Source organism: Sphingomonas sp. P4_G3 (assembly GCF_056401105.1).
On sequence record NZ_JBFUJZ010000003.1, the window covers coordinates 57,672 to 171,182 of the forward strand.

Here is a 113,511-nt window from a genome sequence, read left to right on the forward strand (position 1 = left end):
ATAACCATGCTTGCTGAACGCCGCGGCAGTCGCATCGGGCCGGTGCCAATATTCGCGAAAATTGCAGATCGAGCGGATCGCCACCTCGCCGCGCTCGAGCGCCGCGACCTTGTCACCGGCATCGTCGAGGATCGCAAGATCGACCAGCGGCGCCGAGGCACGTCCGGTCGAATTGGGCTTGGCGAGATAATTTTCGCGCCAATTGCCGCAGCCGACGCCATTGGTCTCGGTCAGGCCATAGCCGATCAGCGGCGCACCCCCGCCCATTTCCTCGTTGATCCGGCGGACATGGTCGATCGGGCGCGGCGCCCCGCCGGCGGCGAAATCGGTCACCGTCGACAGATCGTAGTTGGCGCGATTGGGATGCGTCAGGATCTCGAAGCTCATCAGCGGGACGCCGACGAAATAGCTGATCTGCTCGCGCTCGATCAACCGCATCGCGTCCTCGGCATCCCATTTCGGCATCAGCACCAGCTTGCGGCCCATTGCGAAGCTTTGCAGCATCACCGGCACCTCGGCGGTGACATGAAAAAGCGGCACGTTGAGCAGAGTCGATGGCTGGCCTTGCGGCGGATTGCCGTCTTCCGTCGCGAAACCCAGCATCATCAGCGCCTGGGTGAGGTAATTGAGCGTCGCCTGCAGCACTGCGCGATGATCGCTGAGCGCGCCTTTGCATTGCCCGGTCGAGCCGCTGGTGAATAGGATCGTGGCAAGATCGTCGGGACCGAGCTCGGGCAGCGCCGTCTCCGCGTTGCCCATCGTCGTGGCGAGCGCCTCGGACAGCGGCTTGAAATCGTCGATCACCACCACCCTGGCGGTCAGGCCCTCGATGTCAGCCAGCCTTTTGCCGCGCGGCGGATCGGCGAACACGATCGAACATTCGACCTCGGCCAGCGCGTTGGCGAATTCCTCCGACTGCCACCAGCCGTTGAGCAGCACCGCGATGCCGCCCGCCAACAGCACGCCCATATAAAGCGCGATCCAGGACGGCGAATTGCGCATCGCGATGCCGACCCGGTCACCGCGCTTGATTCCCTGCGCCACCAACGACCGCGCGACGCCGCCAGCCTGGTCGTACACCTGTCCGAACGTCAGCCGCTCCTCGCCCGCCACCAGGAACGTCACGTCGGCGTGCTGGGCGCAGAAATGCGCGAAATAATGCGCCAGGCTGGGCGGTGCCGCGGCGATCGCCGGATAGGTCCGACCGCGCACCTCGATCTCGCTCACCGCCATCGGCGCGCCGGGACCGGTCAGCTTTGCGATTCCGCGGTCCATCCGTAGATCGAGCGCACTCGGCATCGGCATTCTCTCCACCTGGTCTTTGTCGACTTGGGACCCTGACCCCCTTATGGGAGCGACAAAGCCCGGGGAAAAGCCTTGATCCTGCATGCACTGACCGCGATCGATTTCAACGACCTGCACCTTAACCCGGTGCTGCTGCACATCCATTTGTTCGGGCGCGATATATTCGACATCAAATGGTATTCGATTGCGTACATCGCCGGCATCGTCGTCGGCTGGATGTACCTGATGCGCATGCTGCGCGCGCCGGGCGCGCCGATGGCGAAGCGGCACGTCGAGGATTTGGTGTTCTACGCGACGCTCGGCATCATTCTCGGCGGACGGATCGGCTATGTGCTGTTCTACGACACACATTTCCCCAGCCTGCTGTTTTCATTTGGCTTCTTCAAATTATGGGAAGGTGGGATGTCCTTCCACGGCGGTGTGATCGGCACCTCGCTCGGCATCTTCTGGTTCGCGCGGCGGAACAAGCTCAGCTGGCTCCGCGTCCATGACTATGTCGCCTGCTGCGCCCCGTTCGGGCTATTCTTCGGTCGTCTGGCCAATTTCGTGAACGGCGAATTGTGGGGCAAGCCCACCGATGCCAGCCTGCCCTGGGCAATGATCTTCCCCAATGCCGGTCCGATGCCGCGCCATCCCAGCCAGCTTTACGAGGCACTGCTCGAAGGCGTCGTGCTGGCCGCGCTGCTCGCCTACGCCTTCTGGCGAACCAAGGCGCGCTACGAGCCGGGCAAGCTCGTCGGGCTGTTCCTGACCGGCTACGGCCTTGCGCGCTTCATCGTCGAATTCTTCCGCGAGCCCGACGCCCAGTTCCAGGGGACGATCTTCGACAATGGCTATCTGCACATGGGCCAATGGCTGTGCGTGCCGATGATTCTGGGTGGCATCTATCTGATCTGGACGGCCAAAGGCCGGCGCGATCGCGTCACCCCGATCGCCGGGGACGAAAGCGTCGCCTGAGATGGACGGGTCGCTGCCCGATCGGCTGTCGCGCGCCATCACCATGGCGGGGCCGATCCCATTGTCGCAGTACATGGCAGCGGCCAATGCCGAATATTATGCGACCCGCGACCCGTTGGGATCGGCGGGCGATTTCACCACCGCGCCCGAAGTCAGCCAGATGTTCGGCGAGCTGATCGGACTATGGGCCGCCGATCTGTGGCAGCGCGCAGGCGAGCCTGACATCTATTGGGTCGAACTCGGCCCCGGGCGCGGCACGCTGACCGCCGATGCGATGCGCGCGATGGGCCGGGTCGGGCTCGATCCGCCGGTCCATTTCGTCGAAACCAGCCCGACGCTGCGCGCCCGGCAGCGCGCTGCGGTCCCCTATGCCACCTGGCACGACGATATCACGCAATTGCCCGACGACCGGCCGATCATCGCGGTCGCCAACGAATTCTTCGACGCGCTGCCGATCCGCCAATTGGTCAAGGCGGGCGATGCCTGGCGCGAGCGGTTGGTCGCTTGTCAGGACCTGATGTTCCTGCCGATCGCCGGCAAGGACGTGCCCGCCAGCGTGATCCCGGAAAATTTGCGCGATGCGCCGGTCGGATCGGTGATCGAAACCTCGCCGGCGTCGGTGGCGATTGGTCGCGCGCTGGCGCAGCGCCTGATGCTGCACGGCGGGGCCGCCTTGGTGGTCGATTATGGTTATGACGGTCCGGCAATCGGCGACACGTTGCAGGCGGTGAGCGGACACCAATTCGCCAATCCGTTCGAGGAACCGGGCAGCCGCGACCTGACCGCCCATGTCGATTTCGCCACTCTGGCCGCCGCCGCCGGGATCGAGGGCGTGAGGGTCGACGGCCCGGTCGGGCAAGGCGCATTTCTAACTGCATTGGGGATCGCTCCGCGCGCCGAGGCGCTGGCGCGATCGACGCCAGAAAAGGCCGAGGCGATCGCCGCCGATCGCGCGCGGCTGGTCGAGCACGACCAGATGGGAACATTGTTCAGGGCGATGGCCTGGACCGCGCGCGACTGGCCAATTCCAGCAGGATTCCTATGATCGAATATCGCGATGCTACCCCCGCCGATGGCGACGCGCTTGACGCCATGGCGCAGGCAATTTGGATCGAGACGTTCGCGCACGGCGTCTCGGCCGAGGATGCGGCCACCTATCTCGCCCAGGCCTATGGCCCCAACGGCAAGCTGCTCGCCGATCTGTCGAGCGGCGCGGCACGCTTTCACCTCGCGCTCGTTGACGGCCGGGTGGTCGGCTATGCCAAGGTCAACCCGCCCTGGCTGCCCGATGCCGAGCCCAGCGCGCTGCAATTGAGCCAGATCTATGTCAGCAGCGACCAGCATGGCGCCGGCGTCGGCAAGGCGTTGCTCGACTGGGCGATCGCTACCGCGCGGGCGGAAGGCGCGACGGCGTTGCTGCTGACGGTGTGGGAGGAAAACCACCGCGCGGCCGCTTTCTATCGCAAGCACGGCTTCGACCATATCGGCGACTATGCCTTCGCGGTCGGCACCCAGGTCGACACCGACCATATCATGCGGCTGGCGCTGTGAGCGGGGCGATCACCTATCGCGACGCGACACCCACCGATGGACCGGAACTCGCGGCGATGGCGCGGCGCAGCTTCACCGATACCTTCGGCACGCTCTATCGCCAGCAGGATCTCGCGCAGTTCCTCGATGCGGCGTTCGGATCGGCGGGGTTGCCCGCAGACCTGACCGACCCCGCTTATCGCGTCCGCGTCGCGACCGACAACGACACGATCGTCGGTTATTGCAAGATCGGCCCGGTCACCTTTCCCGGTGACTGGCCGGATAAAGCGATCGAGCTGCACCAACTCTATATCCTTGGCGATCATCACGGCGCGGGCCTGGCGCCGGTGCTGATGGACTGGGCGCTCGATCAGGCGCGGGCGCGCGGCGCCAGCGAGATGATCCTGTCGGTCTATATCGACAATCATCGCGCGCGGCGGTTCTACGAACGCTATGGCTTCGAGGAAATCGGCCAATACAAATTCATGGTCGGCGAACAGGAAGACGACGACCGGCTGATGCGGCTGGCGCTGTGACGGTCGAGATCAATCGCGCTCGCGCGCTCGATGGCGTGGCGCATGGGTTCCTCGGGCGCCGCGGCGGCGTCTCTACCGGCATCACCGCGGGGCTCGATCTCGGCCGGCGCGGGCAAGTCGAAATCGGCCCCGACCTTGCCGAGAATCGCCGCCGTGCGGTCGCCGCGGTGCTGCCGGGCGCCGAGCTCGTCACACTCTATCAGGTCCATTCAGCGGACTGTGTGACGCTCGCCACGACCTGGGACGATACCGATCGGCCGCATGCCGACGCGATGGTGACCGACCGTCCCGGGTTCGCGCTCGGCATCCTGACCGCGGATTGCGCGCCTGTCCTGCTCGCCGATCGCGATGCCGGGATCGTTGGTGCGGCGCATGCCGGATGGAAAGGCGCGATCGGCGGCGTCACCGACGCGGCCGTCGCCGCGATGGAAAAGCTCGGCGCCGACCGCGACCGCATCGTCGCCGCGATCGGCCCGTGCATCGCGCGCGCCAGTTATGAAGTCGACGAGGCGTTCCAGCGCCGCTTCGAGGCCGAGGACCCCGCCAACGAACGCTTCTTCACGTCGGGCCGTGAGGGCCATGCCCAGTTCGACCTGGAAGGCTATGTCGCGCATCGCCTCGCCGCCGCCGGGGTGCCGACCATCGAAATGATGGGGCTCGACACTTATGCCGACGCGGATCGTTTCTACAGCTTCCGCCGCGCGACGCACCGGGGTGAGCCCGATTATGGACGACAGATTTCGATCATCGGGATTTAGTTTCTTCTGAAACCACACGGCGCTACAGCGTCGGCCAAAGGAGTAGATGATGTCCAAGAAGCCGACCCAGACCGAAGCCGATTTGACCGGGGTCGAGGCCCTCGCACCCAAGAAGACCGAGCCGGCATCGATCGGCGGGCGGCAACTCAAGCCATCGACCTTGATGATGGGCCATGGCTATGATCCGACACTGTCCGAAGGATCGCTCAAGCCGCCGATCTTCCTGACCTCGACCTTCGTGTTCCCCAACGCCGCCGCCGGCAAGCGCCATTTCGAGGGCGTGACGGGTAAGCGCCCGGGTGGCGCCGAGGGTTTGGTCTATTCGCGCTTCAACGGCCCAAACCAGGAAATCCTCGAGGATCGCCTGGGCATCTGGGAAGGCGCCGAGGATGCGCTTGCCTTCTCCTCAGGTATGTCGGCAATCGCGACCCTGTTTCTCGCCATGGTCAAGCCCGGCGACACGATCGTCCATTCGGGTCCGCTTTACGCTGCGACCGAGACGCTGATCGCACGCATTCTTGGTCGCTTCGGCGTCCATTGGCTCGACTTCCCGGCCGGCGCGACGCGCGCCGAGATCGACGCGGTGCTGCAAAAGGCGTCGTCGGGCAATGTCCCGCTGATCTATCTCGAAAGCCCGGCCAACCCGACCAACGCTTTGGTCGATGTCGAGGCGGTCGCCGCCAGCCGCGACGCGATCTTCACCGGCGCCAACAAGCCGCCGATCGCGATCGACAATACCTTCCTGGGGCCACTGTGGCACAAGCCGCTCGAACATGGCGCCGACATCGTCGTCTATTCGCTGACCAAATATGCCGGCGGCCATTCGGACCTCGTCGCAGGCGGCGTGCTCGGGTCGAAGGAGCACATCAACACGATCCGATTGATGCGCAACACGATCGGCACGATCTGCGATCCCAACACCGCCTGGATGCTGCTGCGCAGCCTGGAGACGCTCGAACTGCGAATGAGCCGCGCCGGCGAGAATGCCGTCAAGGTCTGCGAATTCCTGCGCGATCATCCCAAGGTCGAGAAGGTCGGCTATCTCGGCTTCCTCAAGGACGGCAAGGACAAGCGCCAGGCGGATATCTACGAGCGGCATTGCTCGGGCGCCGGGTCGACTTTCTCGCTCTACCTCAAGGGCGGCGAGAAAGAGGCATTTGCCTTCCTCGACGCGCTCAAGATCGCCAAGCTGGCGGTCAGCCTGGGTGGGACGGAAACGCTGGCGTCGCATCCCGCCGGAATGACCCATTTGTCGGTGCCCGACGCGCGCAAACAGGCGCTGGGGATTACCGACAATCTGGTCCGCATCTCGATCGGCGTCGAGGATGCCGACGATCTGATCGCCGATTTCGCGGCGGCGCTGGAAACGGTGTGAGCGAACGGCCCGACAGCTACGCACACGTCCAGCCGACTGCGTCGTGACGTACGATCCGGAAGCGATCAGTCCGATCGACCTGCTCGGTCAGTTCACGACCAGTCTGTGGCTGCCGCATTATCGCGCCGGTACTTGGGGCGAATGGTCGCTACGGGTCGCGTTCCTCGCGGCCGGACGTGGATATTGGGGACAAACCTATGCCACGCTGGGCAGTGCGGTGCTCAGCGGCCCCGTCCGCGACGGCGACGCCACCTGGATGTCGATCGTCCCGATGGAGGTCGAAAGCCAGGAAATCGGCATCGCCGCCGCAAGCGGCCATACCGTGGTGCTCGGGCTGGGCATGGGCTGGGCCGCGGCCAATGTGGCGCTGAACCCCAAAGTCGATCGCGTCACCGTGATTGAGCGGGACGCCGACGTGATCGCGCTGATCGCCGAGCAGGGCGTTTTCGACCAGCTTCCCAGCGCCGCCCGCGACAAGGTAACGATCGTCAATGCCGACGCCTTCGACTGGCGCCCCGACGCCGCGGTCGACAGCCTCCAGGCGGACATCTGGGCCAAGATCGTCGAGCCCGGCAAATGGGACGACGTCCACCGCCTTCAGGCCAATATCGGCGCGAGCTCGCTCTATTTCTGGGGACAGGAGATGGAACTCTTTCGTCTCGCCTGTCGCGAGGCTGGCGGGATGCCGACCGACTTTTCCGACGCCGACGTCGAACGCCTGGCGGCGCAAACCGGCCTGCCGCTCGTGTTGTCTCGGGAATCCGGGCTCGCCGCGCGCATCACCGCCGGCGCGCCATGGTGGACGCCCAACAAAGATGGATGGTGGGAGGTGTAGAGTCACTTCTCCCCATTGTGACCTCAAACGCGATTTCGGGTGGCCAACAAACCGGCTATGACCGAGCCCGACTGACCTTGCAGCGGGGGAGTAAGGGCATGGGGAAGCCGTTCAATTTCGTCCAGGCCGCAATCCTGAAGGCGCTGGCCGAAGCACTGTTCCACGATACCGACATGGCGATCCCCTCGAGCCAGGTGGTCGCCAACCTCCAGCGCCAGTTCGCGCTGGTGAAAGGCGGCAAGGCGACCGAGATCGGGCTCAGCCTCTATCTGCTCTGCCTGGTGATGGGCGGGCCGTTGTTCCTGATCCTGAGCCCGGCCTGGCGCGCGCGGCAAGTCGCCAGGCGGCTCGAGCGCACGCGCAACGACCTGATGCAGGATCTCGCCCGCGTGCGGAGCGTGGTTTATGCCGGCTATTACGGCCATTGGCAGGGCGAGACCCAGGACGATAACCGCGACAATCCGGTATTCGCGCAGATCGGCTTTACCCTGCCCGCTCATCGCGATCGCTCGGCGCCGGGCGAAGTGCCGATCACCGATTTTCCCGGCCGCGATTTGACCGATGCCGACATTCTGAAAGAGGCGCCCGACGAAGCCGGGGTGATCGTGATCGGATCGGGTGCCGGCGGCGCGGTCGCCGCAGCGACGCTGGCGACGCAAGGGCACGACGTGCTGGTGGTGGAAGCTGGTCCCTTTTACCCTTCTTCGAAGATCAATCACCGCGAATGGGAAATGACCGCGCGGCTGTTCGTCGATGGCGGCGTGCAGACCAGCCGCGACCATGACGTGGTCGTGTTCCAGGGCCGCGTCGTCGGCGGATCGACCGTGCTCAACAATGGCATCTGCCTGCGCGTCAACCAGCCCGGGCTGACGCACCCGCAAGCGCCCGACATCTTCGCCAAATGGGCCGAGCTCGGCGCGCCGGTCGACCGCGACCGGTTCGATGCCGCTTATCGTGCAGTGGAACAACGCTTGTCGGTCGGTCCGATCGACGCGCGCGCCGGGCGCAATAACGGTCCGCATCTGCAACGAGGCTGGGCGGCACATGCGGCCGCGACCGGTCTCCCAGGCGACCAGTCTTCGCCCACGCCCTGGTTCAGCAAGAATTACGGCCCCGATTCCGCCGGAGCGGCATGCGCCTATTGCGGCTATTGCAACACCGGCTGCCCCTATGGCCGCAAGCAGGGCATGGCGCAGTCCTTCCTGCTCGACGCACGCAGGAGCGGCGCGCATATTTTGGCCGATACCAAGGTCACGGCGATCCGCTGGGAAACCCCGCTCGACTGGGACAAGCGGCGCGCGACCGGAGTGGAGGTCGTGCTGGCCGACGGCCGCAAGCATTTCATCCGCGCGCGTGAAGGCGTGGTGGTCGCGGCCGGCACGATGGCGTCGAGCCGCATCCTCGCGGCGAGCGGGATCGACGGCACCGGCACCGGTATCTCGCTCAACATCGCCTGCCCGGTGGTCGCGCTGATGCCCGGCGAGCAGTCGATGCGCAGCTGGGACGAGGACCAGATGGCGACCTATGTCGATCGCGGCGACTTCCTGCTCGAATCGCATTTCCAGCCGCCGATGAGCATGTCGACCCTGATGCCCGGCTGGTTCGGCGACCATGCCCAGCGGATGCGCAATTACGGCCGGCTGGCGTCGGCCGGCATCCTGATCCCCGCCGATCGCTGCGGCCAGCTGATCGATTCCGGCCTGAGTTTCAAATTGCGCAACGATGTCGAAATTCCGTTGATCAAACGCGCGCTGTCAGCACTGACCAAGGTCCATTTCGCGGCCGGCGCGGAGGAAGTCTATCCGGCGCTCGCGCGCGGTCAGACGCTCAAGCCCGGCGACGATGTCGATGCCTTTTTCGACAGCGCGATCAGCGAGGCCGACGATATTACTCTGTCGAGCTCGCATCCCCAAGGCGGCAATGCCCGTGGCAAGGATCGCGAGCATGGCGTGGTCGACCTCGATTGCCGCGTCCACGGCACCGCCAACGTGCTCGTCACCGATGCCAGCACCTTCGCCAGCTGTATCCGGGTCAATGCACAGCTGACGACGATGGCGATGGCGCATTACGCGACGGCGATCGCACCGTTCTGAGCGTCAGCCGGCCAGTGCGTCGTCGAGCAAACGGAGGTCCCTGCCCTTGGTTTCGCGGCCGAACCAGGCACACAGACCGAGCGCGAGCGCCGTCGGCACGATGATCAGCCCCGCGGTCACGCCCATCGCCGGGACCAAAGCGGTGATGCTGAGCGCCTGAGCCGCGACGCCGCCGCCTTTGGTGCACGCCGCGACCCAGCCGGTGGCGCGACCGCGGACGCGCAGTGGGAAGCTTTCCGCGGTATAAGGCAGCAGAATCGCGATGATCCCGTTCGATCCGACGATGAGCAATGCCACCGGCAGGACCGGGCTGCCGATCCCGGCGAACTCCAGCCGCAGCACGCCGACCAACCCCAACAAAGTGACGCCGATCATCGTGACCAGCGACCATTTGGTGCTCCAGCGGCTGTACATCAGCGCCGCGACGAACACCGTCGGAAAGGCGATCAGCGCCGATTCGGCAAGCAGCTTGCTCGACACCGCGACCGAATATCCCTTGGCGACGAGATCGGCGGGCAACCACAGCAGCAACCCGAAATTGACCAGCCCCCAGGCGATCGCCGCGATCGACAAAGCGGCCAACTTGCCGACCAGCTTGGCCCCGGTCAGCGCATGGCTCACTGTCCCCGCGGGCAGCGGCGGCAGCGCTGCCAGCCGCTTCGCGGTCGAGCCGAACCGCGCCATCACTGTCCGCGCCTCGGCATCACGGCCGCGCGCCAACAGGAACTTGGCCGATTCGGGAATCAAGCCGCCAAGCAGGACGAGGATCAACCCGCTCGGCAAATTGAGCAGCCACAATATCCGCCAGCCGAATTGGGGCTGGAGCAACGCGGACAGCCCGCTCGCGGCGAAATAGCCGCCGACCGCGCCGAGCCCGCCGACCAGCACCAGGCTCCAGCCGCGATGCTTGTTGGGCATCATCTCGGCGAGCAGCGCATAGGTCACCGGCAGCATCCCGCCGGCGGCCGCGCCCATCATGAAGCACATGCCGATATTCCAGGCGAGGCTGGGCATCGCACCGCAGATCGACGTGCCGACGAACATCACCGCCGACAACAGGATCGACGCCTTGCGGCCGTAGATGTCGGCGATCACGCCCCATAGCACCGATCCGGTCACGGTGCCGATCAAGGCGAAGAATGGCACCAGGCTGACCGTCGCTTTGGGCACGCCATATTCGCTGACCATGCCGGGCACGGTGAAGCCCAGCGAGGCAGGCTTCATCACGTCGATGATCAGCGCGATGACCAGCACCAGCATCAACCGCCAATGCGCCCAGCTCAACGGCGCGTCCTCGGGCGCGGAAATCTCGATCGCACCGCTCTCGGCCCGCTGCCTGCCGATGTCGCGCGGCAACAGGCCGTAAGCGGCGACGCCAACACCGGCGATGATCAGCCCCATGCCGAGCACCATGTCCCAGCCCATCGCCATGCCGGCGAGCCGGTAGTGCATCGTCCGGCCCATCAGGAACATCGGGATATGCATGGCCACGCCGGCGGTCACCGCGACGCATCCCAGCACAAACGCCCAGAGCGCCTGGCGGTCGCTGAGCGTCGTGCTGAACCCCCTAACCGTCATGGATCAGCCGTCGCCGACGCGTTCGATATCGGCGCCGACCGCCGACAATTTCTCCTCGAGTCGCTCATAGCCGCGATCGAGGTGATAGACGCGGCTGACCTCGGTCTGGCCGTCGGCGACCAGCCCGGCGATGATCAGGCTCATCGACGCCCGCAGATCGGTCGCCATCACCGGCGCGCCGACCAAATGGTCGACCCCGCGCACGACGGCGGTACGGCCGCGCACCTGGATGTCCGCCCCCATTCGCGCCAGCTCGGGCACGTGCATGTAGCGGTTCTCGAAGATCGTCTCGGTCAGCACGCTGGCGCCGTCGGCCTTGCACAGCATCGCCATGAATTGCGCCTGCATGTCGGTGGCGAAGCCGGGAAACGGGGCGGTCGACAGCGTCAGCGGCTTGAGCTTGCCGTCCGACGATACGAACAGCGAGCTGCCCTTTTCCTCGACCTTGACGCCGGCGTCGATCAAGGCCGCGATGGTCGCGCGCATATCGTCGGCCTTGACCCCGATCAATTCGACGTCGCCGCCGGTGATCGCAGCGGCGCAAGCATAGCTGCCGGCCTCGATGCGGTCGGGCATCACGCGATAGGTGGCGCCGTGCAAACGGTCGACGCCTTCGATCTCCAGCCGCTCGGTCCCGACGCCGGAAATCGACGCGCCCATCGCGAGCAGCAGATTGCACAAATCGACGATCTCGGGCTCGCGTGCCGCATTCTCGATCACCGTACCGCCCTTGGCGAGCACCGCCGCCATCACCGCATTCTCGGTCGCGCCGACCGACACGATCGGGAAGGCGACGCGACCGCCCGGCAGGCGCCCGCCTGGCGCGATCGCCTTGACATAGCCGGCGGCGAGTTCGATCCGCGCGCCCATCGCCTCGAGCGCCTTGAGGTGGAGGTCGATCGGGCGGTTGCCGATCGAGCAACCACCAGGCAGCGACACCGTCGCCTCGCCCGCGCGGGCGACCAGCGGGCCCAGCACCAGGATCGACGCGCGCATCTTGCGCACGATGTCGTACGGCGCCTCGGTCGAGGTCAGCCGCCCGGCGCGCATCGTCATGACGCGGCCGAAATCGCTCGGCCGCGCGCCTTCGATCTCGGTCGACACGCCGAGTTGGTTGAGCAGATGCCCGAAGCTGTCGACATCGGCGAGCCGCGGCAAATTGCGCAGCGTCACCGGCTCCTCGGTCAGCAATGCACACGGCATCAGCGTCAACGCCGAATTCTTGGCGCCCGAAATCGGCAGTTTGCCCGTCAGGCGATTACCGCCGCGAATGAGGATACGGTCCATCCAAAGGCTTCTATCGCCCGCCGCACCACAAGCAAGCGTAACGCGTCTCTTGTGTTTCAGCGGAGCTGAAACGGTTGCCGCACCGGCCCGCTCCCCCACCCGACCGCCCAACAGCGTATTCTATGGGTGGTCGGGTGGGGGCGCATTGGATCTGCCATGCCCCCGGCATTGGGTGAACAGCGCGGGGCGCTGTTCACCCAATGCGGGCCGGTGCCAACTCAGCGAAGCTGCAAACAACGCCACCACACCCATTGATCGACTTTAATGCACAGGTCCGCGCGCGCTGCTCTGTAGCCTCCAAGGTCCGGGGGAGTTTGCGTCGACGTGTCAGGCAGTTGTTTCGCCGAAAGATTGGGCGATCTGGTTACTCTTACTCCGGCAGAACATGCGGCGCTCGAGCGGCTGGAGGAGCGCGAGCGACCGGTCCGGCGGGGTGCCACAATCCAGCGAGAAAATGATCGCGCCGGCGAGATGTTCATCGTTCGCAAGGGTATGCTGATGTCGTCGATGCTGCTCGACGACGGCAGCCGCCAAATCCTGCGGTTCTTGTTCCCCGGCGATGTGATCGCGCTGTCGAGCCTGGTCTATCGCGAGACGCCCGAGACGCTCACCGCGCTGAGCGACGCGGTCGTCGCGCCGTTCGAGCGATCGATGTTGAGCGACGTCATCGCGGCGCATCCGCGACTCGCGGCGCTGCTGCTGGTCTATAGCCAGATCGAGCGCGCGGCGCTGACCGACCGGCTTGCGGCGCTCGGCCGCACCTCGGCCAAGACCCGTGTCGCCGCGATGCTGATCGATATGCGCAACCGCCTGCGCGCGGGTGACAAGTCGATCACCGACACTTTCACGATCGGCCTGACCCAGGAAGAGATCGGCGACGCGACCGGCCTGACCGCGGTCCATGTCAACCGCATGCTGCGTCAGATCGAGGAAGAAGGGCTGATCGCGCGCGTGAACGGGCGTGTCACCTTCACCAACGAACGCGGGCTGCTGCGCGCGGCCAATTATATCGACCGCTATGAGGGTCTCGACCTGAGCTGGCTGCCGGCACCGCGTTAGAGCTCGGAGGGGGCGTCGGGGGGATGGGCAACCGTTCCCCCGACGTTAATTGGGTGCCCCGCCCCTAGCCCTAGCCGTCACCCCGGCCTTGTGCCGGGGTCCACTCCTCCTCACGCCCCTGGCGCTTGCGGCTCGGTGGATGCCGGCACAAGGCCGGCATGACGGAGGGCGCTATCGCAACGTCGTGCTGTCCAGATTGACCTTGTCCGCCGGGATCACCTCGACATTCGGATATTTCTTGCGGAGATCGTCGAGGAACAATTTCGCGTCACCAACGACGATGACGCTGGCGTCGGTCGGATCGAGCAGCCGTTGCGCGACACGCTGCACCTCCGCCGCATCGACGCCTTCGATCTTGGGCGTGAACGCCTTGAGTTCAGACAGGGGCACGTTCTCGACGACATAATCGCCCAGCACGCCGGCAATCCCCCCGGTCGTTTCGGTATCGCGGCCGAAATCGCCGATCAGCACCGCCTTGCGCGAGGCGAGTTCGTCATTCGGCACCGGCGCCGATCCCATCCCCTTCATCGTGTCGATGATCAGCCCGACCACTTCGGGCGCCGAGGGGTTCTTGGTCTGGGTGTTGGCCGCGACATAGCCGGGCTGGCGCCGCGCCGCGATGCCGCTGCCCGCGCCATAAGCGAGGCCGCGCTTGATGCGGATTTCCTGGTTGAGCCGCGACGAGAAACCGACGCCCAAAGTGGCATTGGCGACGCTCGCCGCGTAGAAATCCGGGTCGCTGCGGGCAATGCCTGGGCGGGCAACGACGACCCCAGCCTGGCCGGCATTGGGCATATCGACGACGATGATCCGCGGCGTTGCGGTGGCGGAATCGGTCTTGGGCGCGGCGACCGGCGCGGCCTTAGCCTGCCAGCTGCCGAAATTGGCCTCGACGAGCGCCTTCGCCGCCGCCGGCGTGATGTCGCCGACCATCACCATGGTCGCGCGCGCCGGCGCCCAGGTGCGCGCATAGGCGGTCTGCACTTCGCTTCGCGTGATCGCCTTGAGCGAGGTCGGCGTACCCGCGATGGGATGACCATAAGGCCCGCCGCCCATTACCGTCCGCGCCGCGACCAAAGAGGCGAGCCGGCCCGGATTCTTGAGCTGGACCTGGACGCTGTCGATCGTCTGCGCGCGATCGCGTTCGAGTTCCTCGGCCGTGAAGACCGGATTGCGCGCGACGTCGGCGAGCACTGCCATCGCCGGAGCGATCTGGTCGGACTTGACCTGCAGCGTCACCGCCGCCGCATCCCAGGCGACGGCCGAGCTGATCGATCCGCCGAGCTTCTCGACCTCATTGGCGATCTGCGTCGCCGAGCGCGTCTTGGTCCCCTTGGTCATCAAATCGGCGGCCAGGCTGTTGAGCCCGGCGCGGTCGGCCGGGTCCGCGGCGCCGCCGCCATTGGCGAGGACCTGCGTGGTGATCAGCGGCAGATCGTGCTTTTCGACCACGATCAGCTTCATGCCGTTGGCCAAAGTCGCCGTCACCGGCGCCGGCAGTGCCGCGACCACCGGCTTGGCCGGCGCGGGCACGGCGACGCGGTCGGCATCGCTCGCCGGCTTGACGACCTCGACATTGCCCGGCGTCTTCAGCTCGGCGACCTCGACCGTATCGGCGACCGCGATCTTGTCGCCCTTCGTCCCGTCCTTGGGCGCCATTTCGGCGGGCATATAGTTGATCATCGCCGAGCCATTGTCGGTCAGATATTTGCGCGCGACACGCTGGATGTCGGCGGCAGTCACCTTGCCGATCGCGGCAAGCTGCTTGTCGGCGGCGGCGGGATCGCCGTCGATGATCACCGATCGCGCGATCGTCGACGCCTTGCCATCGGCGGTCTCACGGCTCTCGATCGTCGCGGTGATCAGCTGATTCTTGGCGCGGGTCAGCTCGGCCGGGGTGACTAAGGTGTCGCGCGCGCGGGCGACCTCGGCACGTAACGCCTTCTCGCCATCGGCGACGCTCTTGCCGTCAGCCATCGTCGCGGTGACGACGAACGAGCCGGTGCCCTGTTTGGTATCGAGGAAAGTATTGGCCGATTGCGCGAGCTGATCGCGATAGACCAGGTCCTGATATAGCCGCGAGCTATCGCCGCGCGACAGGATCGCGTCGAGCAGAGTCAGTGCCGGGATGTCGGCATTGTTGTCCGACGGCACCTGATAGCTGATCAGTACCGCAGGCAGCGGCGTGTTGGCCTCATAGACCGTATAGCGGGTAGGCGTGGTGCGCGGGGGCTCGGCGACGGTCACGCGCGGGATCGGGCGGTCGGTCTTCTTGATCCCCGCGAAATATTTGTCGACCCATCGATCGAGCTCGGCGGGATCGAAATTGCCCGCCACCACCAGTACCGCATTGTCGGGGCGGTAATAGGTCGCGTGGAACGCCCGAACGTCGTCGATCGTCGCAGCTTCGAGATTCTCCAGGCTGCCGATCCCGGGTCGCGCATAGGGATGCACGCGGTAACTGATCTCGGGATAGTAGATCGAATAGAGCTTGCCGTACGGCGTCGCCAAGGTGCGGAGGCGAAGCTCTTCCTTCACCACGTCGCGCTCGGAGGCGTAGCTGACCGGTTCGACCACCAGGCTCGCCATGCGATCCGCCTCGGCGAACAGCAGCCGCTCGAGATGGTTGGCCGGGACGACCTCGAAATAATTGGTGTAATCGTCGTTGGTCGAGGCGTTGTTATAGCCGCCGACATCCTCGGTCAGGCGGTCGAAATTCTCCGATTTCAGATTCTTCGTCGCCTTGAACATCAGATGTTCGAACATGTGCGCGAAGCCCGATTTGCCCTTGGGATCGTCCTTCGAGCCGACATCGTACCAGACCTGCACCGAGACATTGGCGGTCTTGGTGTCGCGGATCGCATAGACGCGCAGGCCATTGGCAAGCGTGCGGACGGTATAGGCGATCGGCTTGACCGCCGTCGCACTGGTGGCCGCCGCCGTTTTTGGAGCGAGCTTCCGGGCGGGCGTGGCGGCGGTGGCGGCGACGGGAATCAGGGCGGCGCCCATTAACAGGGCGGCACGAGTCAGACGCATTCAATTCTCCGCAAAGGAGGTGAGGATGACGCCGATGTGTCGCGCTAAAACACCGCGAGTCAATCGCCCGCCGAACCTGGCTCCGCCCGCCGCCATCGCCGACGAACAATCGTCAGCGATCAGACGGGAGAAGTCTTCAACGCTTCTTGTTGCGATTGGCGTAGAGCACTGCCGCGGCGATCGCCGCCGATCCGACACCCGCGCCCAGTGCCGCCAGGCCCCATTTGCTGAGCTTGGCCGGCTCGGGCGTGCCCTCGGCGCCTTTCTGGCGCTCCTTGGCAATCCGCGCCGCGGCCATGATCTCATTCTCTTCTTCGGGCTTGTCGCTCACGCTCACTCTCCTCGACCCTGTCCGTAGCGTGCCCGGAATCCGCTCGCAAATGCGTTGAGCGTTCCAGCGGCAATCGCTGCGCGCAAGTCCGCCATCAACGCCTGATAGAACCAAATGTTGTGCTCGGTCATCAACATCGCGCCCAGAATCTCGCCGGCGCGCACCAGATGGTGGAGATAGGCGCGTTCCCAGGTGGCGCAGACCGGGCAGCCACATTCGGGATCGAGCGGCCCCTGATCCTCGCCGAACTTCGCGTTGCGGATGTTGATCGGACCGGTCCGTGTGAACGCCTGGCCGGTGCGGCCCGAGCGCGTCGGCAGCACGCAGTCGAACATGTCGACCCCGCGCTCGACCGCACCGACGATGTCGTCCGGTTTGCCCACCCCCATCAGGTAACGCGGCTTATCGGCGGGAAGCTGGCTCGGCGCGAAATCGAGACAGCCGAACATCGCCGCCTGCCCTTCTCCCACCGCAAGCCCACCGATCGCATAGCCGTCAAACCCGATCTCGGTCAGCGCCGCCGCGCTTTCGCCACGCAATTGCTCGTTCAGCGCGCCCTGCTGAATGCCGAATTGCGCTGCGTTCTCGGCATGTTCGCCGCCGCCAAGGAATGCCTCGCGCGAGCGCCGCGCCCAGCGCATCGACCGTGCCATCGCCGCCGCCTGCACCTCGGCCGTCGAGGTCGTCGGCACCAATTCGTCGAACGCCATGACGATGTCTGATCCGAGCAGCCGCTGGATCTCCATCGAGCGCTCGGGACTCATCAGGTGCCGCGTGCCGTCGAGATGGCTCTTGAACTCGACTCCATTCTCGTCCCGCTTGGTGAGTTCGGACAGGCTCATCACCTGATAGCCGCCGCTGTCGGTCAGGATAGGCCGGTCCCAGCCCATGAAATGATGCAATCCGCCCAGCCGCGCGACGCGCTCGGCGGTCGGGCGCAGCATCAGATGATAGGTGTTGCCCAGGATGATGTCGGCGCCGGCGGCCCGGACATCGCCCGGCTTCATCGCCTTGACCGTCGCGGCGGTGCCGACCGGCATGAAGGCAGGCGTGCGGATCGTGCCGCGGCGCATCGCGATCTCGCCGGTGCGCGCCTTGCCGTCGGTGGCGTGGATGGTGAAGTCGAAGCGGGGAGTCATGCGGGAGCCAGTTCGTCGAGAAGGTCGAGGAAAACGCGATCGGCGACGCGGCGTCGTTCTTCCGGCGAGACCGGATCGACGGCAACCGGCGGATCAGTGGCAAGCGCTGCATCGATCAGCGCAGCGATGGCGGGTGGCACCGGCCCACCTCCTAGCTCGACTGTGACTGACTTGCGTTCGATCAGCGAATCGATCTCGGCACGGAGCGCCAGGGGCAGATCGATCGCAGCGAGCGACTGCGTGAACGCCATCGGTGCCACGACCTCGCCGGGATGGCGGTCGAGCCAAGTCATCGCAACGACTGGACGCAACGCATAAAGGAGCTTCTTGAGCGGGACATCGTGCGTTTCGCGATCGAGCGGCACCCAAGACGCTTTGGCCAGATTGTAATAATGCCGTCGGACCGCGGCCCGATCGGTCACATCACGCGCCAGATCCAGCAGGCGGTTGGCGATACGCTGGTCGAATCGATAGCGGATCGGCGAGGTCAGCCATTCGATCGCAACAGCATTGCCCCTGACCATCAGCTTGATAAGCTTGCCAAGATCCCAACCGCCGACATCATAGATCGCATCAAGGGGCGTCTCAATCACATCGCGTGGTTGCCAGAGCGAACGATAATCGTCCTGGCTCCGCACAAACACAAACCGACAGTCATAGTCGCTGTCGGGCGACGGGAAACCCCAGGCACGACTGCCGCTCTCGATCGCTATCGGGATATGGACAAGTTCGTCGCGCTCCGCCTCGGAGAGGCGCGCATCGATGCCCGCGACGATCTCAGGATCGAAACTATCGGGAATAGAGCGCTGGGGAGACATCGCCGTCGCTCTAGCGGCGGGGTCTGCGGTTTGTCGACCTCAGGTCAGATAGTCGACCACCTCTTGCGGTGTCGCGAACGTCTTGTCGGGCTTCATCGCCAACAGCATTTCGGGATTGGCATAGCCCCATAACACCGCGCCGGCGCCGATCCCGACTGCGCGCGCGGCATCGACGTCGCGGGTTTCGTCGCCGATCGACAAGATCGCGCTGGGCGGGAGCCCGCTTGCCTTGATCGCCTGGCGGAATTTGCGCACTTTGCCGAACAGGCCCGAGCCGCAGAAGAAACGCTCGATCCTGGCGCAATCCTCCAGTCCCAGGACTGCGCGGACATTGGCTTCCGAATTGGACGAACAGACGAACATCCGGACGTTCGTCTCGCTGATCGCCTTCAGCATGTCGCGGATGCCGTCGAACAGCTGGATTTCATCCGTGTGCCGACCGAACCGCGCTCGAACGTGGCGCGCGATCAACGGCAATTTCCAGCGCGAGATGCCAAGATGGTCGATCACTTCGCGCGTCGTGCGCTTGCGCAATCCCTCTACCTCGTCGGGATGGACGCTGCGGAACCGGAAGCGTTCGGCGAGATCGTCGACGATCGACAGGAACCAGTGGCCGCTGTCGGACAGCGTCCCGTCGAAATCGAAAATGACCAGCTGATATGGATGCCGAGCGGCTACCACGATTATCCGCCTCGTTTCCCGCGTTTCCCGCCATCGCCCATCGGGAAGGCGCGGATCGTCAGCAGTTCGGCGCGAGTCAGGACGCCATCCTTGTCCTTGTCGAGCCGGGTGAAGATCTGGTCGAACTTCGTCTGGAGTTCGGCCAGCGTGATCTGGTTGTCGCTGTCGCTGTCGGTCTCGTACGCGCCGGGCAGCGCGTTGGGATCGCCGAGCCATTTCTGCGCCCAGTCGGAAAAGGCGATATAGCCGAGCTTGCCGGTATTGGCCGTGTCGATCGCGGCGAAACTCCTCGCCACACCCTTGCGCATCTCGTCGCGCGTCACGCGGCCATCGCCGTCCGCGTCGAACGCGGCGATCATCATCGCCACCGGCTCGACCACCAGGATCGGCGGCGCGGCGATCGATACCGGCGCGCCTTTCTTGCTGCCGAGCGGTACGGGCACGCGATTATCGTTCTGCGCGGCGGCTGGGCTCGACAAGCCGATCGCCACCAGGGCGGAGGCAAGCACGAAAGTCCGAGGAGCCAGGGCAAAGCCGCGGCGGATGGCTGGCGTAAAGCGATTCGGCGGCATGAGACAGGCTGTGCCCCAGCGGGCCGGGCTCGGCAACAGCCACTGACTGGCGATGTGCTGCGTTACTGCATCGGAACCGATGCCCCGGCATAGGGATCATAGGGCGCCGGCGTCTTGCTCGGCTGGACGTGTGGAGGCGGCGGCGGCGGAGGTGCGGCGACGATTACCGGCGGCGGGTCATACCCCCCGACGCCGCTGGCCGCATAACGCAGTCCGTTGACGATGGTCGACGCGCCGAACAGGATGAAGCAGCCGAGGATGACGGTCGCACCATGGCGGATATTGACTCGCCCGGTCAGCATCCCGAACCCGATCGCCGCGATCGCGATCACCGCGATCGACGTCGCCGCCGTGCCGAGCAGCACATCCTGCAGCCAGGATATCGCCGCGACGAGCACGCTGGACCCGGCGGGGGAATCGGCGAGCGAAATCGGGGCGTAGGATAGGATCACATCCGGATTTTATGCCGAAGGCGCGGAAAGGAACAGCGCGCATTGTGCCGCATTCAGTCGCGAAAGCTCGATCGCGATCGCGCCGACTGGAAACAGGCTCGCCCACCCCAACCTTGGCAGGATTTCGGGGCCATGCTTAAGAGCGCGATAACCAACTCATATTAGACTGCCGTAGTCGTGGGGGGCGTGAGTTGGACGTAGTCGGCAAGAAATTCGATGGGTTGCTCGGCCCGCTGCTGACCCTGATCGGTCTGGCGGCGACGGGCGCGGCACTGGTCGTCGTCTCGCTGGTGCATCGCGTCGACAGCAACGATTCCGCCACCATGCACACGTTGGTGTCCGGCGCCGTCAAGCGCGAGACGCGGAGCCTGGCCGACTCGACGTCAACCACCGCCCATTGGGACGACGCCGTCGATCACCTCTATGGCCGCGTCGATGCGGAATGGGCCCGCACCAACCTTTCCTATCCGATGCACAGTTACATCATCGACGATCAGGGTAACACGCTCTGGGCTTGCCCGCCCAACGGCAAGGGGAAGCCTGTGCCGCTTGCCGGCGCGATCGGCAGCACCCTTGCCGCCCTGATGTCGCGCCTTCCGCACAGCCAGCGCATAGCCGAAAGGATGACCACCGGCACCGCCTTCCCGATCCGTTTTCAGGGCCGGCCGGCGGTGATTTCGGGCATGCCGATCTTGCCTCTTTTGCGGCCCAGGCAAGTAGGGCGGCTGCGCTATTTGGTGCTAGTGCGCGAGTTGGATAGCCGAGTGCTGTCAGCATGGGGCGACGCCTATGGCCTGGCCAGCATCGGCTGGTCGTCCATGACGGGCGATGCGCCCAATAGGTTGACGGTGCGCGATGCCGCTAATGTGCCGATCGGGACGATAACCTGGCCGCTGGCCACCGCCGGGCAGGACGCGCTGCGCGGCATCCTTCCTATACTGCTCGCGGTCGGCGGCGCGTTCGCGCTGACCTCCGCCTGGTTGTTGCGGCTGATCCTCCGGTCGCGCCGACGCCTGGAGGACAGCATGCGCGCCGCGCAAGCCGAGGCAAGCCGCGCCGAACGCAGCGCCGCCGAAACGGCCAACGCGCTCCGCCAGGCCGAGGAAGCGAGAGTTCGCGCCGATCGGCTCGCCGCCCACGCGGTCGAGGAACAAGCGCGCCACGAGGTCCAGCTGCGCGAAAGCCAGCGCGACGTCGCGGAAGAATTGCGCCGCTCGCTGGCCAGCCTCGTCACCGATCTGATCGATTCCGCCGGCGCGCTGGAACGCAGCGCCGACACAATGCTTTCCGTCATCGCCGACCAGCAGGCGCAAACCGGTGCAATCCGCGATCGCTCGCACGAGGCGAGCCGCGCGACGCAATCCATCTCCGATACGCTGACCGAGCTTTCCTCCTCGATCGGCGAGATCGGCACGGCTTCCGAGCGGGCACGCGTCGCCGTCAACGATGCAAGCCAGCAATCCGCCCGAGCGCGGAGCACCAATGGCAACCTCGTCCGCAACGTCGATCTGATCCGCGAGGCGGCCGAGCTGATCGCCCAGATCGCCGGCCAGACCAACCTGTTGGCGCTCAACGCCACTATCGAGGCGGCGCGCGCCGGCGAGGCAGGGCGGGGCTTCGCCGTGGTAGCGGGCGAAGTAAAGGGACTCGCCAAGCAGGTCGGCGACACGACGTCGGCGATCAAGGGGCGCGTCGATGGCGTCTCCTCGGCGGTGCGCGAGACAGTCGCGCTGGTCGATCAGGTGGACGGCATCATGGGCGCCTTGCTCGACGCCGTCGGAAAGGCGGCGACGACTGCCCACCAGCAGCATCAGGCGGTGGGCGCGATCCAGCGCAACTCGATCGGCATTGCCGACAATGTCCGCACTTCCGAAGAAGCGATCACGGCAATCTCCGCCGCGCTGGATCAGGTGGCCGACACTGCCGGCTCGACCCGGGTGATCGGACTCGCGGTCCGGAGGCATGCCGAAAAGCTTGACGCCCGCTTCGCCGCCCTGGTCGAACGGCTGGAGGCCGCCGCCTAGGGATCGTCGGTCGGAGTCATTGCGCAGGGTCCGGATAATCCAGGTCAAGCTGGACCGCCCGATTCGCATCGGCGTCAGCGCCGCGCCGGTTGCCCTGTTCGCGCCGCAGGACGCTGCGATTGTAATAGCCGCGCGCCGCATAGGGCGCATATTTGATCGCGAGATCGAGATCGGCGGCGGCGCGCGCCGGCTCTCCCTGGCGCTGATAGGCCAGTCCCCGGTTGAGATATGCGAAGGCGAATCTGGGCTTGAGGGCGATGGCCTGATCGAACGCGGCGATCGCGCCGTCCAAGTCTCCACGCCAGGCAAGCGCCAGACCATTGGCAAGCCGCGCCGCCGCCTCGCCCGCCGGTCCCTTCGCACCAATGCCAAGCACGCTCTTGCAGCCGCGCAGGCTTTCCTCGGGATCGATCACCGTGCAGGCATTCCAATCGCCACGCGCGGCATAGGCATTCGGACGCCTTCGCGCACCCGTTACCACGACGTCGCGAGGCCCTTCATCTTCATCAGCCTTCTTGCTTGCCATACTGACCGGACTCGCGGACTCGATCGCTTTCGGTTGCGCCACGCGCCCGGCAGCAGCGACCGGACTCTCGTCAGCTGGCGGAGCCGGTGCCGCGCTCCGTGGCGCGAACTGCATCGGCGGTGGTGCCATGGCTGCGGGGGGCGCAGGCGACGGCGGAGGTGGCGGCGAGGCGGACCGTGCCAGGTCCTCGGAGGCGCGACGATCAGCACCGCCGGCCAAGGTGACCGGGGCAGCCGGAGCGGTCGGCTTTTGGATTGGCGGCTCCGGCTTGACGGCAGGCGTCGACTCTTTGGCTGCACTGGTCGCCGGCGGTTTTGAAACGCCGGGGCGATCAGGCGCCGGCGCCGAGCGCGGCGCGATGTCGGCCGGGGGCTGCTCGACCTTGCCGGGCTGCAGACCACCGGGCCGGTTGAGCGCGATCGACAGGCTGATCCCGGCGACGAGGATGATCGAGGCGAACGCACCGATCTGCTTGCCGGACACCCATCGCGTTGGACGCCGAGCGGGAGCAGCGGCGGGCGTCGGATCGGAGACGCCGTCGAAGCGACGCATCGCAGCCGTGATCGCCGCATCGCGCGCGGCGGGCCGCGGCGGTGGCGAGTCGGGGAGCAGGCGGGCGAGATCGCTGTCGTCGGCCATTCAACGCCCCCAAATGACGAACCGGCAATGGCCGGCGCCGCTGAGGCAAGGAAGGCGGGAAACGGACATCGATCGGTCTATAACGGCAATCTTTGCCCGGTCTAAGCCATGATCGCGAACGGCGATGCGGGACGCCGCAACCGCAGCGTCCCGTTCCACATCATTGCCCGGTCGCCGCAATGCCGTTGGCAATTCGGGCGGTGCGGACGAGCTGGATGAACTCGGTCCGATAGCCGAATTCGTCCTTGCCCTTGGCGCCGCTCGCCATGCGCAGGACGTCGTCATAGCTGAGCGCGCCGTTATAGCGCCCGCCGCGGAGCAATTCGGCGAAACCGGCGACGGCGGTGGCGAAGCGCGCATCCTGCGGCGCGTCTTCGAACCGCGCGAACTGGACGCGCCGATCGATCGGCGTCGACAATAACAGGCTCGCGTCCGACTTGGGCAGCTTGTAGCGGATCTTCACGAAGCCGAGTTCGCCGCTTAATCCCGCCGCGGCAACCGGGGCCGGCGCGGCATAGCGCAAATCGCCATTCGCCCGCGGCCCGCCGACCGGCACGACCTCGTACAACGCCGTCACGGTCTGGCCCGACCCAACATCGCCGGCATCGACCTTGTCATTGTCGAAATCCTCGCGCTTGAGCATCCGCGTCTCGTAACCGATCAGGCGATATTCGGCGACGGTGCGGGGATTGAACTCGACCTGGATCTTCACGTCCTTGGCGATCGGGAACAGGGTCGAGGTCGCCTCGTCGACCAAGGTCTTCCGCGCTTCGTTGACCGTGTCGATATAGGCAGCGGTGCCGTTGCCGTTCTGCGCCAGCGTCTGCATCATCGCGTCGTTGTAATTGCCCATGCCGAAGCCGAGCACCGACAGGAACACGCCCTTGCCGCGCTCGCGCTCGATATAGCCCTTGAGCTCGTCCTGATTGGTGATGCCGACGTTGAAGTCGCCGTCGGTGGTCAGGATCACGCGGTTGACGCCCTTGGCATCGAAATGCTGCTCGGCCAGCCGATAGGCCTGGCGGATACCCTCGGCACCGGCGGTGCTGCCGCCCGCGCCCAGCCCCTCGATCACGGCCTTGATCCTGGCCTTCTCGCTGGCCGGCGTCGGCTCGAGCGCGGTACCGGCGCTGCCGGCATAAGTGACGATCGCAACGCTGTCGTTGCCGTCGAGCTGATCGAGCAGCATTTCGAGCGATTGCTTGACCAGCGGCAGCTTGTTGGGCGCGTACATCGATCCCGACGTGTCGATCAGGAATACCAGGTTCGCGCGCGGCCGCGTCCTGCGCCCGATCTCATAGCCCTTCACGCCGATCCGGACGAGCTTGCGGCCGGGCGTCCAGGGACTCGGGAATACCGCGACATTGGTGCTGAACGGCTGCGACGCGCCGGCCGCGGGCGCATAGTCATAAGGGAAGTAATTGACCATCTCCTCGGTCCGCACCGCCGCTGGCTGCGGCAGCGTGTTCTGGTTGAGCGAGGCACGGACGAACGAATAGGAGGCGGTGTCGACATCGAGCGAGAAGGTCGAGACCGGCTCTTCCTTGACGATCTTGAACGCATTCTGGTCGACGCTGGTGAACTTGTCGCGGCCGACATCCTGATAATAAGGGGGATAAGGCCGCGGCTCCGGCGCTGCGCGCTTGGCAAGCCGACTGGTGGTCATCACGGGCGACGGCACCGAGGGCTGCTGCGGGGACGATAGCGATGGCGGCGGTGCGGGCGGAGCTGGCGGGGCGAAGGTCGATATTCGCGACGCTCTGTCCGTCGGCGCATTGGCGATGCTCTGTCCGGTGACGACGATCTCAGCGGCGCCTTCATCCGCTTTGGCCTCCCCTTTTGCGTCCGACGCGGATGTGAGGCGGGTGTCAGATCCGGCGCAGGACGCGAGCAATGTCAGAGCCAGCCCGGTGGCGACTGCCCGATACAGATGGGACATATCATTCTCCCTTGGTTGCAGCGGGCAGGATCGTCCGCATTCCCCTTCGACGCGGCTCGGCGGGGATTCCTTGGACAAGGGTCGAGATTTTTTTCGCGCGCCTCTTGCCAGGCGTCAGGCTTCGGCGGCCTCCTTCCCGGCGAGCATCCGCCGCGCTTCGTGCATCCGCCACGACACGGTGGTCTCGGCCACCCCCAGGATCGCCGCAGCTTCGGCATGCGACAACTGCTGTCCGGCGACCAGCACCACCGTGTCGCGATACGCGGGCGGCAGGCCGGCGATCGCGCTCTTCACCCACATCGCGTCATGCAGATCGCGGCCGTCGGGACCCCGCGCCAGCCCCGCCAGCACCGCAAGGCGCGCGGCGAACCCGCCCAGGGATTTGCGGCGGCGATGAAAGTCGCGGCACGCATTGAAGACAATGCCGCACAGCCAGGTGGTGAACTTGGCCTCGCCGCGAAACGATCCGATCCGCTCGACCAGCGCGCAACACACGTCCTGCGCGATATCGTCGGCATCGGCGCGCGTCCCGGTCAATTGCCAGGCCAGGCCGTGAATGCGGTCATAATGACGTTCGAGCAGCGCGCTGAATGCCGCGCGGTCACCGGCAACCGCGCCGGCCACCAAGTCTGCGTCAGGATCATCGCCGCGACCCGCCATGGGTCAGCGGCTACCGCAGCGGCGAGATGGTTTCCCGGACCAAGGCGACGCCATTTCCCCCGACATGACTTGCTTTGTGCCTCATTCGCGCCGCCGATGCCATCGCTCCGATAGGTCCAACCGCACGGCAACAGCACCGTCACGGCAACAGCAGTGAGGCATCCCCGTACGAATAGAAGCGGTAGCCGTTCTCGATCGCGTGCGCGTACGCTGCCTGCATCCGCTCCAGCCCCATCAACGCCGAAACCAGCATGAACAAGGTCGATTTCGGCAAATGGAAGTTGGTCATCAGCCCGTCGATCCCGCGGATTCGAACTCCCGGGGTGATGAAGATCGCGGTATCGCCCTCGAACGGGTGGACCCGGCCCGCTTCATCCGCCGCGCTCTCGATCAGGCGGAGGCTGGTAGTGCCGACCGCGATGACGCGGCCGCCGGCGGCGCGGGTCGCGTTGATGCGATCGGCGGTGGCGGCGTCGATGCGACCCCATTCGGCGTGCATCTTGTGCTCATCGGTGTCCTCGACCTTGACCGGCAGGAACGTGCCCGCGCCGACATGAAGCGTCAGCGTGACGTGCCCGACGCCTGCCGCCTCCAGCGCCGCCATCAGGCCGGGGGTGAAGTGCAACGCGGCGGTCGGCGCCGCGACCGCGCCAGGCTCGTTCGCGAACATCGTCTGATAATCGTCGGCGTCCCGCGCATCGGTCGGGCGGCGCGCGGCGATGTACGGCGGGAGCGGCATCCGACCGGCGCGCTCGAGCAGCAATTCGATGGGCTCATCACCGGCGAAGTCGAGCGCGAAGCTGCCATCCTCTGCGCGGTCCGTTGCGATCGCGGTGACGCCCGCGCCGAAATCGATCGTCTCGCCGTCGCGCAGTCGCTTGGCGTTGCGGATGAACGCACGCCAGCGCCGTGCGCCTTCGCGCTTATGCAGCGTCGCCCCGATCCGCGCCTCGCCACGCTTGCCTTCAAGCTGCGCCGGGATCACCCTGGTGTCGTTGAACACCAGCAGGTCGCCGCGCCGCAGTTCGCCCGGCAGGTCGCTGACCAGCCGGTCGCGCGTCGCGCCGTCGGGTCCCGCCCCGTCTAGTACGAGCATTCGCGCCGCGTCGCGCGGGCTCGCCGGACGCAGCGCGATCCGCTCGGGCGGCAAGTCGAAGTCGAACAGGTCGACGTCCACGCCGCCCTCGCGTCAGTTGGTCGTGATTACTTCTTGGCCGGAGCCGGAGTCGGCGCCGGCGTCGTTGCTGCCGGTGCTTTCTCAGCCGGCACCTTGGCCGCAGGCGCCTTCTTGCCGGGCGCCAAGGTCGGCGTTGTCAGCGTCGGCGCGGGCGCCAGCACGGGGGCCGGCGGCGGCGGAGGCGGCGGGGGTGCCGAGTAAGGCGGCGGGTTGTCCGCGGCGACATAGGCATGGAAGATCGTCGACGGGTTCGCCGGCGGCTCGCCACGCTCGACCGCGTCGACATATTCCATCCCGGAGATGACGCGGCCGAAGACGGTGTACTTCTTGTCGAGCGCCAGCTTGGGCAGGAACACGATGAAGAACTGGCTGTTGGCGCTGTTCTCCGCCTTGGTCTTGTCCTCGGGCGAGGCGTCCGGCGCCGCACCCTCACGCGCCGCCGCCACCGCGCCGCGCACGTGCGGCAGATAGTTGAACTCGGCGGGCAGGTCGGGAAGCGTCGAGCCGCCGGTGCCGTCGCCTTTGGGATCGCCGGTCTGCGCCATGAAACCGTCGATCACGCGGTGGAATTTGAGGCCGTCATAGAAATGCTGGCGAGTCAGCGTCTTGACCCGCTCGACCATCTTGGGCGCGACATCGGGGCGCAGCCAGATCACCACGCGGCCGCCGGTCGACAAATCGAGATAGAGCAGATTTTCCTTGTCGGTCATCGGCGGCGGAGCGAGCCGCGGCGCCGCCGGCGGAGTCGGAGGCGCCTTCTGCTTCTTGGCAGCGATCGAAGGACTGCCGGCGATCGCGACACTCATCATCGCAATCAGGCCGAAAAAGAAACGCATGGGCACTCCGGAAAAGACGGTCATTCGGTGTGGGGGCTTAGAGCAATTATCGCCAAGCGCCAATGCGCAGTACGTGCGGCTTTTTTGAGGCAAAGCGACGCCTGCGCCTGACATAGGCGAGCGCGCCAAATAATGATTCACGCGGAGGCGCGGAGGCGCGAAGAAGAGTGGTTTCGCGGAGAGCGCGGAGAGCGCTGAGGTGTTTCTCTTGGCTGCGTCAGCAGCCTTTCAATCAACGATGACGGGAAACGAAAGCGCGCTGTCGCGCGCAACTTCTCCGCGTTCTCGGCGCCTCTGCGCGAACAAAATCTTAGCGCCTTCGCGCGAGTTAAACCCGCCGCAAGCCGTCGCGATCGATTCGCGCGATTACCTCGTCGCGGATGCTGGGGGTGACGAATTTGGAGATGTCGCCGCCGAACACCGCGATTTCCTTGACCAGCCGGCTGGCGATCGGCTGGAGCGACACGTCGGCCATCAGGAACACCGTTTCGACGCGGTGATTGAGTTGCCGGTTCATGCCCGTGAGCTGATATTCATATTCGAAGTCGGTGACGCCGCGAATGCCGCGGATGACGATCGACGCCCCCTGACTGTCGGCGAAGTCCATCAGCAGCGAGCTGAACCCGACCACCTCGATATTGTCGATGCCGGTCGCCTCGACCTCGCGGCGGACGATCGCGATTCGCTCGTCGTCAGCGAACAAGGGTGACTTGGCGATATTGGTGGTAACCCCGATCACCAGCCGATCGACCAGCTTCGCGCTGCGCCGGATGATGTCCATATGCCCCAGCGTAATCGGATCGAACGTGCCGGGATAGACCCCGGTGCGAATGGTCATGCCCCCCTCCCTTCGGCTAGCGGTCGCGCTCTAGCACATAGCGCGCGATGCTGCGCAGCAGGTCGGCCTCCTGCCCATAACCGCGCAGATGATCGATCGCCTGATCGACCAGCATCCGGGCCTGGCCGCGTGCGCGATCGACGCCGAGCAGGGAGACGAACGTCTCTTTCCCCGCGCCTTGGTCCTTCCGCAGCTTCTTGCCCGCCTTTTCCTCGTCGCCCTCGACGTCGAGCAAATCGTCGGAGATCTGGAACGCGAGCCCGATATCGCGGGCATAGCCACGCAGCCCCGTCCGCCCCTCGGGCGCGACGCGGCCCAGGATCGCGCCCATCTCCACCGCGCAGCTGATCAGCGCGCCGGTCTTCATCGCCTGCAGCCGCGTGACGGTGTTGAGGTCGAACGTCTGGGTTTCGGCCTTCAAGTCCATCGCCTGCCCGCCGGCCATCCCGCCGGGCCCCGCCGCGCGCGCGAGCTCGAGCACCAATTCGGCGCGGACATAGGGATCGGGATGGGTCGCCGGATCGGCGAGCCATTCGAACCCGAGGGCATGCAGGCCGTCGCCCGCGAGTATCGCCGCCGCTTCGCTGAAAGCGCGATGCACGGTCGGCTTGCCGCGGCGCATATCGTCATTGTCCATCGCCGGCAGATCGTCATGGATCAGCGAATAGACATGGATTGCCTCGATCGCGCAGGCGGTGCGCGCGGTGCATTCGCGATCGACCCCGAACAGGCCGGCGGTGGCGAAGACCAGCAACGGCCGCAGCCGCTTGCCGCCACCGATCGCCGCATGCCGCATCGCCTGGTACAATTCAGCGCGCGGATCGTCGGGTACCGCGAGCATCACGTCGAAGCGGCGATCGACCTCCGCGCCCACCTGGGTCAACGCGGCCTTGAGCGACGGGGAGGTTGCCACGGCGCCGACGCTCATGCGGCGTTGAACGGCGCGACACCCGCGGGGCGGCCATCCGAATCGAGCCGGATCGCCTCGATTCGCGCCTGCGCCGCGTCGAGCCGCTCGGTGCATTTCTGACGGAGGCGCGTCCCTTCCTCGTAGAGGCGGATGGCGTCATCCAGTTTCGCCTCGCCGCTTTCGAGCTGGCGGACGATTTCCTCGAGGCGCTTCAGCGCGTCCTCGAACGACAGGTCATCGATCGGAGTGTCCATCCGCCACGCTATGCGGCAGCGAACCGGCGGGGGCAACCCGCCGATCCGCCACTTGTGATCAAGCGATATGCAGCAGCCGCGCGACGAAGATCAGCACCATGCCGCCAAGGATCGATGCGATAAGACCCGCCGGATGGAACGGCTCGCTCGCCCTGCGATTGAGCAGCTGCAAAACGAAACCGGCAACGAACGAACCGGCGATGCCCAGCAAGATCGTGACGATCCAACCGACGTGGACGGGACCGGGATAGAACCAGCGCGCCAGCGCGCCGACGATCAATCCGACGATGATCATGCGGATGATACCCATTACTCTCTCTCCCTAAGGCCATGTGGCGTCAGCAGGATTGCATGACCATTCCGGTTGCACAATGACTCGTTCGAGAAGTCGTTCCCTGGAGAATGCGGACCACGGGACCCGCCATCGGAGCCGTGCGTTCGGCTGACCGAAACGAGAGGCAACCCTATGTTCACCAGCATCAACCCTGCCACCAATGAGCCCGGTCGCAGCTTCGCCGAACTGACCGATGCGCAGGTCGAAGCACGACTGGCCAAGGCGCACGAGGCCTTCCTCGCCTGGCGCAGCAGCGATCTCGCCGACCGCATGACCCTGCTCCGCCACATCGCCGAGCGGTTCGAGGACGACAAGGATCGGCTGGCGCGGATCGCTACCGGGGAAATGGGCAAGACGCTGAAATCGGCAGTCGCCGAAGTGGAGAAATGCGCGTCCGCCTTTCGTTACTATGCGCGGCACGGGGCGCAACTGCTCAAGGTGGTCGAAGTCGACACGCCGGTCGGCCATGCCGTCGCGCGCTGGCTGCCGATGGGGCCGGTGCTCGCGGTGATGCCGTGGAATTTTCCCTATTGGCAAGTGGTGCGCTTCGCCGCACCGGCGATCATGGCCGGCAATGTCGGGCTGTTGAAACACGCTTCTTCGGTCCAGGGCTGCGCCGCCGCGCTGGAGGAGACGATCCTGGCGGCCGGAGCGCCCGAAGGCCTGTTCCAGAATCTGGCGATCAAATCGGCCAAGGTCGGCGAGCTGATCGCCGACGACCGTATCGTCGCGGTGACGCTGACCGGCAGCGAAGGAGCAGGTGCCAAGGTTGCCGAGGCTGCGGGTCGCGCACTCAAGAAAATCGTGCTCGAACTCGGCGGATCGGACCCGTTCGTCGTCATGCCGTCAGCCGATATCGCGCTCGCCGCCAAGACCGCGGTCACCGCGCGCACGCAGAATACAGGCCAGTCGTGCATCTGCGCCAAGCGGATGATCGTCCACGCCGATGTCTATGATGATTTCATGGAGACATTCTCGGCGGGGATGAAGGCGGTGAAGACCGGCGACCCGATGGATCCGGCAACCGAGATGGGACCGCTATCGTCGGAAGAGCAACGTGATACCGTGCTTGGCCAAATCGCCAAGTTTCGCGATTCCGGCGCAACCCTGCTGTTCGGCGCGGAGAAACCCGATTTGCCCGGCGCCTATTTGACGCCCGGTGTGCTGGTCGATGTCGATCCCGACAGCGAGGTCGCCAAGGAGGAAGTGTTCGGTCCGGTCGCGATGGTGTTCAAGGTGAGCGACATCGACGAGGCGATCGCGCTCGCGAACGACGTGCCGTTCGGGCTGGGATCGTCGGTCTGGACCAATGACGATGCCGAAAAGGAGCGCTTCGCCCGCGACATCGCCGCCGGCATGACCGCGGTCAATCGCATGCTCTCCTCGACCCCCGAAGCGCCGTTCGGCGGGATCAAACGATCGGGCCATGGCCGCGAACTCGGGCCCTGGGGCCTGCATGAATTCATGAACCTGAAAGCCGTGATCGGCTGATCGCCTGGTCGCCGTCATCCCAGCGAAAGCTGGGATCTCAAGCCGCATCGCGCAATTGCCTGAGACCCCAGCTTTCGCTGGGGTGACTAGGATGCTGCGCTACGCATCCTTGACGACCAACTCAATTCGTCTATGAAACAGCACGGTTCGTCGACGGAGCAAGCGCATGCAGCCCGATACCACCTCTCAACGATCCCCCGGATTGAAGCTCATCCTGGCGATCGTCATCGCCATGATGCTGACCGTTCCGCTCTTCGCGATCTACCTTCTGGTCTATGATCGCCAGCATCAGTCCGACACCGCGCGCAGTTCGATCGCACAGGGCTGGGGCGGACCGCAGACGCTGATCGGGCCGCTGCTGGTCATCCCCTATCGGGCGGAGACCACTACCACCGAGACGGTCGACGGCAAGCAGGTGACCAAGACGGGTGTCGAGACGCGCGAGCTGGTCCTCTCGCCGGAAACCGCCGATGTCGTGACCAAGATCGCGCCCGAGGTTCGCAAGCGGTCGATCTATGAGGCCGTCGTCTATGGCGCGCATACCGCCGGGCGCGCGCGCTTCGCGTTACCTGCCGACCTGCAGCGCTATGGCGTCGCCGCCGACAAACTCCAGCTCGATCGCGCCGAACTGCGCTTCGGCGTATCCGATCCGCGTGGCCTCTACGGTGCGCCGCCCAAGGTCACGATCGACGGCGCCGCGCGCTCGCTCCAGCCCGGCAAGGGGCCTGGCGAAACCAACGGCGCCGGCTTCTATACCTGGCTCGACGCCACCACGCTGACGACCAAGCCGATGATCGCCGATTTCGCCTTCGACCTGCGCGGCAACGCGTCGCTGGCGCTGGTTCCGCGCGCCGGCGACACGCGCTGGGCGATCACCTCGCCTTGGCCCAATCCCAGCTTCCAGGGCGGCTTCCTGCCGACCGATCGTCATGTCGCAGCCAATGGCTTCACTGCGACCTATCGCGTCGGCAACCTCGCACTCGGTCGGACATTGGTCGATACCGGCGACACGGCCGCCGCGCCGGTCGTCCCGGCATCGCCCGGCTCCCCGTCGGTCGAGCGTGCCGCCGCCGCCGGCCCGCAGGCGATGACCGCGCAGGTCGACCTGGTCACGCCGGTCGACCTGTACGACCAGGTCAACCGCTCGGTGAAATACGGTTTCCTGTTCATCGGCTTCACCTTCATGGCGTTCCTGATGTTCGACGTGGTCGGCGGGGTGCGCGTCGCGACGGTCGAATATCTGCTAGTCGGCGCTGGCCTGATCCTGTTCTTCGTGATGCTGCTGGCGTTCGCGGAAGTCGTCGGCTTCACCCTCGCCTATCTAATCGCCGCGGGTGCGATCGTCGGCCTGCTGACGGCCTATTCGGCGGCGGTGCTCAAGAGCCGCCGGCGCGCCGGGTTCATCCTCGGCCTGCTCGTGGCGCTCTACGCGGTGCTCTATATCCTGCTCAGCCTGGAGGCCTATTCACTGCTGATCGGATCGCTGCTCTTGTTCGCGGCCCTGGCGGCGGTGATGTTCCTCACCCGCAACATCGACTGGGGACGGGTCACGCCGCCGGTTCCGGTGTAAGCCCAAACACGTGAAAGCCCCTCCCTGTCCGGGGAGGGGCTTTCTGTTCTCCGCTGCGCCTCAGATCGTCGTGCCGCCGTCGATCGTCAGCGTCGTGCCGGTGATGTACGTTGCATCCGGCCCCGCCAGGAAAGCGGCGGCTCCAGCGATTTCCTCGGCCTCGCCGAAGCGGCCGAGCGGCACCTTGGAGATCAGCAGATCGTAGACCGGCCCCTCGCTTGGCGCCAAATCGGTGGCGATCGGCCCCGGCTGGATGACGTTGACCAGGATCTTGCGGGCGGCGAGATCCCTCGCCCAACCGCGCCCCAGCCCGGCCACCGCCGCCTTGGTCGCGCCATAGGTCGCGATGCCCGGAAATGCCGCGGTGTCGCCGGCGATCGATCCGATCAGAATGATCCGCCCGCCGTCGGGGATGTGCGGCAGCGCCGCGCGCGTTCCGACGTGCAGGCCGCGGACATTCACCCCGAACTGGTGGGCGAACGACTCGTCAGTATCCTGATCGACCTCGAAGAATTCGGCGACGCCGGCATTGTGGACCAGGATGTCGATCCCGCCCAACGCCTTGGCCGCCGCATCGATCCCGGCGCGCTGTGAGGCATCGTCGGCGGCGTCGGCCTGGATCGCCACTGCCTTGCCGCCTGCTTGCTCGATGATCGCTACGGTCGCGTCGGCCGCCGCCTTGTTGCCGGCATAAGTGATCGCGACCTCGGCGCCATCGGCGGCCAGCCGCTTGGCGATCGCCGATCCGATCCCGCGCGATCCACCCGTGACCAGCGCCTTCTTGCCGCCGAGGATTTTGCTATGGGACATGTGTCTTCTCCGAATATCTACCCGCGATCACGATGTCGTGCGCTGCCGGCGGACCGCGATCTGGGAAGCTCGATTCAATAGTTCAATATTCCCGAACTATGAAAACGACGAACCTTTCCTATATTCCTCGCATGCCTCGCTTTACCCATCCCCGGTTGGAGGACGTGCCGCTCGACCTGGCGCTTCATGCGCTGGCCGATGCCAATCGTCTGGCGATCGTCGCGCGGCTGGCCGCGGCGGCTGGGCTGAGCTGTTCGAACGCGGCGCCGTGCGACGCACCGGTTCCCAAAAGCACGCTGTCCAACCATTTGAAGACGCTGCGCGCCGCCGGATTGATCGAAACCACCCAATCGGGCCGCGAGATGATCAACGTGCTGCGCCGCACCGAGTTCGACCGGCGCTTTCCCGGCCTGCTCGATGCGATACTTGTCAACAACGCGGTTTGACGGGGTTGCACTCCGCTGCCGAAAGGCATAGCCGCACCGCAGCACCGCGATAGGGACACGCAATGGCCGAGTTCAGCCTGCCGAAGAATAGCAAGATCCGCAAGAACGGCACGGTCCACAAGGCACCCGAAGGCGCCACCAATATCCGGCGCTTCAAAATCTATCGCTACGATCCCGATACCGGCGAGAATCCGCGCTACGACACGTTCGAGGTCGACCTCGACACCTGCGGCCCGATGGTGCTCGACGCCCTGATCAAGATGAAGTCCGAGCAGGATTCGTCGCTGACTTTCCGCCGCTCGTGCCGCGAAGGGATTTGCGGATCGTGCTCGATGAACATGGACGGCAAGAACGGCCTCGCCTGCACCACCGCGATCGAGGACTGCAAGTCGGAGGTGACGATTACCCCGCTGCCGCACATGGAAGTGATCAAGGACCTGGTTCCCGACTTCACCCATTTCTATGCGCAATATGCCTCGATCAAGCCGTGGCTACAGACCGTGACGCCGGCACCCGCGGGCAAGGAGCGGCTGCAGAGCCCGCAGGACCGCGAGAAGCTCGACGGCCTCTACGAATGCATATTGTGCGCTTGCTGCTCGACCAGCTGCCCGAGCTATTGGTGGAACAGCGACAAGTTCCTCGGCCCGGCGATCCTGCTCCAGGCCTATCGCTGGCTCGCCGACAGCCGCGACGAGATGACCGGCGACCGGCTCGACCAGCTCGAGGATCCGTTCCGCCTCTATCGCTGCCACACGATCATGAATTGCGCCAACGCCTGTCCCAAGGGTCTCAACCCGGCCAAGGCGATCGCCGAGATCAAGAAGATGGAAGCCGAGCGGATTGTCTGACACCCCGGCCGGACCAGATGTGACCGACGCGCCGAGCCCGCTCTTCCTCTATGACGACGATCCCGATCTGCCGGGCTGGAAGCGCTGGCAGTTCCGCGACTCGACCCGGTTCAATTCCTTCCTCGAACCGCTCCAGGTGAAACTAGAGGGCGGTATCGCGCGGGTCCGCATGATGCCGCGCCACGACCATTCGAACATGCGCGACAATGTCCATGGCGGTGCGCTGCTCGGCTTCATGGATGTCTCCTTGTTCGCCGCCAGCCGCGCCTTCGGATGCCTGAGCGCCGGTGGCGCGGTTACGCTGGACCTGTCGGCGCAATTCATCGGCGGCGGCATGATCGGCGAGCCGCTCGAGGCGCATATCGAATTGCTGCGCGAAACCAGCCGCATGCTGTTTCTGCGCGGGCTGATCGTCCAGGAAGGCGCACCGACGATCGCGAGTTTTACGGGGACGTTGCGCAAATCGTCTCCTCCGAGCGGCAACCAATGAGGCGCTCCTTCTCCCTCTCCCCATCGGGGAGAGCGAGTTGAAGGTCATCGACCAATATCACGCCCTAATCGCCGCCGGCGAACTGCGCGCTGACCCAGACCAGGAAGCCGCCGCCCGGCGCCTCGACCGGCTCCAACAGGAACTCGAGGCCCAGCCCAAACGCGGATCGGTCTTGTGGCGCGCGCTCGGCCGCAAGCCCGACTCCCCGCGCGGCATCTATATGTGGGGTGATGTCGGGCGCGGAAAATCGATGCTGATGGACCTGTTCTTCGGGTGCCTGGCAATCAACCGCAAACGCCGCGTCCATTTCGCAGAGTTCATGCTCGAGGTGCACCAGCGCATCGGCGAGGAGCGCAAGAAGGAGGTGGGCGACCCCATCACTCCCGTCGCCGCCGCGCTCGCCGATGAAGCGCGGCTGCTCGCGTTCGACGAGATGATGGTGACGAATTCGCCCGATGCGATGATCCTGTCGCGACTGTTCACCGCGCTGATCGAAGCCGGCGTGACCGTCGTCACCACCTCCAACCGGCCGCCGAAGGACCTCTACAAGAACGGCCTCAACCGCGAGCATTTCCTGCCCTTTATCGACCTGATCGAGCAGCGGCTCGACGTCCTGCCCTTGAACGGCCCGGTCGATTATCGCCGCGACCGGCTCGGCCAGCAGGAAACCTGGCTGGTGCCCAACGGTCCCGAAGTGACCAAGGAATTGTCCGCCGCTTTCTTCCGCCTGACCGACTATCCGCCCGAGGACGCCGCGCATGTGCCGAGCGAGGATATCCCGGTCCAGGGCGGACGGACGCTGCATGTGCCCAAGTCGCTCAAGGGCGTCGCCGTGTTCAGCTTCAAGCGATTATGCGCGGAAGCGCGTGGAAGCGCCGATTATCTCGCGATCGCACGGCGCTATCATACCGTGATCGTGGTCGGCATCCCCAAACTCGGGCCCGACAACCGCAACGAGGCGGCGCGCTTCGTCTCGCTGATCGACGCCCTCTACGAGCACAAGGTCAAATTGCTCGCCGCCGCCGATGCCGAACCCGCCGACCTCTACCCCAAGGGCGACGGCCGCTTCGAGTTCGAGCGCACCGTCAGCCGGCTCGAGGAAATGCGCTCCGACGACTATTTGGCGCAAGGTCACGGGCTGGGTGACGCCGGCTTCCACGCGGCGTCAAAGTAGCGACCGCATTATCGCCGCATCGCCCGGTACAGACGGATGGTGCCAGTCGGCGTGTCGAACGCCCGTGTCTCGACAATGTCCGTGAAGCCCGCTTCGGCGATCAGGTCCGGCAGGATGCCGTCGGCTTGCGGACCCGTATCGGCGACCCCGTCGACCATCTGCACCGTCATCCGGAACAGCAGACGCATCACGGCGCCGGCTTGTCGCCCGTAATCGGCGATGTGCAGCTCGCCGCCCGGCAGCAGCAGATCGTATGCCGCTGCCAGGGTCGCGCGTTTTTCGACCAGCGGCACCTGGTGCAGCACCAGGCTCGACAGGATCTTGGTCACGCCCCAGCCGCCGAACAGGCCGGCGACATCGCGCCCGAAACCGTCGAGCAGTTGCAGCGAAACCCCGGCAGCGGCAGCCTTGCGATGCGCGAGCCGCAAGATCGCCGGGTCGGGATCGACCCCCATCAGGCTTGCCCCCGAATCCGCGGCCGCCAACCGGATCAGCATCGATCCCGTCCCGCACCCCAAGTCGACGATCACGTCGTCGCGTGCTGGCGCGACTTGTGCGACGAGCGCGTCTCGCCACGCCTTCTCGCGCGTCAGCAAAATGACCAGCCCGTCGTACAAGGGCGTCAGCCAGCGGCAGCCGGCAGCCGGCGTGAATCGGGCGGGCGCGGGCAGAGTATCCTCGGTCATCAACCTTCTCCTCGCGCCGGGGCCTAGCCGGGAAGCGGGGCGAGCGGCTTGAACGAAACGCCTGCTATCGCGCGGCGCGTATCCTGAACGAGGCCAGGCCACGCGCGGGCGACACACCGAACCAGCGCCGGAGCTGGCGCGTGAAATGCGCCTGATCGGCATAGCCTGCTGCTGCGGCCGCCTCGGCCAGGCCGGCACCGTCCATGAGGGCGCGGGCCGCGGTCTTGAGGCGCCCCCATTGCCGCAGCCGGATCGGCGGGGCGCCAAGCAATTCGACGCATAGCGCGCGGAAGCGGCTGGGAGACAAGTTCCATGCCCTGGCCCAATCGCGTGGCCCCTGCTCGGTCGGCGCATTCTCGATCAGCGCCCGCAACCGTGCCGCCCTGCCGTCGCTGCCGACTACGAGCTGACCGGCCAGTGCGACCAGGTCGGCCGCGCCGCCCATCATGCGCCGTACACCAAGCCGCCCCGCGAACAAGCGCGCCAGGGGCAATTGCGGTTCGACATAGACGGACCGCACACGCCGTCCGATCGGACCCATCCAATGCCGCGTATTGGGCGCGATCAGGACCGCATCGGCAACGAATCTGGTTTCGCCTTCTCCGACCAGCTCGATCGGTCCGTCGAGACCGATGCTGAGTTGGAACGCGAGATGGCTGTGCGCCGCATTCTCGCCGATCCAGCCGTCCAGATCGATATAGCCGTCGCCGACGAACAGCGTCCCCACGGCATCTGAGGACGCTTCGTCGGGTCCGGGCATACCCGAGTCTTTGCCAACCCTGTCCTGCATCGACCATTCCGCCAAAAGGTGTGCGCAGCTTTATCAGGCTTGCCGTTCAAGGCCATCCGAATACAAATACGCTGGGCGATTGCGTGCCGCCGGCATCCGGCAAAGCCGCGCCCTCACGATGGAATTGCGCCCGCCCCAATCCAGGAGAAGCTGCATGATCGTCACCACTACCGAGAACGTCGCCGGCCACAACGTCGTCAGGAATCTGGGCCAGGTGTTCGGCGTCGTCGTCCGCAGCCGGGGCCTGGGCGGCAATATCACCGCCGGCCTGCGCTCGATCGTCGGCGGCGAGATTCCCGAATATACCAAGCTGGTCGAGGATGCGCGGCGGCACGCGATCGACCGCATGATTCAGAACGCGACCGTGATGGGCGCCAATGCCGTCGTCATGATGCGCTTCGACTCGGGCGAGATCGCGCAGGCGATGAACGAGGTCGTCGCTTATGGCACGGCGGTCGTCCTCGACCCGGCCCCCTGACATGTTGCGCAACGTCGTCCTGGCACTCGGCCTTGCCTGGCTGGCGGTCGGGCTGTGGGTCACCTTGGTCGACGCCGCCGGCTGGCCGATGCTGATTGTCCCGGCGATCCTCGTCGCCGGGATCGTGTTCGAACGCGTCAATTACCGCGGCAATGCCAGCACGCCGCTCGACGCCAATTGGCGACCGACCAACGAACGCTTTCTCGACGAGGCGACCGGGCGGCCGATCACTGTCTGGTTCAACGCATCAACCGGCGAGCGCCGTTATATCGATGATTGACGCGCTATTGCACTTGCGAATGAATTGCAGTAATGCAAGTTAATTCCTCCCGTTTAGCGGTTGCTTCGGGGCCGCCAAGCGCCTAAGCGCCGTCGCGTCCCGCGCGCCTTGGGGTGCGCCCACTCGCGCTTAGGAGTGCTCATGGCCCGCAAGAAGATCGCGCTGATCGGCGCCGGCAATATCGGCGGCACGCTCGCCCATCTCGCCGCCCAGAAGGAATTGGGCGACATCGTCCTGTTCGATGTCGTCGAGGGTGTGCCCCAGGGCAAGGCGCTCGACCTCAGCCAGTGCGGCCCGATCGAGGGCTTCGACGCGAAGATCACCGGCTCGAACGATTACAAGGATATCGCAGGCGCGGACGTCATCATCGTCACCGCCGGCGTCGCCCGCAAGCCGGGCATGAGCCGCGACGATCTGCTCGGTATCAACCTCAAGGTAATGAAGGCGGTCGGTGAGGGCATCAAGAACAACGCCCCCGACGCGTTCGTCATCTGCATCACCAACCCGCTCGACGCGATGGTCTGGGCGCTGCGCGAATTCTCCGGCCTGCCGCACAACAAGGTCGTCGGCATGGCGGGCGTGCTCGACTCGGCGCGCTTCAGCCATTTCATCGCCGACGAGTTCGGCGTGTCGGCGCGCGACGTCACCACCTTCGTGCTCGGCGGCCATGGCGACACGATGGTCCCGGTGGTGCAATATTCGACCGTCGCGGGCATCCCGGTCCCCGACCTGATCAAGATGGGCAAGTCGACGCAGGAGCGGATCGACGCGATCGTCAAGCGCACCCGCGGTGGCGGCGGCGAGATCGTTGCTTTGCTCGGCACCGGCTCGGCTTATTACGCCCCCGCGACCAGCGGCATCGCGATGGCCGAAGCCTATCTCGGCGACCAGAAGCGGCTGCTGCCATGCGCCGCTTATGTCGACGGCAAATATGGTCTCGACGGCCTTTATGTCGGCGTGCCGGTGATCATCGGCGCCGGCGGTGTCGAGGAGATCGTCGAGATCGCGCTGGACGATGAAGCCAAGGCGAACCTCGGTGTCTCGGTCGACGCGGTCAAGGAATTGCTGGTGGCTTGCAAGGGCATCGACGGCTCGCTGGCGTGATACCGATGCGTTCCTCCTTGGGGCTGGCAGGCTGCGTTACAGCGGCGCTGATTCTCGCCACCGCGCCGGCCGCAGCGGCGGACGATCCGAACCTGCAACCGGCCCCGCAGGCGACGATCGTCGCTGCAGCAAAGGCTTGCCTGGGTACGACGACCGACCCCGCCAGCCAGGCGACTCGCTTCGCGGGCTGGACACCCGCGACGGCCGACCAGAGCAAGGGGCTTGATAACGGCCCCGACGGCACCGTCCTGCAGCGCGACAACGTCCTGGTGATCTACAAGACCGGGATCGATGGCGGCTGCGTCGTGATGGCCAAGGGCGACGCCTCGTTCAATCCGGCGACCTTCTATCCGCAAGTCAGTGCGGCGGTCGGCGCCACGGTGCAGGCCCCGATACCGGGCGGCCAACCGACGCCGATCGCGCTCCCGAACAGCGAATTGATTATCCCGGTCGTCACACCGAAGACCGATAGCACCGCCTCCACCATCATCCTCGTCATCGGCAACAGTGCCGCCAAAGACGCGAAGAAGGAAAACTGATGTCCATCCTCGTCGACAAGAACACCAAGGTCATCACCCAGGGGATGACTGGCGAAACCGGCAGCTTCCACACCAAGGCGGCGCTCGATTACGGCACGCAGATGGTCGGTGGCGTGACGCCGGGCAAGGGCGGCACCGAGCATCTCGGCCTGCCGGTCTACGACACCGTCGCCGAGGCGGTGAGCAAGACCGGCGCGACCGCGTCGGTGATCTACGTCCCGCCGCCCTTCGCCGCGGATTCGATCCTCGAGGCGATCGACGCCGAAGTGCCGCTGATCGTGACGATCACCGAAGGCATTCCGGTGCTCGACATGGTCAAGGTCAAGCGCGCTTTGTCCGGCTCCAAGTCGCGGCTGATCGGCCCGAACTGTCCCGGCGTGCTGACGCCCGGCGAGTGCAAGATCGGCATCATGCCGGGCAGCATCTTCAAGAAGGGCTCCGTGGGCGTTGTAAGCCGCTCGGGTACGCTTACCTATGAAGCCGTGTTCCAGACCTCGAATGCAGGGCTTGGCCAGACCACCGCGGTCGGGATCGGCGGCGACCCGGTCAACGGCACCAATTTCATCGACGTGCTCGAACTGTTCCTGGCCGATGACGAGACCAAGTCGATCATCATGATCGGCGAGATCGGCGGATCGGCCGAAGAAGAAGCGGCGCAGTTCCTGAAGGACGAAGCCAAGCGCGGCCGCAAGAAGCCGATGGCCGGCTTCATCGCCGGCCGCACGGCGCCTCCGGGCCGCCGCATGGGCCATGCCGGGGCGATCGTGTCGGGCGGCCAGGGCGGCGCCGAGGACAAGATCGCGGCGATGGAATCGGCCGGCATCAAGGTTTCGGCCAGCCCGAGCCTGCTCGGCGAGACGCTGCTCGAGGTGTTGAAGGGGTGAAGTTTCGATCCTTCTCCAGAGGGAGAAGGATACGAAGGCTTGGCAGCTTGCTGCCTAGCCGAAGTTGGATGAGGGGACCCGCTCTCGAAAGGGTGATCCCCTCACCCAGCTCCGACTAAGGCCCTGACGGGCCTAAGTCTGCGCAACCCTCTCCCGACGGGAGAGGGAAGGAGTGTCAAATGGGATACGAAGGTCTGGATTTCAGCGAGATCGCGGCGGGTGTATCGCCTGCGTTCGTCGAAGCGCTGTACAGGAAGTTCAAGGAATCGCCTGAGTCAGTCGAGCCCTCGTGGCGCGGCTGGTTCGAAGGGCTGGAGAACGGCCCGTCGACCGCGAGCTGGGCGAACCCTGCTTGGCCGCTGGCGTCGACCGATGACCTGACCGCGGCGCTCGACCCGACCCAGATGGAGCCAGCGGCCAAGCCCGCGCGCGGCGGCGCTCCCGCGCCTGCTCCGGCTGCCAAGCCCGCCAGTCAGGACGATATCGTCAAAGCGGCGAGCGACTCGATCCGCGCGATGCTGTTGATCCGCACCTATCGCGTGCGCGGTCACCTCGCGGCGACGCTCGATCCGCTCGGCCTTATCCGCCAGGACCTGCCCGACGACCTCAAGACCGAATATTACGGCTTTTCCGAAAGCGACATCGATCGCCCGGTCTACATGGGCGGCACGATGGGGCTGCAATGGGCGACGATCCGCGAGCTGGTCGACATCCTGCGCGCCAATTATTGCGGCAATGTCGGCCTCGAATATATGCACATCGCCGATGTCGAGGAACGCCGCTTCCTGCAGGAACGGATGGAGGGCAAGGACAAGGCCATCCAGTTCACCGTCGACGGCAAGAAGGCGATCCTCAACAAGGTGATCGAAGCCGAGCAATGGGAACGCTTTGCCGGCAAGAAGTTCGTCGGCACCAAGCGCTTCGGTCTCGACGGCGGCGAAGCGATGATCCCCGCGCTCGAAAGCGTGATCAAATATGGCGGCGCGATGGGCGTCAACGAGATCGTGTTCGGCATGGCGCATCGCGGCCGCCTCAACGTGCTGGCCAATGTCATGGCCAAGCCGCTGCGCGTGATCTTTCACGAATTCGGCGGCGGGTCGGCCAATCCCGAGGATGTCGGCGGGTCGGGTGACGTGAAGTATCACCTCGGCACTTCGACCGACCGCGAGTTCGACGGGATCAAGGTCCATATGTCGCTGGTCGCCAACCCCTCGCACCTCGAGGCGGAGGATCCGGTCGTGCTGGGCAAGGTTCGCGCGATCCAGACCCTGGCTGGCGACCTCGAGGAGCATAGCCACTCGCTGCCCGTGCTGATCCATGGCGACGCGGCCTTCGCGGGCCAGGGCATCGTCTGGGAATGCTTCGGCTTCTCCGGCATCCGCGGTTACAATACTGGTGGCTGCATCCATTTCGTCATCAACAACCAGATCGGCTTCACCACCAGCCCGCAATTCGCGCGCTCGTCGCCTTATTGCTCGGATGTCGCCAAGGGCGTCCAGGCGCCGATCTTCCACGTCAATGGCGACGATCCCGAAGCGGTGACTTTCGCCTGCAAGATGGCGATCGAGTTCCGCCAGAAATTCCATCGCGACATCGTCATCGACATGTGGTGCTATCGCCGCTTCGGCCATAACGAAGGCGACGAGCCGAGCTTCACCCAGCCGCTGATGTACAAGGCGATCCGCCAGCATCCCGGCGTCAGCGAAGTCTATGGCAAGCGCCTGATCGCCGAGGGCGTGGTCGACCAGGCCTGGATCGACACGATCACCCACCAGTTCGACACCTTGCTCGAAGGCGAGTTCGAAGCGGGCGCATCGTACAAGGCGAACAAGGCCGACTGGTTCGCCGGCCGCTGGTCGGGGCTGCACGCGCCGGCCGATGCCGAGAGCGCACGGCGCAACGTCGAGACCGGGATCGAACGCAAATTGTTCGACAGCCTGGGCCGCACGCTGACCACGATCCCCGAGGATTTGACCGTCCACAAGGCGCTCAACCGCGTGATCGACGCCAAGCGCGAGATGTTCAAGTCGGGCGAGAATTTCGACTGGGCGACCGGCGAGGCGCTGGCGTTCGGATCGCTGCTGTCCGAAGGCTATGGCGTCCGCCTGTCGGGCCAGGATTCGGGCCGCGGCACCTTCTCGCAGCGCCATGCCGTCTGGGTCGACCAGAATGACGAGCACAAATATGTGCCGCTATGGAGCGTCGAGCACGGCAATTTCGAAGTGCTCGATTCGCCGCTCAGCGAATATGGCGTGCTCGGGTTCGAGTACGGCTATGCGCTCGCCGATCCCAAGACCCTGGTGATCTGGGAAGCCCAGTTCGGCGATTTCGCCAACGGCGCGCAGATTATGATCGACCAGTTCATCGCGTCGGGCGAGGCCAAGTGGCTGCGCGCCAACGGCCTGGTGATGATGCTGCCGCACGGTTACGAAGGCCAGGGCCCCGAGCACAGCTCGGCGCGCCCCGAGCGTTTCCTCCAGCTGTGCGCCGGCGACAATATGCAGGTCGCCAATTGCACCACGCCGGCCAACATCTTCCATCTGTTGCGCCGCCAGATGCACCGGACGTTCCGCAAGCCCTTGGTGATCTTCACCCCCAAGTCGCTGCTGCGCCATAAGCGCGCGGTGTCGAAAGCCGAGGATTTCCTGGGCGACAGCCACTTCCGCCGGCTGTTGTCGGATCCGGATGCGGCGCCGGATATCGAGACGAAGCGCCTGGTGCTGTGTTCGGGCAAGGTCGCCTATGACCTGTTCGAGGCGCGCGACGCGGCCGGCGACAAGAACACCCAGATCGTCCGCGTCGAGCAACTCTATCCGTTCCCGGGCGATCCGCTCGCCGAGCGCGTCCGCCGGATGCCCAATCTCGAAGAGATCGTCTGGGCGCAGGAAGAGCCGCGCAACAACGGTTATTGGTTCTTCGTCGAGCCGCTGATCGAGGAAGCGCTGACCGCCGCCAAGTGCAAGGTGAAGCGCGCGCGCTACGCCGGCCGCGCTGCTTCGGCGTCGCCCGCGACGGGCCTCGCCAAGCGCCACCAGACCGAACAGGCCGCGCTCGTCGCCGACGCGCTGGGCCATAACGTACGCGAAGAAATCCGCCGCACGCGGAAGAGCTAATCCGCCCGTCACCCCAGCGAAAGCCGGGGTTTCGAGCGGCAGATACCAATCATGAGATCCCGGCTTCCGCTGGGATGACGAGGTGAAGATGGCAACCGAAGTCAATGTCCCCACGCTGGGCGAATCGATCGTCGAGGCAACTGTCGGCGAATGGCTGAAACAGCCGGGCGATCCGGTGAAGGCCGACGAACCCATCGTCAGCCTGGAAACCGACAAGGTCGCGGTCGAAGTGCCCTCGCCGGTCGCCGGCGTGATGGGCCAGCATGCGGTTGCGGTCGGCGACAATGTCGCGGTCGGCGCGTTGCTCGCCACGATCGAGGCAGGCGGTGCCGGCGCCGCCGCACCGGCCCCTGCCCCGGCGGCGCCCGCGCCGACGCTCGCCTCTTCCCCCGCCGCGACCGCCGGTCCGCAGGCGCCGGCATCGGGCGATACACCCGCCGCGCTCAGCCCCTCGGTGCGCCGTGCGGTGCTCGAAACCGGCGTCGATCCCGCGACGGTCAAGGGCACCGGCAAGGACGGCCGGCTGACCAAGGACGACGTGCTCGCTGCCGCCGCAACCCCCGCCGCACCCGCGCCAGCTGCCGAGCCGGTCCAGACCCCATCGGTCGCCGCCTCAACCGGCCGCAAGGAAGAGCGCGTCCGCATGACGCGCCTGCGCCAGACCGTCGCCAAGCGGCTCAAGGACGCGCAAAACACCGCGGCGATGCTGACGACGTTCAACGACGTCGACATGTCGGCGGTGATCGAAGCGCGGACCAAGTATAAGGATCTGTTCGAGAAGAAGCACGGCGTCCGGTTGGGCTTCATGGGCTTCTTCGTGAAGGCCGCCTGCATGGCGCTGAAGGACGTGCCCGCGGTCAACGGCCAGATCGACGGCGAGGAAATCGTCTATCACGATTATGCCGACATCTCGGTCGCCGTCTCGGCGCCGCAGGGCCTGGTCGTGCCGGTGATCCGCGACGCCGACCAGCTCTCGGTCGCCGGCATCGAGAAGACGATCGGCGATTTCGGCAAGCGCGCCAAGGACGGCACGCTCAAGATGGAGGAGATGAAGGGCGGTACCTTCACCATCTCTAACGGCGGCGTGTTCGGCTCGCTGATGTCGACCCCGATCATCAACCCGCCGCAATCGGCGGTGCTCGGCCTCCACCGTATCGAGGACCGCCCGGTAGTCCGCGACGGCCAGGTGGTGGTGCGCCCGATGATGTATCTCGCGCTCAGCTACGACCATCGCCTGATCGACGGTCGCGAGGCGGTGACCTTCCTGGTCGCGCTTAAGAACGCGATTGAGGACCCGACGCGGATTTTGATCGACCTGTAACTATATACGCTAGGAAACGAGATATCCGTCATGCCAGCGAAAGCTGGCATCTCACGCGGCGAAGGTTCGCCGGTGGCATGAGACCCCTGCTTTCGCTGGGGTGACGGCGGAGGAAAACATGGCTGACTATGATTTCGACGTCCTGGTGATCGGCTCCGGCCCCGGCGGCTATGTCGCGGCGATCCGCGCGGCGCAGCTCGGGCTCAAGACCGGGTGCGTGGAGAGCCGTGAGACGCTGGGCGGAACCTGCCTCAACGTCGGCTGCATCCCGTCCAAGGCGATGCTGCACGCGAGCGAATTTTACGACCACGCCGCCAACGGCATGATGGCCAAATTGGGCATCAAGGTCACGCCCGAGCTCGACCTCGACACGATGCACGGCCAGCGCAAGGATGCGGTCAAGCAGCTGACCGGCGGCATCGAATTCCTGTTCAAGAAGAACAAGGTCGAGTGGATCAAGGGCCATGCCGCGTTCACCGGCACCGATACCGTCCAGGTCGGCGACCGCAGCGTGCGCGCGAAGAACATCGTCATCGCCACCGGCTCGTCGGTCACCCCGCTCCCCGGCGTCGAGATCGATCAGAAAGTGGTGGTCGATTCGACCGGCGCGCTCGAACTGCCCAAGGTGCCGGAGCAGATGGTCGTGATCGGCGGCGGCGTGATCGGGCTCGAGCTCGGCAGCGTGTGGCGCCGGCTCGGCGCCAAGGTCATTGTGGTCGAATTCCTTGACCAGATCCTGCCCGGCTTCGACGGTGAGGTCCGCAAGGAATCGAACAAGATCCTCAAGAAACAGGGTCTCGAGTTTAAGCTGTCGACCAAGGTCACCGGCGTCACGGTGAAGGGCGACAAGGCCACTGTGACGATCGAGCCAGCCGCCGGCGGCGCGGCCGAGACGATCGAGGCGGATACCGTCCTGGTGTCGATCGGTCGCAAGCCGAACACCGATGGCCTGGCGCTCGACAAGGCTGGGCTCAGCACCAATCAGCGCGGCCAGATCGAGATCGACCACGACTTCCGCACCTCGGTCCCCGGCATTTGGGCGATCGGCGACGTCGTTCCCGGCCCAATGCTCGCGCACAAGGCCGAGGACGAAGGCATCGCGGTCGCGGAGAACATTGCCGGCCAGCACGGCATCGTGAACCACGATGTCATCCCGTCGGTGGTCTATACTTGGCCCGAAATCGCCGGTGTCGGCCTGACCGAGGAAGCGGCGAAGGAGCGCGGCGAAGTGAAGGTGGGCAAATTCCCGATGCTGGCCAACAGCCGCGCCAAGACCAATCACGAGCCCGACGGCTTCGTGAAGGTGATCGCCGATGCCAAGACCGATCGCGTGCTGGGAGTCTGGTGCATCGCCAGCGTCGCCGGCACGATGATCGCCCAGGCCGCGCAGGCAATGGAGTTCGGCGCGACCAGCGAGGACATCGCCTATACCTGCCACGCGCATCCGACGCACAGCGAGGCGATCAAGGAAGCGGCGATGGCGGTGACGGGCAAACCCATCCACATTTAGCCTGCGGCTAAATGTGGATCAAAGGGGTTTGCCCCGGCCGGCGGGCGGGCGCAGCCCGGCCCGTCCGACGGCGCGGCTTTGCCGCGCCGCCTAGCCCTTCGTCAGCTCAGCGATAGCGCCAGCCACCGTTCCACCGCTCGCGGTGCCACCAATAGCGGCGGCCATCCCAATAGCCGCGATTGGGATAATAATTGCCGATGACCAGTCGGACATTCGGGCCGCCCGCATAATAGCCCGGTCCACGATTGGGCACGCAGCGGTCATGCCAACCGCGATGGAAACCACGGCCGCATCCGTCGCGCGCCATGGCTGGGGTAGCGGCGACCAGCATCGTGCCGGCGGCAGCCAAAGCCAGAATCATCTTGTTACGCATGGTGACCTCTCACTTCTTCTTACACGCCCGGTTACACGTCAAACGCCGCCGGACATGTCATCAACGCACGACCGCGGAATTCCCTCCGATCGCGCGGCAGGTGAAACGATTTTAGGTGCGGTCGGTTGCAGTTTGGACACGCACGTCGCGCCGGCTCCGGAGCGGGCGCGGGACCCTTCCGCCGCGAGAGCAACCGGGGTGATCATGCCGGTAAGGCTATTTGTCTCTGCCCTTGCCGCCGGGCCTGTTGCCGCCATCGCCCCGCGGCGATCCGACGTTGCGTGGCCCGGAAGCCAGGCCGCCTGGTCGCGCGGCCGGCGGCGCCGGAGCGACTCGCGCCGCCGCCGGTGGCGAAGGCGGAGAGGGTGGCGGTGAGGGCGGCGCCGAGACGGGTGCGCGCGGCGGTGTGAAGCTCGGCCGCGGCGCGATCGAAACGGGCGGCGGGAAGCGCCGAGGCTCGGGGCGCGGCGATACGGCCCGCACTTCGGGCGGGGGCGAGTCGGTCGCTCCCCCGCGGTCTATCTTCGCCATCGGCGGCTGTGGCGCGATGCGGACCGGCCGTTCGAAGCGCCCGCCGCCGCGCATCGCGCCAGGTGCTGGTGCCGGAGCGGGTGCGGGCGCAGCCGGCGGCGCAACTATAGTCGGCCGATCGCCATCGCGCTGAATCCGAGGCCAGCGCATCGGGCGGCCGCCACGGTCGCCGTCCGGCGCCGGGGAAACGGCGACCGGCGGCGGCGCGGAGGTCTCGGGAGCAGTGGGAGCGGTCGGCATGGGTGACCCCGGGACCGGCCGGTCGAAGCGCGGCGGATAGGGGCGGCGACCCGGTCCGGCATTGTCGCCGCGACCCGGCCAGCCGGGTTTCGCCCCCGGCGCACTCGGCGTCGGAGCAATGACTGGCGGCGGAGAGGTCACGGGAGCGGCGGGAGCGGTCGGCATGGGCGAACCCGGGACCGGCCGGCCAAAGCGCGGCGGGTACGGCCGGCGACCTGGCCCGGCACCGTCACCGCGACCCGGCCAGCCCGGTGTCGCTCCAGGCGTGCCTGGCGTCGGGGGTGCGACCGGCCGTGGGCGCCCGATCCAATGGCCTCTGCCAGGCCAATTGCCAGGGCCGATGTCCTTGCCCGGCTGCGCGCCGCCCGGCGTGGTGACCCATTTGCCGCCATCTTGCGGCCGGCCGCGATAGCCGCCACGCCGCCACCGGTCGAACCACTCGGCGCGCTCACGCCGCTTTTGGCCCTCGGCACCGAGCTTCTCGCGCCAGTCGCGATGATGCCACCGTCCCGGTCCGGCGCGATAGCGAACCCAGCCCGGCCGATTGCGCCAGGTGTCGAGCCGCAGCTCGATCGCGCCGAACCAGCCGATGCTGTCGGCCCAGTCGCCGGCATAGACCGGCTCGGGAGTCTGCATCGCCCGCTTCATGCCGAAACCGCGATCCGACAGCCAAGCCGCCCCGTCGGCGATGTCGTCGGACGGATCGATCAGGTCGCCGTTGTCGCCATAGACCGCGGCGAGCGTCCGCCCGTCAAAGCCATAGGCATAGGTCCGGTCGCCGACGAAGAAGGGATAATCGTCGCCGGGGGCGAAGATGTAATAGCGGTAATCGTCGCCGAGCGGCTCGGCGAGGATCGTCGAGCCATCGGCCATCACCCAGGCCCAGCAATCCACACCGTCGAACCTGAAGCCGTGATCGGGCGGCGAGGTGCCCATCGCGTCGAGCAGCGCATCGGCATCGTCGATATAGCGATAAGCGTCGTCGGATGCGGATGCGGCGACGGAAGGTCCATCCTGCGCGGCGGCCATGCCGGGTAGCGCCACACTCGCCAACAGCACGAAAATCGCCCCTGTCACCGAACCGATCCGCTTCCGCGTCATCATCTGCCCCACTCCTGCCGACACCGCCGAGGTCATCGCACAATGTCAATGAACTGACCCTGTCGCGCTCGTTCAGCCCGCGTTGTCTTGATCACGCCCCATATCTACGCCGCAGCCTGACGTGCGGCGGCATGGAGTCAATCGCTGCCGTCACCGCTCGCACCGCCGCCTTGCATCGCGGCGTAGCGCAGTTAGGGTCGCGGCAAGCGGCACCGCCGCAGCAGGAGAGCGCGATGGCGACGGTACGCCTGACACAAGCAGCCAAGGCGTTCGGGCCGGTCGAGGTCCTGAAGGGAATCGATCTGGATATCGCCGATGGCGAGTTCGTCGTGTTCGTGGGACCTTCGGGCTGCGGCAAATCGACCCTGTTGCGCAGCATTGCCGGTCTGGAATCTCTCAGTTCGGGGACGGTCGAGATTGACGACCGCGCGGTCAATGACGTGGCGCCGTCGGAGCGCGGCATCGCCATGGTGTTCCAATCCTACGCGCTTTACCCGCATATGAGCGTGCGCGAGAATATGGGCTTCGCGCTCAAGCTGGCCGGACGATCGAAGGCGGAAATTGCGGGGGCGGTCGATGCCGCTGCGGCGACGCTGGACATCGCGCATCTGCTCGACCGGCGGCCCAAGGAATTGTCGGGCGGCCAGCGCCAGCGCGTCGCGATCGGTCGCGCGATCGTCCGCCAGCCCAAGGTCTTCCTGTTCGACGAGCCTTTGTCCAATCTCGACGCCGCGCTGCGCGTGCGCATGCGCTACGAATTCGCCAGCCTGCACAAGGCGCTGGGAACGACCATGATCTACGTCACGCACGACCAGATCGAGGCGATGACCCTGGCCGATCGCATCGTCGTGCTGAACGGCGGCGTGATCGAACAGGTCGGCACGCCCGACGATCTGTATGCACGGCCCGACACGATGTTCGTCGCGGGGTTCATCGGATCGCCGACGATGAACCTGATTCCGGCGACCTATGCCGGACCGGGTGCGAAGGGCGCGACGGTCAGATTGGCCGGCGGTCTGGTCATCGAAACCATGATCGCCACCGAGGTGATCGCGAACGGAACAATCCTGACGCTGGGCGTCCGGCCCGAGCATGTAGGAACCGACGGCGCGACGAACCGACTGACAGGCACGGTTGGGATGGTCGAATCGCTTGGTGCGGTGCATCACGTCCATCTCGCGATCGAGGGGCTCGCCGAACCGCTGGTCGCCTCGCTGCCAACACGACCGGCGGGTGAGACGCTCAGTATCGCGCTGGCGCCAGAGACGCTGCACCTGTTCGACGAATACGGTCGTGCGCTGCCGCGGCCGATGCCGGCTGTCCCACGCGCTGCCGCTTAGCATCGATACGTTCATAAAAAGCCGCTTGGCGCGGCGCCCGATTGGGGCTTAGAAGAGTTCGTGGAAACGGTTACACGCGCAGCCCGCGGGCGCGTTGGGGAGGAATAGATGTCGGCCGTCACCATTCGCGATGTCGCTCGCCGCGCCGCGGTTTCGGTCGCCTCCGCCAGCCGCGCGCTCAACAATCATGCCAGCGTCACCCCAGCGACGCGCCAGCGCGTGATCGAGGCGGCGCGCGCGCTCGATTACGTGCCGCATCTCGGCGCGCGCAGCCTGTCGCGCGGCCGCTCCAACACGATCGGCGTCGTGCTGCCCGATCTGTTCGGCGAGTTCTTCTCCGAAATCATCCGCGGCATCGATTACGCCGCGCATCGCCGCGGACTTCAGCTGCTGCTGTCCAACATGCATGGCAGCGCCGACGAGACCGAGTTGGCGATCCGGGCGATGCGCGGGCGAGTCGACGGATTGCTCGTCATGTCACCGCAAGTCGATGCCGAATTCCTTGGTCGCAACTTGCCCAAGGGGCTGCCCGCGATCGTCATGAACGCCGCGGCGAGCGACGGCACGCATCCGACCATCGCGATCGACAATCTGGCCGGCGCGCGCGAGGCAGTCGCGCATCTGGTGGCGCAGGGCTGCAAGCGGATCGCGCACGTCACCGGGCCGCAAGGCAATGCCGACGCCGATGCGCGCCGCGCCGGGTTCCGCGCGGCGGTGACCGAGTTGCTCGGCGCCGACGCAGCAATCGAGATCGAAGGCGATTTCAGCGAAGCCTCGGGAATCGACGCGGCATGGCAGATCCTCAGCCAACGCCCGCATATCGACGGCGTGTTCGCGGCCAACGACATGATGGCGGTCGCGTGCATGGCAACCCTGGCCGAAGGCGGCATGCGCGCGCCCGACGATGTCGCGATCATCGGTTTCGACGGCGTGCCGATCGCGCAATATGTCACGCCCGCTTTGTCGACGATGGCGCTCAACCTCGCCGAACTCGGCGAGCGCGCGCTCGAAAAGCTCGTCGCGATCACCGAGTCCGAAGATACTGTCGAGGCGACCACCGAAATGCTCAAGCCCGAACTCGTCATCCGCGCGTCCAGCCGTCGCCATGCTTGACCGTCGCCAGTTGCTGCTTGCCGGAGGCGCTACGGCGCTGCTCGGCGGCTGTTCCACCGATCTGATGAGCGGTGCGCCGTCGAGCTCCGCGTCCCCGGCGCCGGCGGCGATGTCGACCGCCGATCTGCTCACCGACATGCAACAGCGCACGTTCCGGTTCTTCTGGGAACGGTCGAACCCGGCCAACGGCCTGATGGTCGATCGCTGGCCGACGCCGAGCTTCTCGAGCATCGCCGCGACCGGATTCGCGCTGACCGCTTATCCGATCGGCGTGAAGCACGGCTGGATCACGCGAGATCAGGCGCGCGAGCGTACGCTGGCGACGTTGCGTTTCTTCTGGACCGCGCCGCAAGGCGACGCGCCGAGCGGGATGGCGGGCTACAAGGGCTTCTTCTACCACTTCCTCGATATGGATACCGGGCTGCGCTTCCGGCAGAACGAATTGTCCTCGGTCGACACCAGCTGGTTGCTCGCTGGCGTGCTGTTCGCCGGACAATATTACGACCGGGTCGACGAGGCCGAGATCCGCGACCTCTCGGCCAAGATCTACGCACGATGCGACTGGCGCTGGTTTCAGCAACAGGACACGCACAAGCGCGTCTCGATGGGCTGGCACCCCGAGAGCGGGTTCATCGCGACGCCGTGGTTCGGCTATACCGAGGGGCAGATTCTCTACGTCCTCGCGCTTGGTGCGCCCGATTTCTACCTCGACAAAGACGCCTATGACGGGTGGTGCTCGACCTATCCCAACAGCTGGCGCGGCAGCGGCGACACGCGCCATCTCGGCTTCGGCCCGCACTTTGCGCACCAATATACTCAGTGTTGGCTCGACATGCGTGGCATCCGCGACGCGACGATGCGCGAGGCGGGGTTCGACTATTTCGAGAACAGCCGCCGCGCGACCTATTGGCAACGCGACTACGCGACACGGAACCCCGGCAGGTGGGTCGGCTATTCGCAGGACATCTGGGGTCTGACCGCGTGCGACGGACCCGGCGGCGTGCAGGGGATGGTCAACGGCACGCAACGCCAGTTCACCGGCTATTCGGCGCGCGGTCCGATCGGCTTGCCCGACGGGTTCGACGACGGCACGATCGCGCCGACCGCCGTGGTCGGCTCGTTGCCCTTCGCGCCGGAAATCGTCGAGCCCGCCACTCAGGCGCTGTACACGCGCTACGGTAGCGCGATTTACGGCCAGTACGGCTTCCTCGACGCGTTCAACCCGAGCTTCACCTTCGCCGACCAGCCGCATGAGCACGGCACGATCACGGCGACGGCGGGTTGGGTCGACAGCGACTTTCTCGGCTTCGACCAGGGCCCGATCGTGACGATGATCGAGAACCAGCGGAGCGGCATGATCTGGGACGCGATGCGCAGCCACCCCGCGATCAGGCGCGGGCTGCAGCGCGCGGGATTCTCTGGCGGCTGGCTGGGGTGAATCGGCTGCTGCCCCTGGTCTTCGGGTTGGTCTCGATCTTCCTGGGATCGTGCTCGGCCGCGCCATCGGCGACGGTGCTCGACGTCTGGGCGATGGGCCGCGAGGGCGAGGTGATCGGCGATCTCGTCCCCGAATTCGAACGCGAGAATCCGGGGGTGAAGGTCCGCATCCAGCAGCTGCCGTTCACCGCCGCCCACGAGAAATTGCTGACCGCGTTCGTCGGCGACGCGATGCCCGACCTGGCGCAATTGGGGAATAGCTGGGTACCCGAGTTCGCCACGCTCGGCGCGCTCGAACCGCTCGACGCGCGGATCGCGGCGACCCCGGCGATCCCGCGCGCGGACTATTATCCGGGCATCTGGGACTCGAATGTCGTCGACGGCAAGCTCTACGGCGTGCCCTGGTATGTCGACACGCGATTACTGTTCTATCGCCGCGATATCCTCAAGCGGGCGGGCTTCGACCATCCGCCGCGCGACTGGGCGGAATGGCGCCGCCAGATGGTGGCGATCAAGAAACTGGTCGGGCCCGACAAATACGCCGCCTATTTGCCGCTCAACGAATATGAGCCGCTCGAAATCCTCGGACTGCAGGCATCCGAGCCGATGGTTACCGACGATGCGCGCGGCAATTTTCGCAGCGCGGGGTTCCGCAAGGCGCTCGATTTCTACCTGAGCACGATGCGCGACGGGCTCGCGCCGGTCGCGGCGACCACCCAGGTCGCAAATGTCTGGGACGAATTCGATCGCGGCTGGTTCAGCTTCTACATCACCGGCCCGTGGCAGATCGGCGAGTTCAAGCGCCGCCTGCCGCTCGCACACCAAAGCGAATGGATGACTGCGCCGATGCCCGGCCCCGACGGCCCCGGCGTGTCGAATGCTGGCGGGTCCAGCCTGGTGCTGTTCAAAACCTCGACCAAGAAGGATGCGGCGTGGAAGCTGGTCGCGTTCCTGTCGCGTCCCGACATCCAGATTCGCTTCCATGCGCTGACCGGCGATATGCCGCCCAGGATCAGTGTGTGGAAAACGCCCGAACTCGCCAACGACCCTTATGCCAAGGCGTTCGGCGAACAGATGACGCGGGTGCGTGCCACGCCCAAGGTCCCGGAATGGGAGCGGATCGCGACCGAGCTCAAACTCGTCTCCGAGAAGGCCGCGCACGGTGAGCTGACCACCGACCAGACCGTCGCCGAGCTGGACAAGCGCGCCGATGAGATACTCGCCAAACGGCGGTGGATATTGGCGCGCAAGAAGCAAGTCGGCGTGCTCGCGGAGGTACGGTCATGAACCAGGAGCGCGCAGCCTGGGGATTCGTCGCGCCAGCGCTGGTTGCGCTGGGGCTGTTCTTCTTCCTGCCGGTCGCCGCCGCGCTGATCCTGAGCTTCACCGATTTCGACATCTATGCGGTGGCGGATATCGGCAATCTGCGCTTCGTCGGGTTCGATAATTACCTCCACCTGCTCGAGACGCCGTTATTCTGGAAAGCGCTGGGCAACACCGCCTGGTTCGTGGTGCTGGGCGTGCCGCTGTCGATCATGATGTCGCTCGCCGCCGCCTTGCTGCTCGACAACAAGCTGGCGCGGTTCAAGGGCTTCTTCCGCACCGTCTATTTCGCGCCGGTGGTCACCACGCTCGTCGCGGTGGCGGTGATCTGGCGCTATTTGCTCCACACTAAATACGGTCTGATCAATTGGGCGCTGGGTGGGATCGGTGTCGCGCCGATCGACTGGCTGGGCGATCCGCATTGGTCGATGCCCGCGATCGTGCTGTTCGCGGTGTGGAAGAATTTCGGCTACAACATGATCATCATCCTGGCGGGGTTGCAGACCATCCCCGAGGAGTTGCACGAAGCGGCGCGGATCGATGGCGCCAACGCCTTCCAGCGCCTCCGCCACGTCACTCTTCCCGGCCTCGCCCCGGTGCTGCTGGTGGTGTCGATCCTGACCATGGCCGGCTATTTCCAGCTCTTCGCCGAGCCTTATGTCATGACCCAGGGCGGCCCGGTCGAGAGCACCGTTTCGATCCTCTATTTCATGTACGAGCAGGGATTCCGTTGGTGGAACCTGGGCTTCGCCAGCGCGATCGCCTTCGTGCTGTTCCTGATCATGTTCGCGCTGACCCTGGTGCAGCTGCGCGTCAGCGAGCGGTGGACGCAATGAAGCGCGGCGGTGTCCTGCCCAATCTGGCACTGTGGGCCATCGCGCTGTTCGCGATGGCGCCATTGCTGTGGATGGTATCGGTCAGCCTGATGACCCCGGGCGAGGCCTCGTCCTTCCCGCCGCCCCTGCTCCCGGCGCATCCGACCCTTGCCAATTTCGTCGAACTCTTCGCCAGCACCGACATGGCGCGATACCTCGTCAACAGCCTGACGCTGGCCACGCTCGCCACGCTGATGTCGCTGACCTTCAACGTGATGGCAGGATACGCTTTCGCCAAATTGCGGTTCCGCGGGCGCGAGCGGCTGTTCCGCTTCCTGCTGACCGCGCTCGTCATCCCGGCGCAGGTCGCGATGATTCCGCTGTTCCTGATCTGCAAGTCGCTCGACATCGTCAACAGCTTCGCCGGCGTGCTGGTACCGTCGATCGCGACGGTGTTCGGCATCTTCCTGGTCCGCCAATATGCATTGTCGATCCCAGACGAGATGCTCGAGGCCGCGCGCATCGACGGCGCAAGCGAGGGCAGGATCTTCCGCTCGATCGTGCTGCCGACCTTGAAGCCGATCCTGGCCACCCTGGCGACGTTCAGCTTCCTCGGCTCATGGTCCGATTTCCTCTGGCCGCTGATCATCCTCAACGACAGCCAGAAGCAGACCTTGCCGGTAGCGCTCGCCAACCTCAGCCGCGAGCATGTCCAGGATGTCGAGCTGATGATGGCCGGCACCGTAGTGACGCTCATCCCCGTCCTCCTGCTCTTCCTGTTGTTGCAGCGTTACTACATTGCCGGGCTGATGGCGGGGAGCGTCAAGGGATGAGGAGACTGATCTTGGCCCTGGCCGCCGCGGCGACGATCGCCGCGACCAAACACCCTTCCGCCCCTCCCCCGCTTCCCGAAGGCGTGCAGACCGCGCAGCCGGCGCCGGCTGAAGGCGGCTATCCCTATTTGATCTTCAAGCCGCGCGGTTACGATGCCGACAAGACGCAGCAATGGCCGCTGGTGATCTTCCTTCACGGATCGGGCGAGCGCGGCAGCGATATCGAGGCGGTCAAACGCAACGGCCCGCCCAAGATCATCGCGCAGAATCCCGGATCGCCTTTCATCCTCGTCTCGCCGCAGCTCGAAGCCGCCAGCGACGAAGACAAACGGTGGGACACGGCCAAGCTCGACCAATTGCTCGCCGCCGTCCGCAAGCAGTATCGCGTCGACCCCAGCCGCATCTACCTGACCGGGCTCAGCCTGGGCGGCTATGCCACCTGGGCCTGGGCGCTCAGGCACCCGGAATTATTCGCCGCGATCGTGCCGGTCGCCGGCCTTTCCGAGGACAAGGACCTCGACCCCTGCGTGCTCAAGGACATGCCGATCTGGGCGTTCCACGGCGACCAGGATGACGTTGTCGATCCCCAGCAAGGCTTCGCGATCGTCAAGAAGGTCGATGCCTGCAAGGGCAGTGTCCGCCCGAAGATGACGATCTATCCGCAGATGACCCACGGATCGTGGGAGCCTGCTTATGACGATCCGACGATGTGGCGCTGGCTGCTCGAGCAGCGCCGCACCGTTCCCGCCCCAGGCGGTCCCCAGAAAACCAGCAAGAAGAAGGCCCGAGACACATGAGTAATCCGTTCCCCGACGATTTCCTGTGGGGATGCGCGACCGCGGCATACCAGATCGAGGGCTCACCGCTCGCCGATGGCGCCGGCGCGTCGATTTGGCAGCGCTTCAGCCACGATCCGCGGCTGATGGCGGCCAAGGGCGATACCGGCGATGTCGCCTGCGATCATTATAACCGCATGGCCGACGACGTCGCGCTGATGAAGCGGCTGGGGCTCAAGGCCTATCGCTTCTCGGTCGCCTGGGGCCGCGTGCTGCCCGACGGCATCGGCCAGGTGAACGAAGCCGGGCTGGGCTTTTACGAGCGACTGGTCGACACGTTGCTCGCCAACGGCATCGAGCCGTTGTGCACGCTTTATCATTGGGACCTGCCGGCCGCCCTCGACGACAGAGGCGGCTGGCTGAATCGTGATAGTGCGGACTGGTTCGCCGATTACGGCCGCGTACTGTTCGACCGGCTCGATGGCCGAGTGACGAAGTGGGTGACGCTCAACGAACCCTGGGTGGTGACCGATGGCGGCTATCTTCATGGCGCGCTCGCGCCGGGACACAAGAATGTGTTCGAAGCGCCGATCGCCAGCCGCAATTTGATGCGCGCGCACGGCGCCGCGGTGAAAGCCTATCGCGAGATCGGCAAGCACGAGATCGGGCTGGTGGTGAATCTCGAGCCCAAATATCCGGCGTCGGATTCGCCCGAGGACCAGGCCGCGACCGCGCGCGCCACGGCATATATGAACCGCCAATATCTCGACCCCGCCATCCAGGGCACGAACCCGCCCGAACTCGCCGACGTGTTCGGCGAGGCCTGGATCGATTGGTCGGCGGAGGATCTGGCGCTGGCCAAACAGCCGATCGATTTCGTCGGGGTCAATTACTACACCCGCAACGTCACCAAGGCCGACGACAGTTTCCCGGTCCGCGCGGGAATGGTTGTCCAGCCTCAGGCGACTTACACCACCACCGGCTGGGAAGTATTCGGCCAGGGCCTGACCGACGTGCTGTTGTGGGTGAAGGACAATTACGGCGATCCGGCGATCTACATCACCGAGAATGGCGCCGCTTTCTACGACCCCCCCGCCGCATCGCAAGGCCGGGTCGAAGACCCGTTGCGCGCCGCCTATCTACGCGAACATGTCGCCGCGGTCGGCAAGGCGATCGAGCAGGGCGCGCGGATCAAGGGCTATATGTTATGGTCGTTGTTCGACAATCTCGAATGGTCGCTCGGCTATTCGAAACGGTTCGGCATCGTCCACGTCAATTTCGAGACGCAGGAACGGACGTTCAAGGATTCCGCCAAGCTGTACAGCGAAGTGATCGCGACCAATGGGGCGTGTCTGGGGTAGCTAGAGTCGAACGCGGACGAGCTGAACGTCGTCCGTTCGACGCCACTGACTGCGTCACCCCGGCCTTGTGCCCGTTCGAGCTTTGGCTTGCCCCCGGCAAGCCAAGATCGTGTGCGGGGGACACGATCTCGCTCGAACGCCACCGGGCGGCAAGCCCAGGAAAAGAAGCTCCTGCTACGCGCTAACCTGCACAGTGGATGCCGGGACGAGCCCGGCATGACGATCGAGCATGGTCCTCCACCGTCTCAAATCTGCAGGCGCCGGATGAGATTTCGGAGCGGCCCTTTATCCCCCGATCGGCGCGCACTTCGCCAACAGCCACGCCCGTTCGTCGGCACCGAGCTCCGGCCCCAGCACGTCGAGCACGCGGCCATGATAGGCGTCGAGCCACGCACGCTCGGCCTGGGTCAGCATCGCCGGCTCGATCAGCCGGCGCTCGATCGGCGCGAAGGTCAGCGTCTCGAACCCCATCATCGGCTGTTCGGCGCCGGGAATGTCGCGCCGCTCGACCAGCACGAGATTCTCGATGCGGATACCGTATTCGCCCGCTTTGTAATAACCCGGCTCGTTCGAGATGATCATGCCGAGACGAAGCGGCTCGGCCGGACCACCGCCGGGATAATTGGGCTTGGCGATGCGCTGCGGCCCTTCGTGCACCGCAAGGTACGAGCCGACGCCATGGCCGGTGCCGTGCGCGAAATCGAGACCGGCCTCCCACAAGGGCCGGCGCGCGAAACTGTCGAGCTGACCGCCATTGGTGCCTTCGGGGAACACCGCGGTGGCGAGCGCGATATGGCCCTGCAGCACGCGAGTGAAGCGGTCGCGCATCTCCGGGGTCGGCTCGCCTACCGGCACGACGCGCGTCACGTCGGTGGTGCCGTCGGCATATTGCCCGCCCGAATCGACCAGGTAGAGCTGGCCAGTCTCGATCTTGAGGTTCGAGTCTTCGTCGACACGGTAATGCGGGCTCGCGCCGTGCGGGCCGGTCGCTGAGATCGTGTCGAAGCTCAGATCCTTGAGTAGACCGGTCGCTTCGCGCAACTCCTGCAGCTTGGCCGCCGCGGACAATTCGGTCTCGGTCCCCTTGGGCAGCGCCTCCTCGCACCATTTGAGGAAGCGGGTCAGTGCCGCGCCGTCGCGCACGCTCGCGGCGCGATGCCCTGCTGCCTCGGCCGGGTTCTTGATCGCCTTGGCCAGCACCACCGGGTCGCGCAATGCGAGCACCGTCGCCCCGCCGCGCTGCAGCCCGTCGAAGATCGCCGCCACAGCGCGTTCCGGGTCGGCAGCGACGCGCTTGCCGCCATAAGCCGCCAGCGCCGGCGCGAAATCGTTGCGGTCATGGACGCGCACCGCATTGCCGAGATGCGCGGCGACCTCGTCGCTCATCTTCTCGGGCGCGACATAAAGGTCGACCGTGCCATCGGCATTGGCGATGGCATAAGCGAGCGCGACCGGCGTGCGATCGACATCGGCGCCGCGCACATTGAGCGTCCAGGCAATCGAATCGAGCGCCGACAGCACGACCGCATCGGCCTGCTGTTCGGTCAGCCAGTCGACGATATCGGCGCGCTTTTCCGCCGAGGACTTGCCCGCGAGCGCATCGGGCTGAACGACCAGCCGCGCGTCCGATGGTGCCGGACGATCGGGCCACACCGCGTCGACCGGATTGGTGTCGACCGCGACCAGCGTCGCACCCTTCGCCGCCAGCGCCTTTTCGGCTTCCTTCACCCAGGCCGAAGTGTGCAGCCAGGGATCGTAGCCGATCCGCGCGCCCTGTCCGGCATGGCGGCCGAGCCAATCGGACACGCTGGTCTCCGGCACGCCGACGAATTGCCAGTGATCGCCGTCGACCTGCTCGCGCACCTGGAGCGTGTAGCGCCCGTCGGTGAAGATCGCCGCTTCCGCCGGCAACACCACCGCGGTCCCTGCCGATCCCTGGAACCCGGTCAGCCAGGCCAGCCGCTGCGCATAGGCGCCGACATATTCGGACATGTGTTCGTCGGTCAGCGGCACGACGAAACCGTCGAGGCGCTCGCGCTTCAATTGCTCGCGAAGAGCAGTAAGGCGGTCGGCATAAGTGGACATCAGGCTATTTCCATCGGCGGCGTCCCCGGGACGACAGGGTGGTTAACGCGCGAAAAGCGCAATGGCGCACATTTGCGCGCGAGACGCAGAGGTCAAGCGACGATACGCGCGGCGGGAACACAACGCCCGGCGCTGTGGCAGAACGGGACAGGCGTGTGCCTGCCTTTCCCGTCACGCAAGGCCTTCGACAAGTGCCGCGGCGTCGCTATGTCGGTGCCATGACCGACCAGCCCAAGCCGCCCGTCGCGGCGATCCGTCCGCACTCCTTCACCACCCACGGCATCATGATCGAGGACCCCTGGGCCTGGCTCAAGGACCCCAGCTATCCTGACGTGAAAGACAAGGATGTGCTCGCCTATCTCGAGGCGGAGAACGCCTATTTCGAGGCAATGATGGCGCCGCACAAGCCGCTGACCGACCGGCTCTACGAAGAGATGAAGGGGCGGATAAAAGAGGACGATGCCTCGGTCCCGCAAAAGGACGGCGACTGGCTCTATTGGACCGCGTACGAGACCGGCGGCCAGTATCGCAAATGGTGGCGCAAGCCCGTCGCGGGCGGTCCCGACGATTTGCTGCTCGACGAACCCGCGCTCGCCGAAGGCAAGGAATATTTCCGCCTCGGCGCCTTTTCGGTGTCGAACGACGGCAAGCTGCTCGCCTATGCGATCGACGACAGCGGCTCGGAGCGTTTCACCATCCGGGTCAGGAACCTGGCGACCGGCGAGCATCTGCCCGACACCATCCCGGGCATGCTGTCGGAGATCGTCTGGACCGCCGACGACAGCGCGTTTCTCTATGGCCTGGCCAACGAGCAATGGCGCACCGACAATGCCCGACTGCACAAGCTCGGCACCGATCCCACGGCCGACGTGGAACTCTATCACGAGGATGACGAAGGCTTCCGGGTCGGGGTCAGCGAGACCAGCGACCGCAAATGGATCGTCATCGCCACGGGCGATCATGTCACCAGCGAAGTCTATTTGCTCCCGGCAAGCGACCCGATGGCCAAGCCGATCTGCGTCGCGCCGCGCAAGACCGACCGCGAATATGATGTCGAGACGCATGGCGACACGCTCTACATCCACACCAACGACACCGATCCGATGTGGCGCCTGTGCACCGCGCCGATTGCCAATCCGGGCAATTGGAGCGAGCTGATCCCGCCGTCGGAGCATTTCTACATGACCGGGGTCGAATGCTATCGCGACTATTTCGTCGTCGAGGGGCGCGAGGACGGGCTCGATCAGATCTGGATCCATCGTTACGACCCGGCCATCGCGCCGCAGCGGATCACGTTTCCGGAGGCGAGCTACACCGCTGGGCTGGGCGACAATCCGGAATATGACATGCCGGTCATCCGGCTCGGCTACGAATCGATGGTCACGCCGGGAACGGTCTACGACTATGACGTCGCGACGGGTGAGATGACCACGCTCAAGGTCCAGGAGATCCCCTCGGGCTACGACGCCGACAAATACGATACCGAGCGGCTCAAGATAAAGGCGCGCGACGGCACCGAAGTGCCGGTGTCGATCGTCTATCCCAAGGACTTTCCGAAAGACGGGTCGCGCCCGCTCTTCCTCTACGCTTATGGCGCGTACGGTTACGCCATCCCGCCGGGCTTCTCGACCGGGCGGCTGTCGCTGCTCGACCGCGGCTTCGCTTATGCCATCGCGCATATTCGCGGCGGCGACGATCTCGGCCAGCAATGGTATCACGACGGCAAGCTCGAAAAGCGCAGCAACACGTTCAACGACTTCGTCGATGTGGCGAACGCGCTGGTGGCGGATGGCTGGACCTGCGCCGGCAAGATCGCCATCGCCGGCCGCTCGGCGGGCGGCGAATTGATGGGCGCAGTGGTCAATTCGGACCCCGATCTGTGGGGCGCGGTGATCGCCGACGTGCCGTTCGTCGACGTGCTCAACACGATGCTCGACGACAGCTTGCCGCTGACTCCCGGCGAATGGCCCGAATGGGGCAATCCAATCGAGGACAAGGCGGCGTTCGAGCTGATCCGCTCCTATTCGCCCTACGACAATGTCACTGCCCAGGCCTATCCGCCGATGTTCATCAGCGGAGGACTCAACGACCCGCGCGTGACCTATTGGGAGCCAGCCAAATGGGCGGCGAAGCTGCGTGCGACCAAGACCGACGACAATCTATTGCTGCTCAAGACCAATATGGGCGCAGGCCATGGCGGCAAGTCGGGGCGGTTCGACAGCCTGTACGAAGGCGCCGAGGAGCATTGCTTCGTGTTGTGGCAAATGGGGGTCGAGGAGTGAAGGCCTCACACCGTCATGCCGGACTTGTTCCGGCATCCAACGCGCAACAACGGCGGGATTCCGTTGCGGAGATTTGGACCCCGGAACAAGTCCGGGGTGACGACTATTGAGATGGCGGGGCTAAGTTACCCCATCACCGCGACCGAGGCGGACATCGACGAACTCGGCCATGTCAACAATGCGGTCTGGGTGAAGTGGATCCAGGATATTGCGGTGGCGCATTGGAACACGATCGCCACGCCTGAACAGCGCGACGCCATGATCTGGGTCGTGACGCGGCACGAGATCGATTATCGCGGCAACGTGTCGGTCGGAGAGACGGTGACAGCCGAGACCTGGGTGTCGGAGCCGCCGCAAGGCGCGCGGTTCGACCGCCATGTCCGGTTCACCGGCGCGGATGGGAAAGTGAAGGTCGAGGCGGTCACGACCTGGGCGCTGATCGACCGGGCGACGGGCCGCCTGATGCGGGTCAGGCCCGAGCTTGCGGCGCCGTTTCTCGACTGACGCCGCAGTTCCGTGTGACGCAACGGCGACGCTCGCGGCGCGAGCTTGGGAGCCCGCGCCGCGCCGCATCATTTAATAGCGGTAGTCGTCATAGCCCCAGTAGCGCCGGTGATGGCGATGCTCGCGGCGCCATTCGCGCTCGCGCTCCCAGCGCCGCCGCGCTTCCCAACGCTCGCGGCGTTCGCGCCAATGGTCGCGCCCGCCATCGCGATAATAGCCGTCATTATAGCCGTAGTGCCGATAGCCGTCGCCATACGAGCCCCAGCGCTGCGCCGAGGCAGTGGTGGGCAGGAAGGCAAGGAGGCTACCCGCCACCGCCGTCGAAAGAAACATCATGGTACGCGTCATTACAACCTCCTGTCGGTGCTGACCCGACGGGATGTATCAGCCGCAACCTTGGCCAGCCCTGAACCGGCCGTACAGGCAGGGTTTAGGATCGGTCTGGGTGCTCGCTCTTCGCTTTTTCTCCGGAGATGACTGGAAGGACGGCGCGGTTCTGTCCCGATCTTCTTCGTTCGTGTGAAGTCGTGCATACCATCGTCATGAGGAGATACCTGCTCCCGTTGATCGCCGGGTTGGGCAGCTGCAGCCAAGCGCAGCTCTGCACGTCGGACGTCGTACAGGTGGCCCGCGACCCCGGCAGCGATCGTTACGCCGTCACCGAATCGCGCAATTGCGGCGCCACCACCGATTTCGCGACCGTCGTCCGCGTCGGCCGGGCCGGCCTACCGCAGGACGACGCGCAAGAGGTGTTCGTAGCCGACGATGGAGGAGCGGCGGGCGGGAAGCGCGGGACGATCTGGACCAATGTTGTCTGGACCGGCCCTGGCCATCTCCTGATCGCCCGGGCATCCCGTGCGCGCGTCTTCAAGCAATTGGCGACATCCAATGGGGCTGCGATCAGTTATCGCGCAACGGATCCGATCGCTCCGTCGCCCGTGCCCTGAAAGAGATTCACCCAGGTTCGTCATTCGCTTTGCATCGCGTGTCCGCTATCGACCATTCCACGCCGTTAAGCGCTGCCTTACGCTTGTCTGAAAGCGGTCATCGATTCAGCTTTCAAGAATGCCGGGCAGCGACGCTATCGGGGGTAAGCTCTTCATGCATTTTCAACCGTTCGGGTACCGTTTCGAAGTCAGGTCGCCGCATTCAGCGGCTGAGGTAGCGGCGGCCATCCGGTCACGCAAGAAAGGTTGGTTCGATCCTAAGAACGGCGCTCGCGGCTGGATTGCCGGACCATTTATATGCCTCTGGCTCAGTGCTTTCGACCAAAATGGTCCTATGTTGTTCGGAGTTATTTCGGGCGACGGTGTCGGGACGCGTGTGCGCGGTCGAGCTGGCTCTGACCTCAACGGCGTCGTTATGTTTTCGCTCCTGATCCCGCTAATGGCGTTCATAGTACATGAATTGATCGCCGAGGGATCAGCATCGCTTCGTCAATTACTGGTCATCGCGGCTGTCTTCCTTTTTGGTGGGCCGTTCATCTATTGGTCCGCGCACAAAGACAGGAGGGAGGCCGAGCCGCTGGTCCGTTTTATTCGCGATGCTGCGGCCTCTTCTGACCGAACGCCTCGACGAAAGTCAGCCGCAGTGACGATCTCGAAAGGGCTTACGCTGAGTGTCGAAGGGGAGAGGTTTACAGGAATGATCAAGCCGAGCGCAATTCACGACGCCTTGATCGGAGTTGGCGCGGGAAGTTTTGTGATCTTGGAGTCCGGCCCCGAGACCTATATCCAAACCGCCTCCCGCAAGGGTGGTTATGCGGTAGAGAAGAGAGAAGGGAGTAGCCGGCAACATTTCCGCGCGGCACACCGGAATGACGACCCTGACATGGCGACGCGCGCCGACGACATCTTCGAATTTGAGGAGGTGCTCGAAGTCTTCATGGCCTACGCCTCAGCAACTCCATTACCGCACTTCATTACCTGGGAACGAATGCACCCGACCGAGTAAGGCGAGTGGCCGCTTTTGCGCGGCTATTCTCTAAAACCTGCCCGACTGGAAACCCTCCACTTCCAGACGTTCAAAACCAAAAAGCGCCCCACCAATGACTTCTTCCTCACGTATACGGCGCGGCAACCGGCAGCCACGCCTCACCCTTCCCGCTTCACCTCGGCGATCGCCGTCCGGCTCTGCCTTGCCCAGGTCTCGCGGCCGGTCAGGAACGCCTTCCAGCCCAGGATCGCGCCCCAGTGGCGGAATAGCTGGAAACTGAACGGCTCGAGCACTGCCGCCGCCAGTGCCGGCCCGAAACGCAGCCCCTTGGTCTGGCCGGTCCAGCGCGAATAGAGGTGGAGCGAGGTCAGATGGAAGGTCAGGTCGACCAGGATCTTGACCGCCATGATGATCAGGATCGGCAGCACGATGTGGAAGCGGCCGCTGAACAGCACCACCAGCAGGATGACGAACGCGGTCAGGCCGAACACCGGCTGCACCGTATCGGCCGCCTTGACCGGCAGCATCGCGGTGCCGAGCTTCCCGAAATGCCCATTGGCAACCATGTCGCGGTTCCAATGCTGCGTCTGCAGGAACCCGCCGAACCAGCGGCGGCGCTGGCGCAGGAACGCGGGAAGCGTCGCCGGCGCGTCGGTCGAGGCGAGCGCGTCGCCGACCACCCGGACTTGCCAATCGCGACCCGTGTCGTGCGCGACGCGGTGCAGGCGATGGATCAGCTCGTAATCCTCGACCAGGCAATCGGGATCGAACCCGCCGACCTCGACCACTGCCCTGGTCCGGAACGCGGCGAACGCGCCCGACACCAGCAGCAGGCCGTTCAGTCGCTCCCAGGCGTAACGCGACAGGAAGTTGCGGACATATTCATAGGTCTGGAACCACTCGAACAGCCGGCCGGACAGGCTGGGCCCGCACATCGGGCGGATCACGCCGGTTGCGGCGACCAGTTCGGGTTCGGCGGCGAAGGCGTTGCGCATCGCGGCGATCGCGCCGGGCTCGAGCAACGTATCGGCATCGACCGTGACGACGATCTCTTCACTGACATGCAGGATCGCGGCGTTGAGCGCGCGCGCTTTCCCGCCATGCGGCAGCCGCAGCCAGCGTAGCGACGGCAGGCCGGGCGCCGGCGGGCTGATCGTGCCCAGCGCTGGCTGCTCTAGGCCATAGCGCGCGAGCGTCTCCGGCGTCGCGTCGTCCGATCCGTCATCGGCGATCAGGATCAGATCGGGCGCGTCCTTCTGCGCGGCCAGGCGATCGATCGTCACGTCGAGCACCGCGGCTTCGTTGCGCGCCGCGACGATGATGGCGAGGCTGGACCGGGCGTCGGACGGGGGTGCGGGTCGCGCACCGTGGCGCAGCGGCCAGATCTGCACTGCGGTGAAGATCAACAGCGCGGTGTCATAGAGGATATAGCCGACGCCGACCGACCAGACCAGGAAGCCCTGGCGCAGGAACGCCTGAACCACCAAGGCGGCGAAAGCCACATATACGAGTGCCGTCACCCCGCGGCTCGGCCACCCCACGCGGCGGGGATTGAGGCGCGGGGAAAGCTTGGCGAAGGACTGGGCGAGCGCGTCCGCCGGGGTACGCTGAATCATGGAGAACACGACTTCATTTGGGGGCGCCATATCCCTAGCGTTCGTTACGGCGCCGGACTAGCCGGAATGGTAATTGCTTACGGGAGTACGTCGTGGAGAACGAACGGTTCACGAAAACCGCAATCTGGTTGCACTGGTTGATCGCGATCGGCGTGGTGACCAACGTCACCCTTGCCTGGGTCTGGCCGCTCGGCGATCATAACGACGCGATCGGCGAATATGTCCGGCCGATGATCGACATCCACAAATCGACCGGCGTCACCATTCTGGCGCTCGCCATCCTGCGGCTGTTGTGGCGGATCGGGCACAAGCCGCCTCCCTTTCCCGCCCGCTACAAGCCATGGGAGCGGATCTCGGCGCATATCGTCCATTGGGGGCTCTATGTCGTCATCCTGGCGATGCCGATCACCGGGTGGGTGATGGATTCGGCATGGAAGGACGCGGCGACGCATCCGATGCTGTTCTTCGGCACGTTCGAATGGCCGCGGCTGGGCTTCATCATGAGCATGGCGCCTGACACCAAAGAATGGATCCATTCCACTTTCGGCGAAGCGCACGAGTTGATCGCCTATCTGGTCTACCTATTGTTCGTCCTGCATCTCGCCGGCGCGATCAAGCACCAGATGGAAGGGCATAAGGAGCTGCAGCGCATGGGGATTGGACGCTAAATGGCATTGAGCGCAAGGGCCGGGAAGCCGGCGGTCGGTGGCGCGCCTAGATCCTTGGTCCAAGCCACGAAGGACCAAGCCATGACCTTTGCTTTCACCAGCTACGCCTCCCCGGTCGGCATGCTCAAGCTCGTCGCGAGCGACCGCGGGCTAGCCGCGATCCTGTGGGAGAATGACGATCCCGATCGCGTCCGGCTGGGCGCGATGACCGAACAGGCCGACCACCCGGTGCTGGTCGAGACAATGCGCCAGTTGAGCGACTATTTCGCTGGCACGCGCACCCATTTCGACCTGCCGCTCGATTTCCACGGCACCGATTTCCAGAAGAGCGTGTGGGCGGCATTGCTGACCATCCCGTTCGGCGAGACGCGGTCCTATGCCGAGATCGCCCGCCAGCTCGGCCGCCCGACCGCGTTCCGCGCGGTGGGTGCGGCGAACGGCAAGAATCCGATCTCGATCGTGGCGCCCTGCCATCGCGTGATCGGCACCAACGGCGCGCTGACCGGCTTTGCCGGGGGCTTGGAAGGCAAAGCCTTCCTGCTTGAACTGGAGGGCGCGGCCTGACCTTCCACCCGTCATCCCAGCGAAAGCTGGGATCTCAAGCAGAAGCGCGATATGCTTGAGACCAGCATCGGGTCGGATCGTCCCCCGGACGATCCTTGAGCATGCGGGGCATGCTCAACCCGATACTCTTTCGCTGGGGTGACGGTTAAGGGGGACACATGCCGTTTCGTCATGCCGGATGGGCGTTGCTGCTGCTGGTGCCGATGATCGCGGTCGCGTTCTGGCCGCAATATCTCCATGACCTGCCGCACGCCGCATTCGCGCTTCATGCCCACGGCCTCACCGCCGCCTTGTGGATCGCCCTGGTCTTCTTTCAGCATTGGTCGATCCATCAGCGACGCAATGCCCTTCATCGCACGGCCGGCCTGGCGGTGTTCGCCGTCGTGCCGCTGTTCATGGCGGGCGCGCTGCTGGCAATGCAGAGCATGGCGGCGAAAGCACTCGCCGGGCATCCCTTCTACGCCCCGTTCGGCGCGATGCTGGGGCTCGACGACGCGATCGCCAGTATCGCGCTCCTGTTCTTCGTCCGCGCCGCGTTGCTCGATCGCCGCCAGGTCTGGCTGCATGCCGGCTACATGTTATCGACTTTGTTGCTGGTCTTGCCGCCGATCGTGACCCGGCTGTTGCCGCCAATGGCCGTTCCCGGGCTGAGCCCGTTCGATGCCGCTTACCTGACCGCCGAATTGGGCGCCGGCGTGGTCGCCGTCCTGCTCGCTCTGGCCTATCCCCGCAGCCGGAGGCCGTTCCTGACGGTCGCCGCGATCACCGTTGCGCAGGCCGCTCTGGTCGAAAGCTTCGGGCGTAGCGCGGCCTGGATCGAGGCCTTTGCCGCGCTGACCCGGGTTCCGGTAGCGGCGCTGGCCGCGATCGGCATCCTGGCCGGGGCAGCGTCGTTATGGTCCGCTTGGCCGAAGCCGCGCGCAGCAATGCGCGCCGCTTGATCGCTTAATCAACGCTCGGAAGATCGGCCGGCATATCGCCGGCATCCGCCGGCCCCACGCCGCGATGGACACGGACATTGCCCGTCGAGGCCATCGCGCTGCTCACACGGATGCGCTTGCCCATCGGCAGCGGCGCGACCGGAACCGGGGCCGACAGCGCCGCGGTCTCGGGCGCAGGAGCGGTCGCGCCGCCGCGATGGACGACCACCCCCGAATCGACTTCCTGCGCATTAAAGCCGGCATAGGTTGCCGCGAGGGCAGTGCCGCTGTCGCCGCCTGGCCATGGCGTTGTGCGGCCAGTGACGCTGGGCTCCAGGCCCGAATAATTCTGGCTGTTGGCGAGCGCGCCTTCCAGCCCGCCGCGCCAGCGGTAGAAGATATGGGCGCCGACCGTCGCGATGCGATCCATGCTCGATGCCCACCAGGGCAGCACGTAATTGGCGTGATAAAAGGTTGCCGAGCCGACCGGCGCATAGACCTGGCCGGACAGCGCCGAAACCGCGATGTCGCGGGCATGCGCCCAGGAAGCGGGATCACGGCGGAACGCCATCGATCCGTCGCAGGTGAAGCTGAACTGGCATCCGGTGCGCCGGGTCGATCCCTGATAGACCACGCCGCACACGCTGTCGGGAAAGGCGCGATCGCGCACGCGATTGAGCACGACCTGCGCGACGGCGCGCTGGCCGTCGTCATTCTGCGACCGTGCTTCATAATAGACCGCCGCGGTCATGCATTCGATCGCGCGCGCGGCATCGTCGGGGCTGCGCGTCGTCGACAGCGCCAGCAGCGGCTGGGCGGCGCTGATCGCGGCATTGGAAACCGTCGCATCGACCAAAGCCGGAAGCTTGGCAGCGATATCGGCCGGCAAGTCGAGCGCGAGGCGATTGATCATCGTCACCGTCGCGATCGGACGCTGGGTGCTTTGCAGCGGTACACCGGCCTGGGGCAGGCACGACGCGACCATCGCCAGCAGGCCGAAGCCTGCCGGAATACGCGTTCGAAGGAGGAACCAGCGCCGTGACACGCCCGCCGCAGTAACGGCAGGATGTTAGAAGCTGGTTAACCAGAGACGCGTCTTCAGCCTGAATTTCGCAATGCCGTGGCGATTGCATTGATCGACAGCAGGATGCCTTCGCCGATCCGTGGATCGTCCTCCCCCGCACGGTGGCGCTTCATCAGCTCGATTTGGAGCAGGTTGAGCGGCTCGATATAGGGCAGGCGCAAGCGGATCGAGGCATCGAGGCCAGGATTCCTTTCGAGCAGCCGCGATTGTCCGGTCGCGTCGAGCAGGCCATCGCGGGTCAATTTCCAGCCGTCGCGGATGCGCGGGAAGATCGCGTCGGCCAGCGCGCGGTCCTTGACCAGCGAGCAATAGCGTTCGGCGATGTCCATGTCGGATTTGACGATCACTTGCTCCATATTGTCGAGCGTCGCCGCGAAGAACGGCCAAGCTTGCGCCATTTCGCGCAACAGCGCCTTGTCCTCGAACGCTGCCAGCGCCTGTCCGACCCCATACCAGCCCGGCAGCATTACGCGCGCCTGCGCCCAGCTGAACACCCAGGGGATCGCGCGCAGATCCTCGATCGCATCCGATTTCTTGCGGCTTGCCGGGCGGCTACCGATCTTGAGATTGGCGATCTCCGCGATCGGGGTCATTTCGCGGAAGAAAGTGCGGAAGCCCTCGGTTCCATAGACCAGGTCGCGATAGGCCTTGAACGCTGTCGCCGACAGCTCGTCCATCGCCGTGCCGAACCGCTTGCGATCAGCATCCGATAGCGCGGGAGGCGCGAGGCTGGCGAGCAGGGTTGCAGCGGCCATCGCCTCGAGATTGGTAGTGGCGCTTTCGCGGGTGCCGTATTTGGCGGCGATCACTTCGCCTTGTTCGGTGATGCGGATGCGCCCCTGGACCGATCCCGGCGGCTGCGCCTGGATCGCCGCGAAGGACGACCCGCCGCCGCGGCCGACCGCGCCGCCGCGGCCATGGAACAATTGCATGCCGACATGCGCCTGTTCGAACACCGGCTCGAGCGCTTCCGACGCTCGGCTCAATTGCCAGGTCGAGGTCAGATAGCCGCCATCCTTGTTCGAGTCCGAATAGCCGATCATCACTTCCTGGACGCCGCGCCCGACCGCGAGCCCGGCGATTTCGGGCAGCGCGAACCACTCGGCCATGATCGCCGGTGCCGCTTCCAGATCGCCGACCGTCTCGAACAGCGGCACCGCCATGATCGCCGCGGTCGGCGGATCGCCGGGCACATAGAGCCCCACTTCCTTGAGCATCAGATGGACTTCGAGCAGGTCGCTGACCGACATCGCCATCGAGACGATATATTGGCGGATGCAGGCCGGCCCGTATTTGCCATGCGCCTCCGCCGCCGCGCGCAGGATCGCGAGTTCGGACGCGGTGTCGGCGCTATAGGTCGCATAGGGACTGACCAATGGGCGGACATTGGCGAGTTCGCGGCGCAGCAGCGCCACGCGCGCGGCTTCGTCGAGCGCGATATAATCGGCCTCGACCCCGGCAACCTTGAGCAATTCGGCGACGGTGCGTTCGTGGACCGCGCTGTTCTGGCGCAGGTCGAGCGTCGCCAGATGGAAGCCGAACGTATCGACCGCGCGGATCAGCCGGCCAAGCGCGCCGCCCGAGGCGAGCGGCCCCGCGCCTTCGTCCGCCAAAGCGTGAGCGATGATGACCAAGTCGCGGCGCAGCGCCTGCGGATCGGCATAAGCCTCGCCCTTGAGCGCGGCCGGACGCGGTGCGGACTTGCCGGTCAGCGCGCGATGCGTCGCCGCGAGCCGGGCATAGACCCCCGACAACGCGCGGCGATACGGCTCGTCGTCGCGGCTCGGCGCATCGTCGCCGCTCGCCGCCGCCAGCTGGAGCAACTCATCGCTGACTCGCGCATGATCGGTCGAGATCGACAATTCGGCGCCGAGCGCATGGACCGCGTCGAGATAATAGCCAAGGACCGCCTCGCACGAACGGGCCAGTGCCGCGGTCAGCGATTCCGCGACGACATTGGGATTTCCGTCGCGATCGCCGCCGATCCAGCTGCCCGGCTTGAGGAAGCTCGGCGTACGTTCCCCGAGCGCGCGGTCCCAGCGCTGATAGAGGCCGGGCAACACCGGCAGGAACACGTCGCGCAGATAGGAGAGCGCGGTCTCCACCTCGTCGGCGACATAGAGCCGCTCGCGCCGCAGCACGCGCGTCTGCCACAAGAGCGCGATCTGCCGCGTGATCGCCTGCTCGACATCGTCGCCTTCCTGGGTCGTCGCCACCTTGCGATCGCGCAGCGCCATCAATTGCGCGATGCGGTTGCGATGGTCGATCATCGACTTGCGCCGCACTTCGGTCGGATGCGCGGTCAGGACGGGCGCGACCAAAGCGTGGTCGAGCAGATGCATGACCTTGTCCTTGCCGATCCCCTCATCCGCCAGCCGTTGCAGCGCCGCCGCGACATCCGCGCCCGGCTCGGCGGCGACGCCCTGCCGGTCCTCGGCCAGGTTGGCGAGCATCGAGAACAGCATGAAACCGCGAACGAAATCGAGCGTCTCGTCGAGCGACAGCCGGTCGAGCCCGAGATCGACATCGCCGCCGACGCCGCGATGGCGATCGACCGAGGCCGACCGGATATATTCGGTGCGCTTGAACAGCGCCTCGCCGCCATAAGCGCGGATCACGTCGCCGAGCAATTTGCCCAGGAACCGCACGTCGGGATTGTTGGTGATGGTGGGGAGGTCGGCCATGTCGCCCTGCTGCACTGCAGCGCGATTTGGGTCAATCATTTCGTTATCGGACCCGCTCATGGCATTTTATTCCAAAATGCGCTCACGGAGGGCGCATACGTTTGCATGAAACAGATCAGCAAGCGTCTATATCCCAACCGTCATCCCGGCCTTGTGCCGGGATCCACCGTGCCGCCGGCGCAGGACGAGGAACTCAGGCCGTTCGGTCTGCCGCACAGTGGATGCCGGGACGAGCCCGGCATGACGGGTTGAGTTCACCCAGCCGCGTCATTTTGCTCGAATAATGCCCGGGAATGACTGTTTTCGGGGCCGCAGCCCCTAAGCCTCCAGCTCGACATCCCAATACAACCAGTCATGCCACGTATCGTGCAGATGGTTCGGCGGAAAACTCCGCCCATGTTCCTGCAATTGCCAGCTGGTCGGGCGGATCGGCTCGACATGCAGCGGCATCTTCGCCTCGCGCGGCGTCCGCCCGCCCTTGCGCAGATTGCACGGCGCGCAGGCGGTGGCGACATTCTCCCACGTCGTGCGCCCGCCATAAGCGCGCGGGATGACATGGTCGAAGGTGAGATCCTTGTGCGTGCCGCAATATTGGCATTGGAAACGGTCGCGCAGGAACAGGTTGAACCGGGTGAAGGCCGGGAACGCGCTCGGCCGGACATATTGCTTGAGCGCGATCACGCTGGGCAGCTTCAACGCGAAGGTCGGACTGCGCACTTCGCGTTCGTAATGCGCGACGATATCGACCCGATCCAAAAAGACCGCCTTGACGGCGGTCTGCCATGGCCAGACGGAGAGCGGGTAATAGCTGAGCGGGGTATAATCCGCGTTCAGCACCAACGCCGGGCAACTGTCCGGATGTCGCATTAGGTCGGGATGAAACACACCTTCCCCCTTCGCTTTCCTGGCGGGCGTAAAGCCGATCAGGATGACGCCATGATGACAGCACAGGCCATGACTCGTGGTCAAGAGTCGCCGCGATGATCGTCAGCCGTTTCGCGCCGAGCCCGACCGGAGGGTTGCATTTGGGCCACGCCTGGTCGGCGATCCAGGCGCACGACCGCGCGCGCGACCATGGTGGGTGCTTCCTGCTCAGGATCGAGGATACCGATGTGACGCGGTCCCGCCCCGAGCATGTCGGCGGTATTGTCGAGGATCTCGAATGGCTCGGGCTCGGCTGGGATGCGATGTCGGTGCAATCCGAGCGGTTGCCGCTGTACGATGCCGCGCTCGATCGATTGCGCGATGCCGGACTCGCCTATCCCTGTTTCTGCACCCGCGCCGAGATCGCACGCGAAGTCGCCGCCAGCCTGCACGCGCCGCATGGTCCCGACGGACCGCTTTACCCCGGCACGTGCCGAGTGATCGATCCGGCGACCCGCGCGGCGCGGATGGCCAGCGAGGCCTACGCCTGGCGGCTCGATGCGGGCGAAGCGGCGCGGCGCGCGGGGCCGCTCGCCTGGACCGACGAACTGGCCGGCACGACGCCGGTCGATCCGCAACTGCTCGGCGACCTGGTGCTCAAGGGCAAGGATCGCCCGGCGAGCTATCACCTCGCTGTGGTGGTCGACGACGCCGCGCAAGGCGTCACCCATATCGTGCGCGGGCGCGACATCATGCCCTCGACCCACGCGCATCGCCTGCTCCAAGCCGTGCTCAGTCTGCCCGAGCCGCGCTATCGGCATCATAGCCTAGTGCTGGATGCCGAGGGCAACCGCCTCGCCAAGCGCCATAGCGCGCCCACGCTGGCTGACTGGCGGGCCGAAGGGATGGATGGCATCGCGCTGGTCGAGCGATTGCGGGTCGGTGAATTACCTTTCGGATATAGGCTCGACCAAGCGTAGCGGACGGGAAATATACGCTGGCAAGGACGGCTAAGTAACGCATTGGCTGCTCCCTCTCCCGCTAGCGGGAGAGGGAGGGGCCCGCCGCGAAGCGGTGGGAAGGTGAGGGTCTTCTTTCTTCTTTTTTGGTTCTACCTGCTTGGAAGAAAGAAGACCCTCACCCAAACCCTCTCCCGCAAGCGGGAGAGGGCTCAGAAAACGCCGACCGGCGAACGGCGCGGTCGCCAAATGAACGCCCCTCCCCATTGGCTTCGCACTCGACCAAGCCTAGATAAACCCCATGACCACTTTCCTCGCCCTCCTGCTGATCGCCGCGATGATCGCGACCGTCGTCGCCTTGGTCCGCGGCGTCATCCTGTTCCTCAAGGGCGCGACCGACGATGTGAAGAGCGGCGAAGGCCCCAGCGCGACCTCGATCCGGTCGAACCAGATGATGATGTACCGCATCATCTTTCAGGCGGTAGCGATCCTGATCGCGGTGCTGTTATTGTTGCTCGTCGGCCGCCAGCATTGAGCGGCTGACCGTTGGTCAAGCTCAACAAGATCTACACGCGCACCGGCGACGACGGCACCACCGGGCTGGTCGGCGGCGGGCGCATCTCCAAGGCCGATCCGCTGATGGCGGCGATCGGCGACGTCGATGAGGCGAACAGCGCGATTGGCGTGGCGCTGGTGTCGATCGACGACGAGAGCACCGTGGTACCCTTGCGGCGCGTCCAGAACGAATTGTTCGACCTCGGCGCCGATCTCGCGACGCCGCTCGACATGGACGGCGGGTTGCGCGTGACGTCCGAGCAGATCGACCGGCTGGAGCGCGAGATCGACGCGATGAACGCCGCTCTTTCGCCGCTGACCAGCTTCGTCCTGCCCGGCGGAGCGGCCGGGGCGGCGCAGCTTCATTTGGCGCGCGCGATCGTCCGCCGCGCCGAGCGCAGCGCGGTCGCCGCTACAGCCGACAATGCGCTCAGTCCCAAGGCCTTGACCTATATCAATCGCCTGTCCGACTGGCTGTTCGTCGCCGCGCGGCGATTGAACAATTTGGGCGCCAGCGACGTTCTTTGGGTTCCTGGCGCCTCGCGCTGACCCACTTGGGTTTCGGCCCGTATTTCCTATGTGAGCGATTGACTCCGTCGGCGAAACGACCGAAAAGAGGAACATAATGAGAACGCGACTTGGCCTCCGCCCGACTCCGGAAGCGCTTGGCGCCCGTTATGCGGCGGTGCGCGGACTGAGCGTGGCGCTCGTCGCGCCGCTGTCCGACGCGGACGCGACGGTGCAGTCGATGGAGGATGCGTCGCCAGCCAAATGGCATCTGGCGCATACGACCTGGTTCTTCGAAACGTTCGTGCTGCGCGATTTCGTGCCCGGCTATACGCTCCACGACGATCGCTTCCCGTTCCTGTTCAACAGTTATTACGAGGCGGAGGGCCGTCGTCACAGCCGCGCGCGGCGCGGCATGGTGACGCGGCCGAGCCTGGATGAGGTGCTGGGCTATCGCGCCGCGGTCGACGCCGCGCTGGCGGCGGCGTTGCCGACATTGCCGGAAGAGGCGCGCGAACTGGTCCGTCTCGGCTGTCATCATGAGGAGCAGCATCAGGAATTGCTGCTGACCGACATCCTCCATCTGTTTTCGGAAAATCCGATCGAGCCGGCGATCTGGCCGGGCGCACGCAAGGTACCGGTCGGCATGCCCGATGCGCTGGGCTGGATCGAGCATCCGGGCGGCGTGGTCGAGATCGGGCATGACAGCCCGCATTTCGCGTTCGATTGCGAAGGGCCGCGCCACAGCGCGCTGCTCCACCCGCATGCCATCGCCGACCGTACCGTGACCAATGGCGAATGGGCCGCATTCATCGCCGATGGCGGCTATGCCGAGCCGCGCCACTGGCTGTCCGACGGCTGGGCCTGGGTGCAACGCGAGGGCGTGACGGCGCCGCTTTATTGGGAACAGCGCGAGGACGCCTGGACCCGCTTTGGGCTTGACGGGCGGCGGCCGATCGACCCCGCCGCGCCGGTCACGCACGTCAGCTTCTTCGAGGCGGATGCTTATGCCAGTTGGGCCGGCGCGCGATTGCCGACCGAAGTCGAATGGGAAGCCGCCGCGGCGGCCTACGATCCTGACAGCGGCAATCAGCTCGACGTCGCCGGACCGGTTGAACCACGTCCCTCCCCTGGCGGCCCCGCGTTTTTCGGCGACGTCTGGGAATGGACCGGCAGCGCCTATCGCCCTTATCCGGGCTTCCACCCGGCCGAGGGCGCGGTCGGCGAATATAACGGCAAGTTCATGAGCGGGCAGTTCGTGCTGCGCGGCGGATCGTGCGCCACGCCGCGCGGTCACGCCCGCGCCAGCTACCGCAACTTCTTCTACCCCCATCAGCGCTGGCAGTTCACCGGCGTGCGCCTTGCCAAGGATATCTGATGCTCAAACAGGAAATCGAGGACGGCACTCGAAGTTTCGCGGATCCTGCTTTCCGCGCCGACGTGATCGACGGGCTGGCGCGACGACCGCGCGCGATTCCGGCGCGCTGGTTCTATGATCATCGCGGCTCCGAATTGTTCGAGGCGATCACCGAATTGCCCGAATATTATCCGACACGGACGGAGACCGCTTTGCTGCGCTCGGTCGCGGAAGAGATTGCCGAGCGTGTCGGACCGGGCCGCGCGGTGGTGGAATTCGGGTCAGGATCGTCGACCAAGACACCAATCGTGCTCCAGGCGCTCGATCCTTCGGCCTATGTGCCGATCGATATTTCGGGCGATTTCCTGCGCGAATCCTCGCGCGCGCTGGCTGAGAGATTCCCCGGCCTGCCGGTCTTCCCGGTCGAGGCCGATTTCCTCAAACCGATCGCGTTGCCGCAACAAGTCCGCACGGCGCCCAAGCTGGGCTTCTTTCCGGGATCGACGATCGGCAACATGATCCCCTTGTCGTCGACCGACCTGCTGCGCGCGATGCGCGCGTCGCTCGACCAGGGCGCGATGCTGCTCATCGGGATGGACCGGATCAAGGACGTAAGCGTGCTCGAACGCGCTTATGACGATGCCGCCGGGGTCACCGCGCAGTTCAACCTCAACCTGCTCGAACGGATCAATCGCGAGCTCGACGGGACGATCCCGGTCGAGGCATTCCGCCACCGTGCGATCTGGAACGACGATCGCGCGCGGATCGAAATGCACTTGGAAGCCGTGCGCGATGTGCGGTTCATGGTCGAGGATCGACCGTTCGAGATGGCGGCGGGCGAGACGATCCACACCGAGAACAGTCACAAATACGGACCGCGCGACGCGCGTCTGCTGCTGCGATCGGGCGGCTGGACGCCGATCGCCGAATGGACCGACCCCAACGACCAGTTCGCGCTCTATCTTGCCGAGGCCCAGCCGCCGCGCCCCGCGCCGTGACGACAGCCGGCGTGCATCGCGCCGCCGCGACCGGATTCGCGGACGGCGCAGACGTTTATGCCGCGAGCAGGCCGGCCTATCCGGGCGAGGCGCTCGACTGGCTTCGCGACCGGATCGGAATCGGGCCGGACAGCCGCGTGGTGGAAGTCGGCGCAGGCACCGGGCTGTTCACGCGCCTGATCCTGGAAACCGGCGCCAAGGTTCTCGCGACTGATCCTGTGGCGGAGATGCTTGCCCATCTCGCGGCGGCAGTGCCGGGCGCCGCAACCGCTATCGCCACGGCCGAGGAGTTGGCGATAGCCGCGGAGTCGGTCGATGCCGTGATCTGCGCCACCGCCTTCCACTGGTTCGCGACTCCGCAGGCGCTCGCGGAATTCCATCGCGTGCTGCGTCCGGGCGGTACGCTCGGGCTGATCTGGAACGTGCGCGATATCGAGGTTCCCTGGGTGCGGCGATTGTCGGAGATCACCGACCGCTATCAGGACGACGCCCCGCGCCAGAAATCCCAGGCGTGGCTTGGCGTGTTCCCGGCGCCTGGCTTCACGCCGCTCCACGAAACCGCGATGCACTACGACCATGCCGGCACCGCCGAGGAGGTGATCGTCGGCCGCACCTTGTCGACCAGTTTCATCGCCGCCTTGCCCGACGATCGCCGCGACGCCCTGGTCGAGGAGGTTCGCGCGATGATCGCCGCGACGCCCGAACTGGCCGGCAAGCACGAGGTCCACTTCCCTTATGTCACGCGCGGCTATGATTGCCACCGGATCGACTGACCGGCTTGCCGCGCGCGCGCCGCTATGGCTAGGGCGGACCGGATCGGCATCGGCCGCGAAACCATTTGCGAGGAAATGACATGCAGAGCGTCGGCGTGATCGGAGCGGGACAAATGGGCGCAGGCATCGCGCAGGTATCGGCACAGGCCGGCTATCACGTGCTCCTAGCGGACGTGACCAAGGAACGCGCCGATGCCGGCAAGGCGGGAATTGCTGCGCAGCTGGCGCGCGCGGTATCGAAGGAAAAGATCACCGCGGAGGTCGCCGATCAGACGCTGGCGCGGATCGAGACGATCGAGGGCCCGTCGGCGATGGGCAAATGCGGGCTGATCATCGAAGCGGCAACCGAGCGCGAGGAAATCAAGCGCGCGATCTTCGCTGAGGTCGGCAAGGTGCTCGGCGCCCACGCAGTGCTGGCCTCGAACACATCATCGATCCCGATCACCCGGCTCGCCCAGGCCACACCCGATCCCAAGCGCTTCATCGGCGTCCATTTCTTCAATCCCGTCCCGGTCATGGGGCTGATCGAGATCATCCGCGGCCTCGCCACCAGCGACGAGACGGTGACGTTGATCGAGACTTATGCCGCCGCGCTCGGCAAGCAGGTAGTGCGCGCCAACGACGCGCCCGGCTTCATCGTCAACCGCATCCTGATGCCGATGCTCAACGAGGCTTGCTTCGCGCTCGGCGAAGGCGTCGCGACGATCCACGACATCGATCTCGCCTGCCAGCTCGGGCTCAACCACCCGATGGGGCCGTTGACCCTCGCCGATTTCATCGGGCTCGATACCTGTCTGGAAATCACTCGCGTGCTGTTCGAAGGCACCGGCGACCCCAAGTTCCGCCCGGCGCCGCTGCTGGTCAAATATGTCGAAGCCGGCTGGTATGGCCGCAAGACCGGGCGCGGCTTCTACGATTATTCGGGCGCGGAGCCGGTGCCGACGCGGTGAGGCGCAAGCCGGCGTTCCGCTAATTCCAGTACGCGTGGCCTCCTTACGGAATCAGCATCCCCGCCAGCGCCGCCGACATCAGATTGGCCAGGCTCCCCGCCGCCAGCGCGCGCAGGCCAAGCTTGGCGATCATCGGGCGTTGGTTGGGCGCGAGGCTGCCGGTCGAGGCCATCTGGATCGCGATCGACGAGAAATTGGCGAAACCGCACAGTGCAAAAGTGACGATCGCGGTGGTGCGCGGCGACAAATTCTTCATCTGGCCGAGATCGATAAACGCGACGAATTCGTTGAGCACGATCTTCTGCCCGAACAATTGCCCGGCGGCGCCGGTCTCGTTCCACGGGATGTTGAGCAAATACATGATCGGCGCGAAGATATCGCCGAGGAGTCCCTGGAAGCTCAGCGTCGGATAGCCGAACCAGCTGCCGACCCAACCAAGCAGGCCGTTGGCGAGGGCGACCAGCGAGACGAAGGCGAGCACCATCGCCGCCACCGCAACCGCGATCTTGACGCCGGTCTGCGCGCCCATCGCCGCCGCCATGATGACGTTCGACGCGCGTTCTTCCTCGATCTGAACCTCGGCAACACGGATCGCGTCATCCTCGTGCGCCAGGAGGGCCGCGCCGCCCTCGAGCGGCAATTCGCCGGCGGGCACCAGCTCATCGGGCATGATCAGCTTGGCCATCAGCAGCCCGCCCGGCGCCGACATGAACGAGGCGGCCAGCAGATAGGGTAGCGAGGTCGGCCCAAGCAGCGACGCATAGGCCGCAAGGATCGTCCCCGCGACGCCAGCCATGCCGACCGACATCACCGTGAACAGCTGCGCCGGCGTCAGCGCGGCGAGATACGGCCTGATCACCAGCGGCGCCTCGGATTGGCCGACGAAGATATTGGCGGCGGCGCACAAGGATTCGACCTTGCTGACGCCGACTACTTTCTCGATCGCACCGCCCAGCCAGCGCACGATCAACTGCATGATGCCGAGGTGATAGAGCACCGACACCAAAGCGGCGAAAAAGATGATCACCGGAAGCGCGGAAATCGCAAAGGCATTGCCGAATTTGGGATCGGTCGCCAGCGGACCGAGAATCAGATTGGTGCCTTCATGCGCGTAATTGAGCAGCGCGGTGACCCCGCCCGCCATCTTCTCGATCACGACCTTGCCCGCCGGGACGTAGAGGACCAGCCAGGCGATGACTGCCTGCAGCGCGAACGCCGCGCCGACGACGCGCAGCCGGATAGCCTTGCGGTTGGTGGAAAGCAGATAGGCGATCGCCAGAATGACAAGGATGCCGGCAACGCCGATCAGGAAACGTGGCATGTGTTGGTAAGCCCCCACTCACTCATCTGGTGCCCGTGGCGGGCATACCCCGCGCCCGCGCATGCGATCGTTCGAATTGCCGGCAACTATGGCGGCAAAAATCGGACTAGGACAGCCCCTTGGCCGACGTCTTTACCAACAGCTTCTTCGGCGCATAAATTCAGTCATCTGGCGTTCATCTTCGCGGGATCACGCCGTATAAAACAGGCAGCCCGCGCCGCGTGGCAGGGGGCGTCTGCGAGGGAGCATGAAACGATGACTCATATCATGAAGATCGCGGTGGCCGCGGCGATGCTAGCGGGGATCGGCACCGCCGCTCCTGCGTTCGCCGCCGACAACGCGATGAAGGTGTGTGGCGCCAAATACCAGGCCGCCAAGACCGCCAAGACCCTGCCCGCGGGCCAGACCTGGAACCAGTATCTGGCGCAATGCCGGGCATCCTTGCCCAAGCCGGCCGCGGTGACGACGCCGGCCAAGCCAATGGTCGTCGCCAAGCCGGCCGCTGCGGCGAAACCGGCCCCGACGCGCGTCGCTGTGGCCAAGCCGCCTAAGACCCCGGGCCAGCCGAGCCCTGCGCAGGCCGCCATGTATGCGCGCGAACGTCAGTGCGGCGCGCAATATCGCGCCGAGAAAGCTGCCGGCAAACTTCCCGCCGGCCAGACCTGGCCGCAATATTGGAGCGCGTGCAACAAGCGTATGAAATAACTGCTCCAAGCGCCCGGCCGGCGGCAACCGGCCGGGCCGTTTACGGTGGATTGTCGGCACGCTTGGGTTTGGCGCAACGCAGAAAGCCCACTTCGCCGTCTTTGCCTCCTAGTTGCCCCCAACGGTGCGTATCTCAGTTCGCGGCACGAGCCGGGAACGAATATGGAACAAATTGATCGGTTTTGGAGGCAATCGCGGACTCGGATGCACCGAGTGCGGTATCTCCCATCCCACGGCCGCCGGTATCCTCCGGTCGGCCACCGCCGGCGGCGAACAAGTCGCAAAGGAAGGATGTGGGATGACGATGATGGTGAAGACCGCGATGGCTGCGATCACGATTACAGGCCTTGGTGTGCTGGCGACTCCGGCGCTGGCCGCCGACAATCCGATGAAGATTTGCGGCGCCAAATACCGGGAAGCGAAGACCGCCGGCACCTTGCCCGCCGGACAGACCTGGATGCAGTTCCTCGCGCAATGCCGTGCCTCATTGCCCAAATCCTCCGCCGTTAGTGGCGACAAACCAGCCGCATCGACTGGCGCCAGGCGTCCTCGCAGCGCGGCGCAGACCGCGACCGCATCTCGTCAGCACGAGTGCGGCAACCAGTGGAAGGCCGACAAGGCTGCCGGCAAGATCGCACCGGGCCAGACCTGGCCGCAATATTGGAGCGCCTGCAACAAGCGGCTGAAGTGACCCACGGGGGCGGCCCGGTCGATCCCCCTGTCGGCCGGGCCGTTTGACGTTAGCGGAATTGCCGCTAGCGTTGAGCCGCATGGAAACACCCTCTCCCGCCCTAGAGGTAAAGCTGCCTCGTTCGCTCTTCGTCTTTTCGATCCTCTATGGCGGCATGGTCTGCATGGCGGGCGTGCTGGGCGTCAAACAAGTCGCGCTGGGACCACTCGCGGTCGAGGCGGGTATTTTCGGCTTCCTGTTGCTGGTTGTGCTGTCGAGCGCGGTCGCCGAGATTCATGGGCAAAAGACCGCGACGATGCTGGTCCGGCTCGGCTTCGTGCCCCTGTTCACCTCGGCCGCGCTGATCCAGATCGTGCTCGCGCTGCCGCACGATCCGGGCATGTATCCGCCGGCGATCGACGCGTTCCCGATCGTCGTCGGTCAGAGCGTGCGGATGATGCTGGCGGGATTCGTCTCCTACGGCACCTCCCAGACCTTGAACGTCTTCATCTTCTCCAAGCTCAAGGGCCAGGAAGGCAAGGGCCGCCTGGTCTGGTTCCGCGGCATGGTGGCGAGCGTGATCAGCCAGATCGTCGATACCCTGCTGTTCATCACCATCTCCTTCTACGGCGAGCGCCCGATCCTTGGCCTAATGGAAGGGCAGATGCTGACCAAAATCGTGCTGTCGATCGTGCTGGTGCCGTTCCTGATCACCGGGTTCGTCGCGCTGGGGAAAAGGCTGGATCGCGCCTGACTCTTCACCGTCACCCCGGCCTTGTGCCGGGGTCCACCGTGCCGCCAGCCGAGAAGCAAGAGGCTTGAGCGCTAGGAGCGGTGCCCGGTGGATGCCGGGACAAGCCCGGCATGACGGATTGCGGATGTGGGGTGGTCGGATCGATCCACTTGGGGTCGCCCTGTCAGCGGAAACTGGCATCTCTCGCCGTCGATCGAACCAGATCCGATTGAGCATGACACCCAAGCCTAGATCGTCCGAGACAGGAGCCTCCTGATATTCTTTCACTGCAGTGACGGAATGAGTATGGCGCGCCCATGACCGATCACGCGCCCTCGCCCCAATTGCTCGCCAAGGCCGAAACGCTCGTCGAGGCGCTGCCGTACATGCAGCGCTATGCGGGCCAGACCTTCGTCATCAAATATGGCGGCCACGCGATGGGCGATCCCGAGGCGCAGCGCGATTTCGCCGAGGATGTGGTGCTGCTGAAAGCGGTCGGGATCAACCCGGTGGTCGTCCATGGCGGCGGCCCGCAGATCGGCGCGATGCTCAAGCGGCTCGGCGTCGAATCGGAATTCATCGGCGGGCTGCGCGTCACCGACGCCGCCACTGCCGAGGTCGCGGAGATGGTCCTGGCCGGCAAGATCAACAAGGAAATCGTCGGCTGGATCGCCGCGCTGGGCGGCCGCGCGGTCGGTATTTCGGGCAAGGACGCCAATCTGGTGATTGCCGAGAAGGTCACCCGCACCGAGCCCGACCGCAATTCGGGGATCGAGCGGCATGTCGACCTCGGCTTCGTCGGTGAGCCGGTGAAGGTCGATCCCTCGATCCTCAAGAACCTCGCGCGTGACGGCTTCATCCCGATCGTCGCGCCGGTCGCGCTGGGCGCGGATGGCGAAACCTACAATATCAACGCGGACACGATGGCGGGCGCGATCGCCGGCGCGCTGGGCGCGACGCGCTTCTTCCTGCTGACCGATGTCGCCGGCGTGCTCAACAAGGCAGGTGAGCTCCAGACCGACCTCGACCGCGCAGCGATCGAGGCGATGAAGGATGACGGCACCATCTCCGGCGGGATGATCCCCAAGGTCGATACCTGCGTCGCCGCGGTCGAGGCCGGGGTCGAAGCGGCGGTCATCCTGGATGGCCGCGTGCCCCACGGCATGCTGCTGGAAATCTTCACCCGGCGCGGCGCGGGCACCCTGGTTCGCGCCTGAGAATCTGTTTGGAAATGCGCTGTGGGCGCATTTCGCGGACCGGCACCGTCTTAAAACTCGCTCCACCGCGAGTTTTCAAACAGTCGCTGAGGGCTGTTCGCGGCCGGTTCGTTCCTATATCGATCCGGACAGGGCCGCACGTCCGGAGACAAACTTGATTACCATCCTCAGTATCCTGCAGGTCCTGCTGACCGTCGCGCAGTGGATCATCATCATCCAGGCGATCCTGTCCTGGCTCATCTCGTTCAATGTCATCAACACGCACAACGACACCGTGCGCGCGATCTGGACGGCGCTCGATCGGATCACCGAGCCCTTCTATCGGCCGATCCGGCGCATCCTGCCCGATTTTGGCGCGCTCGACCTGTCGCCGCTGGTCGTGTTGCTGATCATCTGGTGTATCCAGATCGCGATCGGGCGGCTGGCATTGTGGTGGGTCGGCGCGGGCGCACTCTGAGCGGCTGGCGCACGACACCTGACGGAATCGAGATCGCGGTGCGCGTGACACCGCGATCGTCGCGCAATGAATTGTCGCCGGGTCCGGGCCACGCCGTGGCGCGACTCAACGCGCCGCCGGTCGACGGTGCCGCCAACACCGCGCTGATCGACCTCGCGGCTAAGCATTTCGGGGTGGCGAAGCGCGACGTCCGGCTGATCGCCGGTGATCGCGCCAGATTGAAGCGACTGGCGATCGCTGGAGACGCCGAAGCGCTGGCGAAGATCGCCGCCGCGCTCTATCAGGCCGGGCCATGACGGCGAGCATCATCGATGGGAAAGCGTTCGCGCAGGGATTGCGCGAACGCGTGGCGCAACAGGTCGCGAGCTTCCGCGCGGCGGCGGGCCGCGCGCCCGGGCTGGCGGTGGTGCTGGTCGGCGAAGACCCCGCCTCGGCGGTCTATGTCCGCAACAAGCACAAAGCGACCATCGGCGCGGGAATGGAAAGCTTCGAGTACAAGCTTCCCGCCGATACGTCGCAGGCCGATCTGATCGCGCTAGTCGACCGGCTGAATGCTGATCCCGCGGTCGACGGCATCCTGGTCCAGCTGCCACTGCCCAGCCATATCGACGAGCGCGCGGTGACCACGCGGATCGATCCCGACAAGGACATCGATGGCTTCCACCCGGTCAATGCCGGGCGGCTGGCGACCGGGCTTTATGGCTTCGTGCCCTGCACGCCGCTCGGCTGCCTGATGCTGCTCAAAGATCAATTGGGCGACCTCGCCGGGCTCGACGCGGTGGTGATCGGACGCTCGAACATCGTCGGCAAGCCGATGGCGCAGCTCCTGATCAAGGAAAGCTGCACGGTCACCGTGGCGCATTCGAAGACCCGCGACCTGTCGAGCGTGGTCAAGCGCGCCGACATCGTGGTGGCAGCAGTCGGCCGACCGGAAATGGTCAAGGGCGAGTGGATCAAGCCCGGCGCGACCGTGATCGACGTCGGCATTAACCGCACCGAACGGGGCCTGGTCGGCGATGTCGACTTTGCCGGCGCGCTCAGCGTCGCGGGCGCGGTCACCCCGGTGCCGGGCGGCGTCGGACCGATGACGATCGCGGTGTTGCTCCGGAACACATTGGTGTCCGCGCATCGCCGCGCGGGTGTGGCGTATGACAAGGGGGCGCTATGATTCCGTTGTTGCTGATGCTGGCGGGGGCCGATGCGCCGGCAACGACGGCCGTCGACGCCGAGCGCGCTTTCGCCGCGGATGCCAAGACGATCGGACAATGGACCGCCTTCCGCAAATGGTCGACCGACGATGCGGTGATGTTCGTGCCGCAGCCGGCCAACGCCCACGATTTCCTCAAGAACCGCAAGGATCCACCCCAGGCGATCGATTGGTGGCCGACCGCGAGCTATCTTTCGTGTGATGGCAAGCTGGCGGTGAATACCGGCGGCTGGCAGCGTCCCGACGGCAAGGTCGGTTATTTTTCGACCGTATGGCGACTTCAGCCCGATGGCGGATGGAAGTGGATCGTCGATGGTGGGGACGACCTAAAAGTCGCTCGCAGGCGCCCAACCGCGCCGCGGGTCAAGATCGCGCAGTGCTTGAGGAGCGGTGACGCCGTCGGAACCGTCGCCAACGCTCCCAGCGCAAAGACCGCAAGAGGAGAGTCCGATGACGGTTCGCTGCAATGGCTTTGGGTCGTCATGCCGAACGGCGAGCGCCAGTTCACGGTCTTTTCTTACAATGGAAAGAAGCTCGTCACCGTAATCGACGACCGGATCGCAGCCGAAAAGTGATCGAACTCTACCTCTCCGCACTCGTCACCTTCTTCGTCGTCATCGATCCGCCCGGTTGCGCGCCGATCTATGCCGGGCTGACGCATGGCGCGACGCCCGCGCATCGCCGATCGATGGCGATCCGCGCGGTGGTCGTCGCCGCGATCATCCTGTTCGTGTTCGCCGCGGTCGGCGAGGCGATGCTCAAGGCGCTGGGCGTCAGCCTGGCGGCCTTCCGCATCGCCGGCGGCATCATGCTGTTCCTGATCGCGCTCGAAATGGTGTTCGAGAAACGCACCGAACGCCGCGAGGACCGTGCCGCCAAGGTCGCGCAGAGCCCCGAAGTCGAGGACGTGTCGATCTTCCCGATGGCGATGCCGATGATCGCCGGGCCGGGATCGATCGCCTCGGTCATGCTGATGATGAGCCGCAACCATGGCTTCGAGAGAGTGGCCGTGGTGCTCGCCGCGCTGGCGACCATCCTGGCGCTGACCCTGGCTGCCTTGCTCGCCGCCGGGCCGCTGATGCGGTTGCTCGGCGCACGGATCGAGGCCGTCATCACGCGCATTCTTGGCGTGCTGCTCGGCGCGCTGGCGGTGCAGTTCGTGATCGACGGGATTCGGATCAGCCTGGGGCTGACTTGATACGTCACCCCAGCCCCTCTCTTAATCCGTCACCCCAGCGCCTTTTACCGTCATCCCAGCGAAAGCTGGGATCTCAAGCAAAGGCGCGATACGGCTTGAGACCCCAGCTTGCGCTGGGGTGACGGATGGGGGTGCTGGGGAATGCGCGCCTAATTGATCCGGAACAACCGCAACGGCGAATTCTTCGGCAGTTCCAGCGGCTCAAGGAACGCGAACGTCTCGCCCTTGGCCATGCGATCGTAGAATCCGCCCGGATTGCGGACACGATAAATCGTCGATTCGGCCATGTTCGGACAGATCAACAGCAAGGTCGCGCCATGCTTCTTGGCGATCGCGCGGAACTGGTCGGGCGATCCGCCGAAAGCGTGCTGGACGTCCAGGATCGCGTCGCCGTTGCGGTGATAGGGCCCCGCCACCGCTTTGTGATGCGTGACGACGATGATCCTCGGCCCGAGATCGACGAAGCTGAAAATCGTCGCGCTCGGATATCGATTGAGCGGCGCGAGGCTGGTGATGGCGGGGCATCGCGCGCTCGCACGGTTGATCGTCGTCATCCGCGCATCGGGCTTATCGATCGGCAGGTATCTGAGCGACAGCCCGCTGAACATGCCCGAGGCGATCAGCACCACCGCAACCGGCCCGAGCACGCGGACCAGGATATTAGGGCTGTCGAGCAGCAACGGCACCGCGATCCAGATCAACGCCGCCGCTCCGGGCACCGCGAGCAATTGCGCGGCTGGCCCAGCACGCGTCTGCCACAACAGCATCAGGCAGGCGAACAGCGTGAATAGCGTCACTGCCGACCAGCCGACCATATTCGGCGCGCGACCGTCGATGGCACGCTTGGTCGCGATTGCCGCGCCCAGCAGGCCGATGATCGGCAGGGTGACGATCGGAAACGCCTGGCGGAAGGGATGCTGGTAGATCGGCTTGGCCTCGCGCACATTGTCGAGCCAGTTGCGCACGAGTTCGGGCGATACCTGTTCGGGCCGGCCCAAGCATTGCGGGAACAGCCAAGCGAAGCCGGCGACGATCACTGCGCCCGCTGCCACCGCCAGCCCCAACCGCGCCCAACGCGACGCCGGGCTCAACCAGGCGAGGACGAACAGCAAGCCGCCCGCCACCAGCATCACGGTCAAATAGACCGGCGTCAGCGCGTCGCAGCGCATCACCGAATTGGCATAGGACGCGAACGCGCCGTAGCCGAGCGCGGTGCCGCTCGCCAGGCTGACGCCATAGGCAGCGACGCGCCGTGCCTCACCGCGATCCCAGATCCATTGCAGCGCGATGATCGCCCCCGCCATCGCGGCATAAGGCAGCATTTCGAGGCCGATCGAGATGCTCACCGCGCTCGCCAGCCCGACGATCACGCCGCCGCGCGCGCCCTTGGGATCGCACAGCCCGGCGACGGTCAGGCTGAGCATCGCCAGTTGCCAGCCGTGATGATCGATCCGATCGGGCGCGAACATCAGCATCGTCGGCGTGCACGCGCAGACCAGCAGCGCCATCGCGAGCGGCCAGGCATGCGGGCTGACCAGCCGGCGGACGGTGGCGCCCAGGCCGATAAACGCGATCGACAGCGGCAGCAGCGGCGCGATGCCGCACGCGACCCGCTCCGCCCAAGGCGTGCCGACGAACGGCCGCAGGATCAGGATCAGCCCGGCGATCGGCAAGTCGACGATGCGGCTCCAATGGATGTCGAAGCCGCCCGGCGGATTGAGGTAATAATCGCGCAGATCGTACCAATCCTGCCCGTTGAGCAGCGCGCGGACCTGCATCAGCCGCATATTGTCGTCGGTATCGCCGAGCCCCAGCGACCGGATCTGCGGCCAGGAGCTGATGACGTACCACAGGCTGACGATGAACCAGGCGAGCAGCGCGTATTTGATCCAGTGCCGGTCGAGTTCAGCGACCAGGTCGGACCACCAGCTTTCGATCTTGCTCAAAATGCTTCCCTCGCGCCTTGGCTCGCTTTAGGGGGACCCCCACTCCCGGGGCAAGCGTGTGACGGCAATTCTCAAACAAATCGATACGTGGCGGGAAAGCGGCCTCATGGGCCAGCTGGTGCGCTTCGGCGTCGCCGGCGGGATTTCGACGCTGATCTATTCGGTGGTCTATCTGCCGCTCACCACCTGGGTGTTCCGCGGCGCGCACGCAGTCTATGCCGTTCCCTTCGCCTTTGCCGTCGCGGTGACCGCCGGTTTCTTCCTGCACAGCCGCTGGAGCTTCAAGGGCCACGGCACGCGTCAACCGGGCGGCGCACAGCAGGTCAAGTTCGTCATGGTGCAGGCGTCGGGCATGGGGCTCAATGCCCTGATCACCTGGGTCGGGACCGCGTTGCTCGGCTATCCCGCCTGGGCACCGCTCTTGCCGGCGATCGCCTTGGCAACGATCTTCACGTTCATCCTCAATCGCTGGCTGGTGTTCGCTTAATGGACCGTATCGTTTACGACCGCATGGCGGAGCATGATTCGTCGCATTGGTGGTATGTCGCGCGTCGCGATATCCTGCACGATTATGTCGCGCGCTACGCCGATCTGCCCAAACAGGCGCGTATCCTGGAGATCGGCTGCGGCACCGGGCACAATCTGGCGATGTTGCAGCAATTCGGGGATGTCGACGCGATCGAGATCGATCCCGCCGCCGCCGCGATCGCCAGCAAAAGGCTCAACAAGCCGGTCAGCAACGCGCCGCTGCCGACGCTGCCGGGGATCGAACGCGGCGCCTATGACATGATCGCGGTGCTCGACGTGGTCGAGCATATCGATGACGACGTTGCCGCGCTGCACGCGATGAAGGATTGCCTGAGGCCCGGCGGCAAGATCCTGATCGCGGTGCCCGCGCACCAATGGATGTGGTCGGCGCACGACGTCGTGAACCATCACCATCGCCGCTATTCGAAGGGGAGCTTGAAAAAAGCGATCCATGCCGCCGGGCTGGAGACGCGCAAGTTCGGCTATTTCAACTCGCTACTGTTCCCGCTCGCCGCCGCCGCGCGTGTCGCCGGCCGGATGACCGGTCGCGACGACAGCGACGATTCGCCGCCGCCAGGTCCGGTCAACAAATTGTTCGAGACGATCTTCCGGCTCGAGCGCCACATGGTCGGACGCGTGCCGATGACGCCGGGTCTGTCGATCCTGACGCTGGCAATGCCGAAGGGGTAAAATCCTCCCCGCATTGCGGGGAGGGGGACCGCGCGACGAAGTCGCGTGGTGGAGGGGGTTCGCCTCCTCGGATTCCGGCAGCCGCCTGCCCCCTCCACCAACCCGCTACGCGGCTTGGTCCCCCTCCCCGTGAACGGGGAGGATTTTAGCCGTCTGCTCGCGGTCCTCGGCGCGATAGCCCAAGGTCGCCTTGCCCTGCACCGGCCCCGCGACATCCGACACCAGATACAGCGGCCGTCGCTTCGACTCGACGTACAGCCGACCGAGATACTCCCCGATCATCCCCAGCACGAACATCTGCACCGCGCCCAGCAGCACGACGATGAACGCGAGCGACGTCCAGCCCGGCACTGCGGTCCCCGAGAAGAAGCCGACCGCAATATAGATCAGCAGCAGGAACGACGCCCCGGTCAGCGCGAGGCCGACATGGCTGGCAAAAGTCAGCGGCTTGGTCGAAAATCCGGTCATCGCGTCGAACGCGAGTCGCAGCATCTTCGACAGCGGATAATTGGTCTCGCCGGCGAAGCGCTCTGCGCGGTCATACGGGAACGGCACCTGGCGAAAGCCGATCCAGGCGACCATGCCGCGAATGAAACGCGCTTGTTCGGGCAGAGCCAGAAACGCATCGAGCGCGCGGCGCGACATCAACCGGAAATCGCCGGTGTCGAGCGGGATCGGCGTGTCGGTGACGCGATCGAGCAGGCGATAGAAGGCGGCGGCGGTCGCCTTCTTGAACAAGGTCTCGCCCTCGCGCTTGCGGCGCACGGCATAGACCACATCGGCATCCTCCGCGGCCATCATCTTGCGCATATCGCCGAGCAATTCGGGCGGGTCCTGCAGATCGGCGTCGATGATCAGGATCTGCTGCCCCGCGCACAGATCGAGCCCGGCGGTCAGTGCAAGCTGGTGGCCGTGATTGCGCGACAGGTTGATCGCGACCAAACGCGGATCGCTTTGCGACAGCCGGCGCATGATCGACCAGCTATCGTCCTTCGATCCGTCATTGATCAGGACAAGTTCGTAATCTTCGCCGACCTCCGCCTTGGCGGCGGCAGTGACGCGGCCGTGCAAAGTCTCGAGGGTGAGCGCCTCGTTATAACAGGGGACGACGATCGACAGTTTGGGACGGTGCATGGCGGTGCTGCTTAATCGTCTGCGCGGTCCGCGTCATCGCCTTTCGTGGTTTCCACGGCCACGCCCTCACGCGCCTGCGCCTTGCGACGGCGCAGATTGGCGCGCAATTGCTCGGCCAGGCGGGCGGCACGGTCCGGTTTGTCGTTCTTGGCGGTCATCAGGCGGAATCACCTAAACCCGCCGACCGCGCCTTGACAATATCCGGGTCGACGGACATAGGCGCGCCTCCGTCGGGGCCTTTGGTCCCGCGTGAGTGCTGCCGTAGCTCAGTGGTAGAGCGCATCCTTGGTAAGGCTGAGGTCGTGAGTTCAATCCTCACCGGCAGCACCATTTTTCCGATAATTGGCTGATATCAAACCCCTGCCGTCGCCTCCCGGGCGGCATGGGCAACGCATGAGACAATGCGCGCCCGATGCCGGCATTGGATTGACCTGGCGTACCCAGCCTCCCATTCTCGCGAACGAGCGGACGAAAAGCCGCCATGATCGGGGCGGCAATGGGCATGGATATCGGCAAGGAACAGGACGCGGTGGATCCAACTCACCCGACGACCGCCGCGGAAGACCCTGAAGACCGCGCGTTCAAGGCGCTCCGTGGACCCTGGGCCGGTACGCCGCATCATTTCGATGCCCCCTTCTGGCCGACGCCCGAGCCGCTGGTCGAGCGCATGCTCGATCTCGCCAGGGTCGGGCCCGGCGATCATCTCATCGACCTCGGTTGCGGCGACGGCCGCGTCGTCATTGCCGCCGCGCGGCGTGGCGCCACCGCGCTTGGCGTCGACATCGATTCGGAGCGCATCGCCGAAGCCGAGGCGGCAGCGCATAAAGCGGGCCTCGAGCATCTCGTCGGGTTCCGCTGCGAAGACCTGTTCGCGACGCGGCTGGACGGCGCCAGCGTGGTCACGCTCTATCTGCTGCCGCTTCCCAATCGACTGCTCGCCGCGCGTCTGCGCGCCGAGCTTGCCTCGGGCAGCCGCGTCCTCAGCCATGCCTTTGCGATGCCTGACTGGGCGCCGCGCGCCCACGAGACCGTCGATGGACGCGAAGTATTCCTCTGGGTCGTCGACTGACCCCGCTTACGGCTTGAACTCCGCGACGAGATCGTAGCGATCGCCGCGAAACAGCTGGCGCACGTGTGTGACGACCTGGCCGGCGCGCCAGGTCGTGCGGTCGAGCTCGAGGCAGGCGCCGCGCGGCCGCAGCCTCAAAGCCCTCGCCTCCGCTGTCGTCGCCTCGACCGCGCGGATTCGGTGGCGCGCGGCGGTCCAGGGGACGTGGTGGAGAAGCCAGGTGCCTGGCGCTTCGTCGGCGAAACTCTCCTGCGCGGCGTCGGGGACCGCGCCCAGCGCGATCAATCGGTGTTCGAGCGCGAAGGGTTCGCCGCCGCCATGATGCACGCCTTCGACCAGCAAAGCCGGAAGCGGGACGTCTTCGGCGTGGTCTACGATGTAGCGATTGGTCAACTGCCAGCGATATTCCTCGCCTCGCGCGGCGATGACTTGCGCGAGATCGGGGACTTCGAGCACCGCGGAATGGACCTGGGGATACGCAACGAACGATCCGGCCTTGCGGCGGCGTTCGATCAGGCCGTCCTTGGCGAGACCGCCCAGCGCCTTGCTGACGGTCGCGCGGGCGCAGCCATAGGTCGCGACCAGCTCGTGTTCGAACGGGATGCGATGGCCGGGCTTCCATTCGCCCGAATGGATGCGCGCCTCGATATCGTGACGGATGCGCGCCTCGACCGTCATGCCAGCAGAGCGGCGACGGTGCGGCGATAGCGGTCGGCGATCGTGTCGGCCGCTATGTGGCGGCCGTGGTCGACCAGCTTGCGACCCGCGCGCCAGACCGAATCTATCGCGCCCGGCCGCGCGGCGAAGATCCAGCGGTCGAGCAAGTCGCTGCCGGCTCCGACCAAGGCGGGGTGCTGGAGGTCGAGCGAGACGATGTCGGCGGCGTTCCCCACAGCAATGCCGCTGGCCACGCCGAGCGCCTGCGCTCCCCCGGCCTGCGCCTTGGCGAACAGGGTCGCGCCGACCGAGGGCTCGGCCCCGTTGACCAGCAGGGCGCGCTTTCTGAGCGTCAGTCGCTGCGAATATTCGAGTCCGCGGAGTTCGCTAGGGGCGTCGATCAGGATGTTCGAATCGGTGCCGACGCCGAACCGCCCGCCAGCCGCGAGATAGTCGACCGCAGGGAAGACGCCGTCGCCCAGATTGGCCTCGGTCACCGGACACAGGCCGGCAACCGCGCCGCTTGCCGCGAGACGCGCGGCCTCGTGTGCATCGACATGGGTCGAGTGGATCAGACACCAGCGATGGTCGACCGCCGCATGATCGAGCAGCCACTCGACCGGCCGCGCGCCGCTCCACGCGAGGCAGGCCTCGACCTCGCGGACCTGTTCGGCGGCGTGGATGTGGAGCGGACCGCCATCGGCCAACGGCAGGATCGCGGCGAGTTCGTCGGGCGTCACCGCGCGGAGCGAGTGCGGCGCGATGCCGAGCGCGGCATCGGCGGGCAATTTGGCGCGACTCGCCTCGACCAGGCGCGCGAAGCCGTCGACGTCCGAGATGAAGCGGCGCTGCCCTGGCGCGGGCGGAGCGCCGCCGAAATCGGCATGCGCGTAGAAGACGGGCAGCAGCGTCAGCCCGATCCCGGTCGCTTCCGCCGCTGCGATGATCGCGCCAGCGGTCTCCGCCGGATCGGCGTAGCGTGCGCCATCAACGTCATTGTGGAGGTAATGGAACTCGCCGACGCGGGTGAAGCCGCCTTCGAGCATCTCGACATAGGCCTGGGTAGTGATCGCGGCGATGTCGTCGGGGGTAAGGCGGTCGAGGAAGCGGTACATCACCTCGCGCCAGCTCCAGAAATCGTCGTCGGGCCGGCCGCGACGTTCGGACAGGCCCGCCATACCGCGCTGGAAACCGTGACTGTGGACGTTGCACAGGCCGGGGAGCGCCGCGCCATGCCGCTGATCGCCGGGCTGGGGCATGACGCCGGTGTCGATGGCGAATATGGTCGCGCCATCGATCGCGATGCGGACCCGTTCGGCCCAGCCATCCGGCAGCAATGCGCGTTCGAACCAGAGATACGGCATCGGGCCCTCCTGTCGATTATGTCTAGACATAATAATGCACCCAGGCAAGGATGGAGCTCATGGAGCGGACCTGGACCAATGCCCGACTCGCGACCATGGCCGGCGACGGGCTGGGCGTGGTCGAGGATGGCGTGGTCGCGAGCCGCGACGGCGCGATCACCTACGCCGGCCCCCGTGCCGATGCGCCCGCGACGGCCGGTGAGATCGTGGATTGCGGCGGGCGCTGGATCACCCCGGGGCTGATCGATTGCCACACGCATTTGGTCCATGCCGGCGACCGCTCGGGCGAATGGGCGATGCGGCTCGACGGCGCGTCCTATGAGGAGATCGCGCGCGCCGGGGGCGGCATCGTGTCGACGATGCGCGCGACGCGGGCGACGAGCGAGGCCGATCTGGTCGCGATCGCGTTGCCGCGGCTGGATGCCTTGCTTGCCGAGGGCGTGACGACGATCGAGATCAAGTCGGGTTATGGCCTGACGGTCGCCGACGAACTCAAGATGCTGCGCGCCGCGCGGTCGCTGGGCGATCAACGCCGGGTGCGTGTCGCGACCACGTTGCTTGGCGCGCATGCGTTGCCTCCCGAATATGCCGGGCGGCCCGACGATTACGTCGCGCTGGTCACTGAGGAGATGATCCCCGCAGCGAACGGCCTCGCCGATGCGGTCGACGCTTTTTGCGAAGGGATCGGCTTCTCGCCCGAGCAGACCGGGCGCGTATTGGCGGCGGCGCGTCAGGCCGGCTTGTCGGTCAAGCTCCATGCCGAGCAATTGTCGGCGCTCCACGGCGCCAGCCTCGCCGCAAGCTTTGGCGCATTATCCGCCGATCACCTCGAATATGCCGATGAGGCCGACGCCAAGGCGATGGCGGCGGCGGGGACGGTTGCGGTGCTGCTGCCCGGCGCCTTCTATTTCATGCGCGAAACCAAATTGCCGCCGGTCGACCTGTTCCGCGCGCATCACGTGCCGATCGCGATCGCCACCGACTGCAACCCCGGCACCTCGCCGACCACTTCGCTGCTGCTGATGCTCAACATGGCGGCGACGCTGTTCCGGCTGACCGTGACCGAGGCGTTGCGCGGCGTGACAGTCAATGCCGCCCGCGCTTTGGGTCTCGCCGACACGATCGGCACGCTCGAACCCGGCAAGGCCTGCGACCTGGCGGTGTGGGACATCTCCGCGCCGGCGGAGCTGGTCTACCGGATCGGCTTCAACCCTCTCCATCTACGCGTGAAGGACGGCGAATGCTGCTGACTCCCGGTGCCGTCCCCTATTCGGCGTGGCAAGCGATCTATGAAGGTGCCGTGCCGGCGCTCGATCCCGCCTGCCGCCCGGCGATCGCCGAAAGCGCGGCGGCGGTGGGGCGCATCCTGGCGCGGCATGAGCCGGTCTATGGCATCAATACCGGGTTCGGGAAGCTCGCCAGCGTCAGGATCGGTGACGAGGATCTGGCGAGGCTCCAGCGCAACATCGTGCTGAGCCATGCCGCCGGCGTCGGCGATCCGATGCCGGTGCCGATCGCGCGGCTGATGATGGCGCTGAAGCTCGCCAGCCTGGCGCGCGGCGCGTCGGGTGTGGCGCCGGCGACGGTCGAGTTGCTCGAAGCGATGCTGGCCAAAGGCCTGATGCCGGTAGTGCCCGCGCAAGGATCGGTCGGCGCGTCGGGCGACCTCGCACCGCTCGCGCACATGACCGCGGCGATGATCGGGGTCGGCGAGATGTTTGTCGGCGACCAGCGCCTGCCCGCGACGGACGCACTGGTGCAGGCAGGGCTCGAGCCGCTCGAACTCGGCCCCAAGGAAGGGCTGGCGCTGCTCAACGGCACGCAGTTCTCGACTGCTTATGCGCTCGCCGCCTTGTTCGAGGCCGAGCGACTGTACCGCGTCGCGCTGGTCACCGGCATCCTGTCGACCGAGGCGGCCAAAGGCTCCGACGCGCCGTTCGACCACCGCATCCATGCATTGCGTGGCCATCGCGGTCAGATCGAGACGGCGGACGCGCTGCGCCGGATAATGGAGGGGTCGGCGATCCGCGCCTCGCACCGCGAAGGCGATACGCGCGTCCAGGATCCTTATTGCCTGCGTTGCCAACCCCAGGTGATGGGTGCGGCGCTGACCATCTTGCGCCAGGCAGGTGAGACGCTGGTGACCGAAGCCAATGGCGTATCGGACAATCCGCTGATCTTCCCGGAAACCGACGAGGCTTTGTCGGGCGGCAATTTCCATGCCGAGCCGGTCGCCTTCGCCGCCGACATGATCGCGCTCGCCATCTGCGAGATCGGGAGTCTCGCCGAACGCCGCGTCGCGATGCTGGTCGATCCGGCCTTGTCGGGGCTACCGGCGTTCCTGACGCCGAAACCCGGGCTCAATTCGGGCTTCATGATCCCGCAAGTGACCGCGGCAGCCTTGGTGTCCGAGAATAAGCAACGCGCGACGCCCGCCAGCGTCGATTCGATCCCGACCTCGGCCAATCAGGAGGATCATGTCTCGATGGCGGCGCACGGCGCGCGGCGGCTGATCGAGATGGCGGCGAATGTCGACGCGGTGCTGGGGATCGAATTGCTCGCTGGCGTGCAGGGCTGCGATTTCCATACGCCGATGCTGTCGAGCGAGCCGGTCGAGCATGTGCGGCGGTTGCTGCGGGAACGCGTGCCGATGCTGACCGACGACCGGCACATGGCACCCGACATGGCGATCGCAACCGAGCTGGTGCGATCGAAGCGGTTGTTGGTGGCGGTGGGGGAATTGCCGGGAGTGGTGGGATGATCGGGCCCCGTCTCCTTACCCGTCACCCCGGCCTTGTGCCGGGGTCCACTGCGCAACCGAGCGCGAAGCTTGAGCCCCTTGTCCAGGGTTCGCGGCACGGTGGATCCCGGCACAAGGCCGGGATGACGTTGGGAGTTGGCGCGAGCGGAGGGCACACAGCATGACCTGGCTCCACGTCCAGCGCAGCGACTCCCCGCTGATCCTCGCCTTCCCCCATGGCGGAACTGAGATCCCAGACCTCCTGCTCCCTGATTTCCGCTCGCGCTGGTGGGCGGTCCGCGATGCGGACTGGCATATCCGCGCGCTGTACGACGGCCTCGCCGACGCGACGTTGATCTGGACCGACGTGTCGCGCAGCGTGATCGACTGCAATCGCGATCCCTCCGGCGCGTCGCTCTATCCCGGGCAGGCGACGACTGGCCTGTGCCCGACGGAGACGTTCGATGGCGAGCCGCTCTATCGCGACGGTGCCGCGCCCGAGGTCACGACGCGTCGCGATACCTGGTTCACGCCTTATCACGCCGCGATCGCGGCCGAGATCGCGCGCCTCCGCACTCTCCATCCGTGCGTCGTGCTGTACGACTGCCACTCGATCCGAAGCCACGTCCCACGGCTGTTCGACGGCGAGCTTCCCGAACTCAATATCGGCACCGACAACGGCGCGACGTGCGATCCGGCGCTGAGCAATGCGGTGGTCGCCGCCTGCGCCGGCCGCAGCCACGTCCTCAACGGCCGTTTCCGCGGCGGCTGGACGACGCGCCATTACGGCCAGCCCGAGCAAGGCGTCCACGCGATCCAGATGGAAATCGCGATGCGCGCCTATCTCGACGAGCCGCAAGGCGAGCCCGACGAGAGCAACTGGCCGCCCGCTTACAATCCCGATTTCGCCGCCCCGCTGCGCGCCGACCTTGCGCACGTGCTCGCCGCCGCTCTTTCGTTCGCCAAGGACCAAGCATGACCCGCATCGACAATCAGCGTCACATCCAGGCCGCAACCGGCACCGAACTCTCGGCCAAATCCTGGTTGACCGAAGCGCCGCTGCGCATGTTGATGAACAATCTCGACGCGCGCGTGGCGGAGAATCCGCAGGAACTGGTCGTCTATGGCGGTATCGGTCGCGCCGCGCGCGACTGGGAAAGCTATGATGGCATCGTCGAGACGCTGCGCCGGCTGGAGAGCGACGAGACGCTGCTGATCCAGTCGGGCAAGCCGGTGGGCGTGTTCCGTACCCACGAGAATGCGCCGCGCGTGCTGCTGGCGAACTCGAATCTCGTCCCGCATTGGGCGACCTGGGAGCATTTCGCCGAGCTCGATCGCGCCGGGCTGATGATGTACGGCCAGATGACCGCCGGATCGTGGATCTATATCGGCACCCAAGGCATCGTTCAGGGCACTTATGAGACGTTCGTCGAAATGGGCCGCCAGCATTATGACGGCGACCTGCCCGGCCGCTGGCTGCTGACCGCCGGGCTCGGCGGGATGGGCGGCGCGCAGCCGCTCGCGGCGGTGATGGCGGGCGCCTCGTGCCTGGCGATCGAATGCCAGCCGAGTCGGATCGAGATGCGGCTGGCGACCGGCTATCTCGACTATAAAGCGGACACGATCGAGGAAGCGATGGCGATCCTCGACCGCGCCAAGGCAGAGGGCAAGGCGGTCTCGGTCGGCCTGCTCGGCAACGCCGCCGAATTGCTGCCCGAAATGTTCCGCCGCGGCATCCGCCCCGATCTGCTGACCGACCAGACCTCGGCGCACGATCCGGTCAACGGCTACCTCCCGATCGGCTGGACGCTCGATCAATGGTTCGAAGGACGCGAGCGCGATCCTGACGCCGTAGCGAAGGCTGCCAAGGCATCAATGGCGACGCACGTCCGCGCGATGCTCGATTTCCAGGCGGCGGGCGTGCCGACGGTCGATTACGGCAACAATATCCGCCAGGTTGCGAAGGACGAAGGCGTCGCCAACGCCTTCGATTTCCCCGGTTTCGTCCCCGCCTATATCCGCCCGCTGTTCTGCCGCGGCATCGGCCCGTTCCGTTGGGTCGCGCTGTCGGGCGATCCCGAGGATATCTACAAGACCGACGCCAAGGTGAAGGAGTTGCTGCCCGACAATGCGCCTCTCCACCGCTGGCTCGACATGGCGCGCGAGCGAATCCATTTCCAGGGCTTGCCCGCGCGGATTTGCTGGGTCGGCCTGGGCGATCGCCATCGCCTCGGCCTCGCGTTCAACGAGATGGTGGCCAGCGGCGAATTGAAGGCACCGGTGGTGATCGGCCGCGACCATCTCGATTCGGGATCGGTCGCCAGCCCCAATCGCGAGACCGAGGCGATGCGCGACGGCTCCGACGCGGTCAGCGACTGGCCGCTGCTCAATGCGCTCCTCAACACCGCCAGCGGCGCGACCTGGGTGTCGCTCCACCACGGTGGCGGCGTGGGCATGGGCTATTCACAGCACGCCGGCATGGTGATCGTCGCCGACGGCACGCCCGGGGCGGCAAAGCGGCTCGAGCGCGTGCTGTGGAACGACCCTGCGACTGGCGTGATGCGCCACGCCGATGCCGGCTACGACATCGCGATCGACTGCGCGCGTGAGAAGGGCCTCGACCTGCCGAGCCTTCGCTAGGTCCAACATCGGAACGTCCCCGGCCACCAAGGCGTTCGTGCCCCTCGAAGGAGAGAAAGCATGAACGCCAAACTTAGCTTCGGCGCACTCGCGCTCATCGCGGCCCTCGGCGCCTGCTCGCAAAAGGCGCAGGACACGACCACCAATGCGGTGACCGATATCGGGTCCGACATCGGCAATACGACCAGTGGCGCCATCGACGCGGCGGGCAACGTCGCCGGCAATGCGCTCGATGCCGCCGGCAACGCGCTGAATCCCACGCCCAGCGGACAAGAATTCGCCGACAAGGCGGCCAAGAGCGACGCATTCGAGATCGCCGCGGCCAAGCTCGCCAAGACCAATGCCGAGTCGGCCGACGTCAAGACATTCGCCGCGGCGATGATCGAGGCGCACACCGGATCAACCACCAAGATCAAGGCCGCCGCCGCCAAGGCGACCCCCGAGATCAAGCCCGATCCGGCCCTTACCAGCAACCTGCAGTCGAAACTCGACGATCTCGCCAAGCTCAAGGGCGCCGATTTCGACAAGGCCTATATCGACGGCCAGGTTTCGGCACACGAAGACGCCCTGTCCCTGATGAAAAACTATGCCGACAAGGGCGATACGCCGAGCCTGAAGGCAGCGGCGGGCGAGATTCTGCCCAAGGTGCGGGAGCACCTCGATATGGCGAAGAAGCTGAAGAAGTAGGGCTCATCAAGCCCCTGGAGGGGCTTAGAAGCCTAACTACTCGTCCGCTCGACCAGCGGCGCAAAGCGGGCGACTTGCCGCCCGATCAGGCACAATTGCTCGACCACTGCCGGGTCGGTCGCCCCGCCCTGGCCATCGAACTGCGTGACCTGGGTATTGATCGCCGCCGCGAACGGCGTCGGCCAGCCGCGTAGCGCGTGGACGATCGAGCGCAGCGCCGCGATCGTCGACCCCGTCGCTTGCCAGCCATAAGCGGTGGCGATCAGCCCTACCGGCATGTCGGCGAGGTAAGGTCGATCGTCCTTGGCGGTCTCCTCGAGCAAATCGAGCGCGTTCTTGACCACGCCCGACAGGCTGCCGTGATAGCCGGGACTGGCGATGATCACGCCGGAGGCCTTGCGCACCGCGTCGACGAACTCGCGTTCCTGCGAGGTCCGCGAGGTCGCACGCGGGTCATAGAGCGGCAGCCGCGCCATATCCTCGCCGCCGAACAATCGGGTCGTGAATCCTTCGCGTTCGACCGCATCGAGCGCGATCCTGAGCGCGCGTTCGGTCGACGAAACCGCGCCGATCGTTCCTCCGATTCCGACGATCAACGGTTTGTCCGGCATCCCAACTCCTTCGCCACGCATTGTCCCGCGATAGCCTCCCTGCGCGCGATCTGCTACAGCGGCATTGCACGGTCTGTGTTATTCTAGTAATACGCCTGTTGGCCCCGTGGGCCGTGTGGAAGCAGTGGATGCGCGACGACCCCTTTGACGGCAACCGACGACCCGACCCCCGCTGGGGCGCGCATTCGGCCTATCCCGACGATTATCTGAGCCAGGCGGCAACGGCGGTTCCTCCACCCGATTCGACGGGCGGTACGGGCCAGCCTGAGCCCGGCTACACCACCAACCTGCCGGTCGTTCGCAAGAAGCGCCGCTGGGGCCGCATCATCGTGCGCGCGCTGGCCGCGTGCGTGGTACTGTTCGTGATCCTGGTCGGCTGGCTGGCGATCACCGCGCCGCTCTCCAAGTCGTTGCAGCCGCCTACCCCACCCTCGGTGACCTTGCTCGCCGCGGACGGCACGCCGATCGCGCGGCGGGGCGCAACGGTCGACAAACCCGTCGATGCGTCGAAATTGCCCAAATACGTGCCAGGCGCGTTCATCGCGATCGAGGACCGCCGCTTCTATTCGCATTGGGGCGTCGATCCCTGGGGTATCATGCGCGCGATGGCGCACAATGTGATGGCCGGCGGCGTGCGCGAAGGCGGCAGCACGATCACCCAACAGCTGGCCAAGAACGCCTTTCTCGATTCGGATCGCACCGCCGGGCGCAAACTGCGCGAGGCGCTGATCGCCTTCTGGCTCGAAGCGTGGCTGTCGAAGAACGAGATCCTGTCGCGCTATCTGTCCAACGTCTATTTCGGCGACAACGTCTATGGCCTGCGCGCCGCCTCGCTCCATTATTTCAACGTCGAACCCGAGCAGTTGAGCGTCAGCCAGGCGGCGATGCTGGCGGGGCTGGTCAAGGCGCCGTCCAAGCTGGCGCCGACCGGCAATCTGCGGGGCGCTCAGGATCGGGAGAAGGTAGTGCTCGGCGCGATGGTCGCCGCCGGCGTCCTGACCAAGGATCAGGCCGATGTGCGGCTGGCTTCGGTCCGCGTACGGCCGGTCAAGGAATTGCCCGACGGCACCTATTTCGCCGACTGGGTCCTGCCAGAGGCGCGCGATACGCAAGGCGATCTCAGCCAGGAAACCAGGGTCGTCACCACGCTTGAACCTCGCTTGCAAAAGGCTGCCGAGCGCGCGGTCAGGCGCGCGGGCCTGCGCCAGGCACAAGTCGCGATCGTCGCGATGCGCCCCGACGGCCGCGTCGTCGCGATGGTCGGCGGCAAGGATTACAAGACCAGCCCGTTCAACCGCGCGACGCAAGCGCGCCGCCAGCCCGGATCGACCTTCAAATTGTTCGTTTACCTGGCGGCGATGCGCGCGGGGATGACTCCCGACGATATGGTCGAGGACGAACCCATCACGATCGGCGGTTGGAGCCCCAAGAACAGCGACGGCCGCTACGAAGGCCAGATCACGCTGCGCCGAGCCTTTCAGAAATCGAGCAATGTCGCCGCGGCGCGGCTGATCCAGAAGGTCGGAATCGACAACGTCATCAAGGCGGCGCGCGACCTCGGCATCTCGACTCCGATCGCTCACGACGCGTCGATCGCGCTCGGCACCTCGACCGGGTCGCTACTCGAACTGACCAGTGCGTTCGCGGCGATCGCCGGCGACGGCTATCCGGTCAGCGCGCGCGGCATCGAGGCGACCGAGGGCAAGGCCTGGTATTCGAACATCGTCGGCGGCCCGCGCTCGCTCGGCGGCAATATCCGCGACGAAATGCTCGACCTGCTGTCGTCCTCGACCGACGGGGGCACCGGACGGCAGGCGGCTTTGTCGGTCCCGACCTATGGCAAGACCGGGACGACGCAGGACAATCGCGACGCCTTGTTCGTCGGCTTCGCCAAGGACCTTGTGGTCGGCGTGTGGGTCGGCAATGACGACAATACCCCCAATGCCGGCCTGTCGGGCGGCGGCATTCCGGCGCGGGTATGGAAGGACTTCATGCAGAACGCGCTGGGCATCGCCCCGCCGCCACCGCCGGCCGTCCCGGCCACGGTCGACGACAATGCGACCGATGGCGACGAGGACGGCACGACGATCGACCCCGGCACCGGCCCGCTTCCGGTCGAGGGCAATATCTCGGGGCTCGGCGTCAACCTCCAGGTCAAGCGCGATGGCACCCTGCGCCTGTCGCCCGCCCCCGACCCCGGCGACCGCCCGCCGCGGCCGCCCAATGAGGATGATGGCGAGCATTAAGCTCTAGCTCGACCTCTTGTTTCCCCTCTCCCGCGTGCGGGAGAGGGAGGGGCCCGCCGCGCAGCGGTGGGAGGGTGAGGGTCTTCTTTCTTCTTCGATCGACGCGATGAGAAAGAAGAAGAAAGAAGACCCTCACCCAACCCTCTCCCGCCAGCGGGAGAGGGCTAGGAGGATATTTCCCTCTTCCCTCTCGCCCCCGCATGAAAGATGGAGCCACTATGCGCTTCTTCTCCGACAACGCCGCCCCGGCCTGCCCCGCGGTGATCGACGCGATCTCTGCCGCTAATGTCCTCGACACCGCTTATGACGGCGACCGCTGGTCGAAGCAGCTCAACGGGCGCTTCTCCGACCTGTTCGGAACGCAGGTGGAGGTGTTGTGGACACCCTCGGGCACCTCGGCCAATTGCCTCGCGCTGGCGGCGCTCTGCCAGCCGCACGGCGCGGTCATCTGTCACCGTGAGGCGCATATCAACAATGACGAGGCGGGAGCGCCGGGCTTCTACCTCCACGGCGCCAAATTGCTGCTGGCCGAGGGGCCGGGCGCCAAGGTGACGCCGGACGCGGTCAAGGGGGTGCTCGCCGGCATCCGCAACGACGTCCACCAGGTCCAGGCGCATGCGCTATCGATCACCAACGCGACCGAATACGGCCTCAGCTACACGCCCGATGAAGTCGCCGCACTGGGTAACCTCGCCAAGGCGCGCGGGCTCGGCTTCCATATGGACGGCGCGCGCTTCGCCAATGCCGTGGTGCATTCGGGCGCCGATCTCGCCGATTTGACCTGGCGCGCCGGGGTTGATGCGCTGAGCTTCGGGTTCATCAAGAATGGCGGGATGACCGCCGATGCATTGGTGTTCTTCAAGCCCGAGCTGGCCACGGCGACCCATTATCGCCGCAAGCGCGCGGGGTTGCTCGCGTCGAAAGGGCGCTACCTGGCGGCGCAGATCCTGGCGATGCTCGACAATGACGTGTGGCTGAAGAATGCGCTTGCCGCCAATGCCGGCGCTGCGCTGCTGGCGCGCGCGGCGGGTGACCGACTGGTCTATCCGGTCGAAGCGAACGAGGTGTTCCTGCGCGCGACACCGGCGGAAGCGGCGAGTTTGCGTGCTCTGGGCTTCGACTTCTACGACTGGGCGCCCGGCGAAGTGCGACTGGTCACCTGCTGGGACCAGGCCGAGGACGCGATCCGCCCGCTGGCGGACGCGATCGCGGCTTTGCCGTAATTCCCTCTCCCGCTTGCGGGAGAGGGAGGGGCCCGCGAAGCGGGAGGGTGAGGGTCTTCTTTCTTCTTTTGAGTGCTCTTTTTGAGTGCTCTCGCTTGGAAGAAGAAAGAAGACCCTCACCCAAACCCTCTCCCGCAAGCGGGAGAGGGCCTAAAAAAAGGCGGTCGTCCATAGACTCACCTTTTCATCCGACAAGCAGAAGCCGGGTTGTTACGCCCACACACCACGGTAGAGCGGAATCGTGCTCCAGCCGCCCCAAGCCAAGCCCCGCTCCACCACGCTCAGCGTGCTGGTACCGTTCGGCATCGTCACTCTGATCTGGGGATCGACCTGGCTGGTGATCCGCGATCAATTGGGCGTGGTGCCGCCGAGCTGGTCGGTAACCTATCGCTTTCTGGTCGCCGGCATCTGCATGGCCGGCTGGGCGCTGTGGAAGCACGAGAGCTGGCGGCTGGGCGCGCGCGGTTATGGCTTCGCGGCTTTGCTCGGGCTGCTCCAATTCTCCGGTAATTTCAATTTCGTCTATCGCGCCGAACAGCACGTCACCTCGGGCCTGGTGTCGGTGGTGTTCGCGATGCTGCTGATCCCCAATGCGCTGTTCGGCCGCGTCTTTCTCGGTCAGAAGCTCGGCCGCCAGCTGATGATGGGATCGGCGATCGCGATGGCGGGCGTCATCCTGCTGTTCGTGCGCGAAGCGCGAGTCGATCCGCATGGACCGGGCCAGGTGCTCGCCGGGATCGGCTTCACTTTGTGCGCGATCCTGTGTGCGTCGACCGCCAACGTCATGCAGGCGACGCCGACCGCAGCACGCTACCCGATGGGCACCACTGTCGCGGTCGCGATGCTCGCGGGCGCGGCGATTGATGCGATATTTGCCTATGCCACCACCGGCGCGCCGGTGATCGAGCATCGCGCCATCTATTGGGTCGGCACGCTCTATCTCGGCATCTTCGCCTCGGCGCTCGCTTTCCCGCTCTATTTCGGGGTGATCCGCACGATCGGCCCGGCCAAGGCGGCCTATTCGAGCGTGATCGTGCCGGTCATCGCGATGATGCTGTCGACCCTGTTCGAAGGCTATCGCTGGTCGGGGCTGGCGATCGGCGGCGCCGCGCTGGCCGCATTCGGGCTGGTCGTCGCCCTCAGGGCCAGAAGGCCCAATCGCTAAACCAGAGCGCGCAGGCCCAACCGATAGTCGGCATAGACCGGCCGCCAGCCCAGCACGCGTTTCGCCTTCAGGTTCGACACCCGCCGGTTCTCGGCGTGGAAGGCGCGCGCTTCGGGCGTCAGCGCATCGAGCGCGACGATCGGCGGCGGATCGATGCCGAGCAAATTCGCGGCGAACTCGATCACCGCATCCTGGCTCATGGGCATGTCATCGGACAGATTATAGGCACCAGGCGGCGCGTCGAACCCGGCGATCACGCCGGCGGCGAGATCGTCGACATGGATGCGGCTGAACACTTGCCCGGCGATTCCGGTCCGGTGTGCCCGTCCGCTCCGCACGCGATCGAGCGGCGAACGGCCCGGACCGTAAATGCCCGGCAGGCGGAACACCCGCGCGCCGAGCGACAGCCAATCGGCATCCGCGCGGTTGCGGGCCTGCCGCCGCCCAAGGATCGGCGCGCTTTCGTCGACCCAGGCCCCTCCGGCGTCGCCATAGACGCCGGTCGAGGAGAGATAGCCGAGCCACTTGCCGCCATCCGCCAGCGCCGCGCCGTAGCGTGCGAGGACGGGATCGACCGCGTCGGGCGGCACCGAGGACAGGATATGCGTCGCGCGATCGATCGCCGCGATCACGCCGTCGCGATCGTCGAAATCGAGATTGCCCGCGCTCCCGGTCGCGACGACCTCCCAGCCTTGGAGCCGGGCGGCGACGACGCTCGCCGCATAGCCCAAGCCAAAGATCAGAAGGTTATTTCGCGCCATAACCGCCGAAATACGTCCCGAAATAATCGCCCTTGTTCCAGCGCGGCCGCTCGTCGTTATCGGCGATTTCGCGCGCGATCGTGTAATTGACCGTCACGAACCGCACCCCTTGCGCCCAATCGAGCGGCTGCGACAGGTCGTCCGACGGCTGATGGTAATGATTGGCCATGAAGTCGTCCCAGGCCGCCTTGCCCGCGCCCTTCTCACCCGGCCACAGGAAGACCGAGGGAATGCCTTTCTGGACGAAACGGAAATGGTCGGAGCGCACGAAGATGCCCTGCTCCGGCATCGGGTCGGGCGACATCGACACGCCGACCGATCCCGCCGCGCGCTCGACGATCGGCCCCAGCGTCGAGCGCTGCGCCCCGAACACCACCATGTCCTCGAACGGATAGGTGATCAGCGGCATGTCGAGATTGACGTCGGCGACGATCGACTTGAGCGGCACGGTCGGGTTGTTGGCGAAATAGTCCGAGCCGATCAGGCCCTTTTCCTCGGCGGTCACCGCCAGGAACAGGATCGTTCGCCGCGGCGGCTTGCCCGACGCGACGAACCGCTTCGCCTCTTCGATCAGGCTGGCGATGCCGATGGCGTTATCCTCGGCGCCATTGTTGATCGTGTCGCCGGTCTTGTCGGGGGCACCGACGCCGATATGGTCAAGGTGCGCCGACAGGATGACGACTTCATCCTGCAACTTGGGGTCGCTTCCGGGCAGGACGCCGATCACGTTCGACGACGGCATCGGTCGCGTCTCGGTCTTGATCGCGACCGACAAGGTACCGTTGAGCGCGACCGGCTTGAACGCTGCATCGTCACTGTCCGCTGCCTTGCGTATCTGATCCCAGCCGATCCTGGCGCCGGCGAACATCTTCGCAGCGGCGCCCGTAGACAAGGTCCCCAGCACCGGCACGCCCTCGGCGCCGCCGGTGCTCTTGCCGTTGGACCAGGTCACCCGTTCGCGGTCCCAGGACCGCGCCAGCGCCGCGATCGGGAAATTGCCGCGCCCGCCGCGCGGGCTTTCGATCTGGACCGCGCCGATCGCGCCATGGTCGGCGGCGATCCGCGCCTTGGTCGCCGCACTCGAGAAGAAGGCTCTTTCTTCGCCGTCATATTTGGTCGGCGCGCCGCTGACAAAAGCGACGATCTTTCCCTTCACATCGACGCCGCGATAATCGTCGCGTTTGTAATCGGGCGCGACGATGCCGTAGCCGACGAAGACGATCGACGCGTTGACGCTGGTCTCCGCCTTGGCGGCATTGGCCGAGGGCACGAAATCCTCGCCGAACACGAGCGTCTGTGGTTTCCCGCCGGACGGCGTCCAGACGAAATTGCCCTTGTCGGCCAGCTTGACGCCGATCAGCGGCACCTTCTGAAGATAGCCGCCATCATCGCCCCCAGGGCGCAGCCCGGCGGCGTAGAATTGCGCCGCGACATATTGCGCGGCGATGTCGAATTCGGCGCTACCCGCTTCCCGCCCGCGCATCGCGTCGGACGCCAGGAACATGACATGGGCTTTCATCGCCGCTTGGTCGGCGGGAAGCGGCGCATTGACCCGCTCGTTGATCGACCTGGCGCTCTCCTTTTTCGGAGTCGGGATGCCCGGAACCTTCCCGGTCTGCGCCAGCGCAGTCCCGGCGGCGAGCGTCAATGCGACCGCGCCGATCAGTCTCAACATGGCTTTCCTCTTGGCTGTCCCTGTCGCGGCGCGTAGCAGACCGATGAAACTTGGCAACGCTGCGTGATGTTTACGATAAAGCCAGGCCAACGAGAACGAACGAGAACAGAATGATCGACGCCCAATCCGCCCTTGCCAACCCAGTCGTGACGCGCCGCGAGGATTACAGCGCGCCCGATTGGCTGGTCCCGGACATCGCGCTCGATTTCGAGCTCGATCCGGCGACGACGCGGGTCAAGGCGGCGCTCGATGTGACGCGCAGCGGCGATCACGATCGCCCGCTCCGGCTCGATGGCGACGGGCAGGTGCCGCTGTCGGTCAGCGTCGACGGCAATCCGCACAATGACTGGCGGATGGACGGGTCGGACCTGGTCATCGACCTTCCCGCCGGCAAGCACCGGGTCGAGACCGAGGTCGAGATCCATCCCGACCGCAATACCCAGCTGATGGGGCTCTACGCGTCGGGCGGCAATCTGTGCACGCAATGCGAGGCGGAAGGGTTTCGCCGCATCACCTTCTTTCCCGACCGGCCCGATGTGCTCGCGCGCTATTCGGTCAGGATGACGGCGGACAAGAAGCGCTTCCCGATCCTGCTCGCCAATGGCGATCCGATCGCCTCGGGCGATCTCGACCCAGAAGAAGGGAAACCGACCCGCCACTGGGCCGAATGGCGCGACCCTTTTCCCAAGCCAAGCTATCTGTTCGCTATGGTCGCGGGCAACCTTGCCGCCAATCGCGCGACCTTCACCACCATGTCGGGGCGCAGGGTCGAGCTCGGCATCTGGGTGCGCGAACGCGATCTGGCCAAGACCAAGCATGCGCTCGACGCGCTGCAACTGGCGATGGCGTGGGACGAGAAAGTCTATGGCCGTGAATATGATCTCGATGTGTTCAACATCGTCGCGGTCGACGATTTCAACTTCGGCGCGATGGAAAATAAGGGGCTGAACATCTTCAACAGCCGCTACATCCTGGCCGATCCCGACACCGCGACCGATTACGATTACGACGCGATCGCCGCGGTTGTGGCGCACGAATATTTCCACAATTGGTCGGGCAATCGCGTGACCTGCCGTGACTGGTTCCAGCTCAGCTTGAAGGAAGGCTTCACCGTCTTTCGCGACCAGAGCTTCTCGGCCGACCAGGGATCGGCGGCGGTCAAAAGGATCGAGGATGTGCGCGGCCTGCGCGCCAGCCAGTTCCCCGAGGATAACGGCCCGCTGGCACATCCGGTACGGCCCGAAAGCTATATCGAAATCTCCAACTTCTACACCGCGACGATCTACAACAAGGGTGCGGAGCTGATCCGAATGATGGCGACGATCCTGGGCAAGGATCGCTTCCGCCGCGCCACCGACCTCTATTTCGATCGCTTCGACGGGACGGCCGCGACCTGCGAAGATTTCGTCCGCTGCATGGAAGAAGGCGGCGACATCGACCTGACCCAGTTCCGCTTATGGTATTCGCAGGCGGGAACGCCGCGTGTCTCCGCCGCGCTCGATCACGATGCGGGATCGGGCCGCGCCACCTTGCGCCTCGCGCAACACACGCCGCCCACGCCCGGCCAGTCGGTCAAGGAACCCATGGTCCTGCCGCTCAAGCTCAAGCTGTTCGGCAGCGCGACTGGCGCGGCGCTGGGTCAAGAGCAACTCTACTTGCTCGATCAGCCGACCAGCGAGATCGTGTTCGACGGCGTGAGCGAAGCGCCGGTGCTGTCGATCAACCGCAGCTTCTCCGCGCCGGTCATCATCGACAGCGACCGTTCGGCGCGCGACCTTGCGTTCCTCTCGGCGCACGACGACGACTCGTTCGCGCGCTACGAAGCGATGCAACAGCTGATGCTCGATACGTTGGTGACTGCGACGCAGCTCGGCCGCGCCGATCATGGCCCGCTGATCGAGGCGGTGCGCCGCACGCTCGAGGATGAGGCGCTCGACCATGCCTTTGTCGCGGAAGCGGTGTTACTCCCGTCGGACAGCTTCATCGGCGACCAGCTCGAGCGGGTCGATCCCGAGGCGGTGTTTCGCGCGCGCGAGGCGCTGCGCCGCGACCTGGGCAAGACGCTCGCACCCTTATGGCGCCAAGCCTATGTCGATGCCTCGACCGGCGCCCCGTTCGTCTATTCGCCCGCCGCCAAGGCCGATCGCCGGATGCGCACCGTCGCTCTCGGCTATATCGCCGCCTCGGGCGCCGACGATGCCGCCGATGTGGCGTTCGCCCAGTTCGAGACAGCGGACAATATGACCGACCGCCAGGGCGCGCTGACCACGCTCGCCAACGGTATGTCGGACAAGCGGATCGCCGCGCTCGACATCTTCTACAATCGCTATTCGACCGACGCGCTGGTGCTCGACAAATGGTTCCAGACCCAGGCGCTGTCGTCGCGCGACGACACCCCGGCGACGGTCGAGGAACTGGCGCGGCATCCCGACTTCACGCTGGCCAATCCCAACCGCGCGCGCTCGCTGGTCGGCGCGTTCAGCGTCAACCAGCGCGCGTTCCACGCCGCGGGCGGCGCGGGCTATCGCTTCCTGGCGGACAATCTGATCGCGCTCGACCGGCTCAATCCGCAGACCGCCGCCAAGCTGCTGCCGCCGCTGGGTCGCTGGCGCCGGTTCGACGAGACTCGCGCGGCACTGATGAAGGCGGAGCTGGAGCGGATCCTGGCAACGCCGGGCCTGTCGAAGGATCTGTTCGAGCAGGCGTCGAAGAGTTTGGAGGGGTAGTGCCAAATAAACCCTCCCCCCTTGTGGGAGAGGGATACGGAGACTTGGGTCCGTCAGGACCCTAGTCGTAGTTGGGAGAGGGGAAGCGGTCGCGACGCGACCGCGCTCCGCTTCCCCTCACCAAGCTACGCTAGCGAGCAAGCTCGCAAGCTTCGCTATCCTCTCCCACAAGGGGAGAGGATTTAATGGCTAAAACAACCGCCCGCCGTTGGGCACCGGCTCGCTCGGCCCGATCAGCACCACCTTGCCGCCCGAATCCGGAAACCCCAGCGTCAGCACCTCCGACCTCATCGGCCCGATCTGGCGCGGCGGAAAATTGACCACGGCGGCGACCTGGCGGCCGATCAGATCCTCCAGCGCATAATGTTCGGTGATCTGCGCCGACGAGCGTTTGGTGCCGATCGGATCGCCGAAATCGATCGTCAGCTTGAACGCCGGCTTGCGCGCCTCGGGGAAGGGCTCGGCGGCGACGATCGTGCCGACGCGGATGTCGACCTTGAGGAAATCGTCGAAGGCGATCGTCTCGGCCGCCGGCGCGGCGCTGTCGTGGGTGACGTGCATCAGAAATTCACATCATGATAATGCGGCGAGGCGGGAATGCCTTCCATCCGCTCGCTCAACAGCGGGCGGAAGCTCGGGCGGCTCTTCATGCCACCATACCAGCGCGCGGTCTGTTCGTGATTCTTCCAGTCGATCCCGCCGAGATAGTCGGCGACCGAGATCTGCGCCGCGGCCGCCAGATCGGCGAGGCTGAGCGTCGCGCCGCCCATCCAATTATGCCGATCGAGTAGGTAGTCGGTGTAATCGAGATATTCGACCGCCGACTTCATCGCCTCGCGCAGCACGCGCGCGTCGGGGCTCGCCTTGGTGACGACGCGCTTGAGCATGCGCTCGCCCAGCAGTCGCTCGGTCACGTCGCGGAAGAAGAAGGTGTCGAACCAAGTCGCCAGGCGGCGGATCTCGGCGCGCTGGATCGCGGTGCCGTTGATCATCTGCGCCTTATCAACCGTCTCCTCGAAATATTCGCAGATGACCAGCGAATCGATCAGCCGGATGTCCCGCTGGGCGTCGGTGATCACCGGCGTCTGTCCCGCCGGGTTCATGTCGATGAACTCGTCGCGCCGCTCCCACGGATTCTCGCGCACCAATGTATAGCCGACCCCCTTCTCCCCGAGGAGCAGCCGGACCTTGCGCGAGAAGGGGCAGAGCGGGAATTGAAGGAGTTGCCACATCCTACCGCTGTTATAAGCTGGCGACGGGCGGGGGAAGATGGCTTGGCAGACTATTCGTTCGACGATCGCTTCGAGACCGTCGCAATCACCTGGAGCCAACCCGAAGCCGCGGTGATGCTGTCGATGTTCGACTTCTACGGCATCCCGGCGTTTGCACTCGGGCGCCGGCATGTTTCGGCACAGGGTCCGATCCTGACCGCGCTGCAGGGTATCCAGATACGCGTCGCCCTGGGGTCCCTGAATGAGGCACTCGACCTGCTCGCCGAAGTCGCCGAGCGGCCCGCGGCGGTTCGACCCTACGCGTTCGGACTGCCCGGATTGTATCGCATCATCGTCGTTCTGGCATTG

General features: G+C 65.6%; 109 protein-coding genes and 1 tRNA gene (2 of these 110 running past the window's edge). 69 read left to right on the forward strand and 41 right to left on the reverse strand.

What is annotated here, in order from left to right; translation table 11 throughout:
- Positions 1-1,299 carry the 5' portion of a class I adenylate-forming enzyme family protein gene (locus AC1DQQ_RS08380; protein WP_478045272.1) on the reverse strand. Its footprint begins 387 nt before the window's first position, so only the first 1,299 of its 1,686 coding nucleotides appear in the window; its start codon is at positions 1,297-1,299; the stop codon falls past the left edge of the window.
- Between the two features lie 78 nt (positions 1,300-1,377).
- Between AC1DQQ_RS08380 and lgt the strand changes: the two genes are divergently transcribed.
- From lgt to AC1DQQ_RS08420, 8 genes are all read left to right on the forward strand, one after another.
- Positions 1,378-2,262, forward strand: a complete 885-nt coding sequence (gene lgt, locus AC1DQQ_RS08385) for a prolipoprotein diacylglyceryl transferase (protein ID WP_478039598.1) — start codon at positions 1,378-1,380, stop codon at positions 2,260-2,262.
- 1 nt (position 2,263) lies between these two features.
- Positions 2,264-3,307: a class I SAM-dependent methyltransferase gene (locus AC1DQQ_RS08390; protein ID WP_478039596.1), complete on the forward strand. Its 1,044-nt coding sequence runs from the start codon at positions 2,264-2,266 to the stop codon at positions 3,305-3,307.
- Positions 3,304-3,813 carry an N-acetyltransferase family protein gene (locus tag AC1DQQ_RS08395; RefSeq protein ID WP_478039594.1) on the forward strand — a complete coding sequence of 170 codons (510 nt, stop codon included), beginning with the start codon at positions 3,304-3,306 and terminating at the stop codon, positions 3,811-3,813. The genes AC1DQQ_RS08390 and AC1DQQ_RS08395 overlap by 4 nt, the downstream gene beginning before the upstream one ends.
- Positions 3,810-4,328, forward strand: a complete 519-nt coding sequence (locus AC1DQQ_RS08400; RefSeq protein WP_478039592.1) for an N-acetyltransferase family protein — start codon at positions 3,810-3,812, stop codon at positions 4,326-4,328. Before AC1DQQ_RS08395 ends, AC1DQQ_RS08400 begins: the two co-directional genes overlap by 4 nt.
- Positions 4,325-5,086, forward strand: coding sequence for a peptidoglycan editing factor PgeF (pgeF, locus tag AC1DQQ_RS08405; RefSeq protein WP_478039590.1), 762 nt, complete (start codon positions 4,325-4,327; stop codon positions 5,084-5,086). Before AC1DQQ_RS08400 ends, pgeF begins: the two co-directional genes overlap by 4 nt.
- 49 nt (positions 5,087-5,135) lie before the next feature.
- Positions 5,136-6,461 carry a cystathionine gamma-synthase family protein gene (locus AC1DQQ_RS08410; RefSeq protein ID WP_478030497.1) on the forward strand — a complete coding sequence of 442 codons (1,326 nt, stop codon included), beginning with the start codon at positions 5,136-5,138 and terminating at the stop codon, positions 6,459-6,461.
- A 43-nt stretch (positions 6,462-6,504) separates the two neighbouring features.
- Positions 6,505-7,296, forward strand: coding sequence for a hypothetical protein (locus AC1DQQ_RS08415; RefSeq protein WP_478039589.1), 792 nt, complete (start codon positions 6,505-6,507; stop codon positions 7,294-7,296).
- Positions 7,297-7,394: 98 nt separating this feature from the next.
- Positions 7,395-9,389 carry a GMC family oxidoreductase N-terminal domain-containing protein gene (locus tag AC1DQQ_RS08420; RefSeq protein WP_478039587.1) on the forward strand — a complete coding sequence of 665 codons (1,995 nt, stop codon included), beginning with the start codon at positions 7,395-7,397 and terminating at the stop codon, positions 9,387-9,389.
- Positions 9,390-9,392: 3 nt separating this feature from the next.
- Here AC1DQQ_RS08420 and AC1DQQ_RS08425 read toward each other — a convergent pair whose 3' ends face one another.
- Positions 9,393-10,967, reverse strand: coding sequence for an MFS transporter (locus tag AC1DQQ_RS08425; protein ID WP_478039585.1), 1,575 nt, complete (start codon positions 10,965-10,967; stop codon positions 9,393-9,395).
- A gap of 3 nt (positions 10,968-10,970) precedes the next feature.
- Complete coding sequence (murA, locus tag AC1DQQ_RS08430) at positions 10,971-12,254, reverse strand: UDP-N-acetylglucosamine 1-carboxyvinyltransferase (protein WP_478030503.1); 1,284 nt, start codon at positions 12,252-12,254, stop codon at positions 10,971-10,973.
- Positions 12,255-12,614: 360 nt separating this feature from the next.
- Here murA and AC1DQQ_RS08435 point away from each other — a divergent pair, with 360 nt between their 5' ends.
- Positions 12,615-13,313, forward strand: coding sequence for a Crp/Fnr family transcriptional regulator (locus AC1DQQ_RS08435; RefSeq protein WP_478031357.1), 699 nt, complete (start codon positions 12,615-12,617; stop codon positions 13,311-13,313).
- A 171-nt stretch (positions 13,314-13,484) separates the two neighbouring features.
- On the opposite strand, the gene AC1DQQ_RS08440 is transcribed toward AC1DQQ_RS08435, so the two are convergent.
- From AC1DQQ_RS08440 to AC1DQQ_RS08470, 7 genes are all read right to left on the reverse strand, one after another.
- Positions 13,485-16,349, reverse strand: a complete 2,865-nt coding sequence (locus AC1DQQ_RS08440) for a M16 family metallopeptidase (protein ID WP_478039583.1) — start codon at positions 16,347-16,349, stop codon at positions 13,485-13,487.
- A 136-nt stretch (positions 16,350-16,485) separates the two neighbouring features.
- Positions 16,486-16,680: a hypothetical protein gene (locus AC1DQQ_RS08445; protein ID WP_478039582.1), complete on the reverse strand. Its 195-nt coding sequence runs from the start codon at positions 16,678-16,680 to the stop codon at positions 16,486-16,488.
- Positions 16,681-16,682: 2 nt separating this feature from the next.
- Complete coding sequence (gene tgt / locus AC1DQQ_RS08450; protein WP_478039580.1) at positions 16,683-17,819, reverse strand: tRNA guanosine(34) transglycosylase Tgt; 1,137 nt, start codon at positions 17,817-17,819, stop codon at positions 16,683-16,685.
- Positions 17,816-18,637 carry a nucleotidyltransferase domain-containing protein gene (locus AC1DQQ_RS08455; protein ID WP_478044839.1) on the reverse strand — a complete coding sequence of 274 codons (822 nt, stop codon included), beginning with the start codon at positions 18,635-18,637 and terminating at the stop codon, positions 17,816-17,818. The genes tgt and AC1DQQ_RS08455 overlap by 4 nt, the downstream gene beginning before the upstream one ends.
- A 39-nt stretch (positions 18,638-18,676) precedes the next feature.
- Positions 18,677-19,318, reverse strand: coding sequence for an HAD hydrolase-like protein (locus AC1DQQ_RS08460; protein WP_478039577.1), 642 nt, complete (start codon positions 19,316-19,318; stop codon positions 18,677-18,679).
- Positions 19,319-19,320: 2 nt separating this feature from the next.
- The gene (locus tag AC1DQQ_RS08465; protein ID WP_478044840.1) at positions 19,321-19,827 is read right to left on the reverse strand and encodes an EF-hand domain-containing protein; all 507 of its coding nucleotides are present in this window, start codon (positions 19,825-19,827) and stop codon (positions 19,321-19,323) included.
- 125 nt (positions 19,828-19,952) lie between these two features.
- Positions 19,953-20,342, reverse strand: coding sequence for a TrbC/VirB2 family protein (locus AC1DQQ_RS08470; RefSeq protein WP_478044841.1), 390 nt, complete (start codon positions 20,340-20,342; stop codon positions 19,953-19,955).
- Between the two features lie 191 nt (positions 20,343-20,533).
- Here AC1DQQ_RS08470 and AC1DQQ_RS08475 point away from each other — a divergent pair, with 191 nt between their 5' ends.
- Complete coding sequence (locus AC1DQQ_RS08475) at positions 20,534-22,366, forward strand: methyl-accepting chemotaxis protein (RefSeq protein WP_478044842.1); 1,833 nt, start codon at positions 20,534-20,536, stop codon at positions 22,364-22,366.
- Positions 22,367-22,382: 16 nt separating this feature from the next.
- Here the strand turns inward: AC1DQQ_RS08475 and AC1DQQ_RS08480 are convergent, their stop codons facing one another.
- The 9 genes from AC1DQQ_RS08480 to AC1DQQ_RS08520 form a co-directional block, all read right to left on the reverse strand.
- Positions 22,383-23,531 carry a tetratricopeptide repeat protein gene (locus AC1DQQ_RS08480; RefSeq protein ID WP_478039570.1) on the reverse strand — a complete coding sequence of 383 codons (1,149 nt, stop codon included), beginning with the start codon at positions 23,529-23,531 and terminating at the stop codon, positions 22,383-22,385.
- Positions 23,532-23,691: 160 nt separating this feature from the next.
- Positions 23,692-25,470 (reverse strand): vWA domain-containing protein, encoded by a 1,779-nt coding sequence (locus tag AC1DQQ_RS08485; RefSeq protein WP_478039568.1) that lies wholly within the window; start codon positions 25,468-25,470, stop codon positions 23,692-23,694.
- Between the two features lie 114 nt (positions 25,471-25,584).
- Positions 25,585-26,094 carry an RNA polymerase sigma factor gene (locus AC1DQQ_RS08490; protein ID WP_478039566.1) on the reverse strand — a complete coding sequence of 170 codons (510 nt, stop codon included), beginning with the start codon at positions 26,092-26,094 and terminating at the stop codon, positions 25,585-25,587.
- Positions 26,095-26,269: 175 nt separating this feature from the next.
- On the reverse strand, positions 26,270-27,307 hold the full coding sequence (gene queA, locus AC1DQQ_RS08495; RefSeq protein ID WP_478044843.1) for a tRNA preQ1(34) S-adenosylmethionine ribosyltransferase-isomerase QueA: 1,038 nt from the start codon (positions 27,305-27,307) through the stop codon (positions 26,270-26,272).
- A gap of 26 nt (positions 27,308-27,333) precedes the next feature.
- Positions 27,334-28,143, reverse strand: a complete 810-nt coding sequence (locus AC1DQQ_RS08500) for a peptidylprolyl isomerase (protein WP_478044844.1) — start codon at positions 28,141-28,143, stop codon at positions 27,334-27,336.
- 328 nt (positions 28,144-28,471) lie between these two features.
- Positions 28,472-28,981, reverse strand: coding sequence for a pantetheine-phosphate adenylyltransferase (coaD, locus tag AC1DQQ_RS08505; protein ID WP_478044845.1), 510 nt, complete (start codon positions 28,979-28,981; stop codon positions 28,472-28,474).
- A gap of 16 nt (positions 28,982-28,997) precedes the next feature.
- Positions 28,998-29,894: a polyprenyl synthetase family protein gene (locus tag AC1DQQ_RS08510; protein ID WP_478039560.1), complete on the reverse strand. Its 897-nt coding sequence runs from the start codon at positions 29,892-29,894 to the stop codon at positions 28,998-29,000.
- A gap of 11 nt (positions 29,895-29,905) precedes the next feature.
- Positions 29,906-30,145 (reverse strand): exodeoxyribonuclease VII small subunit, encoded by a 240-nt coding sequence (locus tag AC1DQQ_RS08515; protein ID WP_066590374.1) that lies wholly within the window; start codon positions 30,143-30,145, stop codon positions 29,906-29,908.
- Between the two features lie 58 nt (positions 30,146-30,203).
- Positions 30,204-30,455, reverse strand: coding sequence for a GlsB/YeaQ/YmgE family stress response membrane protein (locus tag AC1DQQ_RS08520; RefSeq protein ID WP_478030531.1), 252 nt, complete (start codon positions 30,453-30,455; stop codon positions 30,204-30,206).
- A 156-nt stretch (positions 30,456-30,611) separates the two neighbouring features.
- Here AC1DQQ_RS08520 and AC1DQQ_RS08525 point away from each other — a divergent pair, with 156 nt between their 5' ends.
- Positions 30,612-31,970: an NAD-dependent succinate-semialdehyde dehydrogenase gene (locus AC1DQQ_RS08525; protein WP_478044846.1), complete on the forward strand. Its 1,359-nt coding sequence runs from the start codon at positions 30,612-30,614 to the stop codon at positions 31,968-31,970.
- A 166-nt stretch (positions 31,971-32,136) separates the two neighbouring features.
- Entirely contained in the window at positions 32,137-33,540 is a 1,404-nt protein-coding gene (gene creD / locus AC1DQQ_RS08530) for a cell envelope integrity protein CreD (protein ID WP_478044847.1), read from the forward strand.
- A gap of 60 nt (positions 33,541-33,600) precedes the next feature.
- Here creD and AC1DQQ_RS08535 read toward each other — a convergent pair whose 3' ends face one another.
- A complete protein-coding gene (locus AC1DQQ_RS08535; RefSeq protein WP_478044848.1) occupies positions 33,601-34,350 on the reverse strand; it encodes an SDR family NAD(P)-dependent oxidoreductase in 750 nt (249 codons plus the stop codon).
- Positions 34,351-34,481: 131 nt separating this feature from the next.
- Here AC1DQQ_RS08535 and AC1DQQ_RS08540 point away from each other — a divergent pair, with 131 nt between their 5' ends.
- The 4 genes from AC1DQQ_RS08540 (at position 34,482) to zapE (ending at position 37,308) form a co-directional block, all read left to right on the forward strand.
- A complete protein-coding gene (locus tag AC1DQQ_RS08540) occupies positions 34,482-34,796 on the forward strand; it encodes an ArsR/SmtB family transcription factor (RefSeq protein ID WP_478044849.1) in 315 nt (104 codons plus the stop codon).
- 62 nt (positions 34,797-34,858) lie between these two features.
- Entirely contained in the window at positions 34,859-35,644 is a 786-nt protein-coding gene (locus AC1DQQ_RS08545; RefSeq protein WP_478044850.1) for a succinate dehydrogenase iron-sulfur subunit, read from the forward strand.
- A 19-nt stretch (positions 35,645-35,663) separates the two neighbouring features.
- On the forward strand, positions 35,664-36,134 hold the full coding sequence (locus AC1DQQ_RS08550) for a PaaI family thioesterase (RefSeq protein ID WP_478044851.1): 471 nt from the start codon (positions 35,664-35,666) through the stop codon (positions 36,132-36,134).
- Between the two features lie 37 nt (positions 36,135-36,171).
- Positions 36,172-37,308 (forward strand): cell division protein ZapE, encoded by a 1,137-nt coding sequence (gene zapE, locus AC1DQQ_RS08555; RefSeq protein ID WP_478044852.1) that lies wholly within the window; start codon positions 36,172-36,174, stop codon positions 37,306-37,308.
- Between the two features lie 8 nt (positions 37,309-37,316).
- Here zapE and AC1DQQ_RS08560 read toward each other — a convergent pair whose 3' ends face one another.
- Together AC1DQQ_RS08560 and AC1DQQ_RS08565 are read right to left on the reverse strand one after the other, a co-directional pair.
- Positions 37,317-37,994, reverse strand: coding sequence for a class I SAM-dependent methyltransferase (locus AC1DQQ_RS08560; RefSeq protein ID WP_478044853.1), 678 nt, complete (start codon positions 37,992-37,994; stop codon positions 37,317-37,319).
- Between the two features lie 64 nt (positions 37,995-38,058).
- Positions 38,059-38,754, reverse strand: a complete 696-nt coding sequence (locus AC1DQQ_RS08565; RefSeq protein WP_478044854.1) for a helix-turn-helix domain-containing protein — start codon at positions 38,752-38,754, stop codon at positions 38,059-38,061.
- Positions 38,755-38,938: 184 nt separating this feature from the next.
- On the opposite strand from AC1DQQ_RS08565, the gene AC1DQQ_RS08570 reads away from it, so the two are divergent.
- The 8 genes from AC1DQQ_RS08570 to lpdA all read left to right on the forward strand — a co-directional run bounded on the left by AC1DQQ_RS08570 (position 38,939) and on the right by lpdA (position 48,013).
- Positions 38,939-39,262, forward strand: a complete 324-nt coding sequence (locus AC1DQQ_RS08570) for a YbjQ family protein (RefSeq protein WP_478039546.1) — start codon at positions 38,939-38,941, stop codon at positions 39,260-39,262.
- A 1-nt stretch (position 39,263) separates the two neighbouring features.
- Positions 39,264-39,542 carry a hypothetical protein gene (locus AC1DQQ_RS08575; protein ID WP_478039544.1) on the forward strand — a complete coding sequence of 93 codons (279 nt, stop codon included), beginning with the start codon at positions 39,264-39,266 and terminating at the stop codon, positions 39,540-39,542.
- A 141-nt stretch (positions 39,543-39,683) separates the two neighbouring features.
- The gene (gene mdh / locus AC1DQQ_RS08580) at positions 39,684-40,646 is read left to right on the forward strand and encodes a malate dehydrogenase (RefSeq protein ID WP_478039542.1); all 963 of its coding nucleotides are present in this window, start codon (positions 39,684-39,686) and stop codon (positions 40,644-40,646) included.
- Positions 40,647-40,651: 5 nt separating this feature from the next.
- Positions 40,652-41,185, forward strand: a complete 534-nt coding sequence (locus AC1DQQ_RS08585; RefSeq protein WP_478039540.1) for a hypothetical protein — start codon at positions 40,652-40,654, stop codon at positions 41,183-41,185.
- Positions 41,185-42,069 carry a succinate--CoA ligase subunit alpha gene (sucD, locus tag AC1DQQ_RS08590; protein ID WP_066587047.1) on the forward strand — a complete coding sequence of 295 codons (885 nt, stop codon included), beginning with the start codon at positions 41,185-41,187 and terminating at the stop codon, positions 42,067-42,069. Before AC1DQQ_RS08585 ends, sucD begins: the two co-directional genes overlap by 1 nt.
- Positions 42,070-42,248: 179 nt before the next feature.
- Complete coding sequence (locus tag AC1DQQ_RS08595) at positions 42,249-45,182, forward strand: 2-oxoglutarate dehydrogenase E1 component (protein ID WP_478044855.1); 2,934 nt, start codon at positions 42,249-42,251, stop codon at positions 45,180-45,182.
- 88 nt (positions 45,183-45,270) lie between these two features.
- Positions 45,271-46,503, forward strand: a complete 1,233-nt coding sequence (odhB, locus tag AC1DQQ_RS08600) for a 2-oxoglutarate dehydrogenase complex dihydrolipoyllysine-residue succinyltransferase (RefSeq protein WP_478030555.1) — start codon at positions 45,271-45,273, stop codon at positions 46,501-46,503.
- A 118-nt stretch (positions 46,504-46,621) separates the two neighbouring features.
- A complete protein-coding gene (gene lpdA, locus AC1DQQ_RS08605) occupies positions 46,622-48,013 on the forward strand; it encodes a dihydrolipoyl dehydrogenase (protein WP_478044856.1) in 1,392 nt (463 codons plus the stop codon).
- A gap of 106 nt (positions 48,014-48,119) precedes the next feature.
- Here lpdA and AC1DQQ_RS08610 read toward each other — a convergent pair whose 3' ends face one another.
- Both AC1DQQ_RS08610 and AC1DQQ_RS08615 read right to left on the reverse strand, forming a co-directional pair.
- Positions 48,120-48,386 carry a GCG_CRPN prefix-to-repeats domain-containing protein gene (locus tag AC1DQQ_RS08610; protein WP_478044857.1) on the reverse strand — a complete coding sequence of 89 codons (267 nt, stop codon included), beginning with the start codon at positions 48,384-48,386 and terminating at the stop codon, positions 48,120-48,122.
- 216 nt (positions 48,387-48,602) lie between these two features.
- A complete protein-coding gene (locus AC1DQQ_RS08615) occupies positions 48,603-50,261 on the reverse strand; it encodes a hypothetical protein (protein WP_478044858.1) in 1,659 nt (552 codons plus the stop codon).
- A gap of 230 nt (positions 50,262-50,491) precedes the next feature.
- Here AC1DQQ_RS08615 and AC1DQQ_RS08620 point away from each other — a divergent pair, with 230 nt between their 5' ends.
- The 8 genes from AC1DQQ_RS08620 (at position 50,492) to AC1DQQ_RS08655 (ending at position 59,256) form a co-directional block, all read left to right on the forward strand.
- Positions 50,492-51,598: an ABC transporter ATP-binding protein gene (locus AC1DQQ_RS08620; RefSeq protein WP_478044859.1), complete on the forward strand. Its 1,107-nt coding sequence runs from the start codon at positions 50,492-50,494 to the stop codon at positions 51,596-51,598.
- A 108-nt stretch (positions 51,599-51,706) separates the two neighbouring features.
- Positions 51,707-52,711 carry a LacI family DNA-binding transcriptional regulator gene (locus tag AC1DQQ_RS08625; protein WP_478030563.1) on the forward strand — a complete coding sequence of 335 codons (1,005 nt, stop codon included), beginning with the start codon at positions 51,707-51,709 and terminating at the stop codon, positions 52,709-52,711.
- On the forward strand, positions 52,704-54,149 hold the full coding sequence (locus AC1DQQ_RS08630; RefSeq protein ID WP_478044860.1) for a glucoamylase family protein: 1,446 nt from the start codon (positions 52,704-52,706) through the stop codon (positions 54,147-54,149). The genes AC1DQQ_RS08625 and AC1DQQ_RS08630 overlap by 8 nt, the downstream gene beginning before the upstream one ends.
- Complete coding sequence (locus AC1DQQ_RS08635) at positions 54,146-55,435, forward strand: sugar ABC transporter substrate-binding protein (protein ID WP_478039527.1); 1,290 nt, start codon at positions 54,146-54,148, stop codon at positions 55,433-55,435. The genes AC1DQQ_RS08630 and AC1DQQ_RS08635 overlap by 4 nt, the downstream gene beginning before the upstream one ends.
- A complete protein-coding gene (locus AC1DQQ_RS08640) occupies positions 55,432-56,307 on the forward strand; it encodes a carbohydrate ABC transporter permease (protein WP_478030567.1) in 876 nt (291 codons plus the stop codon). Before AC1DQQ_RS08635 ends, AC1DQQ_RS08640 begins: the two co-directional genes overlap by 4 nt.
- A complete protein-coding gene (locus AC1DQQ_RS08645) occupies positions 56,304-57,119 on the forward strand; it encodes a carbohydrate ABC transporter permease (RefSeq protein WP_478044861.1) in 816 nt (271 codons plus the stop codon). Before AC1DQQ_RS08640 ends, AC1DQQ_RS08645 begins: the two co-directional genes overlap by 4 nt.
- Complete coding sequence (locus tag AC1DQQ_RS08650; RefSeq protein WP_478044862.1) at positions 57,116-57,916, forward strand: carboxylesterase family protein; 801 nt, start codon at positions 57,116-57,118, stop codon at positions 57,914-57,916. Before AC1DQQ_RS08645 ends, AC1DQQ_RS08650 begins: the two co-directional genes overlap by 4 nt.
- On the forward strand, positions 57,913-59,256 hold the full coding sequence (locus tag AC1DQQ_RS08655; protein WP_478044863.1) for a GH1 family beta-glucosidase: 1,344 nt from the start codon (positions 57,913-57,915) through the stop codon (positions 59,254-59,256). The genes AC1DQQ_RS08650 and AC1DQQ_RS08655 overlap by 4 nt, the downstream gene beginning before the upstream one ends.
- Positions 59,257-59,541: 285 nt before the next feature.
- Here AC1DQQ_RS08655 and AC1DQQ_RS08660 read toward each other — a convergent pair whose 3' ends face one another.
- Entirely contained in the window at positions 59,542-61,341 is a 1,800-nt protein-coding gene (locus tag AC1DQQ_RS08660; RefSeq protein ID WP_478044864.1) for an aminopeptidase P family protein, read from the reverse strand.
- 218 nt (positions 61,342-61,559) lie between these two features.
- On the opposite strand from AC1DQQ_RS08660, the gene AC1DQQ_RS08665 reads away from it, so the two are divergent.
- A complete protein-coding gene (locus AC1DQQ_RS08665; protein ID WP_478044866.1) occupies positions 61,560-63,623 on the forward strand; it encodes a S9 family peptidase in 2,064 nt (687 codons plus the stop codon).
- A 111-nt stretch (positions 63,624-63,734) separates the two neighbouring features.
- The gene (locus tag AC1DQQ_RS08670; protein WP_478031358.1) at positions 63,735-64,127 is read left to right on the forward strand and encodes an acyl-CoA thioesterase; all 393 of its coding nucleotides are present in this window, start codon (positions 63,735-63,737) and stop codon (positions 64,125-64,127) included.
- Between the two features lie 72 nt (positions 64,128-64,199).
- Here the strand turns inward: AC1DQQ_RS08670 and AC1DQQ_RS08675 are convergent, their stop codons facing one another.
- Positions 64,200-64,475, reverse strand: a complete 276-nt coding sequence (locus AC1DQQ_RS08675; RefSeq protein WP_478044867.1) for a hypothetical protein — start codon at positions 64,473-64,475, stop codon at positions 64,200-64,202.
- A 194-nt stretch (positions 64,476-64,669) separates the two neighbouring features.
- Between AC1DQQ_RS08675 and AC1DQQ_RS08680 the strand changes: the two genes are divergently transcribed.
- On the forward strand, positions 64,670-65,074 hold the full coding sequence (locus AC1DQQ_RS08680) for a hypothetical protein (RefSeq protein ID WP_478044868.1): 405 nt from the start codon (positions 64,670-64,672) through the stop codon (positions 65,072-65,074).
- A gap of 118 nt (positions 65,075-65,192) precedes the next feature.
- Positions 65,193-66,080, forward strand: a complete 888-nt coding sequence (locus tag AC1DQQ_RS08685; protein ID WP_478044869.1) for a hypothetical protein — start codon at positions 65,193-65,195, stop codon at positions 66,078-66,080.
- Between the two features lie 140 nt (positions 66,081-66,220).
- Here AC1DQQ_RS08685 and AC1DQQ_RS08690 read toward each other — a convergent pair whose 3' ends face one another.
- Complete coding sequence (locus tag AC1DQQ_RS08690; RefSeq protein ID WP_478044870.1) at positions 66,221-67,678, reverse strand: glycosyltransferase family 2 protein; 1,458 nt, start codon at positions 67,676-67,678, stop codon at positions 66,221-66,223.
- Between the two features lie 92 nt (positions 67,679-67,770).
- Between AC1DQQ_RS08690 and AC1DQQ_RS08695 the strand changes: the two genes are divergently transcribed.
- From AC1DQQ_RS08695 to AC1DQQ_RS08705, 3 genes are all read left to right on the forward strand, one after another.
- Entirely contained in the window at positions 67,771-68,346 is a 576-nt protein-coding gene (locus AC1DQQ_RS08695) for a cytochrome b (protein WP_478030587.1), read from the forward strand.
- Positions 68,347-68,427: 81 nt separating this feature from the next.
- Positions 68,428-68,910: a methylated-DNA--[protein]-cysteine S-methyltransferase gene (locus AC1DQQ_RS08700; protein WP_478044872.1), complete on the forward strand. Its 483-nt coding sequence runs from the start codon at positions 68,428-68,430 to the stop codon at positions 68,908-68,910.
- 158 nt (positions 68,911-69,068) lie between these two features.
- Complete coding sequence (locus AC1DQQ_RS08705; RefSeq protein WP_478044873.1) at positions 69,069-69,851, forward strand: hypothetical protein; 783 nt, start codon at positions 69,069-69,071, stop codon at positions 69,849-69,851.
- A 4-nt stretch (positions 69,852-69,855) separates the two neighbouring features.
- Here the strand turns inward: AC1DQQ_RS08705 and AC1DQQ_RS08710 are convergent, their stop codons facing one another.
- From AC1DQQ_RS08710 to AC1DQQ_RS08720, 3 genes are all read right to left on the reverse strand, one after another.
- A complete protein-coding gene (locus AC1DQQ_RS08710; RefSeq protein ID WP_478044874.1) occupies positions 69,856-70,875 on the reverse strand; it encodes a cell wall hydrolase in 1,020 nt (339 codons plus the stop codon).
- Between the two features lie 53 nt (positions 70,876-70,928).
- Positions 70,929-73,598 carry a phosphoenolpyruvate carboxylase gene (gene ppc, locus AC1DQQ_RS08715; protein ID WP_478044876.1) on the reverse strand — a complete coding sequence of 890 codons (2,670 nt, stop codon included), beginning with the start codon at positions 73,596-73,598 and terminating at the stop codon, positions 70,929-70,931.
- Between the two features lie 318 nt (positions 73,599-73,916).
- On the reverse strand, positions 73,917-74,483 hold the full coding sequence (locus AC1DQQ_RS08720; protein ID WP_066810247.1) for an HNH endonuclease: 567 nt from the start codon (positions 74,481-74,483) through the stop codon (positions 73,917-73,919).
- A gap of 95 nt (positions 74,484-74,578) precedes the next feature.
- On the opposite strand from AC1DQQ_RS08720, the gene gluQRS reads away from it, so the two are divergent.
- The 7 genes from gluQRS (at position 74,579) to AC1DQQ_RS08755 (ending at position 80,561) form a co-directional block, all read left to right on the forward strand.
- Positions 74,579-75,442, forward strand: coding sequence for a tRNA glutamyl-Q(34) synthetase GluQRS (gene gluQRS / locus AC1DQQ_RS08725; protein ID WP_478044878.1), 864 nt, complete (start codon positions 74,579-74,581; stop codon positions 75,440-75,442).
- A gap of 280 nt (positions 75,443-75,722) precedes the next feature.
- Positions 75,723-75,956 carry a twin transmembrane helix small protein gene (locus AC1DQQ_RS08730; RefSeq protein ID WP_478044879.1) on the forward strand — a complete coding sequence of 78 codons (234 nt, stop codon included), beginning with the start codon at positions 75,723-75,725 and terminating at the stop codon, positions 75,954-75,956.
- An 11-nt stretch (positions 75,957-75,967) separates the two neighbouring features.
- On the forward strand, positions 75,968-76,525 hold the full coding sequence (locus tag AC1DQQ_RS08735) for a cob(I)yrinic acid a,c-diamide adenosyltransferase (RefSeq protein ID WP_478030599.1): 558 nt from the start codon (positions 75,968-75,970) through the stop codon (positions 76,523-76,525).
- 76 nt (positions 76,526-76,601) lie between these two features.
- On the forward strand, positions 76,602-77,861 hold the full coding sequence (gene egtB / locus AC1DQQ_RS08740; RefSeq protein WP_478030601.1) for an ergothioneine biosynthesis protein EgtB: 1,260 nt from the start codon (positions 76,602-76,604) through the stop codon (positions 77,859-77,861).
- Positions 77,861-78,838, forward strand: coding sequence for an L-histidine N(alpha)-methyltransferase (gene egtD / locus AC1DQQ_RS08745; RefSeq protein WP_478044881.1), 978 nt, complete (start codon positions 77,861-77,863; stop codon positions 78,836-78,838). The genes egtB and egtD overlap by 1 nt, the downstream gene beginning before the upstream one ends.
- Complete coding sequence (locus AC1DQQ_RS08750; protein ID WP_478044882.1) at positions 78,835-79,611, forward strand: class I SAM-dependent methyltransferase; 777 nt, start codon at positions 78,835-78,837, stop codon at positions 79,609-79,611. Before egtD ends, AC1DQQ_RS08750 begins: the two co-directional genes overlap by 4 nt.
- A gap of 80 nt (positions 79,612-79,691) precedes the next feature.
- Positions 79,692-80,561 carry a 3-hydroxybutyryl-CoA dehydrogenase gene (locus AC1DQQ_RS08755; RefSeq protein ID WP_478044883.1) on the forward strand — a complete coding sequence of 290 codons (870 nt, stop codon included), beginning with the start codon at positions 79,692-79,694 and terminating at the stop codon, positions 80,559-80,561.
- 43 nt (positions 80,562-80,604) lie between these two features.
- Here the strand turns inward: AC1DQQ_RS08755 and AC1DQQ_RS08760 are convergent, their stop codons facing one another.
- Positions 80,605-81,882, reverse strand: coding sequence for a NupC/NupG family nucleoside CNT transporter (locus AC1DQQ_RS08760; protein WP_478044884.1), 1,278 nt, complete (start codon positions 81,880-81,882; stop codon positions 80,605-80,607).
- 255 nt (positions 81,883-82,137) lie between these two features.
- On the opposite strand from AC1DQQ_RS08760, the gene AC1DQQ_RS08765 reads away from it, so the two are divergent.
- The 9 genes from AC1DQQ_RS08765 to AC1DQQ_RS08805 all read left to right on the forward strand — a co-directional run bounded on the left by AC1DQQ_RS08765 (position 82,138) and on the right by AC1DQQ_RS08805 (position 88,069).
- Entirely contained in the window at positions 82,138-82,587 is a 450-nt protein-coding gene (locus tag AC1DQQ_RS08765; protein ID WP_478044885.1) for a hypothetical protein, read from the forward strand.
- Positions 82,588-82,885: 298 nt separating this feature from the next.
- A complete protein-coding gene (locus AC1DQQ_RS08770) occupies positions 82,886-83,278 on the forward strand; it encodes a hypothetical protein (RefSeq protein ID WP_478044887.1) in 393 nt (130 codons plus the stop codon).
- A 79-nt stretch (positions 83,279-83,357) separates the two neighbouring features.
- On the forward strand, positions 83,358-84,011 hold the full coding sequence (locus AC1DQQ_RS08775; protein ID WP_478044888.1) for a queuosine precursor transporter: 654 nt from the start codon (positions 83,358-83,360) through the stop codon (positions 84,009-84,011).
- A gap of 296 nt (positions 84,012-84,307) precedes the next feature.
- Positions 84,308-85,207, forward strand: coding sequence for an acetylglutamate kinase (argB, locus tag AC1DQQ_RS08780; protein ID WP_478044890.1), 900 nt, complete (start codon positions 84,308-84,310; stop codon positions 85,205-85,207).
- Positions 85,208-85,361: 154 nt separating this feature from the next.
- Complete coding sequence (locus tag AC1DQQ_RS08785) at positions 85,362-85,664, forward strand: YggT family protein (protein WP_478030615.1); 303 nt, start codon at positions 85,362-85,364, stop codon at positions 85,662-85,664.
- A 38-nt stretch (positions 85,665-85,702) separates the two neighbouring features.
- The gene (locus AC1DQQ_RS08790; RefSeq protein ID WP_478044892.1) at positions 85,703-85,960 is read left to right on the forward strand and encodes a DUF167 domain-containing protein; all 258 of its coding nucleotides are present in this window, start codon (positions 85,703-85,705) and stop codon (positions 85,958-85,960) included.
- On the forward strand, positions 85,957-86,832 hold the full coding sequence (gene folD, locus AC1DQQ_RS08795) for a bifunctional methylenetetrahydrofolate dehydrogenase/methenyltetrahydrofolate cyclohydrolase FolD (protein WP_478044894.1): 876 nt from the start codon (positions 85,957-85,959) through the stop codon (positions 86,830-86,832). The genes AC1DQQ_RS08790 and folD overlap by 4 nt, the downstream gene beginning before the upstream one ends.
- A complete protein-coding gene (locus AC1DQQ_RS08800) occupies positions 86,829-87,446 on the forward strand; it encodes a hypothetical protein (protein ID WP_478039505.1) in 618 nt (205 codons plus the stop codon). Before folD ends, AC1DQQ_RS08800 begins: the two co-directional genes overlap by 4 nt.
- Positions 87,443-88,069 (forward strand): MarC family protein, encoded by a 627-nt coding sequence (locus AC1DQQ_RS08805; protein WP_478030620.1) that lies wholly within the window; start codon positions 87,443-87,445, stop codon positions 88,067-88,069. The genes AC1DQQ_RS08800 and AC1DQQ_RS08805 overlap by 4 nt, the downstream gene beginning before the upstream one ends.
- 149 nt (positions 88,070-88,218) lie before the next feature.
- Here AC1DQQ_RS08805 and AC1DQQ_RS08810 read toward each other — a convergent pair whose 3' ends face one another.
- On the reverse strand, positions 88,219-90,015 hold the full coding sequence (locus tag AC1DQQ_RS08810; RefSeq protein WP_478039503.1) for an AcrB/AcrD/AcrF family protein: 1,797 nt from the start codon (positions 90,013-90,015) through the stop codon (positions 88,219-88,221).
- 106 nt (positions 90,016-90,121) lie between these two features.
- On the opposite strand from AC1DQQ_RS08810, the gene AC1DQQ_RS08815 reads away from it, so the two are divergent.
- Entirely contained in the window at positions 90,122-90,502 is a 381-nt protein-coding gene (locus AC1DQQ_RS08815) for a GtrA family protein (RefSeq protein WP_478039501.1), read from the forward strand.
- A complete protein-coding gene (locus tag AC1DQQ_RS08820) occupies positions 90,502-91,233 on the forward strand; it encodes a class I SAM-dependent methyltransferase (RefSeq protein WP_478039499.1) in 732 nt (243 codons plus the stop codon). Before AC1DQQ_RS08815 ends, AC1DQQ_RS08820 begins: the two co-directional genes overlap by 1 nt.
- 105 nt (positions 91,234-91,338) lie before the next feature.
- Here the strand turns inward: AC1DQQ_RS08820 and AC1DQQ_RS08825 are convergent, their stop codons facing one another.
- Both AC1DQQ_RS08825 and AC1DQQ_RS08830 read right to left on the reverse strand, forming a co-directional pair.
- The gene (locus AC1DQQ_RS08825) at positions 91,339-92,367 is read right to left on the reverse strand and encodes a glycosyltransferase family 2 protein (protein ID WP_478044895.1); all 1,029 of its coding nucleotides are present in this window, start codon (positions 92,365-92,367) and stop codon (positions 91,339-91,341) included.
- A gap of 11 nt (positions 92,368-92,378) precedes the next feature.
- Positions 92,379-92,525 carry a hypothetical protein gene (locus tag AC1DQQ_RS08830; RefSeq protein ID WP_478030629.1) on the reverse strand — a complete coding sequence of 49 codons (147 nt, stop codon included), beginning with the start codon at positions 92,523-92,525 and terminating at the stop codon, positions 92,379-92,381.
- Positions 92,526-92,622: 97 nt separating this feature from the next.
- Between AC1DQQ_RS08830 and AC1DQQ_RS08835 the strand changes: the two genes are divergently transcribed.
- Together AC1DQQ_RS08835 and AC1DQQ_RS08840 are read left to right on the forward strand one after the other, a co-directional pair.
- Positions 92,623-92,697, forward strand: a tRNA-Thr gene (locus AC1DQQ_RS08835).
- Positions 92,698-92,848: 151 nt separating this feature from the next.
- The gene (locus AC1DQQ_RS08840; RefSeq protein ID WP_478030631.1) at positions 92,849-93,436 is read left to right on the forward strand and encodes an SAM-dependent methyltransferase; all 588 of its coding nucleotides are present in this window, start codon (positions 92,849-92,851) and stop codon (positions 93,434-93,436) included.
- A 6-nt stretch (positions 93,437-93,442) separates the two neighbouring features.
- On the opposite strand, the gene AC1DQQ_RS08845 is transcribed toward AC1DQQ_RS08840, so the two are convergent.
- A complete protein-coding gene (locus AC1DQQ_RS08845) occupies positions 93,443-94,114 on the reverse strand; it encodes a UTRA domain-containing protein (protein WP_478039494.1) in 672 nt (223 codons plus the stop codon).
- Positions 94,111-95,457 carry a formimidoylglutamate deiminase gene (locus tag AC1DQQ_RS08850; protein WP_478044896.1) on the reverse strand — a complete coding sequence of 449 codons (1,347 nt, stop codon included), beginning with the start codon at positions 95,455-95,457 and terminating at the stop codon, positions 94,111-94,113. Before AC1DQQ_RS08850 ends, AC1DQQ_RS08845 begins: the two co-directional genes overlap by 4 nt.
- A gap of 59 nt (positions 95,458-95,516) precedes the next feature.
- On the opposite strand from AC1DQQ_RS08850, the gene hutI reads away from it, so the two are divergent.
- The 5 genes from hutI to AC1DQQ_RS08875 all read left to right on the forward strand — a co-directional run bounded on the left by hutI (position 95,517) and on the right by AC1DQQ_RS08875 (position 101,524).
- A complete protein-coding gene (hutI, locus tag AC1DQQ_RS08855; RefSeq protein WP_478044897.1) occupies positions 95,517-96,707 on the forward strand; it encodes an imidazolonepropionase in 1,191 nt (396 codons plus the stop codon).
- Positions 96,698-98,218: a histidine ammonia-lyase gene (hutH, locus tag AC1DQQ_RS08860; RefSeq protein ID WP_478044899.1), complete on the forward strand. Its 1,521-nt coding sequence runs from the start codon at positions 96,698-96,700 to the stop codon at positions 98,216-98,218. Before hutI ends, hutH begins: the two co-directional genes overlap by 10 nt.
- A 160-nt stretch (positions 98,219-98,378) precedes the next feature.
- Positions 98,379-99,176 (forward strand): N-formylglutamate deformylase, encoded by a 798-nt coding sequence (gene hutG / locus AC1DQQ_RS08865; protein WP_478044900.1) that lies wholly within the window; start codon positions 98,379-98,381, stop codon positions 99,174-99,176.
- The gene (hutU, locus tag AC1DQQ_RS08870) at positions 99,173-100,837 is read left to right on the forward strand and encodes a urocanate hydratase (protein WP_478044902.1); all 1,665 of its coding nucleotides are present in this window, start codon (positions 99,173-99,175) and stop codon (positions 100,835-100,837) included. Before hutG ends, hutU begins: the two co-directional genes overlap by 4 nt.
- A 60-nt stretch (positions 100,838-100,897) precedes the next feature.
- Complete coding sequence (locus AC1DQQ_RS08875) at positions 100,898-101,524, forward strand: DUF4142 domain-containing protein (RefSeq protein ID WP_478044904.1); 627 nt, start codon at positions 100,898-100,900, stop codon at positions 101,522-101,524.
- 32 nt (positions 101,525-101,556) lie between these two features.
- Here the strand turns inward: AC1DQQ_RS08875 and AC1DQQ_RS08880 are convergent, their stop codons facing one another.
- Positions 101,557-102,135 carry an NADPH-dependent FMN reductase gene (locus tag AC1DQQ_RS08880; protein ID WP_478030643.1) on the reverse strand — a complete coding sequence of 193 codons (579 nt, stop codon included), beginning with the start codon at positions 102,133-102,135 and terminating at the stop codon, positions 101,557-101,559.
- A gap of 128 nt (positions 102,136-102,263) precedes the next feature.
- Between AC1DQQ_RS08880 and AC1DQQ_RS08885 the strand changes: the two genes are divergently transcribed.
- The 3 genes from AC1DQQ_RS08885 to AC1DQQ_RS08895 all read left to right on the forward strand — a co-directional run bounded on the left by AC1DQQ_RS08885 (position 102,264) and on the right by AC1DQQ_RS08895 (position 106,769).
- Positions 102,264-104,381, forward strand: coding sequence for a transglycosylase domain-containing protein (locus tag AC1DQQ_RS08885; protein ID WP_478030645.1), 2,118 nt, complete (start codon positions 102,264-102,266; stop codon positions 104,379-104,381).
- Between the two features lie 218 nt (positions 104,382-104,599).
- Positions 104,600-105,604 (forward strand): threonine aldolase family protein, encoded by a 1,005-nt coding sequence (locus AC1DQQ_RS08890; RefSeq protein ID WP_478044906.1) that lies wholly within the window; start codon positions 104,600-104,602, stop codon positions 105,602-105,604.
- A 241-nt stretch (positions 105,605-105,845) separates the two neighbouring features.
- On the forward strand, positions 105,846-106,769 hold the full coding sequence (locus AC1DQQ_RS08895; protein ID WP_478044908.1) for a DMT family transporter: 924 nt from the start codon (positions 105,846-105,848) through the stop codon (positions 106,767-106,769).
- Here AC1DQQ_RS08895 and AC1DQQ_RS08900 read toward each other — a convergent pair.
- Complete coding sequence (locus AC1DQQ_RS08900) at positions 106,766-107,530, reverse strand: Rossmann-fold NAD(P)-binding domain-containing protein (protein WP_478044909.1); 765 nt, start codon at positions 107,528-107,530, stop codon at positions 106,766-106,768. The two genes, AC1DQQ_RS08895 and AC1DQQ_RS08900, sit on opposite strands and share 4 nt — an antisense overlap.
- The gene (locus AC1DQQ_RS08905; RefSeq protein WP_478044910.1) at positions 107,517-109,205 is read right to left on the reverse strand and encodes a M28 family metallopeptidase; all 1,689 of its coding nucleotides are present in this window, start codon (positions 109,203-109,205) and stop codon (positions 107,517-107,519) included. Before AC1DQQ_RS08905 ends, AC1DQQ_RS08900 begins: the two co-directional genes overlap by 14 nt.
- A gap of 110 nt (positions 109,206-109,315) precedes the next feature.
- Between AC1DQQ_RS08905 and pepN the strand changes: the two genes are divergently transcribed.
- Positions 109,316-111,931 carry an aminopeptidase N gene (gene pepN, locus AC1DQQ_RS08910; RefSeq protein WP_478044912.1) on the forward strand — a complete coding sequence of 872 codons (2,616 nt, stop codon included), beginning with the start codon at positions 109,316-109,318 and terminating at the stop codon, positions 111,929-111,931.
- Between the two features lie 189 nt (positions 111,932-112,120).
- Here the strand turns inward: pepN and AC1DQQ_RS08915 are convergent, their stop codons facing one another.
- Both AC1DQQ_RS08915 and AC1DQQ_RS08920 read right to left on the reverse strand, forming a co-directional pair.
- The gene (locus tag AC1DQQ_RS08915) at positions 112,121-112,492 is read right to left on the reverse strand and encodes a tRNA-binding protein (RefSeq protein WP_478039469.1); all 372 of its coding nucleotides are present in this window, start codon (positions 112,490-112,492) and stop codon (positions 112,121-112,123) included.
- Positions 112,492-113,163: a glutathione S-transferase family protein gene (locus AC1DQQ_RS08920; RefSeq protein ID WP_478039467.1), complete on the reverse strand. Its 672-nt coding sequence runs from the start codon at positions 113,161-113,163 to the stop codon at positions 112,492-112,494. The genes AC1DQQ_RS08915 and AC1DQQ_RS08920 overlap by 1 nt, the downstream gene beginning before the upstream one ends.
- Before the next feature lie 42 nt (positions 113,164-113,205).
- Here AC1DQQ_RS08920 and AC1DQQ_RS08925 point away from each other — a divergent pair, with 42 nt between their 5' ends.
- Positions 113,206-113,511, forward strand: partial view of a hypothetical protein gene (locus tag AC1DQQ_RS08925; RefSeq protein ID WP_478039465.1) — the 5' portion only. The gene runs 168 nt beyond the window's last position; the window shows 306 of its 474 coding nt (coding positions 1-306); it begins with the start codon at positions 113,206-113,208; its stop codon lies beyond the right edge, outside the window.

Excerpts from the sequence above, each read along its gene's own strand:
- AC1DQQ_RS08880 (WP_478030643.1), bottom strand. The coding sequence starts at position 102,135 with ATGCCGGACAAACCGTTGATCGTCGGAATCGGAGGAACGATCGGCGCG.
- AC1DQQ_RS08915 (WP_478039469.1), bottom strand. The coding sequence starts at position 112,492 with ATGCACGTCACCCACGACAGCGCCGCGCCGGCGGCCGAGACGATCGCC.
- AC1DQQ_RS08820 (WP_478039499.1), top strand. The coding sequence starts at position 90,502 with ATGGACCGTATCGTTTACGACCGCATGGCGGAGCATGATTCGTCGCAT.
- AC1DQQ_RS08670 (WP_478031358.1), top strand. The coding sequence starts at position 63,735 with ATGGCGGGGCTAAGTTACCCCATCACCGCGACCGAGGCGGACATCGAC.
- creD (WP_478044847.1), top strand. The coding sequence starts at position 32,137 with ATGCAGCCCGATACCACCTCTCAACGATCCCCCGGATTGAAGCTCATC.
- AC1DQQ_RS08620 (WP_478044859.1), top strand. The coding sequence starts at position 50,492 with ATGGCGACGGTACGCCTGACACAAGCAGCCAAGGCGTTCGGGCCGGTC.
- AC1DQQ_RS08760 (WP_478044884.1), bottom strand. The coding sequence starts at position 81,882 with ATGCCACGTTTCCTGATCGGCGTTGCCGGCATCCTTGTCATTCTGGCG.
- AC1DQQ_RS08680 (WP_478044868.1), top strand. The coding sequence starts at position 64,670 with ATGAGGAGATACCTGCTCCCGTTGATCGCCGGGTTGGGCAGCTGCAGC.
- AC1DQQ_RS08830 (WP_478030629.1), bottom strand. The coding sequence starts at position 92,525 with ATGACCGCCAAGAACGACAAACCGGACCGTGCCGCCCGCCTGGCCGAG.
- AC1DQQ_RS08425 (WP_478039585.1), bottom strand. The coding sequence starts at position 10,967 with ATGACGGTTAGGGGGTTCAGCACGACGCTCAGCGACCGCCAGGCGCTC.
- AC1DQQ_RS08525 (WP_478044846.1), top strand. The coding sequence starts at position 30,612 with ATGTTCACCAGCATCAACCCTGCCACCAATGAGCCCGGTCGCAGCTTC.
- odhB (WP_478030555.1), top strand. The coding sequence starts at position 45,271 with ATGGCAACCGAAGTCAATGTCCCCACGCTGGGCGAATCGATCGTCGAG.
- AC1DQQ_RS08890 (WP_478044906.1), top strand. The coding sequence starts at position 104,600 with ATGCGCTTCTTCTCCGACAACGCCGCCCCGGCCTGCCCCGCGGTGATC.
- coaD (WP_478044845.1), bottom strand. The coding sequence starts at position 28,981 with ATGACCATTCGCACCGGGGTCTATCCCGGCACGTTCGATCCGATTACG.
- AC1DQQ_RS08840 (WP_478030631.1), top strand. The coding sequence starts at position 92,849 with ATGATCGGGGCGGCAATGGGCATGGATATCGGCAAGGAACAGGACGCG.
- AC1DQQ_RS08770 (WP_478044887.1), top strand. The coding sequence starts at position 82,886 with ATGACGATGATGGTGAAGACCGCGATGGCTGCGATCACGATTACAGGC.
- AC1DQQ_RS08625 (WP_478030563.1), top strand. The coding sequence starts at position 51,707 with ATGTCGGCCGTCACCATTCGCGATGTCGCTCGCCGCGCCGCGGTTTCG.
- AC1DQQ_RS08540 (WP_478044849.1), top strand. The coding sequence starts at position 34,482 with ATGCCTCGCTTTACCCATCCCCGGTTGGAGGACGTGCCGCTCGACCTG.
- AC1DQQ_RS08545 (WP_478044850.1), top strand. The coding sequence starts at position 34,859 with ATGGCCGAGTTCAGCCTGCCGAAGAATAGCAAGATCCGCAAGAACGGC.
- AC1DQQ_RS08690 (WP_478044870.1), bottom strand. The coding sequence starts at position 67,678 with ATGATTCAGCGTACCCCGGCGGACGCGCTCGCCCAGTCCTTCGCCAAG.
- murA (WP_478030503.1), bottom strand. The coding sequence starts at position 12,254 with ATGGACCGTATCCTCATTCGCGGCGGTAATCGCCTGACGGGCAAACTG.
- AC1DQQ_RS08905 (WP_478044910.1), bottom strand. The coding sequence starts at position 109,205 with ATGTTGAGACTGATCGGCGCGGTCGCATTGACGCTCGCCGCCGGGACT.
- AC1DQQ_RS08640 (WP_478030567.1), top strand. The coding sequence starts at position 55,432 with ATGAACCAGGAGCGCGCAGCCTGGGGATTCGTCGCGCCAGCGCTGGTT.
- AC1DQQ_RS08585 (WP_478039540.1), top strand. The coding sequence starts at position 40,652 with ATGCGTTCCTCCTTGGGGCTGGCAGGCTGCGTTACAGCGGCGCTGATT.
- egtB (WP_478030601.1), top strand. The coding sequence starts at position 76,602 with ATGAGAACGCGACTTGGCCTCCGCCCGACTCCGGAAGCGCTTGGCGCC.
- AC1DQQ_RS08420 (WP_478039587.1), top strand. The coding sequence starts at position 7,395 with ATGGGGAAGCCGTTCAATTTCGTCCAGGCCGCAATCCTGAAGGCGCTG.
- AC1DQQ_RS08535 (WP_478044848.1), bottom strand. The coding sequence starts at position 34,350 with ATGTCCCATAGCAAAATCCTCGGCGGCAAGAAGGCGCTGGTCACGGGT.
- AC1DQQ_RS08875 (WP_478044904.1), top strand. The coding sequence starts at position 100,898 with ATGAACGCCAAACTTAGCTTCGGCGCACTCGCGCTCATCGCGGCCCTC.
- AC1DQQ_RS08390 (WP_478039596.1), top strand. The coding sequence starts at position 2,264 with ATGGACGGGTCGCTGCCCGATCGGCTGTCGCGCGCCATCACCATGGCG.
- AC1DQQ_RS08825 (WP_478044895.1), bottom strand. The coding sequence starts at position 92,367 with ATGCACCGTCCCAAACTGTCGATCGTCGTCCCCTGTTATAACGAGGCG.
- AC1DQQ_RS08700 (WP_478044872.1), top strand. The coding sequence starts at position 68,428 with ATGACCTTTGCTTTCACCAGCTACGCCTCCCCGGTCGGCATGCTCAAG.
- ppc (WP_478044876.1), bottom strand. The coding sequence starts at position 73,598 with ATGGCCGACCTCCCCACCATCACCAACAATCCCGACGTGCGGTTCCTG.
- AC1DQQ_RS08665 (WP_478044866.1), top strand. The coding sequence starts at position 61,560 with ATGACCGACCAGCCCAAGCCGCCCGTCGCGGCGATCCGTCCGCACTCC.
- sucD (WP_066587047.1), top strand. The coding sequence starts at position 41,185 with ATGTCCATCCTCGTCGACAAGAACACCAAGGTCATCACCCAGGGGATG.
- AC1DQQ_RS08685 (WP_478044869.1), top strand. The coding sequence starts at position 65,193 with ATGCCGGGCAGCGACGCTATCGGGGGTAAGCTCTTCATGCATTTTCAA.
- hutU (WP_478044902.1), top strand. The coding sequence starts at position 99,173 with ATGACCCGCATCGACAATCAGCGTCACATCCAGGCCGCAACCGGCACC.
- AC1DQQ_RS08660 (WP_478044864.1), bottom strand. The coding sequence starts at position 61,341 with ATGTCCACTTATGCCGACCGCCTTACTGCTCTTCGCGAGCAATTGAAG.
- argB (WP_478044890.1), top strand. The coding sequence starts at position 84,308 with ATGACCGATCACGCGCCCTCGCCCCAATTGCTCGCCAAGGCCGAAACG.
- AC1DQQ_RS08800 (WP_478039505.1), top strand. The coding sequence starts at position 86,829 with ATGATTCCGTTGTTGCTGATGCTGGCGGGGGCCGATGCGCCGGCAACG.
- AC1DQQ_RS08775 (WP_478044888.1), top strand. The coding sequence starts at position 83,358 with ATGGAAACACCCTCTCCCGCCCTAGAGGTAAAGCTGCCTCGTTCGCTC.
- AC1DQQ_RS08885 (WP_478030645.1), top strand. The coding sequence starts at position 102,264 with ATGCGCGACGACCCCTTTGACGGCAACCGACGACCCGACCCCCGCTGG.
- AC1DQQ_RS08595 (WP_478044855.1), top strand. The coding sequence starts at position 42,249 with ATGGGATACGAAGGTCTGGATTTCAGCGAGATCGCGGCGGGTGTATCG.
- gluQRS (WP_478044878.1), top strand. The coding sequence starts at position 74,579 with ATGATCGTCAGCCGTTTCGCGCCGAGCCCGACCGGAGGGTTGCATTTG.
- AC1DQQ_RS08650 (WP_478044862.1), top strand. The coding sequence starts at position 57,116 with ATGAGGAGACTGATCTTGGCCCTGGCCGCCGCGGCGACGATCGCCGCG.
- AC1DQQ_RS08615 (WP_478044858.1), bottom strand. The coding sequence starts at position 50,261 with ATGATGACGCGGAAGCGGATCGGTTCGGTGACAGGGGCGATTTTCGTG.
- tgt (WP_478039580.1), bottom strand. The coding sequence starts at position 17,819 with ATGACTCCCCGCTTCGACTTCACCATCCACGCCACCGACGGCAAGGCG.
- AC1DQQ_RS08395 (WP_478039594.1), top strand. The coding sequence starts at position 3,304 with ATGATCGAATATCGCGATGCTACCCCCGCCGATGGCGACGCGCTTGAC.
- AC1DQQ_RS08520 (WP_478030531.1), bottom strand. The coding sequence starts at position 30,455 with ATGGGTATCATCCGCATGATCATCGTCGGATTGATCGTCGGCGCGCTG.
- pepN (WP_478044912.1), top strand. The coding sequence starts at position 109,316 with ATGATCGACGCCCAATCCGCCCTTGCCAACCCAGTCGTGACGCGCCGC.
- AC1DQQ_RS08480 (WP_478039570.1), bottom strand. The coding sequence starts at position 23,531 with ATGGCCGACGACAGCGATCTCGCCCGCCTGCTCCCCGACTCGCCACCG.
- folD (WP_478044894.1), top strand. The coding sequence starts at position 85,957 with ATGACGGCGAGCATCATCGATGGGAAAGCGTTCGCGCAGGGATTGCGC.
- hutI (WP_478044897.1), top strand. The coding sequence starts at position 95,517 with ATGGAGCGGACCTGGACCAATGCCCGACTCGCGACCATGGCCGGCGAC.
- AC1DQQ_RS08610 (WP_478044857.1), bottom strand. The coding sequence starts at position 48,386 with ATGCGTAACAAGATGATTCTGGCTTTGGCTGCCGCCGGCACGATGCTG.
- AC1DQQ_RS08455 (WP_478044839.1), bottom strand. The coding sequence starts at position 18,637 with ATGTCTCCCCAGCGCTCTATTCCCGATAGTTTCGATCCTGAGATCGTC.
- AC1DQQ_RS08515 (WP_066590374.1), bottom strand. The coding sequence starts at position 30,145 with ATGGACACTCCGATCGATGACCTGTCGTTCGAGGACGCGCTGAAGCGC.
- mdh (WP_478039542.1), top strand. The coding sequence starts at position 39,684 with ATGGCCCGCAAGAAGATCGCGCTGATCGGCGCCGGCAATATCGGCGGC.
- AC1DQQ_RS08900 (WP_478044909.1), bottom strand. The coding sequence starts at position 107,530 with ATGGCGCGAAATAACCTTCTGATCTTTGGCTTGGGCTATGCGGCGAGC.
- hutG (WP_478044900.1), top strand. The coding sequence starts at position 98,379 with ATGACCTGGCTCCACGTCCAGCGCAGCGACTCCCCGCTGATCCTCGCC.
- AC1DQQ_RS08500 (WP_478044844.1), bottom strand. The coding sequence starts at position 28,143 with ATGCGTTTCTTTTTCGGCCTGATTGCGATGATGAGTGTCGCGATCGCC.
- hutH (WP_478044899.1), top strand. The coding sequence starts at position 96,698 with ATGCTGCTGACTCCCGGTGCCGTCCCCTATTCGGCGTGGCAAGCGATC.
- AC1DQQ_RS08920 (WP_478039467.1), bottom strand. The coding sequence starts at position 113,163 with ATGTGGCAACTCCTTCAATTCCCGCTCTGCCCCTTCTCGCGCAAGGTC.
- AC1DQQ_RS08645 (WP_478044861.1), top strand. The coding sequence starts at position 56,304 with ATGAAGCGCGGCGGTGTCCTGCCCAATCTGGCACTGTGGGCCATCGCG.
- AC1DQQ_RS08705 (WP_478044873.1), top strand. The coding sequence starts at position 69,069 with ATGCCGTTTCGTCATGCCGGATGGGCGTTGCTGCTGCTGGTGCCGATG.
- AC1DQQ_RS08570 (WP_478039546.1), top strand. The coding sequence starts at position 38,939 with ATGATCGTCACCACTACCGAGAACGTCGCCGGCCACAACGTCGTCAGG.
- AC1DQQ_RS08655 (WP_478044863.1), top strand. The coding sequence starts at position 57,913 with ATGAGTAATCCGTTCCCCGACGATTTCCTGTGGGGATGCGCGACCGCG.
- AC1DQQ_RS08630 (WP_478044860.1), top strand. The coding sequence starts at position 52,704 with ATGCTTGACCGTCGCCAGTTGCTGCTTGCCGGAGGCGCTACGGCGCTG.
- AC1DQQ_RS08815 (WP_478039501.1), top strand. The coding sequence starts at position 90,122 with ATGGGCCAGCTGGTGCGCTTCGGCGTCGCCGGCGGGATTTCGACGCTG.
- AC1DQQ_RS08565 (WP_478044854.1), bottom strand. The coding sequence starts at position 38,754 with ATGCCCGGACCCGACGAAGCGTCCTCAGATGCCGTGGGGACGCTGTTC.
- AC1DQQ_RS08730 (WP_478044879.1), top strand. The coding sequence starts at position 75,723 with ATGACCACTTTCCTCGCCCTCCTGCTGATCGCCGCGATGATCGCGACC.
- lpdA (WP_478044856.1), top strand. The coding sequence starts at position 46,622 with ATGGCTGACTATGATTTCGACGTCCTGGTGATCGGCTCCGGCCCCGGC.
- AC1DQQ_RS08440 (WP_478039583.1), bottom strand. The coding sequence starts at position 16,349 with ATGCGTCTGACTCGTGCCGCCCTGTTAATGGGCGCCGCCCTGATTCCC.
- AC1DQQ_RS08675 (WP_478044867.1), bottom strand. The coding sequence starts at position 64,475 with ATGACGCGTACCATGATGTTTCTTTCGACGGCGGTGGCGGGTAGCCTC.
- AC1DQQ_RS08765 (WP_478044885.1), top strand. The coding sequence starts at position 82,138 with ATGACTCATATCATGAAGATCGCGGTGGCCGCGGCGATGCTAGCGGGG.
- AC1DQQ_RS08410 (WP_478030497.1), top strand. The coding sequence starts at position 5,136 with ATGTCCAAGAAGCCGACCCAGACCGAAGCCGATTTGACCGGGGTCGAG.
- AC1DQQ_RS08560 (WP_478044853.1), bottom strand. The coding sequence starts at position 37,994 with ATGACCGAGGATACTCTGCCCGCGCCCGCCCGATTCACGCCGGCTGCC.
- AC1DQQ_RS08755 (WP_478044883.1), top strand. The coding sequence starts at position 79,692 with ATGCAGAGCGTCGGCGTGATCGGAGCGGGACAAATGGGCGCAGGCATC.
- AC1DQQ_RS08485 (WP_478039568.1), bottom strand. The coding sequence starts at position 25,470 with ATGTCCCATCTGTATCGGGCAGTCGCCACCGGGCTGGCTCTGACATTG.
- AC1DQQ_RS08845 (WP_478039494.1), bottom strand. The coding sequence starts at position 94,114 with ATGACGGTCGAGGCGCGCATCCGTCACGATATCGAGGCGCGCATCCAT.
- AC1DQQ_RS08575 (WP_478039544.1), top strand. The coding sequence starts at position 39,264 with ATGTTGCGCAACGTCGTCCTGGCACTCGGCCTTGCCTGGCTGGCGGTC.
- AC1DQQ_RS08850 (WP_478044896.1), bottom strand. The coding sequence starts at position 95,457 with ATGCCGTATCTCTGGTTCGAACGCGCATTGCTGCCGGATGGCTGGGCC.
- egtD (WP_478044881.1), top strand. The coding sequence starts at position 77,861 with ATGCTCAAACAGGAAATCGAGGACGGCACTCGAAGTTTCGCGGATCCT.